Source organism: Synechococcus sp. UW86 (assembly GCF_900474085.1).
Classification (GTDB): Bacteria; Cyanobacteriota; Cyanobacteriia; order PCC-6307; family Cyanobiaceae; genus Parasynechococcus.
Genome location: NZ_UCNU01000006.1, coordinates 1 through 99754 on the forward strand (window position 1 = coordinate 1; position 99754 = coordinate 99754).

Below are 99754 nucleotides of genomic sequence, written 5' to 3' on the forward strand. Positions count from 1 at the left end.
CAATCACCATCACCACCCACGAAGAAGCCACCTCTCCTTGAGGTGGCTTTTTTGTTGTAAGGTTTTGGTAGTTTTTTGCGCTCATCTGTGCCAAGACGTTCACTAGTGCGACGTTTAAGTGGCCAGATTTGGAAGGCTTGTCAGCGTTGGAATAATGCTGAGTGTGTTGATTTAAGTGCTGCTTTTGCATATTTCGTTCTTCAGTCGTTCTTTCCGCTGCTTCTGATTGCGCTGTCTGTTGCCGCAAGGGTGTTTGGCAAAACGGACAGTGTGGATAATGTGTTGGCCTCGGTGACGCAGGTCTTACCGCCGTCAGCAACCAGCCTTGTCGATTCGACCTTGCGTGGGTTGGTGGATCAAGGCTTTGGCGCTGGAATCCTCGGTGTTGTCGTTTTGCTTCTTACGGCCAGTAATGCTTATTTAACGCTCCAGCGTGGAGCTGATCGCTTGTGGTCTGAGATTCTGCCCGAGCCATCAATCGGTTTGTCTTGGTGGCAACAGGTTGGACAGTTCTGTAGAACGCGAGTCGAAGCTTTTCTGACGGTTTTTGCCATATCTATTTTGATCGTTTATCAACAGTTGGTGCTCAGTATCGGGCAGCTTCCTGAGGACATTCTTGGCATTTTGGATGGATTTATTCCCGGTTTGATGGGTTTCGTGAGCTCCAGTCCCATTCTTCCCCTCGGGCGGATCCTTGTACCCGCGTTGATCTTGTCCTTGATGGCCTGGTTGCTTCAGGTGGTGTTGCCAAGCCGTCGTGTCCCTGCGATTCCCCTCATTCCTGGCTCATTGTTGATCGGATTCGGCCTCGCTTTTCTCAATAAAATTCTGAGTTTGAGCATTGTTTCTCTGGGTAATCGCTATCAGGCCTATGGCGTGATTGGTGGTGTTTTGGTGTTAACGCTTTGGGTGTGGTTGGTGGGTGTGATTCTTTATTTCGGCCAGTGTTTGAGTGTGGAATTGGCGGCAGTTCGTCTTGCAAAGCCTCGGCTCGGGGAACCGAACAGCATGATGCCTTGAAGTTTGATTCAACTCTGCGAAGCTGATTCAACGGACCTTTTCCGTTGAAGCCCATGAATCGACCACCCGCAGTGTTGTGGATTGGAGTTGTGTTGCTCCTGCTGCTGCCAACTGCTGCCGGTCGTCTCTTGCTTGATCTCGCCGGTGGTGTGTTGCTGGCTCTTGTGGCACTTCCTTTGATCCTTTCGGGTCTTGGTTGGATTGGTTGGAAGCTTTTGCAGTCCAGGATGATCAGCTGTACTGCCTGCGGTGCCACGGGTCTGAAGGGGGCAGCAGTCTGTGCCGTCTGCGGCACGCCCTACGCCATTGAGGGAGATAGCCCAGCGAGTGCAGCAGCACCGTCTGTGCCTGCCAGTGATCTCACCATTGACGTGGTGGCTCAGGATGTGGATTCCGATTCCTGAGCCTGCAACTGTCGTTCCCGCAGGAACAAGAAAAATGGAGCAGCGCAGGCAAAGGCCACGCCGAAGCTCAAAGGGATGGCCAGCCACCAGCCTTTGATCTTCTGACGTGGTCCTTCCACACAGATCCACAGCGTCACGGCACTGGCCCCCACCAGCAGATCAGCGCTTAAGGAGCGTGATGCTGCTGTGCTGCTGGCATCTGCGATGAATCGTGCCAGATCGAAGGCTTGTCCACCGCTTTCGGCGATGAATTCCAGGTTGGCCTTCCAGGGCAGGATCGCTCCTAACACAGCAAGAAGCAGATAGATCCAAGGCAGGGCTTTACGCATCGGTTGTGGCTTTGAGAGTTGTGGGATCAAGCTCGACAATCGACTGCTCCACGCTGTCGAGCAGGCTCTGACACCGGTTCAGATACACCTCGCCATGGAGCACTTTTTGCTGCAAGTCCGCCAACGGAACACTCTCGTTCTGTAGTTCAGCAAGCAGCAGATCCAAAGCCTGCATTGCTTCCTCGTAGCTCAGTGTCTTGGCATCCTTTCGCCACCTTTCGAGGCGATCGCGTTGCTCTTTACTGACTTGGCGCTTGCTCATCAGGAGGAGGTGGTGGGTGCACTGGGCTGGATCTGATCGACCCGAGCTTCAAGGCTTCCGTCGCTCATTCGAATGTTGAGCTGATCACCGATTTTGACGGATTCCAGATCTGAAATGGGGTCGCCGGCGCTGTTGCTGATCAGAGCCAAGCCGCGTTTCAGCCAGCGTTCCGGTGATAGTGCCTTGAGCAATTGGTGCCTTTGAGCCAGTGCCTGGCGTTGGCGTTTGATCTTTTCCAGTGGAGACTGTTGTTGAAGGGCTACGTCTCGATCCTGAAGACGCTGACGTTCGCGAAGGATTCTCCCCAGCAGCGCGTCTTTCAATCGGCTTTGCCGCTGCGCCAGTCCCTGGCGTTCCGCCTCGCGGTCGGGCAGCAAGGCCACGATCGCTGCCGTGGGCGTGGCTGCACGATGGTCTGCCACCAGATCGGCGACGGTGAGATCATCCTCATGTCCTAGGCCTGTCACCACCGGTATGGGGTAGTTCGCCAGGAGGCGGCAAAGCGCCTCGTTGTCGAACACCGCCAGGCCTTCCCGGCTGCCACCGCCGCGGGCGAGCACCAAAGCGTCCAGTCCCAACTCATCTGTGTGCTCGGCCAAGGCTTCCAGGGTGCTGATGATCGTCGGTGCCACGGAACCCTGCACTGGAATTGGCACCACGATCAGCTGCGTCATGGGCCAGCGTTCCGCCGCGGTGCGGAGCATGTCGGCCAGGGCGGAACTGGGCACGCTGGTGAGCACCGCGATCGAGGCGGGTTGTCTCGGAAGCGGCCTCTGATGGCTTGGGTCGATCACCCCCTCCTGTTCCAGCAGTTGCCGCACCCGTTCAAAGTCGCGCAGCACCGTGCTGAGGCTTGGCCGGATGTCCAGCGCCTGAACGGTGAGGCTGGCTCGTGCTGCCCAGAAATTGAGCTTGCCCACCACGGTGACGCCGTCACCGTCTTTGGGTTGATAGCTCAATTGGGCCAGCTTCGAAGCCCACACCACACCGGAAATGCTGGCGGAGCCGTCGGTGAGGGTGAGCCAGAGGTGGCCCTTTTTGAGTTGAGGCCGGGAGACCGTGGCCTCCAGCAAAAAACGCGGCGCAAAGCCGCGTTCCAGCAGGCTGCCGATGGCTGTGTTCAGCTCAGCAACGGAATAGGTCGGAAGACGATCAACGCTCAAGGCGGCTGTAGGCGTAACCCCAGTAGATGCAGACAACGGCCGAGATGCTGGTCAGCAGAACGCCCCAGTGCTGTTGGATCTGGGTGGCACCAATCGTGCAGATCACCAAGGCGCTGCTGAGCAGCCTTGATCCATCACGTCTGTTCTGAACGTAAAGCGGTGCCAACGACTGCCTCAGCGGAATCCTCCCCACTGTGCTGCATCAGCGGTGGCTGGTGGAGAGGCAACAAAAAACCCCCCGGGCGAGCCGAGGGGTTCTGCGAATCCGCGGAGCGAAAATCAGCCGAGGCCGATCTGGGACAGAATGCCCTGGCCAGTCAGGAGCTCGGTGCCGAGGCCGATCACGATGCCCAGCATGGCCAGACGACCGTTCCAGGTCTCAGCGAAGTTGACGAAACCGAAGCGTGCGTTGTCAGACATGGGTTGAACCGGTTGGTTGTAAGCCAATGTAACAAAGGTTGGAGTTTTGTTGAGTGTGTTAACGGCTACCCGCCGGGCTTTTTCTGGTCAGGATTGCTGACCATTTGTTTTGCGCTTGATCCGGGCCGTCGGCAGCGCCTGGCGGGGGTCTTCGGGCCAGGGGTGCTTGGGGTAGCGGCCTCGCATTTCCCGGCGCACCTCCTGGTAGCTGCCTTCCCAGAAGCCTTTGAGGGCGCGGGTGCGTTGCAGGGGGCGTCCGGCTGGTGAGAGCAGCTCCAGCGTGATGGGGATTCGGCCATTCAGCACGTGAGGACCGTCGTCAGATCCGAACATCTCCTGCAATTTCACGGCGAGGATCACTTCGTCGGCGGTGTAAAGCAGCGTGGCTTGCCGGCCGGAGGGGATCGGGATGCGGCGCGGCAGCAGGTCATCAAGCTGTTGCCTGAAGCTCCAATCCAGATCGCCCCAGAGTGCTTCTTCCAAGGCTGTCGCGGTGATGTCGCTCCAGCCCAGGCAGCCCTCCAGGCTTGGACCTAGCCAGATGTCGGCTTGCTCCAGCAGGGTTGTTAGGTCGCGATCAGGCCAGGGGACGCCCACTTGTTGGTGCATCCATGCCAGCCGTTGGCGCAGCTGATCGCTGTTGTCCGTCCAGGGCAGGGCATCAAGGCTGGCATCCTTCTTCAGCTGCTCGAGCAGCAGGGTTCGGCACAGCGCTGCAGCTGGCGAAGGTTGTGGCGTTCGGCGCACCACCAATGCCCCCAGTTTGAGCTGGCGTTCGGCACGGACCCGCTGGCGTTCGGGATCCCAGCTGGCCTCGTCCTGCCAGTGGCCGTCCCGCTCAGCGATGCTCTCCAGGGTGCTCTGGCTCAGGGCCACGGCCATCTGGATCTGAGTGTCCCGGCCGCCCATGTCGACCCTGGCGACGGCCAGGGCTGGACTGCCCTGGAGCGGATCCCAGGGCAGCAGCGTGGCGCCGCGGCCCTGACGCAGCTGATAGCGACCGACCTGGCCTGGACGCTGTTGAGCCAGCCATTCCGGAAAGGCCGCCAGGATCAGATCGCCAGCATTGACGGAGGCGTCTCGTTTCTGGTGTGAGGCACCCAGTCGCTTCAGTTGGCGGCGAAGCTGCTGGCTGAGCGTTCGTAGGGATGGATGGCGCTGGATGCTGTTGAGCCGAGCTTCGAGATCGCTGCCGATCTGGCGGCGATCGAACGGATCCCGTTCGCTGAGGATGGCCGCCAGATCACAGCCCAGCTGGGGGACGCCCTGTTCGTGGGCTTCCACCAGCAGCATGCCGAGACGGGGGTGAACGCCGAGGCCGCCGATCAGCCGCCCCCGCTCGCTGATCCGGCCGTCGTGCTCCAGCAGGCCGAGCTGCTGCAGGCCGTGCTGTCCCTCTTGCATGGCTGCTGAGGGGGGAGGGTCCAGCCACGGCAGCTCTTCCCCCAGTCCAGCCCCCCATTGGGCCAGTTCCATCAGCACGGGCTGGGGATCGGCCAGCAGCAGTTCAGGGGGGTGAAAGGGGGGGCGCCGCTGTTGCTCTGCCGGTGACCAGAGGCGGATGCAGTGGCCCGGGCATTGCCGGCCTGCCCGGCCCCGGCGCTGTTCCGCACTGGCCAGGCTGGAGACGGTGGTCTCCAGGCCCTCCATGCGGGTGTTGGGGTCGTAACGCAGTTGACGGCTGAGGCCGCTGTCAATCACCAGGCGCACCCCATCAATCGTGAGAGAGCTCTCGGCAATGGCGCTGGCCAGGATGATGCTGCCGTCTTGGTTGGGCTCGCAGCGCTGCAGGGCTGAACTCTGCTGCTGCAAGGGCAGCTGACCGTGCAGCGCCTGAATCTTCCAGTTCTGCAGGGACGGGGCGGCCGTCAGGATCTGTCTGCAGCGTTCAATCTCCGCCAGCCCCGGCAGGAAGACCAGAACCCCGCTGCCCTGCGGTTGGTCGAGGGCGTGTTGCTCGATGGCGCGCAACACCTGTTTCGGCAGGGGTTCGTCCGGCCGTGGTGGTTGGTGGTGCGTGTCCACCGGGTAACAGCGGCCCGGGCTTTCCAGCACCGTTGCTTCGGGCAGCCGTTCCCTCAGATCGGATAGATCCAGCGTGGCTGACATCAAGATCACGGCGAGATCTGGATTCAGTAGAGGCCTCGCCTCGCGCAGCAAGGCGAGGGATAGGTCCGCATCCCGCCCCCGCTCATGAAATTCATCGAAGATCACGCACCCCACCCCATCGAGCGAGGGATCGCTCTGCAAGCGCCGCAGGAAGAGGCCGTCGGTGATCACTTCCACCTGGGTGCGATTGGATCGCTTCTTTTCCCCGCGCACGGCATAACCGATGCGCGCGCCGATGTCTTCCCCAAGGCTCTCGGCAAGACGGGCGGCGGCCGCTTTGGTGGCCAGTCGCCGCGGCTCGATCATCCAGATTTTCTGATGCTCTTCAAGAACGCTCTGGCCTTCCGTCAGGGCTCCAATCAGCGCCAGGGGGACCCGTGTGGTCTTGCCCGCCCCCGGCGGTGCCTGGAGCAGAACCGTTTCCCCTGGGCGGACCGCAGAACAGATCTGCTCCAACAGGGCGTCGATCGGGAACTGGCTCAACGCGGTGTTGCCGCTCGATTCACGGGATGAGATTCATCAGGCCGAACAGCACCAGGCTGCTGATGGCGCCGACGGCCGCCAACAGCCGCACCAGCGGGCCGATGGAAACGACAAGGGAGGCCATGAAGACTTTCTTAAAGGCCGGATTAATTCCGGTCTAGCCCCCTTGTCAGTGGCATTGCTGCATTCATTCGCACGCCTTTACAGAAAACCCGTGCCGGATCAGCGCACGTGGCGGGTCCCATCCACGGGGTGGTACTCCTCGCCGGTGAGTTCTTCAAACACGATGGCCGGGAGTCCGGTTTCGAACATGGTCTGCAGGGCTTCCTTGAGATAGGGATTCCAGCCTCCGGTGCTTACCTGGCCGTGGCGGACCGTCCAGTCCCAGGTGCCCTGAAGGTCGCGGGGGATCCGGCCTTCCCGGTCACGACGGGCCACGAGATCAAGAGATTCCACAAGTCCCACGGTGATGGGGTCCTTGCCGTAGGCCGGAGTCAGGCTCAATTCCAGGCGGACGGGGTCTTCCTTCATCAGCCGAAGCCGAAACCGTGGTGGCAGCTTGAGGCCTTTGATGACCGCGGCAACGATGCGTGTTCTCTGATCCACTCAGGCGACCCCTGTCGACTTCAAGCGCCCAATTTATTCAGTGCCGGGTCCCGCGGCCGTCGAGGCTTCGTCATCGTCACCGCCGAAGCGCACCGTCAGCAGGGCCTCTTCCGTGATCCGTCCCTCGCTGTCCAGAAGTTCTGGGTGGACGGTGACCTGGCCTGTGCGGTCGTTCGGAGCGTTGCTGGGCGCGCTGTTGATCGGACCGCTGGCAGCGCGGAAACCCTTGCTCATCACGCGGAAGGCCTGCCACAACAGGGCCACGAACAGCGCTCCGTAGATGAGGGGAAACAGCGAACCGAGCATGACCCTCCGACCCAGCTGAGTATCTGCATTCTCACGCTATCGGGACCCCGGTCGCATGTGGTCACAGCTTTGACACGGAACGTGGCTGTTTTCGGATCTGCTTTGCGTAGCGTCGAGGCAGCCGATCGCCCTGAAGCTGTGGTGAACTCCCCGTCCCGCTCGCTTGTCGCCTCTGCTCTGGCGGGGGGATTGCTGGTGGCCGGCGTGTCGTTGCTTCCCTTGATCGTTGGCTCTCAGCAAGCCGTGGCGCGCCCGGAGATCCGTCGCGGCTCGTTTGTGGCTGCCGCTGTAAAGCGCAGTGGTCCGGCAGTGGTCAGCTTGGAGACGGCGCGGACCGTCAATCAGTCCAGTGTTGCGGGTGTGCCGCCGGCCCTGATGCAGGACCCTTTGTTTCGCCACTTCTTCGGCATCCCACGCGCCACAGCTCCGCGCTCCAGGGTGCAGCGTGGCCAAGGCAGTGGAGTGATCTTCGATGCCAAGGGCCTGTTGCTCACCAATGCCCATGTGGTGGAGGGGGCGGATCAACTCACCGTGGACCTCTCCGATGGCAGGAGGGTGCCTGCCCGAGTGGTGGGCAAAGACAGCCTCACCGATCTCGCGGTGGTGCGCCTGGAGGGCTCCGGGCCCTGGCCAGTCGCGGACCTGGGGGATTCCGACCGGCTCAGCGTGGGCGACTGGGCGATTGCCGTGGGCAATCCCTTTGGCCTGGAGAGCACGGTGACTCTGGGAATCATCAGCAACCTCAACCGCAACGTTGCTCAGCTGGGAATTTCCGGCAAACGTCTTGACCTGATTCAGACCGACGCGGCGATCAATCCTGGTAATTCGGGCGGGCCACTGCTCAATGCCGACGGTGAGGTGATCGGCATCAATACCTTGGTGCGATCAGGGCCTGGGGCAGGCCTGGGTTTTGCCATTCCGATCAATCGGGCTCGAACCATTGCCCAGCAGCTGGTGGCCAGCGGCAAGGCCCGTCATCCGGTGATCGGCATCCGTCTGTCTCCGGTGCCCCGGCCCACCCCCACCTCCCCGGTGCCGCCCGGTGCGGTGATTCGCGCTGTTCAACCTGGAGGGCCGGCGGACCGCGCCGGGCTCAAGGTGGATGATGTGATCCTTCGCTTCGATGGCCAGGTGGTTGATGGCCCAGCTGCGGTGGTCAGTGCCATTGAACGCCGCGGTGTCGGTGCCACGGTTGCGCTCGAGGTGCAGCGAGCTCAGGAGCGGGTCTCGATCAACGTCAAGCCCGTCGATTTGTCGGCCTTGGCTCCTGGCTGAAGCTTTTGGCTCAGGCGTCGTCGGCGTCCCTCAGTTGTTCGACGCATTGGGTGATGCAGTCGCCATCGTCGAGCGAACAGGTGGTGATGCACTGGAAATAGGTTTCCACGGCGTCCCAGGTCTGCTCATGGGGGGGCGGACCGGGGGCTGTTGAACCGCCAATGGGTTCGCTGTTGCCGGGGCCGGGAACCATGCTCATCGGGGCTGGAAGGTCAGTTTTGTCAGCCTATGCAGATGAAAACAGCAGGTAAAGAGAAATAAGTCTTCCTGCCTAAACCTGTGTGAAGTTTTCGTTGCCGTCGCCTGATGCCAGTCAGGCCGCCTTTTTACGGCGGGCGTCGCGTGCCTTCTGCTTCTCCTTGTTGGCCTTCCGCTTGGCTTCCCGTTCTGCAGCCAGTTCTTTCTCCTTGGCGGCTGCCCTTTCCTCCTCTTTCTTCTCGAGGTAGTAGTTGTAATCCCCGCGATACATCACCAGTTCGCCGTCCCGCAGTTCCACGATGCGATTGGCGACGCGGGAGATGAAATAGCGGTCGTGGGAGACCAGCAGCGCGGCTCCCTCGTAGGCCATCAAGGCGTCCTCAAGCATCTGCTTGGCGGGGATGTCGAGGTGATTGGTGGGCTCATCCAGAACCAGCAGATTGCAGGGGGTGAGCAGCATCAGGGCCAGGGCCAGACGGGCTTTCTCTCCGCCGCTGAGCTTCCCGACTTCCTTGAACACCGTGTCGTTGCTGAAGCAGAAACTGCCCAGCAGCGAACGAACCTGGGTCTGGGTCCAGTCGGGAACCGCTTCGTACATCGTGTCGATCACGGTCTTGGACAGATCCAGGGCTTCGGCCTGGTTCTGTTCGAAGTACCCCGCAATCACGTTGTGCTCCCCAAGCCGTGCACTGCCTTCATCGGGGGGTTCAACCCCCATCACCAGGCGCAGCAAGGTGGACTTTCCCGCACCATTGGGGCCCACGAAGGCGATTCGGTCGCCCCGTTCCACCTCCAGTTCAGCCCCCAGGAACAGGATTTTGTCTCCATAGCTGTGGGTGACGTTGTCGATCAGGGCAACCTGTGCGCCGGAGCGCGGGGCAGGCGGGAACTGAAAACTCGGCCCGGCCACGGATTCGATCGGTGCCTCCACCCGTTCCACTTTGTCCAGCTGCTTCTCACGGCTTTTGGCCTGGGTGCTGCGGGTGGCACTGGCACGGAAGCGATCGATGTAGGCCTGTTGTGTGGCGATCTCTTTCTGTTGCCGTTCGAAGGCCGCCTGTGTGGCCTCCCGCTCCAGTTGTTTCTGCTCCAGGTGGGCGGTGTAGTTGCCGAGGTAGCTGCGGGACACCCCCCGTTCGGTGGAAACGATCTGATTGCAGACCCGATCGAGGAAGGTGCGGTCATGGCTGATCACCACAAGGGCTGCGCTCTGCTCCAGCAGGTAGTTCTCCAGCCACTGGATGGTTTCGACATCCAGATGGTTGGTGGGTTCGTCGAGCAGCAGAAGATCCGGTTCCTGCAGCAGGATTTTTCCCAGGGCAATCCGCATCTGCCAGCCCCCGGAATAGTCCTTCACCTGCAGCTCAGCACCCTCCGGGGTGAAGCCGATCGTGGGCAGGAGCTTGTCGATGCGGGCATCGAGTTCGTAGCCATGCAGTGCTTCGAAACGGCTCTGCAGCTTTCCCAGTTCTTGGATCAGCTGGTCAAGATGGTCGGGATCCTCCGCTGCCCGTTCGGAGCCCATCGCCTCTTCCACCTGCTGCTGCTGGTTCATGACCTCGGCCGCTTCGCCGAAGGCTTGAAACAGCTCCTGGCGCACGGTGCGCTCCAGGTCCACGTCGAATTCCTGCTGGAGATAGGCGATGCGGGGCTCCCCCTGCCGAACCACCTGGCCGCTGGTGGGCTCTTCGTGCCCGGCGATCAGACGCATCTGGGTGGACTTGCCGGCGCCGTTCACCCCCACCAGACCGATCCTGTCTCCGGGTTTCACCTCCCAGGTCACGGCCCGGAGCACTTCCCCGGTGGGGTAGATCTTGCTGACGTTTTCGAGTCGCAGCACCGGCGGAAGGCGTGATGCCCCCCATCATCCCTGTCGGCAAACTGGTGAAGGTTCCCGGAGGCTGGCCGCCATGCTGAAACTGGAACAGCTGGCCGCTCTTGTGGTGGCCGCAGGACTGGCGATTGTGAGTTATCTGCTCTTCTTCAGTTGGGCCGGAGGTGGCGGCTACGAACGCCGTGAGGGCGCTGAGCCCCAGGCCCTTCTGACGCCCGAAGCCCCCGAGCTCACAGACCGCCTCTCGCCTTGATGAGCCAGCGCTTGCTGTCGTCGTCGTCAAGGCTGGCCAGATGGTCGCGCACGTCCTGGGTCGTGACGGGAAGCCCCAGCTGGTCGCCCAGGCTGCAGATGCTGGCCATGGCGCCGTTGGGATCCTGGAGCGCCTGACGGAACAGGGCCTGGGTCTGTTCCGGATTGCTGCTGATTCGGGCGTACAGCGATGCGGCGTTGGAAGCCATCGCGATCTGAGCAACTGCTCAAACGCTATTCAGCACGCAGAGTCTTGTCAGGCAGCTTGTTCGATGCCGTCATCGTGCTGCCCCAGGGCCGAGGCGTCCTTCATGCTGCGAGCGTCCATGCAGAGCACCTTGCGCAGTTGGGCGTAGTTGGCGGCCTGGGTGCTGCGCCCTTCCTGGGAAGCGCCGTATTCGGCCCGTTGCAACACGTGGTGCAGGTGGGTCAGCAGATAGGTGCTGATCACGGCTGACACCAGCACGTCACTGTTTTCAGCGCTGCGACGGGGGCGTCGGGACCGAGCGCGGGTGCCGGCTGGGCTGCGACGAGAGCGAGGTGTGGCTTGGGTCATGGGGTACTCCGAGGAGGACCAATGCCCCCACCATAGTCATGGATACTACCCTTGACCATCTCTGTACACTTTTTAGTAGCAGAGCCCCTCCCTGGGGATCCGGTCGTGCCCACCCGTCAGACCTCATCCAGCGGGAAGCCCAAGTCCCCGAGAATTCAGGTGGTTCTGCCTGAGGATCTCTGTGCGCGTCTCACGGCGATGGCGGAGCTGGAATCCCGCACGGTGAGCAACATGGCGAGGGTGCTGATCCAGCAGGGGGTTCAGCGCCATGAGCAGGAGTTGGAGGCGTCCGCACCGGCGCCGTCCCGCGAGGAGCGCCTGCGGTCCGCCCTGGAATCACAGCAGCCCCGCCGTCTGAGGGGCGCCCCCCGGCGCCTCCGCCTGCACCGGCCCGGTTAGGCCGGTTCCACCCGCGTGCCGAGCACGGTCTCCCGACAGGCTCCAGTGACAGCTGGCACATTGCCGGGATGCCCCCTGTGGTGCCACCAGGCCAGCAACGCGAAGACCAGCGCTTCTCGGGCTTCCGTCGGCACCCCCAGGCAGCTGCTTGCATCGATCTGCACGCCCCGGCAGCGCCGCCTCAGCTCATGGATCAACACCGGGTTTTGGCTGCCACCTCCGGCTGTGATCAGTTCGATCGGTGCGATGCCCAGGATCTGGCGCGTCTGCGCCAGATCCTGGGCAACCACAGCGGCGGAAAAGGCCGTCAGGGTGGCGATGGCATCTGCCGCTGAGGCACCACCGAGCTGTTGCAGGCGCCGGTTGAGGTCGTCCTGTCCGAAACACTCCCGTCCCGTGGATTTCGGTGGTGCCAGCTGGAAGTACTTCTCCTGGAGCCAGCGCTGGATCCAGCCCTCATCCGCTTGGCCCTGCGCTGCCATCGCTCCACCCTTGTCGAAGCTTTGGGCACCGTTGGTGAAGTGACGCATGCCCAGGTCGAGCAGGCTGTTGGCGGGGCCGCAGTCCCATCCCAAGATCGCGGCATGCCGATCCACTCCACCGCAGGGGGGGATGAGGGTGATGTTGGCAATGCCGCCCAGATTCAGCACTGCCCGCCAGCCCTGCGTGCTCCCCAGAAGTGCCGCATCGGCCCGAGGCACGAGCGGTGCTCCCTGTCCTCCCAATGCCAGATCAGCAGCGCGGAAGTCATGCACCACCGGTCTTTGCAGCCGATGGGCCAGCAGTGGGGCCTGCAGCATTTGCCAGCTGGCCCCTCGTGCTCCCCGGGCCGGCGGACGGTGCCAGACGGTCTGGCCATGGCAGCCGATCAGCTCAGCTTTGGCATCGGGGTCGCAGGCTAGGGCCGCCTCGGCTTGCACCTCAGTGATGGCTTCCGCCAGCTCCAGCCAGAGGGCTGCCGGCATCGGTGCGCCCTGGCCGGCGGCCACCACCTGCCGCTGCAGTTCGAGCGGATAGGGCTGATGGTGGTGGCGAAGCAGGGACCACTGAGGACGCTGGGGTGGGCCGTCGAAGTGCGCCAGCACGGCATCAACACCGTCAGCGCTGGTTCCGCTCATCAGCCCGAGGCAGTGCATCGGCTCAGTTTTTTGGGAGCCGTTGCAGGTCGTCCACCAGTCCCATCACCACCAGCAGGTGCCCCTCCTCCAGCACGTGGGAGGCGGGTGGGTTCACCATCAAGCTGCTTTGCGGTCCTGCCGCCAGCACGTTCACCCTGAAGTTCTTGCGCAGATTCAGATCCCGCAGCGAGCGCCCCACAAACGGTTCCGGAACCTTGATTTCCTCGATGCAGTGCTGTTCATCCAGGGCCAGCCTTTCCATCAGGTTGGGGCGCACCAGCTCAAGCCCCAGGCGCTCCCCCTGCATGCGCGAGGGAAAGATCACCCGGTCGGCCCCAACCCGCTTCAGCATTTTTTCGTGGAGATCGCTCGTTGCCCTTGCGATCACCTGTCGCACGCGGCTGCCTTCGCTGTCTTTGGCGATCAAGGTTGCGGTGATGCTGGCCTCGATCGGTTCACTGATCGCCACCACCACGGTGCCCATGTCGAGCACGCCGGCTTCCCGCAGGGCCTCTTCGTCGGTGCAGTCCACGACGCGGGCCTCCACGCTGGGCTCCACCTGACGCAGTTCATCCACCGCACGCTCTGATCGGTCCACGGCCAGCACATCAGCTCCGTTTTGAAGCAGTTCCCGGCAAACGGCGATGCCGAAACGGCCCACGCCGATGATCGCGAAGCCGAGTCGTTCGCTGCCCTGGGCCGGGCTCCACTGCCACCACTCCTTCATTGCTGCCTCCCCCGCTGATCACGCTCAGACATACAGATCCTCGCTGGGGTAACCGACTCGATTCTGGCGATTCATCTGGATTTGTTCCTGCGTCATCGCTTCCCAGATCGCACTCAGCAGCAACAGGATCCCCAGCCGTCCCACAAACATTCCCACCATCAGCACCGCCTGGCCGAAACGGGGGAGTTCGACGGTGACTCCCAGATCAAGCCCCACCGTGGCAAAAGCGGAGATGCAGGTGAACAGCATTTCCATAAAGGTGAATGAATCCTTCCCGTTCAAATTGCTGGCGATGCTGATCAGCATCGCCATGGCCATCACGAACAGCAGGGAGCCCACCGTGATGCCGACGGCCCTCAGCACCACCTTGTCGCTGATGCTTCTGTTGCGTATCACCACCACCTCCCGGCCCCGCAGGGTGGAGCGGGTGGCCGCCATCAAGGCGGCCACGGTGGTGGTTTTGATCCCGCCACCGGTGCCGCCCGGGCTGGCCCCGATGAACATCAGCACCATCAGCAACAGCAGGCTTGATTCGGTGACGGTGTCGAGCGAGAGCGGAAGGGTGCTGAAGCCGGCTGTGCGTGCCGTGACGGATTTGAACAGGGCTGTGAGCCAGCGCTCAGACCAGGGCATGCCAGCGAAGATCTCCCCCTGGTTCAACCATTCCGTCAGGGTCAGCCCCCCTGCCCCGAAGACGATCAAAAGAAGGGTGGTGCGCAGCACCAGGCGGGAGTGCAGGCTCAGCCGCCGCCGGCTTCGCCGTCTGCGCAGCAGCTGTGTGGTCAGATCGCTGGTGACCCGCCATCCCAGGCCGCCGGCCACGATCAGCAGCATCACCACGGCATTCACAACCCCGTTGCTGCGGTAGCGCTCGAGGCTGTCGCTCCAGAGTCCGAATCCCGCGTTGTTGTAGGCCGAGATGCTGTGGAAAACCGCAGCCCAGAGGCGTTCGCCCTGGTTGGGGATGTCATCGAAGCCGAAGTGATAAAGGATCACAGCTCCCACCAGGATCACCAGCGTCGCGGTTAGGGCAATGCCACGAAACGTGCGCCCAACGCCTCCCACGCCGAATTCATCCAGGGCCTGACCCCGGTCCAACCGGCGGCGCAGGGCTGTTCCCTGCACCACAAAGCCCTGGAGAAATGTGGTGATGGCCATCAAGCCAAGGCCCCCCGCCAGGATCATCAGGGCCAGCACCACCTGGCCGAAGGTCGTGAGATCGCTGCCGATGTCGATGATCGACAGGCCCGTCACGGTGATGGCTGATGTGGCCGTGAACAGAGCTTCCCAAAGCCCCACGCGGCTAGAGGAGCACAGCGGAGTGGACAACAGCAACGTGCCGATCAGCACCACCAGCAATCCAGTCACCACAGTGAACTGGGGAACCGTGAGCCGACGATGCCAGCCCTGGGTGCGTTCGATGGCTCTTCCGATCGGCACAGGAGCGGGCGAGATCTGACCAGTGTTGTTCAGGATCCGCCGTAATGCCAGAGAATCAAGGCCGGCACGATGATGGTCATGATCAGCGTCAGGCCAATTCCGTAGCGGGTGACGTCGAGAAACCGATAACGGCCTGGACCGAACACCATCAAATTGGTCTGGTACCCGACGGGGGTGAGAAACGACTGACTCGCACCGAACAGCACTGTGATCAGCAAGGCGGTGGGAGACAGTTGCAGGGATGGGGCCAGTTGCACCGCGACAGGCGCCAGCAGGGCCACCGAGGCGGCATTGCTCATCACTTGGGTGAGCAGCGTGGTGCCGATGAAGACCACCATCAAAGCGGTGTAGCTCGGCCAGCCCGCCAGCCCCTGCTGGAGCACCAGAGCAAGGGCATCGGCGAGGCCCGTGCTCTGCATGGCAACGCTGAAACTGGTGAGGGATCCCAGCAACAGGATCACGTCCAGCCGGATCGAGCGCTGCAGTTCACCAAGGCGAAGGCAACCGGTGGCGACCACGCTCACCATGGCCAACAGCACAGCCGCCACCAGTGGAATGGGGGTGAGCGTCGGCAGCAGCAGCATCGCCAGAGCAATGCTGACGGCCACGGGTTTGCGCCGCACGGTGGGAAGGTCATCCTCCAGTCGATCCAGCACCAAGAGGTCGTTGCTGGCCTGCAGGCCGCGGATGGAGTCGATCGGTGCCTGCAACAGCAACACATCGCCCTCCCGCAGGATCACCTGGCCGAGGCGTTCCTGAACAGTCTCCTGGCCGCGGCGAAGCGCGAGCACCGTGGCGTTGTGGCGTTGCCGGAATCGCAATTCCCGCAGGCTGGCGCCGGCCAGGGTGGAACCAGCCGGCAGCAACACTTCCACGGTCTTCTGACCGCTTGATTCTTCGGTGTAAACGCTGAACCCCGCGTTCTGCCCCTGGGTTGTGAGCTGAACGGTGTGATCCTGCTGGAGACGCAGCAGATCCGGGCGGGTGATCCGCAGCAGCAGGCGATCGCCGGCCTCCAGCCGTCGGTCTGCCAGGGGGGGCAGCAACCTCTCCCCACCGCGTTGCAGCTCCAGCACATCCACATCGAAACGTCGCTGCAGCCGACTGTTCAGCAGTGAGCGGCCCACCAGCTCCGAGTCGGGGGGGATGCGCACTTCTGTGCAGTAGCTGCTTGTTTTGCCGGTGTTGCCCAGGTCATCGGTCGTGGCACCACGGTCCGGTAAAAGCACTCTCGGAGCCATCACCAGGTAGATGGCCCCAGCCAGCCAGACCGGCAGGCTGATCAAGGTGAAGCTGAACAGATCGAGGGAGCCGTAGCCCAGTTGTTCGCTGATGTCGCTCACCAAGAGGTTCACCGAGCTGCCCAGAAGGGTCAGGGTGCCCCCCAGAACCGTTGAAAACGACAAAGGCAACAGCACCCGGGATGGCGAAATGCCGCGCCTTTGGCACCAGCCCTCCACAACGGGCAGCAGCGATGCCACCACGGGGGTGTTGGGAACAATCCCTGACACCGGGGCGATCACGAAGGCCATCAGCGCAATGAGACGGCGCGAGGAGCGGATCCGCTCCGAGGCGATCAGATCTCTGAGTCGATCCAGGGCACCGCTCTTGAACAGTGCCGCGGAGACCGGGAACAGGCCCAACAGGGTGATCAGTGCAGGACTGCCGAACCCCGCCAGAGCCTCCTGGGGATTGAGCACCCCGGTAGCGATCAGCAGGCTCAAACTCAGCAAGCCGGTGAGCTCCGGTGCAATCAACCCGGTGATGAAAAGCACCACTGCCAGAGCCAACACGGCCAGGGTGATCAAGGCCTGAGGGTTTTGAAGAGCGCTGCTCAGCTCGGCCATGGCGGCGAGTCGCCAGTCATCAATTGTGGCGATTCTGCCCTGGGATCAAAAAATTGCTGCCGCAGCCACTGTTTCAGGCCCTGCAGCCCATCACCCCGCACCGCTGAGAGAAACAGGGCGTCGGGTTCCCGCTGATGAATCATCTCGATCTCAGTTGCTTCACAGCGGTCGATCTGATTGGCGATCACCCGTCGCAGGGCGGTGCTGCCAAGGTCATCGAGCAGCCGATGCACCGTGTCCAGGTGGCCCTGCCAGTCGGGGTCAGCAAGGTTGACCACCAGCAGGAGCACATCGGCATCCAGCGCCTCCTCCAGCGTGGCGCGGAAGGCCTCTACTAGTGGGGCGGGGAGATCGCGGATGAAGCCCACCGTGTCGGTGAGCAGTAACCGTTCGGGGCGTGCCCCAGGGCAGGGAAGGTCGAGTTTGCGGGTGGTGGGGTCAAGGGTCGCGAACAATTTGTTTTCCGCCAGAACGCGATCACTGGCCCGTTTGCCGCACAAGGCATTGAGCAGGCTGGATTTGCCCGCATTGGTGTAGCCCACAAGCGCCACCCGCGGCAGATCACGCCGCTGATCCCGTAAGCGGCTGCGGTGGGATTGAAGTTGGCGTTGATCCCGAAGCAGCCGTTCGATGCGTCGGCTGATGGCCCGACGGTCCTTTTCCAGCTGTGTTTCCCCTGGGCCGCGCGTGCCGATGCCGCCGCCCTGACGCGACAGGCTGTTGCCCCGTCCCAACAGGCGCGGCAACCGGTAGCGCAGCTGAGCCAGTTCCACCTGAAGCCGCCCTGCAGCGCTGCCGGCCCGCTGGGCAAAGATGTCGAGGATCAATTCGCTGCGGTCGGAGACCGGGCAGCTGAGCAGCCGTTCCAGATTGCGGGCCTGCACGGGGGTGAGCTCTCGGTCAGTGATCACCAGGGAGGCCTGGCAGCGGCGGATCTCGAGGGCGGCTTCCTGAAGTTTTCCCGAGCCCCATAGCGTTTGGGGATTGGTTTGGCCCCGGCGCTGGCTGGTCCGGGCCACCGGCTCGGCACCGGCACTGCGCACCAGGCCTTCCAGCTCAGCTAGATCCCGCTGGTCGCGCTGTTCATCGCCACTGGTGAGCGTGAGCAGAAGCACCCGCTCGTCTCCGGTTGCGGCACTGATGCTTTCGGGATGGGGTTCGTCCGGTGTGAGGACGCAAAGATCCCTCAAGTCGCCCTGTTCAAATTGTCTCCAGCCATCGGCTTGAGACGGGTCTGGAATCAAGAGTTCGGCCGGGCGAGCTCCATCGGCCTCTGGGCAGGGTGCAAAGCGCAGCCAGTGCCGAGGAGCGATATCAAGGGCGACCACGGCGTCGCGGGGATCTGAGTGCAGCCCTTTGCGGGCGAAAGGGCAGCTGATCAGTCGCCAACCCCCGCTGCTCCGCCGCGGCGTCGCCGGCAGATACTGCAGCAGCGAATCGCTGCCGGTGAGAGGCCCCAGCCAGAGCAGGCGGCAGAGGCCACGGCCGTCCAGCACCAGATGCAATGCCATCTCCAGATCAAGCACCAGCTCGGCCAAGCGTTCGAGGCTCAGCAGATCGGCGCCGCAGTCTTCGGGATGACGGCGATGGCTTAGCCGCTCCAGCTGCCGTTGTTGGCTCGGGCGCAGACCACGGCAACGCCCGCCGAGGTGAGATTGCTTCAACGGTTCAACAACCAGGCGCCTGCCGAGCGCAGACCCAGAGAGAGCCCTGGCAGCCGCGTGAGATACGTGGCCCGTCGCAACTGGAAGGCCAGGGGGCCGGCCAGGGTGAGCCCCATGCCGGTGAGGGTGGCCTCACCGACACCGAGGCTGAGCATTTCGCCTCGGTCCTCGAACTGGAAGGGTTGTGGCTCCTCCTCCATCCGCAGCTGCGCGATGGCTGCGGCCGTGGCATCGCCCTGTTGCATCGCCACCTGGGCGCTGGCGGGCCATGGGCTGCCAGGCCGTGCTGAGAGATCCCCGAGGGCGAATGTGTTGGCGCTGCCGATAAGGCGCAGGTCATCGTCGACGGCCAGGCGCCCTCGTTCCAGCACAGGTGCAGGTGAGATGGAGGGGATGGAGGGGCTGCTTCCTGCGGTCCAGATCAGGCCTGAGTGACGCAGAACAGCACCATCGGCAAGAACAGCAGTGCTGGATTTCACTTCGCGCACGCTGGTGTTGAGCTGGACCACCACCCCTTTGCGTTCCAGCGCGGCCTGGGCCCGCTCGCGATTGAACGCTGTGCTGCCGGGAAGGATTTCATCGCCCATCTCCACCAGCCGAACGCTGACAGCACCGTCGATCAGGTCCGCCAGCTTGCAGGCCAGTTCCACGCCGGTGGGTCCCGCGCCAACAATGATCAGCCCGGCCTCTTCATCCCGTCGCTGTTGCAGGTTGTTGAGCCATTGCTTGAGGCGGCTTACATCGCTGAGGTTACGGAAGCCGGAGCTGTGTTCCTTGACGCCTGCAATGCCGAAATCATTGGCTCTCGATCCCGTCGCCAGCACCAGTTGTGACCAGCTCAAACGGTCTCCGGAGGCCAGTTCGATGCTTTGGCTGGTTTGATCGATGCCAACAACGCTGTCTTGAATCCAGCAAATGCCGTTGTTCAGCAGCTGTTCATAGCGGGGGGCCACTTCCCAGGCTTGAAGTTCATCACTGAGCAGTTCGTACAGCAGCGGTTGAAACAGGAAGCGATCCCGCGGCTCGATCAGAACGATGGGGCAGGTGGGCTGCCGTCGCTGAAGAGCAAGTGCTGTGAACAGACCGCCGAATCCACCGCCAACGATCACCACGGCATCCGATGGGGACGAGGGTGAACGCATGAAGGGATCTGCCGGTTCTCAGACGATAGGAACCACACCCGGTCCCACGACAGGTGAAGATGGCGTGATGACGGAGGCTCCTGAGGCCATGGTGCCCATGGCGGTGCAAAACGAGTTGCTCGAAGGGCGCAAGCTGCTGGAGGCAATGGAGCCGCAGCAGCGTCTGGCCTGGGGGTTGGAGCAGTTCGGTGAGACTTTTGCTCTCACCACGAGTTTCGGGATCCAATCGGCTGTGCTTTTGCACATGCTGAGCACCCTCCCCGGCGGTGATGCTGTGCCGGTGATCTGGATCGATACCGGTTATCTGCCTCCAGAGACCTACACCTATGCCGCTCAACTCACCCAGCAGCTCAGGATTCGTCTGGTGGTGAGTCAGAGCGAGATGTCCCCGGCTCGGATGGAGGCCCTGCACGGGCGGCTTTGGGAGTCCGGTCGCGTGGAAGACCTGGAGACCTATCACCGGATCCGCAAGGTTGAACCCCTGGAGCGAGCGCTCAACGACCTGAACACACGCTGCTGGGCCAGCGGCGTGCGGCGTGGCCAGACCGATCACCGCCGCTCGATGACCGCTTTGGATCCGATTCGGGAGCGTTGGTCGTTGCGCCCCCTGCTCGAGTGGACCAAGCGCGATGTGTACTACTACTTGGAGGACAACGGTCTTCCCCAGCATCCATTGTTTGAACAGGGTTATTCCACGGTCGGCGACTGGCATTCCAGTGGTCCTGATGTTGGCGATCTGAGTGGCCGTGACACCCGCTTCGGTGGATTGAAGCAGGAGTGTGGAATTCATCTGCCTCAGGAGGTGAATGAAGGGCTGATGGGTGAAGGCATCTGAATGACGGGGTCTGTACGGGACGTCGGCCGCGCCCTGCTGATTGGTAACAGCCGTTGGCATTGGGCCCAACGGCAAGACAACACGGTCCGTATTGAGCACGGTCCTCCCGATCCTGCTCGCATCGGGACCAACCCTCCGGTCTGGGCGGCGGTGGGGCCGGTGCCCGAGCCGCTCCTGGCCCACCAGGATCTGCGCATTTGTTTGGAGGATGTGCCCTTGCCCAAGGCTCCCCCTTGGTTGGGGGTCGACCGCGCTCTCGGGGCTTGGATGGCCTGGCGTTGCAGTCAAGAGCAACAGCTCGACTGTTCCAGGGGGTTGCTTCTGGTGGATGCCGGCACCGTGTTGAGCCTCACCCGGGTGACGGCGGACGGTTGTTTTGGAGGCGGACAGCTGATCCCTGGCTATCGGCTCCAGCTACAGGCTATGGCCGATGGAACCCTCGGCTTGCCATCAACTCCTGAGGGTCTCGACAACGACGCTCTGAAAGAGGTCTTCCCACGGCAAACCGTGGCTGCCATGCAGCGCGGTGTTCTGGAGGCGATGTTGGCCTCCATTGCGGCGGCTCAGCAGCATTCCCAAGGCTTGCTGTGGATCTGCGGTGGGGACGCTGCCCTGTTGAAGCGTCATTGGTCCGGTGCAACGGAGTTGTTGCAGCTGGAGGGTGATCTTCAGTTGCAAGCACTGCTGAGCCTGGGGGCTGGGCTCAGCTCAGCCCGAGATCGTTGATCAGGGTGTCGGCCATGGTGGCCGCTTTCACCTTGAGATAAATCCGCTCGAGTTTTCCTTCTTCATCGATCAGGAAGGTGTGGCGCATCATGCCCATGTATTCGCGCCCCATGAACTTTTTCAGCCCGTAGCTCTCATAGAGGCTGGCCACGGCACAGGGTTCCTCATCGGTGAGCAGGGTGAAGGGAAGTTCGTGCTTGTTGATGAATTTGTTGTGGGAGGTGGCTCCGTCCTTGCTGACACCCAGAACGGTGATGTTGTTGGCTTTCAGTTGCTCCCAGCGATCGCGGAAGTTGCAGGCTTCTTTGGTGCAGCCCGGGGTGTCGTCCTTGGGATAGAAATACAGAACAACCTTCTTCCCGCGCAGCGAAGCGAGGCTTATGGAATCACCGTTTTGATCGGGAAGGGTGAAGTCGGGGGCGGCGTCGCCGATTTGCAGGCTCACGAAAAGGGTTTGGTCAGTGGCGGCAGCGTACGGCCCTCAGGACAGGACTGTCCGTGCGGCCTACGTTGCTATCAACCTGCAGCTTTGGGCCATGGCGTCGCGGATCAGGCTCGAGCACATCGCAGGTTCCCTGGCATCTCTTGTTTTTTGTACGTACCTCGCGGTCATTCCTGGACCGTTTTCAAAAGCAGGTACTCAGCAACCGGTGCGCTGGAACACGGGTGGCTCAGTTAGCACCACCACTTACAGCGAGCTCGAATCCTTTCTTGTTGACGGCAAGGTCACAGACCGTGCTTTTCAGGACGCCATTCGGATGTCTGGCTGGACCGCTGAGGAGCTCCGTTTTGGTTTGAACAAGAGCTATGCAGTTGACCTCGCCGGTGTATCCCGGTTTCTTTATTCCCAAGCTGGTAAAGCCTTCCTGGATGATCAAACAAGGTCTTATGTCCCTTATTGGCGCCAAAAGGCGACGGCGGTAACGGCTCTACGGGCCGCCATCATCGCGGATGCCAAGGATGGGCTCATTAGCTCAATCGGCATCATTAAACAGCTGCCCGTCGCCTTCCGTTTATCAGATAACGGACCGAATGATGGTAGGCAGAGGGTTTGTGCTCCTGACAAGGTGAGCGGAGCCCAGTCCACTTCGCTGCTTTCCTGGTACGTCTTTCTGCCTGCTTGCATCAAAGCCAATTCAGAGCTCTGATCTCTTTATTGGAGCCCAGGTTTCGGCGTTTTTTTTGATGGCATGCTGCACTTGCCTTGGATCAATTGATGGCGCATCGGCAGTCGCAGGCCGACCTCGCCCAGGTCGTTCAACGATTGGCGCAACTGCGTCATCACCTCCTTGCTGATCTCCCCCATGGCCTGCCGGTAGGGCGACCCATCGATTAGCCATCGCTCAGCCAGTTCGGTGCCCCCTGGAAGCATGAGATGTTCCAGCCACTCCTCACAACGGAGCTGCCAGCCAGCCTTCGCTAACAACTTTTCCGGACGCTGCTGCAGCTCAAGCCACTGCTGTTCTTGAGCCACTAGATCGCTTAACAGCTCTGTTGGCTCGCCGTCTTGCAGCAATGCACCGGCGGGCCCCAGTTCGGCGCGGCTGATCAGCAGCCGTAAGCCTGTTGTCGGCTCGGCATGTTGGTTGATTGTCTTCAGCAGCGCCGTCCAGTTCTGCCCTTGCAGGTCGGCAGCGGCGAGCCGACCCCCGATCCAATCGAAGGCTTGGCTTTCGGGCAGAGCGTCGAGGTTGCCTGTTAACAGCTCTGGTCGATGCTCCGGCTCGAGCAAATCCATCTGCGCTTCCAGCCTGCTGCGGTCGGCATCGTTCTCGCAAAGCACGGTCACTCCTCCTTCCGGGGTGGCCCTCAATGGATCGAGGGCCCAGATCAGCGAGCGCACCCCCAGCAGCAGCACTCGATCTCGACGGGTCCAGGGGATCTCCCGCCAGAGCCGCTCTCGCAGGCGCTGCAGTCGCTCCCCCTCCTGTCCTAGTTGGCGCTGGACCCAGCGGTCCACGCCAGGACGGTCGGGCCCGCTGCTCAAAAGCAAAGGCTGGTCGGCTGCCAGTTCCGCGGCCGCGGCGAGTTGGGCTGCCCGGCGTTCCGCCATCCGCTCGCGTCGTTCCCCCTCCCAACCGAGTTGTCCGGGCTGCCAGAACACCTCGCCTTGCAGGGGGGTGGGGAGGTATTGCTGCTCCACCCAGTGTTCTGCGTAGGCATGGGGGTAGCGGTAGCCCACGCCATCGCCGAAGGCGGCTCCATCCCGGTTGGCATCGCGCAAATGCCCGGGCACGTCCTGCTTTTGCGCATCGCGCACGGTTTTCAGGGCATCAAAGAAGCCCAGAACGCTGTTGCTCTTTTCGGTGCCGGCCAGGTACAACGCGGCCTGGGCCAAGGGATACAAGCCCTCTGGTAGCCCTACCCGTTCGAAGGCTGCGGCACAGGCTTCCACCACAACCATGGCCTGAGGGTCGGCCAGGCCGATGTCTTCCCCCGCCGCAATCAGCATCCTCCGGAAGATGAAACGTGGGTTCTCACCGGCCTCCACCATGCGGGCCAGCCAGAACATCGCCGCATCGGCATCCGAGCCCCGTAGCGATTTGATGAAGGCGCTGATGGTGTCGTAGTGGGCATCACCGTGCTTGTCGTAAAGCACCGCCCGCTGCTGGATGGATTCCTCGGCGATGGCCAGAGTGATTTGGATCACGCCGTGGCCATCGGGTTCGGAGCTCTCCACCGCTAGTTCAAGGGCATTGAGCAGGCTGCGGGCGTCTCCGCCCGCTACATCAACGAGGTGGTTGGCGGCATCGCTGCTGATGGCGATGGCGCGGTCGCCGTACCCCCGCTCATTGTCTGCAAGGGCGCGTCGCAGCAGCCGCTGTAAATCCTCTGGTTCTAGAGGCAGTAAACGAAACAGCCGCGAGCGGCTGACCAGTGCCTTGTTGACTTCGAAATAGGGGTTTTCTGTGGTGGCCCCGATCAAGGTGACGGTGCCGTTTTCCACCCATGGCAACAGCGCATCCTGCTGGGCACTGTTGAAGCGGTGCACTTCGTCGATGAACAGGATCGTGCGAAGGCCATGCCGTTCAAGGCGTTGGCGTGCAGCATCAACCTCGATTCGTAAGTCTTTGACGCCGGCCAGCACGGCGTTGAGGCTGCTGAAGTGGGCACGGGTGTGGTTGGCAATGATCCGCGCCAGGGTTGTTTTGCCGACCCCGGGCGGGCCATGCAGGATCAGGTTGCCGACCCGATCGGCCTTGATGGCACGGCGCAGGAGCCGTCCGTCAGCCAGGATTCCGCTCTGACCTTCAAATTCCTCCAGCGTGCGCGGACGCATGCGATCGGCCAGGGGGGCCAGCATCCTTCGTTGCTGCTCACCGTGAAAAGCGAAGAGGTCCTGAGCCAACAAACCATCGGCGATGCCCCAGTGTCCCTGAAGTTTTCAATCAGTGCTTGAGCTGGTCCAAATCGGACGCTTTTTGAGTCTGTCTGTTTCCAGGCTTGCAAATCTTCGCGGCCCGGTTCTTACCTTATGACCACCTCATAATCCATTTCAAAGCCTTTTTGCCGTGCCTCATCTGCAGCGCCTCCTGCTTACCGTCGCGGCTCTGATCACGGTTAGTTCCTGCAGGAGCGAAGCACCGAAGCTGCCGCCGCCGCCGAAGGTTCAGGCTGCTGCTGCTCGGCTGGTGGAATTCACCGAGGGGATCGACACCGTCAGCACGCTCGAGGCCAGCAACCTTGTGGAGTTGGCCGCTCAATCGGGTGGACGAATTGAGCAGCTGAAGATTCGCCAAGGTGATGAGGTGGAGGCCGGTCAGCTTCTGCTGGTCCTTGATCAAGACGAGGAAAAGGCCAACGCCGACACGGCTAAAGCCAATTACGAGCGTTACGCCTACCTGGCTGAAGTGGGAGCAACGTCGCAGAAGGAGTTGGATCGCTACCGGACTCAGTACATCGAAGCGAAGGCCAAGCTCAGTTACAGCAATCTCACTTCACCCTCCGCCGGCACGGTCGCTGACGTGAAGGTGAAAGTGGGTGATGTGATCCAGCAGGACCAGGTCTTCACCAGCCTGGTCCAGAACAATGAGCTGGAAGCAAGGGTGGAAGTGCCTGCGATCTTCTCGGCCCGGCTGCAGGAGGGCCAGCCCGTTGTTCTGATGGCCCCTGGCAGCGAAGAAATACTGGCCACAGGTGCAGTGGAATCAATTGATCCACGCATCAACCCCAACACCCAAGGACTGTTGGTGACGGCGGTGTTCCCCAATAGCGACGGAACACTGCGGGATGGTTTGCGACTGCATACGCGTGTGCAGATCAAAGCTGAGGAACAGTTGGCTGTTCCCTTTGCCGCTGTTACCCAGACCTCGGGTCAGAGCTTTGTCTTCCGGCTCGGAAGTTTCGATGAGCTAAAGGAGAATCCTGGCAAGGCGGATTTAAAAAGGCTGGAGCTGGGAATTAAGGCCGGCAAGCTTCCCGCGAACTCGCAGTTCGCCTTGCAGACACCAGTCACGGTGGGCGAACTGGAGAACAACCTGTATCCCATTACCAAGGGCCTGAAACTGAATCAGAGGGTGGCCACCACCAACCTGCTGAACCTCAGACACGGGATGCCTGTTCAGGTGCAACCCGCCAAGGCGAACTGAGGTTGAACGATGTCTGCTTCCAATAACTTCATCACCAAACCGGTTCTCAGCACGGTTTGCAGTCTTTCGATCACGGTCGTGGTCGCTGGGTGTTTATCCGCAGCAATCAAAAAGCCACCCAGAGGGGTGGCTTTGGCATGTCAGACGTGATGGTCCGGGTTCAGGTGATCACGGTGGGTTGATCCATGCCCGTGCGTTGCTTGATCTCCGCCAGGTCATTGATAGCGCTGATCATCTCGGCCAGGGCGACCTGGGGATCCTGGTCGAGGTCGCCGCTGCTGGGCGCATAGCTCTCCAGGTAGACGCGAATCGTTGCTCCCTTTGTGCCGGTGCCGGAGAGGCGAAGCACAACACGGCTGCCGTCGTCCAACAGGATCCGCAGACCTTGGCCTGACGTCACGGAACCATCGACGGGGTCGGTGTAGCTGAAGTTGTCTGCGGTGCTGATGGTGCGTCCGGCAAAGGCCTGGCCCACCAGGCTGGGCAGCATGGATTCGAGGCGGTCGTAGAGGCCATGGGCGGCGTCGCTGGCGACGGCCTCATAGTCGTGACGCGAGTAGTAATGGCGTCCGAAGCGCTTCCAGTGTTCGGCCATGATCTCGGCGACGCTGCAGCGACGCACGGCCAGGATCTGCAGCCAGAACAGCACGGCCCAGAGGCCATCTTTTTCGCGCACGTGGTTGCTACCGGTGCCGAAGCTCTCTTCACCGCAGAGGGTGATCTTGCCGGCGTCCAGCAGGTTGCCGAAGAACTTCCAGCCTGTGGGCGTTTCGAAGCAGTCAATCCCCAGCTCCTTGGCCACCACATCCACTGCAGCGCTGGTGGGCATTGAACGCGCCACCCCGGCCAGGCCTTCGGCGTAGGCCGGAGCCACCGTGGCGTTCGCAGTGAGCACGGCGAGGCTGTCGCTGGGATTCACAAAGCAGCGCTGGCCCAGAATCATGTTGCGATCGCCATCGCCGTCGCAGGCGGCGCCGAAGAGGTACTCATCTCCCTCGAGCAGCAGTTCAGCCAGGTCGTGGGCGTAGGTGAGGTTGGGGTCGGGGTGACCGTTGCCGAAGTCTTCCAGGGGTGTGCCGTTGCGCACGCTTCCCGCCGGTGCACCCAGTAGACCTTCGAACAACCGGGTGGCGTAGGGCCCGGTGACGGCATGCATGGCGTCAAAGGCCAAGGGGAAGTCACTGCGAATCAGATCGCGGATCTGATCGAAGTTGAACAGCTCCTGCATCAAGGCAACGAAATCGTCGACGCCGTCGATCACCTCCACTTGCATCGCGCCGATGTTGTGGAGTCCAGGGGCATCCAGTGGGATTTCTGGAGCTTCAACAATCGTGTATTGCTCCAGGGTCTTGGTGCACTCGAACACTGCATCGGTGAAGGAGGCGGGGGTGGGGCCACCGTTGGCGCCGTTGACCTTGACGCCGAAGTCACCGTTCTCACCGCCTGGGTTGTGGCTGGCGGAAAGGATGATCCCTCCGATGGCCTGACGTTGCCGGATCAGATTGGAGGCGGCGGGCGTGGAGAGGATGCCGCCGGTGGTGACGATCACCTTGCTGAGGCCGTGGGCGGCGCCCATCCGCAGGATCACGTCGATGGCACGGCGGTTGCCGTAACGGCCGTCGCCCCCCAGCACCAAGGTGCCGCCCTGCACGCCTGGCAGCGTGCGAAGCGACGCCTCAATGAAACTCTCCAGGTAATGGGGCTCCTCGAACTGGCGACTGCTCTTGCGGAGGCCGGAGGTCCCTGGCTTTTGGTCGGTGAAAGGGGTGGCCAGGGGCACCTGGCGTTGGGTCGATTCCGCAGGGGCCGAGGTGGTCATCACGACGGAGGGGTCTGTATGCGGAACCTAAACATGGAAATCCATTTGCATGGCGTCGGTCGCGACCAGTTGATGTCGCTACCCCCTTGGCCGCAACAACACAGAGGACTATGCAACGCAGAACGGCAAGCGAGACCCTCGCTTGCCGGTGGCTTTTTGGGAAGCATTGACTGCCGTCAGTTTGTGATTACTGAGCTTGGCTCAAGCCTGCCGCGATTTGAGTTTCTCCTTTTTGGTCACCGGCTCTGCGCAGAACCTTGGGATACGCCGGGCCGTGTTTGTAATGGTGTCTTTGCGTCTGAAGTCGTTGTTGTTGGCGACCTTGGCTTCGTCCATCAACATCCACAACACGTCTTTGCAGCGCTCGGGCAACCTGGAGTGATCCATCAAAGGATCAGCGAGTTGCCTTACTCGCTTGCAGGCCTCTGTTGAGTTGGCTCGGGAACATGCGTAGGCGGCCTGTTCGATGCCTCGCAGTTGCTCTTTGCTGGGCCAAGCCACATAGGGCTCAGCAGCCATAGACGGGGCAGTCATGGATAACACCATGAAAATGCGAATCAGGGCAGGGAAGTTCATGAGACTCATTATCTATCGTTTGACCTGGTTTTTCAGTCACTCGTTACTCCGACTTCTACGGATTTTTTGTCAATCGAGTTTTCATTGGATATTTGGTGGGATCCCCAGGCCAGTGCTGTTCCAGAGCCGCTCCATGTCCAGATCAAGAACTTGGCTGATAAGAGTTCCCCGATCTTCAGTGGGGCATCTCCGATGTCTTCAGCATCGCCACAAACCAAAGTCCACTCAGAACAAGGGCGACGCCCACACCGGCTCCGATGCCCACCCGGGCCATCACCAAAGGCACCACCAATGGAAAGACCATCGCCCCCGCGAGGGGGGTGATGGCCACGAACCAGCGCAGGGTTGATGGTGCTTTGTAATCGGAAGGGTTCAGAACCACTCGGCGCGGGCTTCGCTGGCAGGGTTGCTGTTGTCTTCAGGTGTCTCACGCTTGAAGTTGAGCGTGATGTTGCGCTTCTGTTCTCCATCGGAAGCCGTGGCTTCGATGGCGTACATCTGCTCGCCATCCCGGAAGGGCACCTGGATCCGGAAGGTGCCATCGGTGGAGAGAGGCACTTCTTCGCCACCGATGGTGAGACGGGCCGAAGGATCGGTGGCGCCGTAGACGATCAGTTCGGCGTCAGCCACCAGCCAGAAGGAGCGTTGGCGAGGAGCTACGCCACCAAGGCCAGACTCGTTGCGGCCGCTGGCCCAGAGGCCGGCACCCGAATCGTTCAGGCCACTGCTGTCCCCGGAGACGTCAAAGCCCTCCTGGAATTCTTCCGAGCCAACCCGACGGCGGCGGAATTGAACCGTGGCGCTTTGGTACAGCCGCTCGTGCAGGCCACTGTTGCTCGACTCGATCGGCGCGACGGGAGCTGGAGCGGATTCAGCCGGTGCTGCCTCAAGGCTGAACGGGACGAACTGATCAAGGATCTGCTCGCTTGGGTGAAGAGCGGGCACACGGGCCACGGAGGAGAAGGCCAGAGACATCCAGCTGGCGCCGATGCGGTAGCCCAACTCCACCCGGTAATCCCTGTCGCAGAGAGGCACAGGCAGATACCACTCGGTGGTGTGGCTGTCGACGGGAACTTCCTGAAGGGTGTGGGGATGGGCGTTGCCGTCCTGCATGCCCGTTACGTCAGCCAGGCGCAGGCAAAGACGGCTGGCGCCGTCCTTCTGGGCCACCTTGCGATCGGCGTCGGAAATTTCCCAGAACACGTAGGCCCACTGGGGGTCTCGGGGCAGGAACACCACGCGGGTGTCGCTGCTGCCCATGGCAGGCGCATTGAGTTCGGCCTCGATGGCCTTCAGATCTCCACCACGCTTTTGCTGACGCTGGGCAACCTCGTCGACCAGGGTCTCCTTGCTTTTGCGGCTGTAGAGCGGCACCCCAAGGTCGCTGGCGATCTGACGCAGTTGACGAAGGGTGAGACGTGCCAGGGATGACAGGGTTTGGGACACGTCCAAAAACTCCAGGTTTCGTTTGGGATCATTGTGATCCGAAAAATTCCTTTTCGAAGCGTGAAGCGGCCAAGGGTCAGTGGATGCTGACCACTGGGCGTACGTCGATCCCGGGGATCACAGTCATAGACACAAAAAAAGCGGAGCCGAAGCCCCGCTTTTTTGAACATCGTTTGAGGCCGGGATCAGCGGCTGATGCTGCGGTAGGGAACCTTCGACATGTAGTCCATGTCGGCGCCACCGCTGGGGGCAACTCCACGGGGGCCGCCCATTTCTGCCACCCAGGCCATGTAGTCCTGAGGTGAGCCACCCTTGCGGATTTTGGCGCGGGCAGGAACTTTCTTGGCGGGGCCGCCGGTGAAGACGATCTGGGGGAAGCCCAGGATTCCCCGGTAGTACTCGTCGTAGCGGGGGGTTGTGATGTTGAACGGCGTATCGCCCAGCTCCCGGCCGGGAAGCACGCGGTTGCGTTGGTAAGGAACCGTGTCGTAGCCGAAGGCGTCGAGGTACTCGGCGCTGTCGAGCAACACATCGACAAGGCCTTCCAGGCCTTTGGTCGCAATCACGATCGACCAGGAGAGCTCTTCTCCCTTGCCGTTCACCTTGCGGCCAAGGATCCGTTCGCAGAGGTGGCGAACAACCTTGTAGTTGCTGTTGAAGCCGTAGAAGGTGCGCTTGAAGGTGTCAGAGAGCACCAGGCCACGAATGAAGTCGCGAACCGTGATCTGGCCATCCTTCAGCTGGGACTCAAGGTTGACGTCCCGGTCTGTTTTGAAGGCGTGGAAGAAGATCTGCCGGTAGGCGGCTTCCACAACTGTGTCGAGGTTGTCCCGGTCGTCTGCAATTTCCAGGGAGTAAGCCCGTGATCCCTCGTCGGAGCCGACACGGAGGTTCGGAACACCCGCTCTCAAGGAGTTCTGGGTGATCGGTGCGTACTCCAGAAGAGGAATGGCCACGCGAGCTACAGCATCCACTGATGGCGATCGTAGAAGTGCTGGGTCTTGCCCCCTTCAGCTGCTGTTGCAGCGATTACATGCCGTAATACTTTCTCTAAGTACTTCTGCTTACCAGCCGAAGGGGGCGAGGGCGGCCCCACTCGTGGCTATGGCTGGGCTGGGCTGATCAACATCGTCCAGCTGCCGGGTCTCGATGCAGAAGGAGGCGTTGTTGGAGAGCCCCTGCACTGTGCTGGTGCGCAGCCGCACGTTCTCGCTGGCGAACCAGAAGCGCTCCAGGGAACTCATCATTTCGTAGTCGGTCGTGAGGATCAGGCCGTTTTCGTCATCCATGCGGAACTGACCCGCCACCGGTGCTTTCTCGGCGTAACCGCGATCCCGCAGCAGCAGTCCCCGTCGCCCCGTTTCGTCTTCGGGGATCAGTCCGAACATGGTCTGGTCTTCATGGGATTCACCGGCCCGATCCCAGGCCATCGATCCGCTCCAGCGCACCCAGCAGCCCCCCACGATCTGCTCAATGCTGGCGTTGTTGCGTTCGGCGATCTCCGCAAGGCGTTCGTCGCCCTTGAAAAGTTCCTCCACAACGATGAAGGAGGCGCCGGCTTCGGCGCGGCGATGCAGCAGGTGGTGCTGGCTGCGCTGTGAGGTCCAGCGGCCACAGCTCAGACGAAAGAAGCTGAGGGCGTCCGAGATCTCAAGCATCGCCGGCGTTGAGGAAGTGAATTGATGATGGCAGCTCGACCAGGTCAGTCACGACAGCCAGGCCACCCCCGACGGCCATGTCAGCCACGGCAGCGGGCTTCGGCGGCGCTGATCAGATCGTCGAGGGTCAGCGCCAATGGAGGCTTGCCCAGTTCGAGCGCCAGTTGATCCAGCTGGTCGGCGGCAGCGTTGAGCTGCAGCAGCAAGGTGTCGAGGAATGCTGGATCGTCAGCGACCACGGGTTGCTGCTGGCACCAGCGGCGCCGTTGGTTTTCGTCGGGGATTGCACCAGTGCTCCCTGGAGCGGCCATGGATTGGAAGCTGTCCAGGCAGTGGCTCAGCACCCGCAGGTGATGGCGATCGAGCTGGGGCAGCATGGTGGAGTCGATGCGTTCAATCGCGGCTCGGTCGATGGCCATCAGCCCTGCGCCAAGGGAGTGATGCGGAAGCCGCAGGCGTGGCCGCCCTCGAGCCGCCAATGCACCCGTTCCACCCGGCAGTCCGGCACGGTGCGCCGAATCAACAGCAATTCCTGGTCGCAGACCGCAGGAAATTCTTCAGCAATGCGCTGCACCGAACAGTGGGCCTCCTCGAGCCGCCAGCTCACGCCGTCATCGTCCCGGCTGCAGACGGTCACATAGCCCTCGTCGCGTCGCAGCCGTGCCAGGTGTTCGAGGCGAGCCTCCAGGGAGGCTTCGCCAAGGCTTTGCCGGTACTGGCTGGCCTTCGACTCCGCCTGCTGATTGAGCAGCTGGCGCACCGTCGCTTCGGGGAGATGGCTGCGCATCGAATCCAGCAGGCCAAGGGCGAAGCGGCCGCTGCCATCGGGGAACTGAGCCCGTCCTTCGTCGGTGAGGCACCAGCGGTTGCTGGGTCGACCTGGGCCGCTGGCATTGCTGCTGGCGCAGACCAAGCCGCTGTCGGCGAGGGAGCGCAGGTGCCGCCGCATGGCCTGAACGGAAATGCCTATGGCATCGGCAAGGGTGCCAGCGTCCTCCTCCCCGCGCTCCAGCAGCAGGGAGAGCACGACGTCGCGGGTGCTGGCGGGGGCCGAGGCGCTCATGAGGAGGCGAAACCTCCCCACACGATGCCATCGAATTGCCACGCCATGTTGACCGTGTTGAGGGTCACAATGGGGAGCCCGCTAACCGGAGGCCTGTTGGCCTAGGCTTCCATTAAGGAAACCGCGGGGTTTCGTAATTCGCCGCTCTCTCCACCTCCATGTCCGACGCCCCTCAAGAGCCGACAGCAGAAAGCCTGGAGGTCATCCGCAAGTTCGCTGAAACCTACGCCCAGCGCACCGGCACATATTTCTGTGCCGACCCCAGTGTCACCGCTGTTGTCTTGAAGGGTCTGGCGCGTCACAAAGACGATCTGGGGGGAGCGCTGTGCCCTTGCCGCCATTACGAAGACAAAGAGGCCGAGGTCTCCCAGGCCTTCTGGAACTGCCCCTGCGTTCCGATGCGCGAGCGCAAGGAATGCCACTGCATGCTCTTCCTCACCGAGGACAACCCCTTCGCTTGCCCTGAGAAGACGCAGACCATCACCACCGAAACGATCAACGCCACCGCCGGCTGAGCTGAATGACCAGTACCTCCACACGGGATCTCGTCAGCCAGCCGTACAAGTACGGCTTCGTCACCGAGATCGAGACCGACAAGATCGCCAAGGGTCTCAGTGAAGAGGTCGTTCGCCTGATCTCGGCCAAGAAGGAAGAGCCGGATTTCCTGCTGCAGTTCCGTCTCAAGGCGTTTCGCCATTGGCTCACCCTCGAAGAGCCCGACTGGGCTGCTCTGGGTTATCCCGAGATCGATTACCAAGACATCGTTTATTACGCGGCTCCCAAGCAGCAGGAGAAGAAGGCCAGCCTCGATGAGGTGGATCCGAAGCTGCTGGAAACCTTCGACAAGCTCGGCATCCCGCTGAGCGAGCAGAAGCGCCTCAGCAACGTGGCGGTGGACGCTGTTTTCGACAGCGTTTCGATTGCCACCACCTACAAGGAGAAGCTGGCCGAACACGGGGTGGTGTTCTGCTCCTTCAGTGAGGCGGTCAAGGAGCATCCCGAGCTGATCGAGCGCTACCTCGGCACGGTTGTCTCCAGCAACGACAACTATTTTGCCGCCCTGAACTCAGCTGTGTTCAGCGACGGATCCTTCGTCTTCATTCCTAAGGGTGTTGAGTGCCCGATGGAGCTCTCCACCTACTTCCGGATCAATTCCGGCGACACCGGACAGTTCGAGCGCACCTTGATCGTGGCTGAAGAGGGTGCCTCGGTGAGTTATCTCGAAGGCTGCACGGCACCGATGTTTGACACCAACCAGCTGCATGCGGCGGTGGTGGAGCTGGTAGCCCTCGACGACGCTTCAATCAAATATTCCACGGTTCAGAACTGGTACGCCGGTGATGAAAACGGCGTCGGCGGGATCTACAACTTCGTGACCAAGCGGGGTCAGTGCCGGGGTGATCGCAGCCGCATCAGCTGGACCCAGGTGGAGACTGGTTCAGCCATCACCTGGAAGTACCCCAGTTGCGTGCTCCAGGGTGCTGATTCGGTGGGTGAGTTCTATTCCGTGGCCCTCACCAACAACTGCCAGCAGGCCGACACCGGCACGAAGATGGTCCATGTCGGACCGCGCACCCGCTCCACAATTGTGAGCAAAGGCATCAGTGCAGGGCGCTCCAGCAACAGCTACCGCGGTCTTGTGCAGATGGGGCCCAATGCCAAGGGCGCCCGCAACTACAGCCAGTGCGATTCGATGCTGATCGGCGATCAGGCCGCTGCGAACACCTATCCCTACATCCGTTCGCAGCAGCCGCAGGCGGCCATCGAGCACGAGGCCAGCACCTGTCGCATCTCCGAAGACCAGCTCTTCTACTTGCAGAGCCGTGGCATCGGGTTTGAAGAGGCCGTCTCGATGATGGTCAGCGGCTTCTGTCGCGACGTCTTCAATCAGCTCCCGATGGAGTTTGCCGCTGAGGCCGACAAATTGCTGGCCCTCAAACTTGAGGGGTCCGTGGGCTGATCCCCTCCCCCACCTTGTCTCTGTTTTTTAACGACGCCTTCCGTGATTCGCCCTGACGCTGAGCTGCTGCTCGACATCCAAGACCTGCATGCCTCCGTCGAGGACAAGCCCATCCTCAAGGGGGTGAACCTGCAGGTGCGGGCTGGTGAAGTCCATGCCGTGATGGGTCGCAATGGCAGTGGCAAGAGCACGCTCTCCAAGGTGTTGGCCGGGCATCCGGCCTACCGGGTCACGGGCGGCAGCGTTCGTTATCGCGGCCAGGATCTGTTTGAGCTGGAGCCTGAAGAGCGGGCCCGTCTGGGGGTGTTCCTCGGATTTCAGTACCCCGTTGAAATTCCTGGTGTTAGCAACCTGGAATTCCTGCGGGTGTCCACCAATGCTCGGCGCGAAAAACAGGGGGAGGAGGAGCTCGACACGTTTGCCTTCGAGGATCACGTGCACGACAAGCTCAAGGTGGTGCAGATGGACCCTGCCTTCCTTGAGCGCAGCGTGAATGAAGGCTTCTCCGGGGGCGAGAAAAAGCGCAACGAGATTCTGCAGATGGCGCTGCTGGAGCCCGTGGTGGCGATCCTGGATGAAACCGATTCCGGCCTGGATATCGATGCCCTGCGCATCGTGGCCGGTGGTGTGAACCAGCTGGCGACGGAAGACAACGCCACGCTGCTGATCACCCACTACCAACGTCTTCTCGACGAGATCACCCCGGACTATGTGCATGTGATGGCGGCAGGCCGGATCCTGCGCACCGGCGGAAGGGAGCTGGCCCTTGAGCTGGAGCAGACCGGATACGACTGGGTGGATCAGGAGCTGGCCGCTCAAGGAGCTGCTTGACCATGGCGAGCAGTGTGCTGGCGCCAGTGCAGGAGCGCGGTCGAGCCGCGCTTGAACAGCTTGGTCTGCCCAACCGCCGCCAGGAGCCCTGGCGCCTCACCGACCTCAAACGGCTTGCGGCTGTCTCGGAATTGCAGACCAGTGCCTCGCCACTGTCCACGTCTTTGCCGGCCAGCCTCGACGGGGTGACCCGTCTGTTGCTCAACGGTTTTGATGATCCCCTGGCCGGCCAGGTGCTTCCGGAGGGAATCACGGCGCTGAATGCCGAAGAGCTGCAGCAAGCCCTCGGCCACACCCTCGATCGCTGCGGTTGTGCCCAGGTCTGGCCCGTGGAGTTCAACCATGCCAAAGCCCAACAGATTCTGGCCCTCAGGGTGCGGGGACGGGTTGGTCCGTTGGAGCTGGTGCTAGCGGCGGGTGCCGGGTTGAACGCCACGCGGGTGCTGCTGCTGTTGGAGGAAAAAGCTGAGCTCGAGTTGATGCAGGTGCTGCTGGCTGAGGGGGCGTCGGCCCACAGCCATGTGCTGGAAGTGCATCTGGGGCAGGAGGCCCAACTACGCCATGGCGTGCTGGCGACTGCGGATGGTGCGTCATCGCTGATGGCTCATTTGGCTGTCGAGCAGGAGCCCCGCAGCTCCTATGCCCTCACTTCGGTGGTTCAGGGATGGAATCTGGGACGGGTGGAGCCCCGGGTGGTGCAGGTGGATGGTCAGGCAGAGACCGTGCTTAAGGGTCTCGCCGTCACCGGCGCCGAGCAGCAGCTGGCCACCCACACCGCGGTGCGCTTCGACGGGCCGGAGGGGGAGCTCGATCAGTTGCAGAAATGCCTGGCCGGCGGCCAGTCCCACGCGATTTTTAACGGCGCCATCAGTGTTCCCCGCGATGCTCAGCGCACCAACGCTGCGCAGTTGAGCCGCAACCTGCTGCTGTCTGATCGGGCCCGGGTGGACACCAAGCCCGAGCTGGAGATCGTGGCGGACGATGTGCGCTGCGCCCACGGCGCCACCGTGTCGCAGCTTCAGGACGATGAGCTGTTCTATCTCCAGAGCCGGGGCATCGCTGCGGCGGATGCAACGGCGCTGCTGCTGCGCGGTGCCTGCCAGGAGGTGATCGCCCAGCTACCTGCTGCCGCGCAGGCGTGGCGCCCGCTGGAGCGCGTGATGGAGAGCCTCGCCCCATGACGATCGCCAAAGTACGATCCAGTGCTGATTTCGTGGATTTATCGTCTCGATATCGTGCTGATTTCCCGATTCTCGAGCAGCTGGCTCCGGATGGCCGCCCGCTGATCTATCTCGATCACGCTGCCACCAGCCAGAAGCCCCGTCAGGTGCTCGAAGCGCTGCAGCAGTACTACAGCTGCGACAACGCCAACGTGCATCGCGGTGCGCACCAGCTCAGTGCCCGTGCCACCGATGCCTTTGAGGCGGCCCGCAGCACGACGGCGGCCTTCGTGGGTGCGGCCAGTTCCCGCGAGATTGTCTTCACCCGCAATGCCAGCGAAGCCATCAATCTGGTGGCGCGCACCTGGGGTGACGCCAACCTCAAGCAGGGGGACGAAATTCTCCTCACGGTGATGGAGCACCACAGCAACCTGGTGCCCTGGCAGCTGTTGGCGCAGCGCACCGGCTGCGTGCTGCGCCATGTGGGCATCACCGAATCCGGTGAGCTGGATCTGGAGGATTTCCGGGCCCAGCTCAATGAGCGCACCCGACTGGTGAGCCTGGTGCACATCAGCAATTCCCTCGGTTGCTGCAATCCCCTGGATCAGGTGATCCCCGCAGCCCATGCCGTTGGCGCCTGTGTGCTCGTGGATGCCTGCCAGAGCCTGGCCCACAAGCCGATTGACGTGGCGGCCATGGATGCCGACTTCCTCGTCGGCTCCTCCCACAAGCTCTGCGGCCCCACCGGCATGGGTTTCCTCTGGGCGCGGGAGTCGCTGCTCGAGGCGATGCCTCCCTTTTTGGGCGGTGGTGAGATGATTCAGGACGTTTTCCTGGACCACAGCACCTGGGCGGTGTTGCCCCATAAGTTCGAAGCGGGCACCCCTGCCATTGGCGAGGCGGTGGGCATGGGTGCCGCGATTCGCTACCTCCAGGCAGTGGGTCTGGAGGCGATTCAGGCCTGGGAAGCTCAGCTCACCCGGCATCTGTTCGCCCGGTTGCAGGCCATTGATGGTGTGAGGGTCCTGGGGCCGACGCCGGATCAGCAGCCCGAGCGAGGTGCCCTCGCCACATTTCTTGTGGATGGCGTGCATGCCAACGACATTGCCGCTCTGATCGATGCGTCCGGGATCTGCATCCGCAGTGGTCACCACTGCTGTCAGCCCCTGCACCGCATGTATGACGTGACGGCTTCAGCGCGGGCCAGCCTGAGCTTCACCAGCACCTTTGAAGAGATCGACCGCTTCAGCGAAGAGCTCGCTTCCACGGTCGCTTTCCTGCGCGAGCACAGCTGAGCTGGCTCAGGCCGCCAGTTGATCGTTGCTTGATGCGGCCTCGCGTTGCCGCAGGGGAACAACCTTGTTGGTCTCGATGGCGTACTTCACCCAGCGGTAGGAGCGTGCGCCGGGACGGGGAGCCGCGTTGATCGGTTCAGGGCTGGCATAGCTGTTGCCGCGATAACGCAGGATCCGCATCGGTGCTGTCGAAACAGCCGTCAGCTTTTCAGGCTTACCGCTTTCTGATTGGTTCCGTGGAGCACAGGTTGATGGTTCCTGCTGGTTGCTCGCTCAACCCATCACATCTGCTGAACGGGGTTGTGTGCTTTGTAACCGTCTGTTAGCCCCAATTCCCTTCTGAAAAAGGCCTCGGTTTGCTCGAGCACCTCGATCTGGGTGGCTTGGCTGCGGAAGCCGTGGCCTTCCTCCTCGAACAGCCGCACCTCCACTGGAATGCCGTTGCTGCGCAGCGCCTCCGCCATGCGTTCGGTTTGTTCGGGAGGCACCACCTTGTCTTGTAAACCCTGGAAGAACAGCACCGAACAGCGGATTTGATCGGCATGCAGCAGCGGCGACCGCTGCTCGTATAAAGCACGCGCTGCGGGCCATTCCCCCACCAGGCCATCCACGTAGCGCGCTTCAAATCTGTGCGTGTCTTCAGCCATGGCTGTGAGATCACACACCGCATAGCGGCAGGCGCCGGCCCTGAACACTTCGGTGAAGCACAGCGCCGCCAGGGTGGTGAAGCCGCCGGCACTGCCACCTTCGATGGCGATCTGGCCGGGATCGGCGCGACCGGTCTCGATCAGGGCCTGTGCGGCGGCGGCGCAGTCGGCCACATCCACCAGGCCCCAGCCCCCGTTGAGGCGCTCCCGGTAGTCCCGGCCAAACCCCGTTGAGCCGCCGTAATTCACATCCACCACGCCCCAACCCCGGGAGGTCCAGTACTGAATCGCCAGGCTGAGGCCGCGGCGAGCCATGGCCGTTGGTCCGCTGTGGCTTTTCACCAGCAGCGGCGCCGGCCCTGGTGGTTTGCCGCTCGGGGGGTAGTACCAGGCATGGGTGCGTTCACCCTGATGACCGTTGAACCACAGCGGTTCGGCCACGCTGATCGCCTCAACCGACAACGGTGACGTGATGGCGGGGCTGTGGCTCCAGATCGGGGTGGCCGGTCGCAAATCGATTTCCAGCAGCCCGGCCACGCTGGTGCTGTTGCTGGCCACGGCCACGGCGCGGCCATTGCAGGCGCTTAATCCCGCAAGGTCGTCAAACGGTTGCGGCAACGGCTGCACCGCTCCATCCAAGCTGAGCCGTTGCAACGACCAGGCCCCGCGGCTGCAGACGGCGGCGACCAGTTGCTCGCCATCCCAGGCCGTGGTGCTCATCCCATAGATCCACTGGGGCATGGCAGTTTCGGCAGCCATCGGCCAGGGCCTCTCCCAGGCGGCGTCGGCACTGGGCTGGAGCATCAGGTTCCACCAACCGGAGCTGTCTTCCGCCACAAGCAACTGCCCGTCGGGCAGCCATTGGGGTTGAAACACTGAGATGCCATCGCCTCCAGCCAGCTGACGGGGCTCGACCAGCCCGCCCGTGTCGCTGAACTCCGCGCACCAGAGACGGCTGCTGTCCCAGGGCATGGCGGGTTGCTGCCACTCCACCCAGGCGAAGCGCTGGCCATCGGGGCTCAAGCAGCCATAGCCGGCAAAGTCCGTCGGCTGGTGCAGCAGCAGCGGCGTTTGATCCGTTGCGTTCAGCGCCAGGCTCACCAGCTCGTCACGGCCTTCGATTTCACGGATGCCGATCCAGCGCTGCCTGGGCAGATCGAGCACGCCATCCGCCAGCTCCCAGTCCCCTTCCCTGCTGAGCCGTTGGGGTGTAGCCAGGGGGGTGGGTTGCTGGGGGCTGGTCTGCGGCAGGCGCCAGTCCTGACGCCAGAGGCAGCCGCGCTCGATCCAGGCCAGGATCAGCCTGTCCTGCTCCACCGCGGTGGCGAGCACCCCGCCGCCGTAGTCATGCACGCGGCTGCGCAGGTTACTGGGGGCCGGCGTCAGTTCCTGTGGTTCTGCCTCGGAATCACCGAAACGCCGGATCAAGGCAGTGGTGCGGCCGCGCTCCTGGGGGCGCTGTTCCAGCCAGATCAGCCACAGCGTTGCATCGGGGCCACTGACCAGGGCCGGTTCCTTGAGACCAGGCAAACGGCCGACGGCATGTTGCGCGGATAACGGAGCGGCTCCCATAGCGGCTGATTCAGGCCGCTTACCATGCTGGATCAACGCGGCGTTGGTCTTGGCAGGAAGCTTTGCAGAGTTGGCCCGTCAGGCCGATAAGTCGCGGGACACGATGCTGGTGCCCAAGACGGCCCTGGAAACCCCGCCGCTGGAGATTCACACCCTGGGCGATGAGGTGTTGCGGCAGTCCGCGCGCCGCATCGGCAAGGTGAACGAGCAGGTGCGGGAGCTGGCCCGCGACATGCTGCGCAGCATGTACACCGCCAAGGGCATTGGCCTGGCGGCTCCTCAGGTGGGGATTCACCAGCAGCTCCTGGTGATTGATCTGGATCTGGAGAATGCAGCCACGCCGCCCCTGGTGCTGATCAATCCGGAGATCACGGCGGCCAGCGCCGGGCTCGACACCTACGAAGAGGGCTGTCTCAGCATCCCCGGGGTGTATCTCGATGTGGTGCGCCCCACCGCGATTGAACTGAGCTTCCGCGATGAGATGGGTCGGCCCAGGAAGATGAAGGCCGATGGCCTGATGGCCCGTTGCATTCAGCACGAGATGGATCATCTCAATGGCGTGTTGTTTGTCGATCGCGTCACTGATGAAGACGGTCTGCAGAAGGAGCTCAAGGAGAAGGGCTTCCAGCGCCAAGATGTGCGGAGCGTCGCCTGAGTTATGCCGATGAACCCCCTGGCCGGCGTTTTTCTGGCCCTCGCCTGTGTTCTAGGTATCGCCAGCACCGGATGTGTGTTTGAACTGGCCTACGGCGATCCCGACCTCGGGGTCAAAACCACCAGCTGGATCCTGGCCCTGGCGGCCCCTGGAACCGTGGGGACCTTGCTGTTCGCCATTCGCCTGAACAAACCGGCCTGATTGGGGGCCACCGATCCAGGCATCACTTTTACGATCCGCTCAGTTCCTCCATGGACGTGATGGCACGCTTTCGAACCGTGGCCGCTGCCGGCCTCGCTCTCGCAGCGACCTCTGCACCGGTGGCCCTGGCCCAGGGTTCGCTGTTCACGGCGGTGCCCGTGGAGTTGAGCAAGTTCGTCTTGGTGTCGGCCCCGATTGGGCAGGGCGAGCGTTCTCAGTTGAACATCTACGAGCAGCGCACCACAAAACGCCCCTGTTTCGCTGTGGCTGCGGGATCACCGGCCATGGTCGATCCCTTGTTGTCCACGTTTGATTTCAGCGGGGTCTGCAACCGCTACATCGATGGCAATGGCTACTCCCTGCGGATCGGTGGTGACGACCTCGGCACCCGCTACCGGCTCAGCGTGGTGAACACCGGTCGGGATATTGAATTGCTGGCCACGCCCACCAAGAATCCCTCCCAACCGACCATGATCGTGGCTCGGGCCGGTGGCGCCGCCAGCGGATTCGTTCAGCTCAAGCTTGAGCCGGGCTGGACCTTGAAGCGACGGGCCTACGGCAAGAAGAGCCTCGGCCATCTCTATGTCTATCGGGACAGTGCGCCAGTGGCCGGATCCAGCCCAGCCAGCGAGCCGGTTGAGACTGAACAGAGTGAGAGTTCCGTAGCTCCGTCCTACTGAGCTGGCCCAGAACCGGTGAAAACACCTGTTGTCGTCCTCTGTCAGTGATTTCACACTGAAGACAGACCCCGGAGGACGTGATGAAAACAATGGTTGTTCAGTGGTTCCAGTGGTTCGGTGAAGCGATGACCCATGCCCTGGGTTCGTTCAACGACCGCCATCTCCAGCCCCCGCCGATCGGCACCCAGCCCTACCGGGACACGCCCGACAAGCGAGCCCGCGACTACTGAGCACCAGGCTGCTTGAGCAGATCAGTGCAGCGGAAGCAACTCGCTTCCGCCACGGCGTTTCGATCGACGCTGGCCCGGTCGTTGAGATCGGCAATGGTGCGCGCCACGCGCAACAGTTGAAGGCCGCTGCGTGTGCTCAGCCCACGCTGGTTGATCAGCTGTTCCCAGAGCTCGAGTGCCGCAGCCTCGATGGCTCCGGTCCGCCGCAGCGCTGCTGCCGACAGCCGCCCGTTGCTGTCTCCACCCGGATTGCGCCTCTGCATCCGCTGCCGGGCTCGTTCAATTTGTGCGGGGGTGCACCAGGACGCTGCAGCTTGCGTTGGGCTGGGCTGCTTCAGCACCGCTGCCACCTCCTTGGCGGAGCGCCGTTCCAGCCGCAGTTGCAGATCGAGCCGATCCAAGAGCGGGCCGGAGAGCCGCTGCCAGTAGCGCTGGCGCTGGCTGATGCTGCAGCGACAGCCATGGTCGCGGTCGCCATGCCAGCCGCAGGGGCAGGGATTGGTGGCGGCCACCAGGGTGACCAGGGCCGGGAACACCGTGCTCTGCTGGGAGCGGCTGATCTGCACGGCGCCGTCCTCCAGGGGCTGCCGCAATTGATCCAGGACCGCCCGCGGAAATTCCGCCAGCTCATCAAGGAAGAGCACGCCACCGTGGGCCAGGCTCACCTCCCCAGGACGGGGTGAGCGTCCGCCGCCGAGCAAGGCGGCTGCTGAGCAGCTGTGGTGCGGCGATCGAAAGGGGCGCTGCTGCTGCAGTTGATCGATGCCATGCAGTTGGCCGGCGACGGAATGGATGCGCGTGATGGAGAGCGCTTCCTTGCGGTTCAGGGCCGGCAGCAGTCGCGGCAGTTGATGGGCCAGGCGGGTCTTGCCGCAGCCGGGGGGACCCACGAGCAGCAGATGGTGGCCGCCGGCTGCCGAGAGGGCCAGGGCGCGGGAGGCCAGGCTGCTGTCCAGGCAGGGCCAAGACGCCGGCTTGGTTGGCTGGGTTGAGGATCGGGTGCTGCTGCCACCGGTCGCCGGCCAGGGGCGCTCGCCTTTCAGCTGCTCCACCAGCGTGCGCAGGTTGGCGGCGGTGCGGATGGTGAGCCCCTCAATCAGGCTGGCCTCCTGGGCGTTCTCAGGAGGAACTACCAGGGCTTGGGCCTTGTGCTGCTGGGCCTTTGCAGCAAGGGCAATCACCCCGCGACAGGGCCTGAGGCTGCCGTCGAGCCCCAATTCGCCCGCACACCAGAGGCCCTCCAGCTGAGGGCGGGCGAGTTGCCCGCTGGCCACCAACAGGGCCAGGGCGATGGGGAGGTCAAAGGAAGGACCTTCTTGCGCAGATCGGCCGGAGCCAGGTTGATCACCACGCGCACCAGGGGGCCGCGGAAGCCGCTGTTGCGCAGGGCGGATCGGACCCGCTCCCGTGATTCCTGAATGGCCTTGTCCGGCAGACCCACCAGCTGAACGCCCGGCAGGCCCGGGGCGAGATCCACCTCCACCACCACCGGTCTGGCCTCCAGACCTTGCAGGGATGCACTGAGACAACGTGCCAGCATTCTGTGGAGGGTGACGCAGGAGATTCATGCCCCTGCTGTCACACCGGTCCGGCTGTTCCCTCGTTTTCAAGGTCCATGGCAGACGACACGATCTTCGGGAAGATCCTTCGTGGCGAGATCCCGTGCGATGAGGTCTACAGCGATGAGCAGTGTCTGGCCTTTCGCGATGTCGCGCCCCAGGCACCCGTTCATGTGCTGGTGATTCCGCGCAAGGCGATCGAGAGCCTGCGCTCCGGTGCTGCTGAGGATGCGGCCCTGCTGGGCCATCTCTTGCTGGTGGCTGCCCGCGTGGCCAAACAGGAGGGCCTGGACGATTTCCGCACGGTGATCAACAGTGGCGCCGGTGCTGGCCAAACGGTCTTTCACCTCCATGTGCACGTGATCGGTGGACGTCCTCTGGCGTGGCCCCCCGGTTGAGGTCAGCGGCGAAGCGGCGCGGCGACAGCCAGACTGAGCACAGTTCAGCAGCGGCATGACCCACCAGCTTCAGAACTTGCGTAATCAGGCCGCCAAGCTGCGTCGGCTTTCGCAGCCCTACTTCTTTCCCTACACCGAAGACAACGGCTGGCAGTTCGTTGGACTGCTGGTGAGCCTGCTCTTCTGTGTGGCCGGGATCGTGCTGTTCCTGGTCACCGGCTTGATGAACGGCCTGTCGTGGCTGTTTCCGGAGTTGTCCGGCCAGTACCTCGGTGGCGTCCAGTCGTCCCTGGCCATGCTCTGGTCCCGTGGATGGGGGGCGGGCATCAGTGCCCTGTTCGTGCTGGGGGCTGTGGTGTTTGCCTCCGTGCGGGGCCAACTCAGGCATCGCCGCTGGTTGCCTTGGCTGTTTCTCGGCCTGATCATCCTGATGCTGTTGAGCGTGAACGGCATCAACGCCGGCATCACATTCCTCGCCAGGGATCTGACCAATGCGTTGATCGCCAGGGATGGCGATGCGTCGTATCGCAACCTCTGGATCTACGGCGCCTGTTTTGCTGTGGCACTGCCGATTCGCAGCCTGCAGTTTTATTTCACCCAGAAACTTGGGCTGTTCTGGCGCGAATGGTTGTCGCTGAGCCTGGTGGACGATTACCTGCGGGATCGGGCCTATTACGTGCTCAATCCCAATGATGAAGCGGCCACCAATGTTGATAATCCTGATCAGCGAATTTCCGAGGATGTGCGTGATTTCACGGCACAGGCCCTTGGTTTTGCGCTGAATATTTTTGATTCGATCCTCACCTTTTCCCTCAACATCCTCATCCTTTATTCGGTGAGTGAGGGGCTTACCTTTGCCCTTCTGGCCTATGCATCCGGGGTGTCTGTCCTGATGATTGTGGCTGGCCGCAAGTTGGTGCGGTTGAACAACTTCCAGCTGCGTTTTGAGGCGGATTACCGCTATGGCCTCGTGCGGGTGCGCGACAACGCCGAATCGATTGCCTTCTACGCCGGAGAGCAGCAGGAAGCCAAGGAGGTGACGCGTCGCCTGGCCACCGTCGTTGAAAACTTCAATTTGCTGATTGTCTGGGAAGTGCTGCTGCGGGTGCTGCAGCGCTCCAGCATTTACGCCAGCAATTTCATCCCCTATCTGATCCTTGCGGCACCGATTCTCGCCGGGGAGATGGATTACGGCGGCTTCGCCCAGGCGAACGTCGCCTACAACCTGGTTGAGGGATCGTTGTTTTTCATCATCTACAACATTGAAGCCCTGGCCCGGTTCTCTGCATCGATCAACCGGCTGGAAGGCTTTCAATCCAACATCTCCAACCTCGATCCGGAGGAGTGGAGTGATTACGTGCCGCGGATTGTGGCCTCTGAGCGCCTGGCGCTGCAGGGGGTGACGGTCAAAACACCGCGCACCGACAACGTGCTGGTGCGCGACCTCAGTTTTTCCTTGGGCAACGCTGAAGGGTTGTTGGTGGTGGGACCCTCCGGCTGTGGCAAGACCTCGCTGCTGCGGGTGGTGAGTGGCCTGTGGGGCTCGCCGACGGGCACCGTTTATTCCCCGGGGCAGGGCGATCTCCTTTTCATCCCCCAGAAGCCCTACATGGCACTGGGATCTCTGCGCGAACAGCTTTGTTATCCCCTCGATCAGGCCCGTTTCAGCGATGAACAGCTACGGGCGGTTTTGGATCAGGTGATGTTGGGCAAACTTCTGCAGCGCTATCCCGACCTCGACATCAAGCAGGACTGGCCGCGCCTGCTCTCTCTGGGTGAACAGCAGCGACTGGCCTTTGCGCGGCTGCTGCTCAATTCGCCCAAGGTCGTGGTGCTGGATGAAGCCACCAGTGCCCTCGATGTTGAGACCGAATCCCGCCTTTATTCCCTATTGCGGGATCGGGAGGTGGCGTTCATCAGCGTGGGTCACCGGCCAACCCTGAAGGACTTCCATGACACCGTTCTGGAGCTCAGCGGTGATCACGACTGGCGGCTGATCCCGGCGACCAGCTATGACTTCGGGCGTTCTTGAACCGGCCGGATGACCTCCACCAGCGAGACCCCTGACACCACGTCCGTTCCGGAGACGTCCGCCACCACCAAAGATGTGCCTGCCTTCGGCTGGAGTGGCTATGCCGAGCGGGTGAATGGCCGCTTCGCCATGGTGGGTTTTGTGGCGGTGCTGCTGATCGAGGTGCTCAGCGGCGACACCTTTCTGCACTGGGCGGGGCTGCTGCCCTGATCAGGGCAGGCGGATCAGATCCACATCCCAGCGTCCGTTCCGGCTCACCTGCACCGCCAGCCGCCGGCCCGAGCCATCCAGGCTGACGCTGCGGGGCACCCCCGGTGGGTCCAGGGGCAGCCGTTGCGTCGCCCCGACGTTGCGCCGGTAGAGCACCAGTTCCGTGCGGTCCTCCCGTTGCTGGACCACGGCCAGGCGTTGTCCATCGGCACTGACGCTGACGCTGATCGGTTGGGCATCAGCACGGTTGAGGCCCGGCAACGGGACGGGGCTACGGCTGCGCAGGTCGATCAGTTCGACCCGCTCCCGCCCATTGCGTTGGCCCAGGCTGGCCAGCCAGCGTCCCCCCAGGGAGGGATCCCGACGGCTGTTCACGGATTGACGCAGCAGGCCGTTGAGGTCGGGCCGGGGAGTGGGCCTGGGGCTGCTGCACCCGCTCACCAACACCAGGCTGAAAAGCAGAGCGACGCGGATCATGGCTCTGACGACAGCGCCGGTGTGGAGAGGCTCTGTCCCGGAGGACGGTCCGGCTCGAGCAGATCACTCAGATCCAGCAGTTCCACGCGCCACCTCCCCTGATCCGTCACCTGCAGGGCGATCTGCTGGGCATCCGGCGCCAGGCTGAGCTGCACCGGGTCCCTCCCCCCCGGCAGCGGCAGGGGGTGCATGCGTCCGTTCAGGCGGTCGGTCACCACCGCGAGTCGGCGGCGCCCCCGCTGGGTGATCGCTGCCAGGTAACGGCCGTTCCAGCTCAGGGATGGCGAGCTGTGGGGCTGATGTCGGCTCAGCTGGGGAACGGAGACAACCGATCCGTCGCTCAGGCGGCGCAGCTGCACCGTGGGTCGGCCGCCGCGATCGCTGACGACCGCCAGCCACTCACCACTGCCACTTAGGGCCGGGGCCTGCTGACTGGTGGCGAGCAAGCCACCACCGGCCCGTTCACTACGACCGTTGCAGCCTACCAGCGCCAGGCTGGCGAGCAGGATCAGCAGCAGACGAGGCAACTGGCTCAGTCGTCGAAGCGGGAGCTGTTGTCACGTGGTCTGCCGGACGAAGGCCGTGAGCTGCGGGGGGGTTGTCGGTTGCTGCTGGGTCGGTTCGAGGCCAGGGGCGGTTCAGCGGATCGCCTGGAATCGCTTGCTGCACTCCCGTCGGCGCTGGGGCGTCCCCGGTTCGGGGCCGCACTGCTCGGCGTTGAACCGCGGCTGGGGGAAAAGGCGGCATCCTCGGCTCCTGAGGGAGCGGGTGCGCCGGAAGGACGCTCAGGCCGCCCCACGGGACGGCTGCCGCGGCGTTGTTCGTCTCGATCCGTTCGCCTGGAGCCAAAGTCGGGGCGTCGTTCATCCCGGGCTTCTCCGGCACGGAAGCGAGCCATGCGGCGGGAGCGCTCGTCGTTTTGGCCCCAGCCGGAATCGCCCTGATCACGGTCTGTTGAGCGACGGCTGGCGGCTTCCTCAGGAATGGCGGCACGGCTGGCGCGGCGTGGCCGGTAGAACTCCTCTTCCGGCCGTTCTTCGGCGTCATCGTCACGGCCCGAGAAACGTCGCCGCACTGGCTGGGGCTCATCAAAACGGTCGTAACCGCCGTCATCCCAGCCGCCCCGTAGGCCCCCCGGGCCTCCGCCCCGGGCCGGTGCTGGTTCGTCATCGAAATAGGCGGAACGCCGGGCCTGCTCCGTCGCTACGCCGCGCAGTCGCACGCTCTCGTAGGCGAAGAACACGGTGGTTCCCGCCAAAAGGAACTGGCCGAACTGAAGAATCGGGTCGAGGCGCCATCCCTGGAAGAACAGGATGCCGCCGCATAGCAGCCCGATGGCTGCAAAGAACACGTCGTAGTCCCGCGCCAAGGCGGGCTTGAACGACCGCATGAAATAGAGCAGAGCGCCGCCGACGGCCAAAACGATGCCGACGATGCTGGCCCAATTGAGACTGGCGTTAACCAAAGCTCTGCTCCCGCTTGGGAGTCAGTCTACGAGGGGCGCCAGGGGCGGATCAGAGCTTGCGGTCGACCTGGTCGGTCTGGCTCAGCAGGAACAGGGCGATGGAGGCAGGAATCACGACGATCACACCTCCCCAAAGGAGGCTGCTCAGGAAGTTGGAGAGGGAGGGGGTCATGGGGTTGCTGCCGTCTGCTTCAAAGCCGCGCCGATCTTAAGAAGCGATGCCGTCTTTCTACGATGAGGGGACGATTTGCTTTGAGCTTTGTGACGCCGCTGCTGCTGCAGGCCCTGCCAGTCCTCCATTTGCTTCTGGGCTTGCTGCTAGCGGCCTGGACCCTGGCGTTTCTGCTGCGCATCGTGCTCACCTGGTACCCCCAGGTCGATCTGAGCAAGGGCGCCTGGCCCCTGGTGGCATGGCCAACGGAACCTGTGCTCTCGGTGAGCCGCCGCGTGATCGCACCGATCGGTGGAGTCGACGTCACTCCAGTGATCTGGGTGGGCTTGATCAGCCTCGTGCGTGAGTTGCTGGTTGGCCAGCAGGGGCTGCTTTCTCAAATCCTGATGAACGCCCAGGCAGTGGCCTGAGCTCAGGGGAGCATCTCCTGCTCCACAAATTTGGTGTGCACGTCGCCGTTGATGAACTCCGGCCGATCCAGCATCTCCAGATGGAATTCCACCGTGGTTGGAATCCCGGTGACGGCACATTCATTTAGGGCCCGCTTCATCCGGGTCATGGCGTGGTCGCGGTCCTTGCCCCACACGATCAGCTTGCCGATCAGGGAGTCGTAAAAGGGCGGGATGTCGTAGCCCGTGTAGACGTGGCTGTCGACGCGCACACCCGGTCCGCCGGGGGGCAGCCATCCGGTGATGCGTCCGGGTGCGGGACGGAAGTTGTGCCGGGCATCCTCAGCGTTGATCCGGCATTCGATCGCATGGCCGGTGAGCTGGATGTCTTCCTGGCGCACGCTGATGGGTTCGCCACCGGCGATGCGCAACTGCTCAGCGATCAGATCCACACCCGTCACCATCTCAGTCACCGGATGCTCCACCTGGATCCGGGTGTTCATCTCCATGAAGTAGAAGCCGCCGCTGCGATCCAGCAGGAATTCCACCGTTCCGGCGCCCTCGTAATTGATGCTTCGGGCGGCAGCAACGGCGGCTTCGCCCATGCGGCGGCGCAGGTCGGGATCCAGGGCCGGGCTGGGGGCCTCCTCCAGCAGTTTCTGGTGACGGCGCTGAATCGAGCAGTCCCGTTCACCCAGGTGAACCACGTTGCCGTGGCGGTCGGCCAGAACCTGCACTTCCACGTGGCGGGGCCGATCGATGAATTTCTCCATGTAGAGGCCGGGGTTGCCGAAGGCGGCTTCCGCCTCCCCCTGGGCCGCTTTGTACAGGCTCTCCAGCTGGCTGGCGTCCGGTACGAGGCGCATTCCGCGACCACCACCGCCAGCGGTGGCTTTGATCATCACGGGATAGCCCATTTCCTCGGCCAGGGCGGCCGCCTGGCTGGTGCTGCTGAGCAGACCCTCGCTGCCGGGCACCGTGGGAACACCCACCGATTGCATGGTCGATTTGGCGGTCGACTTGTCCCCCATCGAGCGAATCGCGTGGGGGGACGGCCCAACGAAGGTGAGGCCGTGATCACGGCACATCTCGGCGAACTTGTCGTTCTCCGCCAGGAAGCCGTAGCCGGGGTGGATGGCGTCAGCACCGCGGGAGGTGGCGGCCGCCAGGATGTTGGGAATGTTGAGGTAGCTCTTGCTGCTCAGGGCTTCGCCCACGCAGACCGCTTCATCGGCGAGCTGCACATGCAGAGCGTCCTTATCAACGGAGCTGTACACCGCCACGGTGGCGATGCCGAGCTCGCGGCAGCTTCGAATGATCCGGAGGGCAATCTCGCCGCGGTTGGCGATCAGCACTTTGCCGATGGGCATCCCGCAGCATGTTCAGGCCTGACGCCGGATCGTATCAGCGCCGACCGAAGTTGCCGAGGAGCGAAGACCCCGCCCGGTATGATCTGACCTCGACAGCACCCGAGCGGTGAAGTCGACCACGCGGATGTGGTGGAATTGGTAGACACGCACGTTTGAGGGGCGTGTGGCTTCGGCCTTGCGAGTTCAAGTCTCGCCATCCGCATTTTTTTTTCTTTGGCCCGTCCCCGCGCAGCAGAACCAGGACCGGCCGTTGTTCTCGTTTCGAACGGTCCCGGTGAACTGACCACCTGGGTTCGACCCCTGGCCGAACGGCTGCACGCCAGCCTTCGCCTGCGCCCCCGGTCTCAGAGCGCACCAGCGTCCCTGCAGCTGGTGTTGGTGCCCTGCCCCAATGCCACGGGCCAGGAGCGTGCGGCCGCAGAGCCCTGGGGCTTGTTCGATCGCATCGTGCCGGCAGGCCGCTTCTGGTCGCTGCTGCTGCGTCCCCAGCGCTACGGCCCATGGCCGCAGAAGGGTGTGGTGGTGTTCCTGGGCGGTGATCAGTTCTGGACTGTTCTGCTTTCGGCTCGTCTCGGCTACCGCCATATCACCTATGCCGAGTGGGTGGCGCGTTGGCCGGGCTGGAACGATCGGATTGCGGCGATGTCGGACGCGGTGCGGCGTCAGCTGCCGGTCCGTTACCAGTCCCGGTGCCGCGTGGTCGGTGATCTGATGGCGGATCTGTCGTCCTTCGCTCGCCGCGAGGAGCCTCTCCCCGAGGGCCAGTGGGTGGCCCTGTTGCCGGGATCGAAGCCGGCCAAGTTGAGCGTCGGCATGCCATTTCTGCTCGACACCGCCGACCGTTTGGCCCGATTGCAACCCGGATGCCGTTTTTTGCTGCCGCTGGCTCCCACCACCAGCGTTGATGAGCTGCTGCGTTTCGCCGGGGCATCCAACCCGATTGCTGCCCGCTATGGCGCCTCCGTTGCTTCGGTGGAGCAAGGGGAGTCGGTGACGGAGTTGGTGACGGGTGCGGGCACACGGATTCGTCTGCTGGAGCAGCATCCGGCCCATGGCCCCCTGAGCCAGTGCGCCCTGGCCCTGACCACGGTCGGCGCCAACACGGCCGAACTCGGTGCCCTTGCGGTGCCGATGATCGTGATTGTTCCCACCCAGCACCTGGAGGTGATGCAGGCCTGGGACGGCGGGCTGGGGCTGCTGGCGCGTCTGCCGGGTCTGCGACGTCTGATCGGGGTTCTGTTGACCCTCTGGCGTTTGCGCAACAACGGGTTGATGGCTTGGCCCAACATCAGTGCAGGCCGTGCTGTGGTGCCGGAGCGGGTGGGGGCGATCACCCCGGAGGAGATTGCGACGGAGGCCTGCGATTGGCTGAACGCTCCCGAGCGGCTTGAGGGCCAGCGCCAGGACCTCCAGGCGTTGCGGGGAGAACCCGGGGCGGTGGCCGCATTGGCCGCCGAGGTGAGGGGTTTGCTTCCCCGAGAGCTCAACGCTTCCTAGGCTGCGCCCCACTCTGGTTCCGACGACCATGTCCCCGTCCAATCCGGTCGAACGCAGCGCCGAGGAGTGGAAGCAATCCCTGACGCCGGAGCAGTTCCAGGTGGCTCGCTGCGGCGGTACCGAGCGGGCGTTCACCGGGGCTTACTGGAACAACAAGGCCACGGGGATGTACCACTGCGTTTGCTGTGGTGCGCCGCTGTTCAGCTCTGAGACCAAGTTCGATTCGGGCACGGGTTGGCCCAGCTTCTGGGACGGTGTGAGTTCCGAGGCGATCACCACCAAAGAGGATCTGACCCACGGGATGGTGCGCACCGAAATCAACTGCGCTCAATGTGATGCCCACCTCGGGCATGTTTTCTCCGATGGTCCCGCGCCCACGGGTCAGCGCTACTGCGTCAACAGTGCATCGTTGAACTTCAAGGCGTCCTGAACACCTGTCGGCGCCTCAGGCTGATTCACCAGGGATCGTCGAGATCCTGGCTCCGGCGCTGGGGCGCTGCATCTTCCATCGGTTCCACATCCAGGGGTTCGCCCGACTGCTGAACCGCGCGGCGGGAGGCTGGCACGGCACGCCGCGGAGGCTGTTCCTCGTAGGCGGGCTGTTCCTCATAAGCAGGCTGTTCCTCGTAGGCAGGCTGTTCCTCGTAGGCAGGCTGCTGATCGAAGGGTGCGGGCTCGTTGTAGGTCTGTGCTTGCTCAGCCGGCCGCTCGTCGTAGCGGGCAGGTTCGGCGTAGCGCTGCTCGTCGTACCTCTGGGGCTCATCGAGGTAACGGCGTTGCTGCATCGACTCCTGCCGCCGGTCCTCCAGCTCCACATATTCCAGTTCTGCATCAGCCTCAAACCGCTCGGCTTCTGAAGCCTGGAGACGCCGTTGCTCCTGCTCCTGGGGTTGTCCGGAGGTGAGCTGATTTTCCACGGGCACCAGGTTGACCCGGTAGCGCTCCCGCTCCTGTTCTTCCCAGCTGGGGCCACCGACGCCAAGTTTTTCCAGAACGCCGCTGTTCAGCTGTTTGAGCTTGTCTTCGGCACCCTCGTAAACAATGATCCGGTCCGGCCCGCTGCTGACGATCTCCTCCACCGGCATTTCCCAGGTGCTCAGCACCCCTTCCCCCAGCAGGGGCACGCCAAGGGCGCCCATCACCAGGGTGGTGAGCTCGCCGGTCTCGATGTCAAAGGCAAAGCCGAGCACCCGCCCCAGCTGTTCACCGGACTCGGTGATCACCTGGCAGTTGATCACCCGGCTGTAGCGCTCAGGGTTGAAGTTTTCGCTGAGGGAGTCGGCCGAATCCACCAGGATCACGTCGCCCACCTGACGGATCCGGTCCAGCGGCATCCAGCGCGGCAGGCCGGGCAGGAAACGGGTTAAGGGGTTGTCCCGCAGCCCCACAGCCACCACTTCACGGCGGTCGATATCGACGATCACTTCACCCACCACCCCAAGACGGCGGCCGGTGTCACGGGTGATCACCTGAGTGCCCATCAGTTCGGAGCGCAACCAGAGGCGATCGCTGGGTATGCCAGTGGTGATGGCGTCGTTTGGGGTAGGGGTCGGGGTCAAGCGCGGGCCCTCGGCCATGGACATTCAGACCATTGTGGCGCAGGGGTTCCGCCTGTCACGTTCAGATTGCACAGCGAAAACTCCGATCGTTCAGGCGGCATCCGGTAAACCCACCACCTGGGTGTGGGCGCCGCGGGCCTGGGTCACCCCGATCGTGCGCTTGGCTGCGCCGATCATCGGGCGGCGGTGGCTGACCACCATGAATTGGGCTGCCTCGGCCTGACGGGCGATCAGAGCCGCCAGGCGCTCCACATTGACGCCGTCGAGGAAGCTGTCCACCTCGTCGAGGGCATAGAACGGCGACGGCCGGAAGCGCTGCAGGGCGAACAGGAAGCTCAAGGCGGTGAGTGATTTCTCTCCCCCCGACATCGATGCCAGGCGCCGCACGGTTTTGCCCTTGGGATGGGCCACCAGGGTGAGGCCACCTTCCAGGGGCTCCTCCGGGTTCTCCAGTTGCAGGTGGCCATCACCATCGGAGAGCGAGGCAAAGATCTCGCGGAAATGGCCATCCACGGCGGTGAAGGCTTCCATGAAGGCGTCCTGGCGCAGGGTGGCCACGGTTTCGATCCGCAGCAGCAGTTCCTCCCGCTCGCTGTTGAGCACCTCGAGCCGTTCGTTGAGTTCGTTGAGCCGCTCTTCGAGGGCCTCGAGTTCCTCCAGCGCCAGCATGTTCACGGGCTCCAGCGCTTCCATGCGTTGCTGGATGGCCTGCAGATCGGTCTGCAAGGCTTCCAAGCCCGCCAGCCGCAGGGCTTCCGGGATCTCCGGCCTCGGGTCCGGCAGGGCCTGTTCCATCTCCTGCAGGCGCACCGCACCGCTGCGCTGTTCTTCAATCAATCCTTCACGGTCTTCCTTGAGCCGCTCCAGATTCCATTCGGCCTGCTGCAGGGCCTGACGCTGGCGGCCCACCTCGGCTTCCGCGGCGTCCCGGGCCCGGCGCTGGCTGCCGAAGCGCTCCTGCAGGTCGGTCTGCTGCTGCTCGAGCTCTTTGCGCTTCTCCTGGAGGTCGCTCTGCTGCTGGCGCCAGGCCCCATGGGCACTGGCGAGGGCCTTCACCGCCTCCTGCAAGCGGGTTTCTTCGGCGGCCAGAGCCTTTTCTTGATCCCCTAGGCGTTCCATCGCCAGCTGCCGCTCGCGGCGGGCATTCAGCAGCTGGTCGCGCTCGCGGCGGGCCGCCTCCAGCCCTTGGTCGGCGGCTTCCTGTTCCGTCTGAAGTTGGGCCCAGGCGGCTGCATCGTCGTTGTTGCCGCTGTTGCGCTCCGCCTCATCCAAGGCCTGCAGTTCCGCGGTAAGTGGGGTGAGTGCAGTGCTGATGGCTTCGAGCCGCTGCTGTTGCTCGGTCTGGTCCTGCTGCAATTTGCTGAGCCGTTCGGCCCGCTGGCGGCTGCGCTCGAGCAGGGGGCCGTGGTTGCGCCGGGCGGCATTGCGCTCGGCGATCAAGGCCGCCTGTTGCTTTTCCAGTTCGCGCAGCTGGGGTTTCTGCTGTTCGATCAGTTGGGCCAGCTTCGACTCCTCCCGCCGGCAGGCCACCAGGGATTCCCCCAGTTCCAGCAGGCGCCGCCGCAGGGGTTCAGCTTCGTCCTGATCGCTGCTGCGGCCGAAGCTGAGGCTGCTGCTGCGCTGGGAGAAACTGCCGCCGGTCATGGCGCCGCTCTTCTCCAGCAGCTCCCCATCCAGGGTCACCGCCCTGGAGCGGCCCAGTTGTTGACGGGCGCTCGCCAGGTCGGAGAACACCAAGGTGTCGCCGAAGACGTAAGCAAACACCTGGTCATAGACCGGTTCGAAGCGCACCAGTTCCACGGCCCGGCCGATCAGGCCGGCACCGCTGTCCCCACCGGGGCGTGCACCCCGGGCAAAGGCGGCTGAAGAGCCCCCGCCCCCTGGCGCGCGGATCTTGTTCAGGGGCAGGAAGGTGAGCCGGCCAGCACGGCGGCTCTTGAGCAGTTCGATGGCGCGGGCGGCGATGCGGTCGTCGTCGACCACCACCTGGCCGAGACGGGCCCCCGCGGCCACTTCCAGAGCGAGGCGATGGCGATCCTCCACCTCTCCCAGCTGGGCCACAGGACCGTGGATGCCATCGAGGCCGGCCTCCAGCAGCAGGCGCAGGGCTCCGGTGCCGCGACTTTCCTGAAGGGCATCCCGCCGGCTCTCCAGCCGAGCGATCTCCCGTTCCAAGCGGGTCTGCTCCTGCTCCAGCCGGCTGCGGGTGCGCTGTTGGATGGCCAGTGATTCGGCTGTCTGCTGGAGCTCTTGCTTGCCGTCGGCAATGGCTTGCAGCAGGGTTTGCCAGGTCTCCTCCAGGGTTGCGAGCTGTTGCTGCACGGCGTCGCCGTCGGCGCCGTCCTGGTGCTGCTCCTGGGTGAGCTCTTCCAGCCGTTCCCGTTCCTGGCGCAGCCGTTCCTGCAACTGCTGCTGCTCCTCCAGTAAGGGAGCGACGCTGCTTTGCAACTCCTGCCGGCGACCGCTGCGGCGCTTCTGTTCCTCCACCCAGGCGCCGGAGCGGCCCGCCACATCCGCCAGCCGGCGGCGGGACATTTCCACCGCGGCTTCAGCGGCCTTGCAGTTGTCTTCGGCGGCGCTGAGGGCGTCTTGATGGGGATCGCGTTCCAGTTCCCGTGATTGCAGCTGCCACTGCTGGCGACGGGTGGCGAGGTCCTGGCGCTGCGCCTGCAGTTTCTGGCCTTCGTCCTGGTGGAGGCTGGCATGGCGCTCCAGTTCACGGCTGCTGGTGTCGAGGCCAGCCAGTTCCGCCTGAACCGCCAGCAGCTGGTCTTCCCCAAGGGCCTTCACCTGCTCCTGGAGCAAGTCCAGTTCGGCCACGGCCTTGTTCAGCTGCTCTCGGCCGCTGGCAATGGCCGCGGCGTCCCTCTGTTCCTGGGCTTCCAGCGCCTGTTGGCGCGTGGCCAGATCCTTGAGGGCCTGCTGGGCGGCTTCGTAGGCCAGCACCATCTCCTGGCGGCGTCCCAGTTGCAGCCGTTCCCGCAAGTCCTGGTATTGCCGGGCCTTGGCGCAGTCCTTCTCCAACCGTTGGCGGCTGGCCAGCAGTTCCTGCTCAATGATCCCGCAGCGCTCCTGGCGCTCCTGCACGTCATCGAGCTTGCGGCGGGTCTGTTCGATCCGGGTGTCGAACAGGGCAACACCGGCCAGTTCATCGATCAGGCCGCGGCGGTCGCGGTTGCTCATCGAGACGATGCGGGTGACGTCCCCCTGCATCACCACGTTGCTGCCCTCGGGATCAATCCGAAGGCGGCGCAGCTGGGTCTGCAGCTGCTGCAGGTTGCAGGGCACCCCGTCGGCGCTGTAGCTGGAGCTGTAGGAGCCCCCTGGCATCACCCGCAGTTTGCGGGTCACCGTCCATTCCGTTTGTCCCGGTTGAATCCAGGGCCCCTCCGCTGGTGCCTCCAGGCCTTCCTCGGCGGCATCGGGTGTCCAGTCGCTCAGGTCAAAGCGGACGCTGACGGTTGTTTCAGCGGCCTTGCCGGCCTTGAGCATGCCGCTGTTGACCAGGTCCGGCAGGCGGTCAGCCCGCATGCCACGACTGGTGGCCAAGCCCAGGCAGAACAGAACGCCATCAAGGATGTTGCTTTTGCCGGAGCCATTGGGTCCGGTCACGACGGTGAATCCCTCTTCAAGAGGGATCGTCATCGCTCCGCCGAACGACTTGAAGTGCGTCAGCCCAACCTGATTGATATGAACCAACAGGATCTGGGGCTGTCAGAGAGTCGAAATTAGCGGAACCCACGAAAAGCTCAAGGGTTCGATAATGAGCAGTGCCCGGAATTGATGCGCAGGCAGCCCTGGAGGTCGCCCTCGAGCTGCAGGGTGACGTCTGCATCCGTGGCGTTGGGGAGCACTCCGCTGTAGCTGCCGGCATGAATGCGTTCGGCCCAGCCCCGATTGTCCGAAACGGCAGCACTGCGGGGTTCCAGCCAGACCTTTCGATGGGCAGGCAGGGGAACTGCTGGTTGGGCTGCTGCGTTGAGCTGCGGCACTGTGGCCAGTCGCCAAGTTCGGCAGCTGTCCCCGTCCTCCAGCAGCAGATCGATGTGGCATCCGCTGGGGTCGTCCGGTGCTCCGGTGTGACGCAGCAGGGCGTATCGCGGCAAAGACTTTCCCTCAGCCTTCAGTCTCCCTACCCTTCTAAAGCGTCCTGCCAACGGTCTTCATGGCCTCGCCATCGCCGCAGTCCAACGGCAGATTCGAGCACCACTTCCGTGAGCGCTTTGAAAGCCTGCTGCCGACGATCCAGGAGCGCTGGCCGGATCTTGCTGAGCACACCCTTGAAGCCACACGGGGGAGTGTGGATGAGTTGGTTCGTTTGATTGAACAGAACACAGGCCTGACGCCCCAAGGGGTTCGGGAGCAACTGGAGGAGCTTCTCCACAGCGCCGGTGATCGCAGCCGCGGCTGGGCCGACAGCTTGGATCCCCTCGAAGAGCAACTGGAACAGTTGCTGGATGAGTTGAACAGCACCCTGCGGCCGAAGATCGAGGCGCCTGTGCGTCAGCGACCACTGCTGGCTGTGGGTGTTGCCCTTGGTGTTGGGTTGCTGCTGGGCAGCATGCTTCGCGGGGGGCGGCGTTCCTGATGGCCGATCAGAACTCTCCCCGCGGATTTGGAGCGGCAGCTCGGGTGACCGCACTGGCGGCGTCAGTGATGGATCTGCACGTGCGGATTGCCCTGCAGGAGGTGGATCGGGAAAAACGCCGACTGATCAGCGGTGGCCTGTTCCTCGCCATCGGAGGCACGGCCATGTTCCTGGCCTTGCTGGCGGGCGAAGCGTCGTTGCTGCTTTGGATTCAGGCCCAGTGGGATCTGGATTGGATCCGCGCACTGTTGAGCCTTGCGGTGGCCAACCTGGTGCTGGCGGGCATCAGCTTGCGCATTGGCGGCCAGGTGCTGAAGGGCCCGTTCCTGCCTCAGACGTTGGAGGGACTGATGAAAACGGTGCGGGCAGTGATGGGACGGGTTTGATCAGCGGATGTCGTAGTGCAGCCAGCGGCAGTCAATGCCGCCGTTGCTCACGGGAATCCGTTGCTCGGCCTTCAGACGCAGGGCTCCCGTCAGGTTGCGATTTCCACTGAGCAACCAGAGCTTCCAACCCTTGGCCTGGCCTTTGGCGTAGTTGCCAAGCTCTCGATACAACGCCTCCAGCTCCGCTTCATCGCCGATCCGTTGGCCGTAAGGGGGATTGCACACCAACACCCCCGGCCCCTCCGGGAGGGGTTGATCGCTGAACGTGCCCGTGCAGATGCGGATGACTCCACTCAGCCCAGCGGCTTCCACATTGGCCCGGGCCTGATCGGCAATGGCGGGATCCGCTTCAATCCCCAGGAGCGGCGGAAGGGTGAGGTCCCCCCTGCGCCGTTGCCGGGCGCGATCAGCTTCTCTGTCCCAGAGCTCCGGCTGGAAATCGGCCCATCCTTCGAGGGCAAAGTGGCGCTCCAACCCCGGGGCCTGCTGCAAGGCGGCCAGGGCCGCTTCGATCAGGAGCACTCCTGAACCGCAGCAGGGGTCCACGAGGGGTTGGTTTCCATCCCAGCCCGTCAGGCGGATCAGCCCGGCCGCCAGATTTTCCTTCAACGGTGCCGCACCCATGGCGGCCCTGTAGCCACGACGGTGCAGGCTGCCGCCACTGCCATCGAGGCTCAGCTGGGCTTCCCCGCGGGCGAGGTGCAGGTGCAGGGAGAGATCGGGGTCGTCGAGATCGATGGAGGAACGCTCCCCCCAAAGATCCCGTTGTGCGTCCACAAGGGCGTTTTTAATCTGCAGCGCCGTGAAGTGGCTGTGGTTCAGCCCCGGTGCCGTTCCGGTCACATCCACCCGGAAGGTCATCGAGGGATGCAGCCAGCGCTCCCAGTCGAGTGCCTGGCGGATGCCGTCATAGAGGTCGTCCCGGCCCTGGCAGGGGAAGCGCGCCACCTGGCGCAACAGCCGGAAGGGCAGTCGAGCCTGCAGGTGCAGCCGGTAGAGGCAGGCCATGTCTGCCTGGAAGCCCACGGCACGCCTGCCGGGCCTTACGGCATGGGCTCCAAGGGTGCTGAGTTCGTCGCCAGCGGCTGCTTCCAGGCCTTGTGGCACAACGGCCACGGCGGATAGCCGGTTGATTCGACCCAAGGGCGTTGTGCTCCAGGTCACCACTCCTGTCAGAATGACAGGGTCCGGCTTCGTCGGACTAGGTGATCCACACCAGTGTTTCGGACAGCGGTTCGATTCCGCTCAGCTCCATTCCCCCTCACGGGGCTGCAATGGTTTCGACGGGGCATGAGGAGGGTGACTGAAGCCTGCTCGGTGAGAGCAAACCCGTAACTGCGAACAACATCGTTCGTTTCTCCCGTCAAGCAGCCCCTGTTGCTGCCTGACCCATTAAGGGAGATGGGGTGAAGTCAGCCTTATCACCCAAATGACTCATGGGGGCTGGAAGGCCCCCTCAAACCTTTTATTCCAGTCGCTTCCTCTATCTACGCCATACGGGATAAATCAGTTTCGGGATAATTCCCGGGATAATCTCTCCTCATTTATGCACCTGCACTCATGGAGAACGTGCAAGCCGTTTTAAGGCGAGTTTGGGTTCAAAAGTGGCTAGACAACTTCCGGTGCAAGTAAATATGGTTCTTTATGAGTCCCTACCTGAATTAGTTTTGTTAGAGGGTGAAAAAGAATTTGCGTGGGGCTATAGGCGCTTTACTTCTATGCCTCAGAAAAGCAAAAGTGTTATGTCCACATTTTTAAAATATTTTAATTCACGGTTGATAATTCATGGCTAAAGAAAAACGTAGAAGCTGGCTGGACAAAATTGGTAAGTGGATTCTCGATGTCTTGCCGGCAGAAGAGTCATCGCCTGATGTCTCGAGTAAAAAGATTACCGAAATAAATCATACGGAAAAGTCTATACCGGAAGCTACGCCGCTTGGTTCATTAAACTCCGTCAAAAATACTTCTGCCAAAAAGACCAGATTCCTTACTCAAGATTCCGTTGGGTCTATTAATGATACGGTCAAGGAAAACGATATAAAGAAATCAACCGAAAAGCTAGATGTAGATCTGAAAACAATCAATAAAGCATGGCAGGCTTTTCAACTTGCTTGGTCTAAAGAAGGTCTTAGTAGTGATTTCTTTCTTCAAGCTGAGCATCTCGAGAAAACACTTTCAATACTTGATCGAAGCTTTCAAGAAGAGTTGATTGAATGGTTATTTCAACTATGTAATAAGCCACAGGCGCTCAAAGATTTAGCCGGAATTATCGAAAGAGGTCAGGTACGCCCAACCGACAATATTGATGCGATCAGAGCTTTCGCTTATGTGAGTGTTGCAGTTGCACGAAACGAAGAACAATTCAATGCTAACCAAGAAAGCTCTGCGGAAAATGAATTCATCTCAGAGGATAAAAGTGATCAAATTTTTGTTTCTGACAATCCTAAGCCTCTTGAGGACCAACTTGAAGAGTTATCTCAGGATGATTCGCTCGAAAGCGACCTGAATAAGAATTCAATTGAGGTCTCAGATAAAAATGTTGATTCAATTGATTCTATATCTAGGACGTCTGCGGAATCAATTTCAGAAATAAGGAATCTATCGCTAGTAGAACTTGGTCTTTCAGTCCGTTGTGTAAACTCGTTAAGAAGGGCTGATATAAATTCTCTGTTTGATTTAGGAGGAAAAACTTACGAGAGCCTGCTTTCTATAAAAAATTTAGGTGCGAAGTCTGTTGAAGAAATCATAATTGCTATTGAGAATCATGGCTTGCCTTTTCCGTTTGAATGTGAAAATTTATCGCCGTCTGATTCAGGTCTTGATGGTGACCTGCAATCGCAATCAAATCCTGACGACATAAGAAACCTTGGCTTATCTGTTGGCTCACTAAATGCCTTACAAAGAGCAAACTTCCTGACGATTTCTGCTCTTACAAGCGCGACCGAGGAGGAGCTACTTTCGATTTCTAACTTTGGTCCAATTAAGCTGCTAGAGATTAAAAATGCTTTAGACAGTTTAGGCTTGTCTCTTCTTCCTGGTCGAGTCGATTGGAGTACTGAGAGTAGTGATGCTCTTGGTGCGGCAAGTAACATTGCTGGACTACAGGAGGATTGGCTGTCTTTCAAGGAGGAAATACAAGCTAGTTGTCAGGGGTTGGAAGAATTAAATCCTGATTTCTTACTAGATATATGTGAAAAGTGTTCAGAATCGCTGGCAAAAAAAGAGTTCCATCAGATTCTGATTAATGTTCAGGCTTTGTCTGATTATCTTGCTTCAATAGCGCTTGATAATCCTCTATTTGCTGAGCCTATCGATGTGGGCAGGCGAGTACTAATTGAGTGTATTTTGCAGGAAATCATTGATGCTCAAAGTATTGATTCTTTGACATGGCAGAAGAGGCTGACCTCTGGTCTTAAAACAAATAATGCTCGTAATTGGCTTGTCTATCTTCTTCATTGCTCTGGAAGTACTCTTGCTGACATAGCTAAGAAAATACAACCAGCCTGTAGTAGAGAGCGTGCTCGTCAGCTCGAAAATAAGATCGTCAAAATTGTCGGTATCAAGCCTATTGAACTTGTTGAAAAAGCACGAGAATGGCACGAAAAACAGACCCAGTTGTTAGAGAAAAAAATCCTTCAAGAATGGATTATTCAATATGACCGGCTTCCTATATTGATCGACCAAAAACCTGAGGGCCAAGAAAGCTCAAGACTGTGGGATGAGATTTGTGAACTTAATCCGAAGAGTAGATGCGATTTATTGAAAAAGCACGGTTTTGCTATTTCATCACCTGAGTATGACTACCACTATCAATATGTATTAGATCAAACATCGCCAGGAAGTGGTTATTGGAGAGAGTTTGAAAATCTGAAACAGTTTGTTCTTCGGCATGCAGTTGCTTTAGGACAGCCTAATCTTATGCCTAAGCAAACGAGCTTTCCACGATCTGTTGGAGCAATTGTTCAAACATATGGAGGTCAAAGTAAAGTTGCTCAGAAAATTGGACTGAAGTATCAAGGGCAGCTTGTTGGTAGTGATGGTGGTCGTAGGTATTGGACGGATGACCGATTAAACAAACTTCTAATCGACACTAATCTGTTGCTTAACCAAGAGCCTGATTTGATGCCAAGTCATGCTGATATTTTAGATTTTTTCTCCAAAACCCTTGATACAGAGTATCAAGATAAAAAGCCTAATTCTGCTGTGGCTGCATTGACCAAGATGGGTGTGCTCCACTGGAGTGAGGTGGCCAGTAGATTTGGTAAACGGTATATAAGTGGCGAGTCACAAAATAGAGTTACTGTTGCTTATATCAAGGCGTTTGTTCGCGACTTGGGAGATCATTTGACTAGTCTTTCTCCCTCTGAGTTGTTTGTCCTATTTCAGGCACAGGGCATCAATCGTGGAGAGAAAGAAAAGTTCAGTCGGACTTTTGATGCGCTTGTAGATGCTGTGCAGTCTGGTGTTGTGGATAAGGATCAATTACGTAGTTGGGCTGATAACAATCAAGTTGAGTCTATTGATGAGCTTTTGGAATTGGGATCTGATCTTAAAGCAGAATCTTCAATTGAACAAAAAGAGGAGAAGCTTCTTGAACGTCGTTCCAAGCAACTTATGGATGAATTTCCTGGTCATCAAGTTGACTCAGAGATTCATAGAGGAGATTTGCCTAAACTTGAGCCGGTGAGGGTTCTTAAGGCGCTTGATAAAGCAGCTGGCATTGTGGATGGTTCTGGAACTGATAGCGATAAGGTTGAATTTTTGAAGGCAAAGGCCACCGCAAAGCTCTGGGATGCTTGCTTTTCCGAAGAGGACTCCCTTATCAAGAAAGTTACGGAATTTCAGACAGATCATGACTCTTATAGTTCTGAAGTTCGAGAAGCCTTTCTGGCGGAATATAGAGGCGCTAGATCACTCCCGATACCTGAGACTTATGCATTCCGGGATTTAAAGGGTAATCCTCGCAACCCCAAGCTCATGCAACGTCTAGTTGCGTACAGGTTGAAGCGCGACTTTAGGCTTCTTAATTTGAGTGGTACTGGAACAGGCAAAACACTGTCCGCGATTTATGCGGCACAGATTTGTGGATGTAAAAGATTGCTTATTTCATGCCCCAACGGAGTCATTGAAAGTTGGCGCCGGTGTCTAATGTCGGCCTTTCCTTCAGCCAACTTAATTATCAAGCCAAACGGGTGGGAGATACCTGATGTTGGAAAAGGTGTGACCGTAGTTATCGTGAATCATGAGCGATTTCAAGATCGGTTGGCACAGCAACTTCTTGGCTTTTGCATAAACTATCAAGCTGACATGATTGTAGTAGATGAAATCCATCAATCTAAAAGGCGTACTTCTGATACATCTAGCCAGCGCCGAAAATTAATGAACGAGTTTATCAGAATTTCATCCAATATAAATCCTGGCCTGCGGGTTCTCGGATTGTCGGCTACACCCGTTATTAACAATCTCTACGAGGGGCGATCGCTTTTGGAGTTGATTTGTCAAGAGCCCATGGAAGAAATTGGCGAAACTGTAGATCTTAATTCATGCATGAATTTATACCAGCAGTTTGTGGTTCACGGTATCAGAATGAATCCTGGACAGCTTGCGCGTACGAAGCTTATTTATCAAGATATTGATGCTACTTCTCTCCTTCCTAAAATCGCTTGGGCCACAAAAAAGGGGAGCTATCACGATATCGAGCAATTGTTGGTCGAGCCCAAGCTCTCTTCTCTTGGTCGAAGCTTGGAGCATGGCATAAAAACGGTTATTTTTATTTCCTATATTAAAAATACAATTAAGCCAATTACTAGATGGCTTGATGCGAACAACTTTAGCTATAGTGTTTATACGGGGGGTGAAAAAGAAGCGCAGGAAGAAGGGTTTGTGGATTCATTGGATGAATTTATCCATGGCAACTCCGATATTCTGGTTGCTTCCATCAAGTGTGTAGGAACAGGTGTAGATGGTCTTCAGTCTGTTTGTAACCGAGCAATTTTCTTTCAGCTTCCGTGGACATCCACCGAGTTCGAGCAAACTGTTGGTCGTCTTGATCGTGATGGAACTGATTTTGAGTCGGTCGATGTATTCCTTCCTATGACTGATGTTTCGCTTCCGAATGGTGACAGATGGAGTTGGTGCCGTTCGAAGTTGGATCGTATTGAGTCCAAGAGAGATATTGCTAAAGCTGCTGTAGATGGAGAGATTCCCGATGCTGCAAGCTTGATTAGTCCAAGTGAAGCTAGTAAATATTGGCTGAAATGGCTGCAAAAACTTGAAACGCAGAAGTAGTGTTTACTTCAATGTGTGGGGTCTGGGCGAATGCATTTGACTTTGGCCTGCCGGATGTAGTTTGCCCTAGGAAGGCTGCTGTTCTTTGATTCATTCAAAAGCTATTCAGCGCTATAGCAAATATGTACATGCTTGAGCATGCTTCAGCCCTCGTGATAATTGGTGGCCAAATCAGATCGAATCTCAGGAGTTGGGTATTGACGGGTATAAGCTGTAGCTCTAAGTTCATTCTTAACGGCGGGATCAATTCCAGAACGCCGGTCCTCGACGACCGTTGAGGTGGTTATCGGTACTTATTTGCCCTTATCAAGACGCTGAAGCGCATAAGCAGAGCAAAAAGTCCACCGCTAACCACCACTCCCGATCACTAAATGGACCATCCAGCACCTGCCTGGGTGACATCGCCTGTAATGGCGAAGATCCTCGGAATCCACCGTCAAACATTGCTGCGACTACGTCGGAGCGAGTATTCACCCTTTACTGAAGGCCGTGATTTTCGTTGGTCTGGAATGACCACGAACAGCAACCTTCAGTGGCATGCCGCCACGACTGAGGCCACTTTCACCAATGCCAAGCGTATGCCAGCTGAGGCTCTCGATACCTTCGGGCAGGGTGCGTGATGGCAAGAAAAATGCCCCCCAGCCGTGACCAGAAGGCGCTCGTGTTCCTTGGCGCCAATTTATCGACGGTTGAAGAACAAGAGAACGAGCTGATCAAGGAAATCAGCTTCTCAGCTCACCTTTGTCAGGAGATGCTGCGTTTCATTCGGCGTGGTGATCCCGGCCGTGATGTCTTCATCTCGTCCTTGGAGGAATACCTCTCAGACGCCAGCCGGAGCATGCGGAAACTCCGCAAGTTGCAGAGGGAGGTGAGCTGATGGCTACCCCCACTTCCGGGGGTGCAAAAACAAAATTCACCCCCTCCGGTAAGCACAACCCTTGCCCGGTTTGCACTCGGGTCAAAGACCCCGACTGCCGGATCAGTCCTGAGCTGGTCCTTTGCCACAACAACACCGATCACAAGGTCGGCGATGTCTTCAACGGTTATGCCTTCACCGGTGTTTCCAGCGACGGTCGGACCGGCAAGTTCACCCCCCACAAACCGCTCAAAAAGCAGCCGGAGATCATCTACGGCTACTCCGACACCCAACGTTCCAAGCGGTATTACAAGGGCGGCAAAAAATGCTTTGCCGTTCAGCACTTGGTCGCAGGAAGGTGGAAGGCAGGAGCTGGTCCTGACCCTTTCCCGCTGTATTTCGAGAACGAGGCCTTGGCAGGCCTGGACTTCCTCGACTCCGATGGTGTCGTTTGGGAGTTCGAAGGCGAGAAGTGCTGCGAGTTGGCTGTGCAGGGCGGTCTGCTGGCGGTCAGTCAGCCCGGCCATGCCAACAGTCCAGAACAGCGTGCTCCCCGGTATCAACGGCTCAAGGAGGCCGGTTGCACTCGCCTGATCTATGTCGCTGACAACGACGAAACAGGCGAAAAGAAGGCCTCCGAAGCCGTCAAAGGTGCGGAGTTGGCCGGATTAACGATCACGGTGTTTCGAGCCCAGGAGGTTTGGCCTGGCCTCCCCACCGGCGGTTCGATCGACGATGCGCCCGGCCCCGTTGATACCCGGACAGCACTGCTGCGGGTTTGGGCCGACAAGGCCCCCAACCCCGACGCGGCACCGGTCACCCCGGCAGCCGACCCGGAACCGCCCCGGGCAGATGCCTCGATGGCATCGGCGGCGGAGACCTTGGGCGTCACTGAACAGGTGGCGGCGGGGAGGGCTCAGTTCACCTTCAACCGCTTGCTTCCACCGGTCATGGCCGCGGCGGTTGAGATGGTTCAAGAAGACCTACCGAGCGACCCCCTCTCTGCCTGTCTGACCTTTTTGGTTGGGCTCAGCGGCTTGCTCAAGATCGGGACCAGGGCCAGCAGTTCGTTGCGGCACCACGTGCCCATCAATCTGTTTTTTGCGCTGGTTGCTTGGTCTGGCGTGGCCAAGAGCCCCCAGAAGCGAAAGCTGGTTGAACGTCCGGCCGCCGGACTGATCAAGGACGCTCGGGAACACCACGACCGCGCAATGCGGCAGTGGCGGCAGCAGAACAAGGACATCAAGCGGAAGGAGGACCGCCCGCCGGAACCGAAGTGTGTTCTGCCTCATCTGACCGATTACAACGCCGCGTCGTTGGCCGATCAGTTGATGGAGCACGACAAGAAGGGTCAGCCAATCTTGTTGATCCGCGATGAGTTGTCGGGCCTGCTGAAGGCCGTCGAACAGGACACCAAATCAGGGACGGGCCAGGCCGAGGCCCAACTGTTGGAGCTGTTCGAAGGGGATGGCTACGTCAGCCGCCGGATCGAGGCGGGCCTGCGGGCATTTAGCCGGTGCCACGTGAGCCTGTTCGGGTGCATCCAGCCGGAAGTCCTCCGGGAGCTGATCAATGGCGATGGCAATGGTGACGACTCCACCGGCAAGTGGGCTCGATTCCTTTTTTGTCGCCTGCCCGCCAGGCCGCTGGCGCTGGTGGATGAGGACCCAACCCGGGTGGAGATCGATGCGTTGATGGAGGCAGAAAGCACTCTCCAGCACTACGCCGAGACGGCCTATCGGTTGCCGCCGAGGACCTATCACCTGTCAACGGATGCCCGGCGCCATTTCCACGCCTGGTTTCGCAAGCACCAGGCGACGGCACTGCTCCCGGCCACACCGCCAGTCATCAGATCCATGCTGATGAAGACCTCCGCTCAAGCCCTACGGCTGGCTGGGGTTCTGCACATCGCCCAGGTGCTCGAGCTGGGTGACGCAGCCCCCGAGAAGATCGGCTGGCGGGAGGTGGAGACCGCCACCGCCATCGTCGATCAACTCCATCAGGAGACCTGTCTGTTCCACGACCGGGCGGAGTCCGATGAGTTGCTGCTGATGCGCCATGTTCATGCGCTCGGCGCCCGTCCTGACGGGTGCACGTGGCAATGGGCCAAGCAGAAGGGGGGTCGGAAGATCCGTCCCATGGGGGCGGAGAAGTTCGCGGAGGCCGTCGACCAGCTCGTGGCCAATGGCTACGGGCGGCGGGCGTGCGACCAGCCACTGACCTATCGCGCCCTAAAGCCCATGACCCAGTAGCGGACACGTTGGACACGGGCAGGCACATCACCGTGTCTGCCCTTAATCCAGTCATGGCAACTGATCCCGCCAAACAGACACGACGTACACATGGGTGGCACCCCCGTAAAAACGCCGAAATTGACTGGGTGTCGGGGGGTGTGTCTACGTATCTGATTCCTTGAGATCAGTTGCGCTCATTGAGTTCTTGCCAGACACAGTGTCGTGCCTGAATCGTGTCTGCGCATCTGAAACCCATTGATTCGAATAGGGCTCTTAAGGGCTTTATCTTCAAGAGTTTTTCGTTGAATGTATTTAATTTTCTGCTTCAGTTGGCTGATAGATCGAACTCATCGATAGAGGTTTTTTTGATCAAACCGCCCTCCAATTCTTTCGATAGCTGCAGCTGAAACACCGCTGGCTCAAGCTCCGATGCAGCAAGCAAGGCTCGCTCGCTTAAGGCTCCGCACTCTTCAAGCACCTTGGCGAGGTGGTTGTCGGCAATGCCTTCCGGAATAACGAGCTGTGCCGCATCCGCCTTTTTCTTCCTGCCCCGCTTAGCTGGTTTTTTGGCTGCTGCTTCGGCCTCGCGTTGGGCTTTGATCCGTTCCAACAGCACTGAGGCTGGCTCGTCGTTGGGATCTTGCGGGACAAGCTCGCCGCGGAAGGCTTTGGCAAGTAAGGAAGGAATAGCAGAGTTCGTTTTTTGTGTTGCTTGCTCGATTGAGAGTTCGATTTTTGTTGCTGATGAATAGAGGTCGTAAATCCTGGAAACAATCTCCTTTTGTTCGCCAATAGAGGGCAGTTTTATTTGAATGTTTCTCAGTACCTTGAGGGGTATTGTTAGTTGAGCAGTCCCTGTAGCGTTTTTAAAGCACTTTTCTTTGACCTCGTTGGATAAGAGGTTGTAGTAAAGGTATTCCGGTAGAATCTTTTCGGTATCTGATCTAAGGAGTGCTATGTGTCGCTGGAACACAAACTTCTTGTCGGTTTTGACTAAGGCTGGTATCGCTATGGAGCCGGTTACTGAAAAGAGAACATCTCTTCTACGTGCTCTTCGTTTTGGTGAGAGTGCTTCGAAATAAGACTCCGGCACAAACCTGGTCGCTTTCTCGAGATCTAGTTCTGCCTCATTGATGGCAGAAATTGTTATGAATGGAATCCCTTGCTCTGCTTTTGGTGGGGCTTGATGGTCGCCATCTGAAATGGTCTCGCATAGCTCTGAAAGAGTAAAAGTCTCCCACTCTCCTTCAGTACCCCTTTCTTCTCTCCACTCTCGGGTCAGCTTGCCAGAAACAGCAGCTGCCAGTACGGATTGTCGGAATCGCTGGATGATTTCGGCGGCGTTGTTGAGCTTTTGCTTGCAGGCTTCAACAGCAGCGAGGGTGGTGTCGAGCTTGTCGGCGATGCGGCGTTGCTCGTTGAGTGGTGGAAGTGGTAAGTGGCGATCTAGGACAAATTGCTTGGGAACTCTTTGTTGGCCAACAGCACCAGTCATTGCTAGTGCACCCTCTTCCAAAAAAGCTGTTGTTTTGAAGTAGGCAAGAAGAAGCCTCGCCACTATTGCTTCTTGAAATGGGCGCAGAACAAAGAATTCGGTCGATCCTGCACCTTTGGAATTGGGTAGATTTTGGGCGATTCCTGCTTTTCCATTTTCAAAGCATGGGGTTATGCGTGCCAGTAAGACATCGCCATCAGAAAACTGTGTATAACCTTTTTTTACTTGCTTCCATGGTTTGACTTCATATCCGTGTTGTGAGTGGAATTTCGTTCCAAGCTCCTTCATCGGTACGAAGCCCACATCCATGTCGTCGTCCCTGGCTTCTTTGGGTGTTGTCTCAACTAACTCATCGATCTGGCACCAAGCCCAGTTTTTTGGTAGGTGATCTTTCCTCATGAGTTAGATGCTCGCCTGGTTGCTATTTTGAAGGTCATTAAGAATATTTCTTAGATCGTTTATTGCGTCCTCAAGTTCATCCATCGCTTCCTGGGCAAGTACTTCAGGCTCTGGCAGATCTTCGGCATCTTCCGCTGATTCATCGCGCAGCCAAGCCAGATCCAGGCTGAAGTCCCGCGCAGCGATCTCATCGCGGCTGAAGCATTGCCATCGGCCATCTGGTCCAGTTGGTGTACGTTCGGCTTTGCCGTAGGGATCCGAGCCGTAGGCAGATTCAAACTCGCTGAAGTGGTTGCGAGTGAGTGGAGTCCGTTTGCCGAATTTCGGCATGTTGGCCCTTAGGTCGTAGACCCACACCTGATCGGTGTTGCCTTGATCGTGTTGGCCGCGGGTGAAGAACAGCACATTGGTCTTCACGCCTTGGGCGTAGAAGATGCCCGTGGGCAGGCGCAGGATCGTGTGCAAATCGCACTTGGCCATCAGGTCTTCCCTGATCTGTCGCCCCACGTTGCCTTCAAATAAGACGTTGTCGGGCAGCACCACAGCAGCTCGCCCGCCCGGTTGCAGCCCCCGGTAGATGTGCTGCAAAAAGCAGAACTGCTTGTTGGGGGTCGGGAAGGTGAAGTCAGTGCGGCTGGGGAGTCCACCCCCTTTTTTGGTGCCAAACGGTGGGTTGGTCAGCATCAAGCTGGCCCTGGGCAGCCCTTCTCCATCACTGCTCATCGTGTCGCCGTAGCGGATGCCCCCTTCACCGCTGGCGGAATCCAGGCCATGCAACATCAGGTTCATCAACGCCAGCCGGTGCGTGTCTTGCACGTGCTCCATTCCGTAGAAGGTGTGCCGGTAGAAGCGTTGTTGTTCGGCCTCAGTGAGGGAATAGATGTCTTGGTGCTCAGCGATCCAGCTGCGCGCGGCAATCAAAAACCCCCCGGTGCCTGCAGCGGGATCTTGGATCACATCCCCCAGTTGGGGCTGCATCACAGCCACCATCGAATCGATCAGAGGCCTTGGGGTGAAGTACTGCCCTGCCCCTGATTTCTTCTCTTCCGCGTTCTTTTGCAGCAGCCCCTCGTAGAGGTCGCCTAACCCCTCTTCTTTGGCGCTGTACCAATCGAGCTTGTCGATTTCCTCCACCAGCTTGTTGAGCGTGACGGGCTTTTTCACGAACGAGTTGGCGTTGGCGTAGATCTCCTGCACCAACGTTGAGGCTCCGCTCTCTGAGCTGCCCAGTTCAAGCAGCAGCAGCTTGTAGTGCTCCAGCTGCTTGAGGCCCTTGAGCTGCTCCAGCTCGTCCCAACGCCACTCCTCAGGAATCCCGGCCTCCGTGCCGGTTTCCTTGGCCATCTTCAGAAACAGCAGGTACGTCAGCTCGGAGACGTACTGGTGATAGGTCACCCCGTCGTCCATCAAGACCTTGCTGAGGTTCCACAGCTTGGAAACGATGTCAGTGGTGGATTGGCCGCTCATGGTTGCTTCTCATCTCTCCTTCAGATCGGTTTAGGCCGCCCAGACCTCGCGCTGGAACAGCTCCAGCACTTCACCAAGCTCCTCATTGAACACCTTGTTCAGCCTGGGCCAACCGCCCCCTTCTTTTCGAAACACCAAGCCCTGATCGTCGATGGCCGCTCGATCCACGATGGTGATCGACTTGGTCTGGCTGGCGATCCGTTGCAGCCATTGTCGTTGCGGACTGGTCCAGCTGCGTGAGGCCAAGATGCGCTGCAACGCCTTGTCCACCCGCTCTGAGTAAGGAACAAGGGCATCACCGAAGGCTGCTCGGCGGATGTGCCCCATGATCGAAGCCACCAGCTCTTGGTTGGTGGTGTCACGCCAGGCCGTGCGCAGGCTGGCTTCGTTGTAGCCCTCGGCATCGAGGGCAATCCGCAGGTCCTTCAAGTCGGAGCGGGTGAGTTCCCAGGGTTTTTGCAGCACCAGATTGAGCGCTGGAAGTTCATTGCCGCCCTGCTTGATGAACGCCGTGAAGGCTTCGAGGTAGTCCTCCGGCTTTTGACCCTTGCCGTAGCCGTGTTCCGTGGAGCGCAACTGATCGGGTTGATCAGCAATCACCTGGGGTATGCCGCTACTGCCTGTTGATACCTCGAGAACTTGTGCCAAACGCGGCATGTCTTTTACCCATTGACTTGCTTGTTCAACAGGCATGTCGAGCAACCGCGTGACGAAATCAGCTGGCTGTTCACCAGTCACGGTTTGGACCTGATCGCCTTGCTCTTCGCTGAGGCCGCGAGCCTTTCGTCGAACTTTGGCCACAAGCTGATCGCGGATCAGTTCCAAGGTGTTGGACTCATGCTCTTGGCTGAACTCCTCCAGCAGCTGGCTGATGCTGATCTTTGGGTTCGCGACCACAGGCTTCATGTCGCTGATTTCCTTGAGTGCTTCGTAGATCCCGACAGCATCAAAGATGCGGAAGTGGGTCTTGTTAATCGCCTCGCACAGCCGGGTGCCGCGGCCGATCATTTGGTCGTAAAGGATGCGGCTGTTCATCCGCCGCAGGAACACGATGTTGCAGATTGCTGGCACATCAACGCCTGTACTCAGCAGATCCACTGTGACGGCGATGTTGGGGAATGCTTCGTTCTTGTAGTGGCGAATCAGATCAGCAGGTTTGTCGCTCGCTCCGGTGATCTTGGCCACCGCGTCGTTGGAGACGCTGCCGTACTGCTCCTCAAGCGCTTCTTTCAAGAGCGTTACCACCATGTCTGCATGGGCATCGGTCGCACAGAAAATCAGGGTTTTCTGTGGTGACTGCGGGTCCAATTCCGTTGCCAAAAATTGGCAGACGGCACGGTTGAACGGCTCCGTGATCACCTTGCGGTTGAAGCTCTCCACTTCGAAGTCGAGGGCATCAGGGGTGTTGAAGCGATCCAGCCCACTCGACCTCGGATCAAACACCTTCACCTCATCGCCAGCAGCGAAATGGATCCCGTCGCTGGAGAGGTCGGTTTTGATCAGGGTGGGTGGTTCGTGGTCAACCAAGAACCCATCGACTACAGCCTCTCGGTAGCTGTAAACGAATGCTGGCTTACCAAAAATGTCGACCGTGTGGAGTGCTGGCGTTGCCGTCAGTCCCACTCTCACAGCATCGAAGTACTCAATGACACGGCGGTATTTGGAGACGTAGTCATTGAAATCGCGGAAGCCCAATTCCCGCTCACTGAGCTCCCTATCCAGCAGGTAACCGCGGTGGCACTCGTCGATCACGATTAGGTCATAGGTGTCGACGCTGGGCTTTTCTTCGTCGTTGCCCAGCATCAACCGCTGCACCATCGCCTGCACCGTTGCGATGTGCACGCGGGTGTCGCTTTCAACCTCTTTCTCTTTCAGCTCTTTGATGCCGTAGATGTCAGCGAAGTGCTGCAGGCTTTCCATGCGCGTTTCTTTGAACGCGTCGGCAGCCTGCTTGCCCAGCTCAGAGCGATCTACTAAGAACAACACCCGCCTGAAGCGATTTGTTTTGAGCAGGCGGTAGATCAGAGCAATGCAGGTTTTGGTTTTGCCAGTGCCTGTCGCCATCGCCAACAGCACTTGCTGCTTGCCGGCTTCAATCGCGGCTTCGGTGCTCTTAATTGCTTGGCGTTGGTAGGGGCGCAGTGGGAAGCCGTAATCGAAGCTCTCCCGTTTCAGCTGATCATGAGCTTGTTGGCTGTCTTGCCGGGCCAGTTGTTTGAGGCCTTCTGGGGTGTACCAGCCATCAAGAGGCTTAGGGAGGTTGCTGTCTTTGCGGGTATCGCGAAACCAGATGCCGCTTTTGGTCTTTAACTGCGGCAGATAGGGGCGCCCATTGCAGGAGAAGGCAAAGGGGATTGGAAATGGTCCGCCCATGTCGGCGGTGGCTGCCGCGTTGCCTTGGTCATCGGGCACATAGGTCTCGCAGTAGCGCTCGGCTTGCGGGAGTACCCCCGCTACGTCTTTGTTGGCTCGTTTGGCCTCAACTGCGGCGATTGGGGTGAGCCCCAAAAACAGCACGTAGTCCGCATAGCCCCCTTTGCAGGGCCATTCGGCAATCGCCCTGTTGCAGTTGGCTTCTGGCCTGGTGCCCTTGGCGTAGCTGAGTTGCTTGGTGTCGCACTCCCAGCCGGCCTCCCGCAGTTGCGCATCGATGAGCTCACGAGTTGCAGCCTCGTCGAGCTGGATTAAGCCCGTGGCTTGTTTAGCGGCCTGCTTGAGCTGCTTACGAGCAATCGGTGGTTGTTGGCTCGCCGCAATTTGCAGGGCAGACAGGCTCTCAGCGAGTTTGGCTTTTTCGGCTTCGCTTTCTTCTGCGAGGTTTTCCCACTCCTGCTGCAGGCTCAAGGATGCAGTCAGCTCCTGGGCTTGCTTTTGGAGTGCCTGAATCAGGGCCGCTTCATTGGCTTGCGCTTGTTCGTAGCCCTGCTTCAGGGCTTTCAGTTCTTGCCTGAGTGCTTCATCCCCTGACGATGGCTGTGCCTCAGGAGGCTGTGGGGGCTGAAAAGGGCCACTGCGGTAATTAGGGTCTCGGCCGAAGGTGCGGTGAAACCAAAGGCTGAGTTGCCAAGCAACCTTGAGGCTTTGCAGCGCAGTGCTGTGGTCGCCCTCGAGGCTATGGGTGGCGGCATTTCCTGCCTTACGCAGGTTGTGGAACAGCTCGGCCACATCGCGTTCTAAATCGCCATGGCTCTCCAAACGGCGCAACAACTCGAGTTGGGTTTCCTCGCTGCCCGTGTAGAGCCCAAAGCGTGAAGCCACTTGCTGGGCCAGCAGCTCACCAAATTGCCGAAGCTTGATCAGAGCTGTGTTGGGGTCCCCAGGGAAATAGCGCTCCGCATTGCTGCTAAGCCTGAAGAGAGCCCTGTCGTAGGAAGCTATGTGGGTGAAATTGCTCCGCATCTGGGCTGCTTAAGAACTCCTTGGTGTCAGGGGAGGCTTGATTTGGGATGAGAGCCCAGTGGGTCCATTTTGGCCTTGGTTCTCCAGCCTTGAATAGAGATGGCAGTTCTCTTTGACTGGATTTGACAGCCTCAGGCGCACTCGGAGAGGGGTCCCTTCAACCGCGCATCAATGCGAGGTATTGCGCGGCGCAGCCTTCGGCTAGGCATGGCGTCAAAAAATTTATTTATTAATTGAGTTTAGGAATGGTCGCCGACTCTTAATTCGCCAGCCTCTCTTCGATGAGGTGCCAGGCGTTTTTGTACGGGCTGGCATCCCATGAATATTGGTTTGTTGCTGGTGGAATGAATGTGACCCGCACGGTTGTGTCCTTGTGCGGCTGGCCGTCCTTTCCAGGTGTTTCCAGCCATTTTTTATGCATCACCCTGGTCTCCCTTGACATCACGGCAGCGGGGATCACATAGAACTCGAACTCTGCATCCTGAGTTGGATCTGGGATGCCACTCAGAACCCAGAAAAAATTGTCCTGATACTCCTTCTCTGCCTTTACCCCGACGGAACAGGTCTTATTGCCAGGCAGGTACGTCTTCACCTGGATATGGACGAACTTGGTGCCAGCGACGTTGCTGCACAGGATGTCGGTGTTGGCTGCATTGCCAAGGGTGACCACGGCGTAATACCCCCGGCGGCACAGTTCTCCCGCAACAAAGAATTGACTCGCATTGCCTCGGAAGGTTTTATCTGTCGCCATTGCTATTTCTGTTTTCTGCTTGGTTCCACCATCCAACCGAGAAGGTGCTCTAAAACCTCTCCTCGACTTCTCAGGCCCCACTCTTTGCGCTTACGGTCAATCATTGCCGACATCTCATCGCTTAGGTGGATGGTGACTGCTTTCTTTTTGCTGAGTCGTGCCATTAGTCGTCCCCGTAAGTCTCCTCGTATAAGTCGTTCAGAAGGCGTCCGTTGAAGGACCAATGAGCAGGGCCACGGATTGGCCGGTCTGGATCAAGACGCAGCTCCGCTGTCAGCTTGCTGATGGAAAGAGTTCTCCCTTGAAAGCAGACCTTGCGGCCATCAGCAACTGTGCAAGTGGTCTCCCCATCGCCCTGATAAAGAAGGGTGCTTCCTATGGGGATGCCCATTTCTATGTAATTGAGTGATGGCCGTCGAGAACGCTTGAGCTTCTCTGCGGAGGCTTTCGCCTGGACGTCTACCTGTTCGGCTTCAGCCTGCATTGCTGGAGTCAAGTCTTCCAGCTTCATCAAATCCAGCAGCCCAATCGCTTGCTCTGGGTCAATCTCAAAAAACTCTCGTCTTGGGTTAACCCTGTATGGCCCGAAAGCGTTATGAAAGGCTTTCTCTACCTTGTCCATGTCTGCCACCCTTGCGGCGTAGGCGCACTCAAACGGCAGAGGGACGCCCGTCGTGTAGAGGTCGTTTAGACGTGCCTCAACCCCACGGCCCGTCTTTCCGATCTTCACCATCTTCGGCATGGCGGGATTTGTTAGGACGTAGACGATGCCCTCGTTCATCAGGTTGGTTGAGCCATCGCCAGTCTGTCTTCGTCCTGTTCGGAATCCCAGTCCAACCCAGTTGTTTTCAGCGGTGGAACAAGGCTGCCAAGGCGTATCCCACGATTAGACCCACGCCCAGGGTGAGCCAGAAAAACTGAGACTTAGATAAGCCAAGGTTTTTGCGAACCTCTTTCGCCCACTGTTTAAGCAGTGTGAGCACTGGGTAGAGCCTCGCTTCTCTCAGCTTCGACTGGCTCTCATCCCAAGTCTTTTTGTCGGGGTAGTAGAAGATTTCGGAGTTAAAGGTTGCTCTCCCAGGGATTTGGTGTGCTTCCCATTTATGGCTTGCCAGAGCCACCCCCGACCAGGCGTGGCTGCCAGGATCGAAGCTGCAGTAAGGGCACTTGAAGTAGCTCATCCTTCTAAGGCTCTTGAGGCTGTGTGATTAGCTCGCTTCAGCGAAGGCAGTCCGAACGCTTCTCCACTCTGTCGTTCTGTAGCTGCGGTGATGCACCTCCACCGTGTGCCCCATGGCCGCGGCGATCAAGGTGTCGTCCTTCACGATCCCGTGAGCCCGGACGCTGAATGTGTCCCGCAGTGAGTACGGCCGGAGCCACTCGCCTCGGGCCTCATATTCGGCCATCAGCTGCTGCCAGTAAGGCAGACGCCGCAGGACGGCCCCGAGGGTCTTCCCGGAAACGGTGGGCGGGAGCTTGAGCTGGTCCCAGTTCTGCACCAGATCGAAGGTGGTGCCGTCGACAGCCACGGCCTCAAGCCACCTGGGATCGGTCTGTTCCTTGACCCCGCCGCGGGTGTTGTAGGTCTTGCCCTTGGTGACGCGGAGCTGGAGTTCGCCGTCATCGTTGGTGGCCCGGGTGATGAACGCCACCTCCCACGAGCGCACACCAAACACCCGGCAGATCTTGATGACGTTGGCCCACGTCTCTGGGATTAACCGGATCAGCTCCAGCACTTCGGCGTCGGTGAGGACGGCCTTCTTCCTGCTTTTGGCATCTGCGCCGCGGATCTTCAGATAGTCCTTCTCCGGGACCAGGAATGATTGAGGTTGCCTGTGTTCAGCGACGGCGTATTCCAGGAACTTCTTCAGTGCTAGGCAGCACTCGAGCCGGCTTTTCGGCATCTCGATCCAAGGCTTGAGCTCTTCCCCGTGTTTTTTGCCTTGCTTCTGGTTGATCCTCTGATGGGTCAGCACCTTCTCCATCAGCGCCTTGCCTGTCTGGGCTGCTTTGCGCCCTTGTAGGTGCAGCAGGGCCACTTTCAGGTATCGCCCGTAGCTGGCCTCGAATGTCTTGGGAGCGATGCGGTTGTCGAGTGTGAGTTTGTGCTTCTTGAAGGCGGCAACAATGCCCGGCCATGGAGTCACAACTTCCTGGCTCTTGTGGTCGCTGATGGCGAGTGCGTCAGCGATAGCTGCCTTCAGGGTTATGCCGCCTTCCATCACCGGCCCGTAGATCTTCAGCAGCAGGGCATTGACGGGTTGGTTGCTGCTTTCAGCCCATGGATAAGGGAGCGTTGCCGAAGCGCTTGCCACATCGCTGCCTGGTGGCATTTGCAGCTTCAGCCGCACCTTCCCGTAGTGCTCGGACAAGCCCCATCCACGCAAACCACCTGTCTGCTGTTGCAGCCGCTTCTCCCATGGCTGCTTCTTCAACTTCCGGGGCACAATTCGGGATAAATCTCGGGATAAAATTAGTTCTACATGTCTTTGAATGCAACTGACTGCTCTCAATAATACCTTTATAGAACTGGGTTTTTTCGTGGCAACTCTCGTTGCGGCTGAGCCGGCATCAGTGCTATCACCCAAATGACTCATGGGGGCTGGAAGGCCCCTTCAACCATTGCAAACACTGGAGTCTCGGATGCGATCTTCCCGAGGCTTCGGCGCTGTGACCCTGGGTGTGACCCGAGGCTGGCCTTTTTCGGCCTAAGTGACCCATCCGGGGGCACAAACGACTGCTGGTGAGGTGCGGGGAGTCTTGGAGAAGTTGGCAGAAGCCAGGTAGCTACTGGTATAGATCCCTTTCTTTCGTTATTCCGTGGCAATAAAATAGGGGCGGTGCATCAAGCCGCCCCATGAGGATCACCGACACCAACAGCTGAAAGATCTGTGTTCTTAGTTTAGTTAATCGATGCCTAAACGGAGTCTTCCGATCTTTGCTGAATTGGTGCTTTCGGAGTTGCAGCAAGAAGCTGCATTTGAGAAACAATCAATTGATGATGATTGCCCCTCGATCCCTCAGGGCTGCCCACTGTCCAATCCCCAAAGCCGTCGTACTGCAGTTCAGGTCAGCGAATGATGGATCTAGATCAGGCTATTGATCAGTCCTATCGAGAGGCGTCGGATGCTGAGGTTTCTGCTCGGCGTCTAGAGGCCAGGATTGAGCAGATCCCAGGTGCGAAAGGGTTGCTGCCCAGCAGAAAGTACGGAAATCCCGTGAATTTCAAGGCGATCCAAGAAAATCTGACTTTCGCCCTGTTGATTTCTTGGCCTAGCACTGTCTTGGCAAGTTCAGCGGCTCGCACGAGTTGATCGGTTATGGCTAGAGCCACCGCAGCAGACATCGTCGATCGTGTTGATCGGCTCCAAGAAATGCTCTTAGAGGGCACCTCGAACACTGAATGTCTCGGATACGCGAGACAAACGTGGGGGGTTTCTAGGGCGCAGGGCTACCGGCTACTGAAGAAAGCCTGGCAGCAAATCAAGCTTGACATCGATAAGACCGGTATTGATCGGCAGGAGCTACTGTCGTGGTCAATTCAGACACTGATGGCCGCTGCTGGCCAAGCGATGAGGCAGAGCAATCCAGGAGCAGTCGTGGCTTGTATCCGTCAGCTCGATCACATGACCGGTACTGGTTACAACTCCCATCGCGGCCACGTCGTACGTCAGTAGACGATTGTATTGCTGTATGTAGATAAACTGAATTTTAAAAATGAGCCAAGAAGAAATCAATCGCCTCGAGCCATATGGCGAGCTCATGTTTTTCTTTGACTGTACAGATGGATCTAAAAATCCCAGATGTTTGCTGATACAGCAAGCATTTACAGCAATTGATTCAGAAGGAGAGCATTGGGACGAAAAAGTAATATATTCTGTTTGCTATGGATATAGCGGTGGTGGAGTCCAATCTGATTTCTTGTTCAAACAAGACTTTGTAAATTGGGGTACAATTTATTATGGTGATTGTTCTGGGGATGAATGGAGAGGTGCGAGAGATTATTCTAAAGAATCCCCTTATGAAATTGATGTCGAAAAGGACCTGACTTGGACAGAGTATGATTCTCATGCCTACGAAGTCCTTATGAGCAATTGGGATGCATATTTTGAAATTAGTGAGGTAGGTGACGATATACTCTTGAAAGAAGAGCATTTGAGATTGCTGCAGGAAGGATCAATGAGTTCTGATGGATTTGACAATGATTGCTTGCAAGACTTCTCAGGAATTTGGAATTTTTTGACGAGCTATCGATAGACTTTGTCGAACATTTGGTTTGTTGTGAACAAGCTTGTAGCCAACTAATTTCTCGCACAAGCTTTTCAACCTAGGGGGGGGGTGAGCCTAATTAAAAGTTGTAGATGTATTAGCCGCCAATCATGTCCCTGGGGGGGGCTTTTGGGCGAGATACAGCATTCCAACTGATTTATTCAATGCTTACCTTGACGTCTGGCGATGAAAATCTATTATTGCGGAGCCCATAATTTTTCAGTATAGCTTCCTTCATCTGCAATCCATAGGTTCCAATATCGCTCTTCCAGTTGTTTAAGTCTGATAAGCACTCTTCAATATCTTTAGCTTTAAAATCTTCAAAAGTCCAGGTGGCGTTGAAAATAATAGTATTGTCCTCCGAGTTTTCGCGTATGTTGCTAACGCTTACTGAGATAGCCTTTGGAGGATTTTGGGTGTAACAGTCATCGAAATTGTAAGTTGCATCACCGTCAAGCTGGTTGACATCTAGCGAGGGGTTTAGGCAATCAGAAAGTTTGATGTTTGATATCTGCCCATTTTCATCTAAAAGTTGCCTGAATGAGATGCCGTCGTGAACTGAGTGCTCTGAAAGAGCTCTTTCGATTGAGAAATCTTCTAACGTGATAACAAGCCTGGCCATTGATTTAGTGAGGCATTTCCGCATAATATCATCTCACTGACTTTTTGTAAGGCGTTTGGGATCACTTTTTTCTATCAAGTAGTTGCAAGTAAGATGGAGTCGTTGGTAGGAAATTAATGGCGGTCTAAATACTTTTATGTCTTGACCCAATAAGTAAAATGATGTCATACTCATCTAACAACAAGTTACTTCATCACATGTCTTCAGTAACCCACGAGGTAGACCAAGTGCTTGAGGTTGATTTTTCATCCCTTAGTGAAGACGACAGAAATGAGATCATCGAGTGTCACAAGAACCCCGACGCATATGTCTGCGATGACTCTTTCCCAGGCGAGATGGTCTGCAGAATTGAAGAATGTCTTGTAAAAGAAAATTCCGAAAAACCAGGCTCATTCATACTTAAGAGGACGCTTTATTTTGATTTTTCATGGGAGGATGAAGATGAGATGTCTGAATGGGAAGAAGACAACACCACCACTGATGATGCAAATTTGCCAAGCTATGTAGTTGGAGATTACGAAGGAGTCTGCATTGGTGACGCCATGCATGATTATGAAACGGACTATCGTGGAATGACTGTCTAATACCAGTGATCAGCGAACTATAGGCCTCTAGTAGGCTTTTTCATCTGCAAGATTCCTTGAAATCGTAAGTTATTAGTGATATGCTCATGGTTCAATCAGAGCGAATTGAGTGAAAAATTCTCAAATTAAAGTTTACGGAACTGGTATTATGCTCTGCATATATGAGCTGGATGACGAAGATCAATTCAACCAATTTTTCAAAGCATCAGAAAATGGCGAACTAGATTACGATGACCTGGAGAATGGAATGGATGAGGGTGATCAAGTGGCAGCACTTTTCGAGCCTTCAATCATATTAGACGATAACGAAATTAATGAAAATAAGACCTTAGAAGAACTTGGCTTTGAAATTAACGTGGGTTCAGAGGATCCTGTGTCTCGAGGCACATGTTGGGCTATTTGTGTCGAGACTTACAAAGGTATTTGGGGTTCAGTCGAGGCTCCCTCTGACAAGGCCAACGATCCAGGAAACTATCAAATATTTAAAACAGAATTGAAGATAGGTAGTGGTCCAACTGCCCTTGATTTTACTTTGACTGAAGTTACTTTTATGGACGGCGAGTTCGGCGATTTCGACGAGCACGAACTCGAAGGTAAAGCTAATGATTGGTATTTAATTGACGTCGAGGGTCGAGTCTATTCGGTATAAAACATGAACTCTCTTCAGACAGATTTGTTCTCAGTCATTTGTTCTATTGTTCAAACAAAAGATTTCGATAGGATGTATGTAGACCATGCAATTAGATATGGACTTTTGAATTACATAGCTAAATACAGCCTCGCCAAAGAAACTTATCTTGCTACAGAAGTTTCCCTTGAACACCTTCTGAAGAACAAATTTTTAAAAGACGGAAAGCTTAGAAGAGGGATAAAATCTCAAAAAAATAAATTCACCTATGAGCACCCCATACCCTCAAATGAGATAGGTAGCGAGATTGTAAAAAATAGGCATGATTCAGCTCAAATCGCAAAGATCCTGGACTGGTCTGACAAGGTCACTATTCTGACTGCAGATGAAAATGATATGTTCAGGCTTTTCAGGCTTACGAAAAAAATGCCAGATGGGTGGCAATTCTTTTCAGATAATCAATTCTCTAGATACTATGTTTGTGGTATATGCAGTATAGAACCTACTCTCGAGATTACAATGACAGGTCAGATCGTTAGGTAGTTTATTTTCGGCAAGTTTGATTCAATTTGATATGCTTAACGCTATTAGTGAAACACTGGGAGTTATATTATAAATTTTTAGCCTTTGCAGGCGTTATTTACGTTTTATTTTATAGCTTGCACTGGCGATTAATTTTTTCGATTGGCTCTTACTGCTACGTGATCCGGATAAAATCTTTCGGCAGTTTCTTTCGCCTCGTACGAAGTTCTAGCCATCACTTCGTAGTCAAACCCGATTCCATTCCTCACCAGTCTCACAATGTACTTGAACATTGGGAAAATAATGTATGCACTTCCAGAATATTAGCAATGATCACCTTTGGTGGGAATCCAGCATTGATTTATCGAGTTTCGCCTCAGTAACTCGAGATAAAATGAGCGCGCTAGATTGTATCCAATTATCCGAGATCTTATTTTGCCAAGGGTGCTCAATAATGTAAGGCTCAAGGACGAGCAAATAAGAATGTATGCCACAATAACCATCATTTTCCTAGGAATTTGTGTCACCGATCAGCCTAGCCTACTATCCACATAGTGGTTGAGAATTGTTAAAAAGCAGATTTCCTCATTGCGTGGGTCTATAATTAATAAAGTTGTATTAATTGTTTTGCTCAAAGTTTATTGGGCTAAAAAGCGTCCCTTGGCTATATGCAGTTTGGCTGTATTTGCGATTGCACTTCTGTCGCATTCGTGGATACTGTTAGTGGTTCTTTTTCTTGCTATTGCTGGACCATATATTTCTGAAAAGGACAAATTTCCTCAGGCATTTTTCTCATCATGGGGCCGCCAGGACTGGCTTGTCAATTCGCTTTACTTTGCGGTAATTCTAATAATTTTATTTGGAAGTACAATTTCGAGGACTGCGCTTTTCTTGGCTGTTCTCCCTTTGGCTTACGCCTATATTACTGATAAAACTCTAATTAATGCTACTAAAAGTCCTGATAAAAAGTTAAAAGCTGAATCCGTATCCGGCTTGGATTTTGACAAGCTTTGGATTTATTTTCAGCAGGGTGGTGCTGAGATATGGAATGCAGATGAAACTGTTTATCTTGGCACTTTTGAAGGTGATCCTGGTGAATACATAATTGAGATTAATGGCCCTGATGAATATCCAGTCCCTTACTGCAAGAGTCGTACTGATTTGCCTCGCATTGTTGATGATTTTGTTGAATACGGTGGAAGTTTGTCGGATTTGGCCCGAGTTATTGACGATTCGCCTTCTCAGCATGTTGATAATTTAAATAACCAAAACCAACCTTTAACTGGGCCGGAGCTTTTGGCTAAAATAAAGGAATTAGGAGATGTAGCTAAGTCTGATCTTGTTAGGGCTTGCGGTTACTCTTCCCCAAAAGATGGGGGTGGCGAGCGTTTGAACTTTACTGGCTTTTATGAGGCCCTTTTGACTGCAAAGGGTGATGCAATGTCATCTAAGAATGCTGATTTCGATGAATCATCTGTAGAGGAGAATGTAGATCAACAAGATATTGATTTGCCAGCCGACTGGCAAGACCTCGACGGTGAACAGCTTGTCAGTAAGCTTCGGAATTTAGAGCAAGTAGATATTGATGTCCTTAGAGTACTGGCTAGCTTTGACGATTGGTCCGTCCGACAAGCCGTGGCTTGGCATGACAGCACGCCTGAAGATGTTCTGAAAACTCTTTCAAATGACTATGACTCAGACGTTAGTAATGCCACTCGTGATCGAGATCTACCGAAGTCATGGCGGTATATGAGTCGAGTTGACAGAATTGAAGCGCTGAAATCTGACGATGTATCCTCAGAAATTATTGATCTATTGGCAAGTTCTGAGGACTGGAGAATACGTCAAGCAGTTGCCTGGAGCCCCAGTGCACCAGAATCTATTTTAGAAAAGCTCAAGGATGATGATGATGAAGATATTCAAGTTGCTGTTACCACTGAAAGGAGACTGCCTGTTGATTGGCGCTTCATGAGCGGTTGGGATAAAGCAGAACGTCTGCGTGAGGAATCAACAGAACTTGCAATTCTGGAAATACTAGCTCAATCACGTGATTCAGATGTTAGACGTGCTGTCGCACTGCATCCGACCACACCAGAACGTTTGCTGAAAACACTACAAGAAGATAGTGATGACAGCGTTCAATCAGGTATCAGAGAGCGTGATTTGCCGGAGTCTTGGAAAATGCTAGACGAAGGTGAGATGATTTCAGCACTGAAAGGTGACGAAGTTTCTGACAGCGTCATTTCTATCCTCTCCAAATCTCACTCTTGGAGAATAAGACAAGCAGTCGCACTATCCGTAAGAACGTCGCAGGAGATTCTCGACGAACTATTGAATGATAGTGATGAAGATGTTCAATCAGCCGTACGAGAACGAGCCCTGCCAGACGAATGGAAACAACTTGACGAAGATGAAAAAGTTGAAAAGCTCAATCAGCAGCAAGCACCAGCGCAAGTATTAGAAATACTGTCAAGATCAGGCCAGTGGCTTGTGCGTCAAGCAGTCGCGCAAAACTCTGGCTCCAGCGAGGAAATTCTGAAAATTTTAATTGAGAATGATAGCGATGATGATGTTGTCAAGGCTGCCAAGAAGAGCCTTAAAAAATTTAGAGGTTCTGGCGAGCAAGATGAGGATGAAGAGAAAACGATCTATATCAAAACAGAGCCAGGTGGCCATGTGTTGTTTGGCCAGCTCTCTGAAGAGCAAATTGATGAATTAAGAATATGCATTGACAATCAGGAGCTCAGCGAGGAGTTGAGTGAAATCGGAGATAACTCCTATGGGCAGCTTGCTGAATGTGATGGTGTTGTTAATAGCGGTGATGAGGGGGATTGCGGAAACGAAGGAACCATTACCTATAACACTGATCAGTCAGTTCTCGGGCCTGAAGTTGATGAAGATGGCACTTACGAAGATGGCATTTATGTTGTAGTGATGAAGCTAAGTAAGTGCTCGATTGAATTTGAGTTCAACGCTGAGGGTGGATTTGATGAAGATGAATTTGAAGAGATTTCTGTTCCTGTTCGCATTCCGGAAGAAATTGAACATGGTTTATACGGCCATCCCGACTTCAATATCATCACTGGGTTTAGATTTCGTGGAGAAGATGTTGAGGAGTATGAGGGTGAAGTTGAAGACCGAGGTTATGATACCCAGTTAACATTCTTCGCTATCAAGGATGGTGAGACACACATCCTCTACAGCAACTACAATGGTGAAGAGGATTGGCCTAATCGAGAGGTTTCAGTCGATCTTCTTGAAAATTTGCCAAATAGTTTCAATAAGTCCTCGGGAATAACGCCTGACTTCTTGCGGTCTACAAATATTTCTTATGTCACGGTAGAAATTGATGACCCAAATGAACTCAACGCCGAATTAATAGATAATCTGCATAAAAAGTTTGAGGAAGAAGCTGTCGATGCCCCTTTTTGCAACAGTGGAGACTATGATATTGATGACTTGAAAAATGATTTGCCCGAGGGTTGGTCGCTTAGCAAAATGCCCTCTAAAACATCGGGTGCTTTAATTATTCTTGCAGAGATTAATTACAACGCTTCAAGAGATATTGATTTCGACGCCTTTGAGTCTTGTGATCTCGAATACTGTCGGCTGTGCGGATGCTATCCAATATTTTCCTGCGATTCTGAGTCAGACAAAGATCCATTTGGCGGTGATTTTGTGACACATGATTCGGAAAAGACCCTGATGATCCAGACTTACGATGCTGATGGAGAATATGACGAAGATGAAGTTCAGGTCGAAGACTTTGCCGATCGACTTGAGGACTGGAGGCAGATGATTACAGATGCCAAAAAACCATAGGTCGGCCTCCGGGGTCGTGGATATCTGCCATAAGCCCGAAAAGAGCAGTTTGAAATACTTCCAGGACAAGCCATAGGCAACGTAATCCTCCATTGCATTTTCTTGGCAAGAGGCATTGGTCTTGAAGCCGTCAAGATGCCATATTCGTATTAATGTAGATATAATTTTGCTTTTGGGCTTGCGTTCATGGCTCTTAATTCATACTGAAAGATATCGAAATTTATTGACTGGAAGCGACAAAAACGTGGAAATACCCAGAAGATGGTTTATGCGTTGATTGCGTATCTACAACTCATGTATTCAAATCAATGGCCTGATCGGCAAAGTCTCCATAGGCCCCAGGATCACAGGTCAACAAGATGACTTGCAAGCCATGATCCACAGCCGTGCCCAGCATCTGCTTCACGATCTGAACCCGTTCGGGATCTGAGTTGGTGAAAGCGTCATCGAACACCAAAGGTAGGCAGTCGTCGTGGCTGCCTTTGAGCACTTCGGCTATGGACAACCGCAGCGCTGCAGCCAGCTGTTCCTTCATGCCGCCACTGAGTTGGTGGAAGTCATAGAACTCACCACCACGCATCAACTGCAGGCCACCAAACCCCTTGGCCTGGTCGTAACTCAACTGAGCCACGGGTCCACCGGAGATCAGAGGCCTTAAGAATGAACCGATGGATTGAGCCAATGGCTCGCTGTAGCGGCTGGAAAGATCGGCCTGGGCCTCAGTGAACAGCTCCTGAAGCAGGCGATGTGCGTCGGTGACGCGCTTAAGGCTTTGGTAGTCGAGTTCAGCTGCTTCATGCTGAACCCTGGCCTGTTCCACAGCCCCATAGGGATCCTCGCTACTGATGCTGTCGCAGCGTTGTTTTGCAGCGCCACGACGATCCAATACGCCTTCGATCTTGAGCTGCAGAGCATCGATTTGGCTCTGCAAATCCGCTAGCTCTTGCTCCTGATCGCCACTCCCCAAGGCAGCTCGTTCAGCATGCAGCTTGCCAAGATCAGTCTCAGCCTGTTGGCGCTGCTCCGCGAGTTGCTCCACCTGTGCATGCTGAGCGCCCCGGCTGCCATGTGCCTCATTCAGAGCATCCAGCCGGCTCTGGCGATCTAGGCATTCGGCTTCTGCCACCTGCAACTGGCTTGCGCCATCACGTGTGTTGGCCTTGAAAGTCTCCAGTGCCGAGCTCGCTTCATCGAGATCGGATTCCGCCTGAGTGACAGCTGCTGTGGTGTGGGTCAAGGTGGTCGCAACACCCTGCTGCAGAGCCAAAAGACCATCCAACGCCGTTGGCAGTTGTTGCTCCCGCTCAAGCTCCTGCTGCGAGGATGCCAAAGCCGACACCTGCCGGGCGAGATCATCAAGGCGTTGCTCGATGCGTTGCAGCTCCTGCTCTTGAGTAGCCGAATCCTGTTGAGAGGCAAAGCCAAGAGCCAGCAATTTTTGCTCGAGCCCACTGCGCTGCTCAGCGATCTGCTCCGCGTTCTCCAGTGAAGTCGCTCCCAATTCAGCAAGGCAGGTTTGGACCGCCGCCTCGGCAGCATTGGTTTGCCCATCCAAATCACCCAGGGCTTCACCACCGCCTGGGGTGATCTCCAAGGCCACACCCTCACCAACCTGCAACTCGAACACTGAGCTGAGTTGTCGCTGATCGCCACTGGCAATGGCCTCACCGTTGATCCGAACCGGCTGATCCGCGCGTAGAACCCGAACGCCGGCCGCCATGGCCTGCTGCCGCGTTGCAGCATCACGCCAGGCCTGCTGCAACTCTCGAAGCCGGCCGAGTTCAGTCCGTCCAATCACTGGCCCAGCCGCCAGTTGCTGTTCCAATGCGCTGCGTTGCTTGGCACTGGAGCGCAACTGCTCGATTTCCTTCTGCAGGCGACTACGGCTTTCACTCAAACGTGCTCGTTCCACCAAAAGCTGGAGCAGCTGATTGCTCTGATCCAACTGCTGCTTCTGGGCATTGAGTCGCAGCCTTGCCTCCCGTTTCGTTTCAAGGGCGCGCTCCAATTCCTGCTCCTTGGCCTCAGCACCCTCCTGGCTCTGCCGCAGGTCTGCAAGACGCTGTTGCGACCCCTGAAGTTGGCCGGCCAACTGATCAACATCAGCCAACTGCTTGGTTGCAGTGTCGTGCCGCAAGCGAAGGGGTTCCAGCGCTTTAGAGGCCAGCTCAATGGCTGCATCCAACTTGGCCGAGGCTGCAGCCCCCTCTGTGATCAACTGGCGGCGCTGCTCAAGGGCGGGGAGCTCTTGGCTCTGCAATGTCTCCAGTTCGTCACTGATCCCTGCCAATTCAATTCCGGCCTCCTCGTAATCGCTGAGGCGGGCCAGGGCACGCTCCAGAGCGAACTCAGCCCGCTCCAACTCTTCTTGGCGTTGCCACAGCGGCGAGTTTTTCTTGACGCCGCGGCTGGTGAAGTTCTCATCCAGTGCAGCCTCAACCCGCTGAGCAACACGCTGGTCATGGCTCGATTGCTGAACCACCGCACCACCGCTCTGCTCCAGTTGGGCCAGGAGCGCATCAAAGTCGTAATGGGCTTTGCCCGCCTCCAGGAAGTTGTCGCCTGCTGCACCCTGCATCACCCAGAGGTGAGCCCAACGGGTGGGTAACACCGTTGAGGCCTGACGGCTGCCCAGCGTTTCTTTCACGCCTACCAATTCAGCCAAGACTTCTTCCGCGACTTCACCATTCAGTGACTGAGCACTGGAGGCCGCAGACAGGCTCACCTGGCCAGAGCTGCCGCTGAAGCGTTTACGCAACGACCAGGTATCGCCTTTGGCTTCAAACCCAACACTGACGGTGGGGTGGCCCATATGCAGCCTGGACTGCAAGGCTTCAACCGGTGCACCCGTGGCTTTTGCCTTCAGAAACAGGGCCCGGTGCAACGCCTCCACCAAGGTGCTTTTTCCAGTTTCATTCGCCCCACCGATCAGGGTGATTCGCGGCGAAAACTCCAGGCTCAGATCTCCATGGAGCCTCACGTTCTGCAGTTGGCAGTTGAGAAGACGCATGCTGATCAGACGGTGGTGAAGCGGAACAGTTCGCAAAGGGCCGTGCGAGCCAGAGCTGCCTGATCCGAGTCAGGGTCCTCTTCCCGTTGCAGCCGGCCCTGCAGTTGCTCGGCAACCCGGGCGATCAATGGATCTTCCATACGGCCGGTGAGTTGCTCCAATTCCGTGGCCTCAGGGGCTTGCTGACACTCCCCTTTGAGGCGAAGCCGCAGCAAGCGATTCTCCAGATCGCAGACGATCTGGTCGTAGCGACGATGGCCGGCAAGGCTGAGGCTTCCGCTCACTTCAACGCGCAACAAGTCACGCGCCACTCGACCAGCAGTGAGCTCATCCACCTGCCGCTCAAAGCGATCGAGATCTTCATCACTGTTGAAGCGACAACGAATGTTGTGCCAGCGAATCCGGCCAGTCGGGATCGTCTGGATTTCCGGAGTAGAGCCGCGGCTGACTTCCACTGCAAGCACCTGGCCGCGCTGGTTGTCTTCCCCTTGATCAAAGCGATCCGGCTCGGGAGTGCCCGGATACCAAGCGCGATCGGAGACCTGCTTGAGGTTGTGCCAATCGCCGAGGGCGATGTAGTCGATTTCCTGTTCGGGAAGCGAAGGGAGATCAATCAGGTTGTTGGCCCCCGCCTGCGCCTCTTCATCTAGCCCGTATTCACGGCCGCCAAAGCCGTGTACGCCACCATGGGCCAGAACGATTCGCGGCTTCGAGGTGTCCAATCCGTTCCAATCCAAGGAACGAAGCCAGAGCGTTGGATCGGCACTGTCCTGATTGCGCAGCAACGGGCAAGGCAAAAGCAGCGCTTGATCCAGCTCTACGGGCTCGCGCTCCAGCAGCAACCTCAGGTTGGGCGCCATTTGGCGCTGATGCCTCTGGAAATCTTCGCGGTGCCAAACGGTTCCTAAGGCCCCATGGTCGTGATTGCCCGGAATCACCAGAACAGGGATCTCCATCTCACCGATGGCTTCCAAGACCTCGAGCACCGCAGTCGTCGGGGGCGTAGGCGAATCAAAGAGATCACCTGCAACCACGACAAAAGCAGCACCTTGCATGCGTGCGGCATCGCGGATACGGCCGATGGCGGTCAATCGCTCTTGCTGGAGCTTGAAGCGCTTCTGCTCATCAGCAATCTGGCGGTAAGGCTTGCCGATCTGCCAATCGGCGGTGTGGATGAAGCGGGTCATTCGCCAACCTCCAGGCTCATGGGAGCTGAGTTTGCTTCCATCAGGCTGCACAAGAGACTGAGCCGTTGGACATTCCCAATGCTGTTGCTAATGCCTATCGCTAACTGAGGGGAGCCCACCACGATCGAGAGGCACTGGGCTCGGCTGATCGCCACGTTTAACCGGTTGGGGTCGAGCAGGAAATCGAGGCCACGCGGAGCGCTCTCCCCATCACTGGCGGTTAGCGAGTGGATCGCCACCGGGGCTTCTTGCCCCTGGAACTTGTCAACGGTGCCGATGCGGGCCTTGTGGCCTATGCGCTTCTGGAGCCGGTTCACCTGCATGTTGTACGGAGCGGTGATCAAGATGTCTTGTTGGCCGAGCTTTCCACTCACGGTCGTCATCTCGCCATTCACAAGCTGGGCGCGCTCATAGGTTTGGCCAATCAGCTGATCCACCAATGCAGCGATGCGCTCTACCTCCTCTTCGCTGGCGGTGCTGTTGCCGTTGTGGTGAACCGGCTCAAACACCAGACCCTGGCTTAGGCCTGACCACTTCACCTGGTTGGCGGTATTGGCAGTGGCCGGTTGTAGTTCCCCTGCATAGAACAGTTTCGAAACCACTTGGGTCAAAGATGGTGGCATCCTCCAACTCGTCGCCAGAAATACACCGCGGTCGTTGGAAACAACCGGCTCGTTGGCCATAACGTAGTCAAGGCAACTCAGGCCGCTGTCATCGGGATGGGCCGCCCTATTTGGTTGTGACAGCTGCTGCTGATCTCCCACCAACAGAATGTTTCGGGCGATGCGGCTTAGGTAAAGAAGATTGCTTAGCGATACCTGGCCGGCCTCATCGATCACCAATAAATCGAAGGGGGTCTCGTCATAGGCCTCCTTCACGAAGGTGAAGATCGTGCCGCCGAGAACGGCAGGTGACGATGAGATGTTTTTCTCCTGCAGAGCCTGGGCTCTTGATCCAGCCAGTGCTCTCACATCAGCCTTCTCACTAGAGGAACTCGCCACCTTCACCACAAGCGCTGAGGAACTCTTGGCATCTAGACGATCCTGAACTTTGCGTAGGAGGTTGTTGATCGCTTCATTGGTGTTGGAACTCACGGCCACGCGCTGGCCACAAGCCACTAGCTGGGCAATCAGTTCACCAGTCACCGTGGTTTTGCCTGTGCCCGGGGGGCCTTGCAAGGACAAGCCGATGCCGTTGGTCTGTTGCAGAAAACCAGCAAGAGCTGAGGCCGTGGCCTTGGGATTTCGACGGATCTCGGCGTTGACCGGGATAAGTTCGGGGATTGTTTGCCGCTCCAGGAGATGAAGCAAAGCTGGCGGCAGAGGCTTGCGCTCGACTACCCACCCCTGGGCTAGGCGCACCAGATGCTTGAGCATCTGCCGATAAATCGACTTCGGGAAAGGCACCAGATCAGCCCGCTTCGGCAAGTTGGCGCTCGACCAACCAACGGCCTTGGCCAAGGCATCTTGGGTGACCTTGAGCGTGACCTGATCAGGTGCGTCGTCATCCAAAAAGCCTGGTGCACCCCAGGCTTTGCCATCGGCCAAGACGAGATGGGGCATCGGCACCAGGCGCTCCCCACTGGGGCTGAGCGGAACCACCGCGAAGCTGGATTGACGGCCCTCTTTGGCTGACAACTTCAGTGGCTGTTCGGCATTGAAGCGGTAGCAAAACCCGAGCGAGCGCTTGATCGGCTCTACTCCCTTGAGCTGAGCGCCAGCAATGACCTCACTGTCATCCAGTCGCTCCTCCGGAGTCATCTGCAACCGGTTGAAAAACTCCCACCACTCCACCTTCCCTTCCCGTTCGTGGAAATCGATCAGCTGAGCAATCAATTTCTGCAACTTGCAGCTAAAGCCGCGGGGCCCGGTCACTTCCGGATCAGACAACGGCACGGTCAACTCTTCACGCAATTGACGCGCGGCGGCTTCAAGTTCCTTCTCCTGCTGATTCGACTGCTTGGACTCCTCGGCCGCCTTAGCTGATGTACCCCACTTGTTGGCCCGGCGGTTCCGTTCCTGTGTTTCCGGAAGCTTCAGCAGAAACTCATGGAGTCCTTCAGTGACTTGACAGTCCTTTTCGTTGTAATCACGCAGATCCTTGAGGATTTTTGGATCTGGCTCCTTTTTCCATTCGGCGTACTGCACGACCGAATCGGCGGCGTTCTCCACCTCTTCTGAGCGAGGGGGGCCATAGAGCCGCTCCACTTTTTTGATCGAGTAGCTGGGAGCTCCGATCAACAGCCCGTTGCGCACGATCGGATAGAGGTCCACCAGCAGCTCATCGCGCAGCCACTGATCAATCTCAGCCTGATGAATCTGATGGCGTGAAGCCAACTTGCCTAATGCGGTCTTCTCGTAGCTGGCGTAGTGGTAGACGTGCAAATCGGGATGGCACTCACGCCGTTGCTGCACCCACTGCACAAAGCCATCAAACGCTGTCTTCTCCTCTTCGGAGCTGTGGGCCCACCAGTCGGCAAATTGCAGCTTGCCTGCCTCATCGCGGTAGCAGGCCCCAAAGAGGTACTCCAGCTTCTTCCCGCTCACAGGATCGGGAAACCCCTCCATGTCAAACCAGATGTCCCCTGCATCTGGAGCTGGGAGCATGTCCAGCCCCTTGGCCTGCTGCGCTTGCGGCCGCACCTTGAAGGCAGGGCGGTCATCATTCCGCGATGCCGTAGCTATCTGCATGCGTGCCTGTTCACGCAACCGGGCAAACATCGCCGAATCCAGGCCAGCCACGCGCTGATCCTCAGTGCATGACGCCAGATCATCGATCGAGCTGATTCCAGCGGCCCGCAACTTGTTGCGCTGGCTCTGGCGCATCCCTGCCACAAGGATCAGATCCCGCGCGCGCTCCAACCGTTTCTGAATGTGTGGCTCCCATGGCCCGTGATCACCGGGGGCATCATCCGGTTCTTGGTTGGGGTCAAACCCGGCTCTGAACTCGCGATAGCGCTGCCGCAGGCGCTGATACCAACTCCAGAATTCGGAGCTGCGATAAGGCTTGAGCTGAGCGCCACCGAGGTAGAGCTTGAACTGCTCCGGCCGTTGCCCAAGGATTGGCGTCAGCAGTTCGCAATAGGCGCAGGCCTGAACCAAGTAGATCGGCTTGGAGTGGCTGGAGAGCTTGCATTCGATCGGGATGTAACTCCAATCGCCAAGGGCAGATGGTTTGTCGATTCGCTCCAGCAGGTCGGCGGAGCCCCGCATCTCATCGTTGTGCATCGAGGCCTGCCATATGTAATCCGCACCAGAGCGCATGGCTGCGCGGGTCGCCTCGTAGTCGGCTTCGCTCTGCCCACCCTCGAGCCGGGCCACCTGTTTGTCTTCAGCCTCAAGCCTGGCAATCAGCACCTGCTCATGCTCATGGCCTGCCTTAAACAACAAGTCATCAAGCGCTTGGATCTCCGGACGCGGAGCGCGCTTGGGGTCTGTGGCATGTACCTCTTCCCACCAGGCACCAATCACCGGGCTTCGGCTGAACAGAGATAGCTGGGAGGGGGTTACGAGCCGATCAGCCATCAATCGATGTCTCCAGAGAGAACAAGCGCTGCCAGTTCAGTTTCGCCGGACTGAATAGCCCTAAGCAACGGCCGCGACAGCTGCTTAAGTTGAATGCCGGCTTGTTCATATGCCTGTTCCGGCGAGATAAATGATTTGGTTTTCTGATATTTGACAAGGCGCTTGTTCTCTTCAGGGAGAACAAAGTTGTATTGGCCGTAGCAACTCAAATAGCGGTTTAAAACCTCTTTGGCTGGATCCTCAATGACAGACCAGTTCAATAAAAATAGTTCCGCAGCAGCCACCTTGCGTGGATAACGGTGGTCTTTGGTGAGCTTCACTTTTTTCGGCTGTGAGCTTTCGGCTAATGCTTTTAACGCCTCAACCGAGATCCCTCCGGTCCAAAGCTCATCGGATTGGGGAAAGTACCAAATTGCCGCACCAACCATCGTTTCTAGGAGCTGCTTCTGATTCTGGGTGCATTGGTCTGATTGATAAAACGATTGCTGGCTCAATACCGTTCGAGCTACCACGTCTGCACGTTCCTTGAGCCGGAGGTTTGAATCGTTTGGCATTTAAGTGATCTCCCATTGCAATTCAAACGTCATTGCTGCTCCTTTGATCAGAGGTAATGCCAATAGAAGTGGTTTCATTGCTCTTTGTCAAAAAAAATCTCTGAAGGACTGCTGTTGCTTCTGGATAATGCGCTCTCCTTTTTTTGCTTCCAGTGGACATAACTTCGCCCACCGCATGAAGGGATTTCCATGAACCGTCTGATATTTCGGGTATCCAGCAAACTCCCCTTCTCTGTAGAAGACATCCTGGTCCCAAGCATCGCTTCGGTCTGGGCTCTTGCTGGTGGCAAACTTCTCCCCAGAGCAGTTGGCAAATAACCAAAGTTCCTGAACTGGTGGACCTGCTCTGCCCGAAGCAGGTTCAGCAATGCACTCGAGTGGGGTAGTGCTCCAGTCGCATCTGGTGATCCAGGTCCTTTGCCTGACTTTGACCTTGATCCAACCGTCAGGCATCTGCTCGGGCAGGGATAACTGTTCTGTTTCTACCCGACACCCTGTTCCACACCCAAAGACAGGGAGTACATGCTCTTGAGGCACCGTCAGGCCGGCAGGGGTGATGAGAAGCAGGAACAGCAAAGGATTCATTCGCTTAAGCCCCTGAGTTCTTCTAATAGAACTCGGTTCAGTCGGTCATCGCATCCAACAACTATATGGGGATAGATCGTTCCTTGTCTGTATGGTGCATAAGCGGCAGCGCAGACTTTTTGTGTTGCTGCATTCCATTTTTGAAGGGTCTCTGGGGTCAGCTGTTCCTTCAGTGCTTGGTTGGAGTGCTCCCAACTCTGCGATGCGCAGAACCTCATCTCATAAGTAGTCAATCCAGGGCACTTGATCTCTGGCTCACCTGCCTTGATGGGCAGCATTGGGATAAAAAAGAGCATAAGGAGTTTTTTTATTTCTTCTGCATTTTTTGCGGTGTTTCAGGATTGATTGATTCATCAGTCTTTGGTTTTTTCAAAAAAATCCTTTAGTGATGACTGTAATTGTCCGTTGTTTTCCTTGGGATGCTTTTCCCTAATCCCCTTCATCTTTTTGTAGTCGTTGTGCATGGCTTGGAGCAGCCATGCCTGCGCTAGTTGGGTTGGACCTTCCTTTAGTAATCGGATTTGTGATTCCTTCAGGCCAGTCTTCATCTCCAAATACTCTGCTCTCCAGGATGATGCGGCTTGTTTGTCGTTCATTTTTCCTTAGGGTTGGCTATGAAAATAGGGGTAAGAAGATGTATTTATTGACTTGCATTTTATGGGAGTCTGGCCGCGGCGATTGATATCTCTTCATTAAGCGCTGCTAGGTAATCAATGCCCCAGCCTGGAGATGGTTGAAGGGTTTGGCTGCGTTATGCCACATGAGCCTTTGTTAGGTGATCGATGCCTGCGTTGACAATGGATCTGATGGCATCAAGCTCCTGCAACTGGAGCAGTGGTCAGTGCTCAGTGCTGGCAGTCTCGATTGAGCGGCGGGATTTGTCTCAGGCTCAGGCTTCCAATCGCCCGAGTCAACGTCGAACCCAGATCCCACAGGGGGTTTGGGCTGTTGTCTCGGCGCCTCGCCCTTTTCCGCACAAACGGGCAGGGACTGTTGATGCCCCCCTGTTTTTTGTACTTCACTCCTTTCTCTAAAAGGAGGAGAGGCATGAGACAAATCGCCCGGATCCTCTGCTGTCCCTGCTGATTGAGGCGCCTCATGCCCCCCTGTAGAGGGTGAGGCTGCCGAGGTGGCTCGGTAGTGAGTCCACAGCCTGACCTTCACGCCGTTGCGGCGAACCTGCCCTCTGGGCGGCTTGCAGCCGTGCTCCTTCAGCGCCTCTTTGACGAGGTGGCGATCGGGCGCCTGAAGGTTGCACCGTTCGATGCCTGCCAGGCACTCATCGAGGGTGAACTGATCGCCGCCTTTGCCAAAGCGGAGCCAGTGGCCAACGGTTGCCTCGAACGGATTCTCCAGCTCGAAGCTCTTGTTTCTCCGGTTGCTGGCTTCCTGGTCTGCTGCTGACAGGAAAGCAGGCTCCCCCTCCCGATAGGCCAGAACAGCGGCACGCCAGATGCGGTCGCGATCAGCCTCAATCCGGTCACAATCGATCTGGCCCGTCTCGATAACGAGGAAGCGCCGGTGGCCGGTGGCATCCCTGAGGAAGTCGTCTCGGTTGCAGGTGCCGACCATGATTGATCGGCGCGGATGGGCCTCGATAAACCGCCCATATGGTGCGATGAAGGTGTCCACCGCTGAACTCAGCAGGCCCTTGATTAGCCCCGATTCCTTGCGGCTGGTCAGGTAGTCCAGCTCCGCCGCCTCGTAGCACCAGCATCTGTGCAGAACGAGCAGCTGATCCTTGTGCTTCGGCTGCTGGGTATCGACCAGCCACTGCGGCCCAAACAACTTGCGGAGCGAGGTTGATTTGCCTCTCCCCTGCTCACCTTTGAACACCACCATGGTGTCGAATTTGGTGCCTGGGTCGTAGATGCGGGCAACGGCTCCCAGCAGCATCACCCGAAGCATCCGGCACGACAGCTGATCGTCCTGGACCCCCCAGTAGCTGCCGATTTCATCCAGGTCGATGGGGTCTAGATCGGGAGCCTTGACCAGGGTCTCCAGGTACACCGCGACAGGGTGAAATCGATTCTCCTGGGCGGCGCGGCAGATAGACGCCGGAATGGGTCTCAGCGAATTAACCGCCTTTACTGCCAAAACATGGGGGTGCTCCCGGAGACAGGCTCGTGATGTCGTCGCCGCGGCTCACAAGGACTGGTTGGACGCTTGCTATGGATCTGAGGAGATCGATCAGCGGGACTTGCTTTTCCAGCAGGTGGGACGACTCGAGCGCATCGCCCGCAAGGCAGAAAATGCAGGACAGTATTCAGCAGCTGTCGGTGCCATTACGGCGCTGAATCGAATGATGGCGTTGGGCGCTGATCAGAAGGGCTTCCGTGGTCACTCAAACCACCACCACCGGCGCTGACCCTCAACTGTGTTTACGTATTGCCCGGCTGCAGCACTGCATTCACGGAAAGAGGAAGGCCGCCCCTCCCAGGTGGAAGAGACGGCCTAGCTCGCTCGCTTGTGCATCTTTAACCCGCGATGTGATCAGGGGATGAGAGGCCAGCCCACCTACGACAGGAATGGGGTGACCTCTCCTATTGCTCGCTTCCGACACCCCTGTGATGACGGAACAGGGGCCATGCCGTATGCCATTTCTGGCGTCGGGCGAAGTGTCGGGCCTTTCAAGCTCCTGGGGCCAAGGTTCCATGTAATGGACCTTCTGACTCAGTGTTGAGTGCCCCCCGGCAGTGATGGTGCCGGGATTTAGGGCAAGCCCATGGATGGTGAGAAAACTCGTGGAGCAGATGCTCGAAAGGTCAGGCGACTTCTAAAACCTGCTCGGTTGGACCGTCGTCTTTCATTGACGCCTCCGATCTCGATGGACTCACTCTCGTCAGCGGGCACGCACAAGGCAATCAGCCTTAACGCTCATTGCCTTGTGGGCACCGACCATCTGATGTTGGGTTTGACGTGCTTGTCCTTAGAAAAATTTCTGCAAGACAGCAGGAATCTCCAAGTCCTCTGGTGAGTCGCACTGGCTGGCTTGTTCAGCAAGCTGCGCGAGAGCAACTGATTCCTCTGGAAGGGGAATGCTGCATTCGCAGACATTCTCTTTTTTGCGAGGGAAGCGATTGCCGAGGTAAAAGGGCGGCAACTCCCAATCGCGAGAAATCAGCTCCTCACCATCCCCATCTGGCCGAGCAATCTGGTGCTCCAGCTTGAGGTCAATAACTTCCCCCCAACTGTTCCAAGGTCGTTGATCATCCATAAAACGCTGGTCAGGACAGGGAATCTTGAGGATGTCGGCGGCTCTGCACATATGGCGAAACCACCAACCAGACCAGTTCATCTCCATCACATGGTCAGCAACCTCATCCACAGCACAAACACCAGTGGTGATGTGCCATGGCGCTGGCTTGGGATGAGCATGACGAGCGGATCTTTCTAGGAATGTCAAAAGACGTGGCAAGGCTGATTTGAAAAAAGCCCGCTTTCGCTTTGAGCAAGTCCCGTCAAGAGCGACGTCCTCTGTGACGGACCATGGGGTCCAATCCAGTTGGCTCTCGTCTGTGCCGATGCCATTAGAGAGGGAGTCACTACCCATCAGAACGACAGCGGCAAGCCAGTCGGCAAAGGCGAGAGACCTAAACGCTGACGCTCGGCATTCATGACTTGGCGACCTTCTTCAAGAAGCTGTCGCCCTGCCTGCCGTCGTTTTGACCTGCACTCCTTGCCGTCCTGAAAAGTCTGAGCATCCTTCAGGCAAGCCTGAGTTGACTGGAACAAGGCGAGTCTCTTCTCATAGCTGCTGAGAAACCAATCGCGCCTCACTTGGAAAAGCTGCTGCTTTTGGCTTTCAGTCAGCTTCGCTTCCTCTTGCAACTGTCGTTCTTGCATTCTCCGTTGAATGCGACGTTGCAGAAAGGATTGAGCTTGACCCTCACTCTGGTACAGCGCGATTGCAGACAGAGCGAGACAAGGGATAAGGAGGATCCCGCTCAAGCGAGCAGGCGAAAACGTCCGAGCCGAGTGGCTTTGGGTGGTGCCGAGGCCGTCGGAACCAAATTGTTTGCGCATTAGAAATCAACCCGCCTATGGGGCGGCACGAGGTGTTCGGATTAGTGCGAATGTCCTCAGACCCGCCATAGCGGGGATGTTTCGTCAGACGTTTTGAAGTTAGCAGTACTCGCGGGAGTCATCGGCCGTCTCAACTGCCGTTATGGCAACCGGCGCTGATCTGGCAGCCTGCGGGGCTTGTGCAATGCCCGCATGGATTACAAGGATTTTTGCCTCACCTGTCTGGTCACTTTGGCCGCCATCAACACGGTGATTAATTTGCGTTCCCAAAGACGGCGTTGAGAACTCAGATCAGCCTGGAACGGCCCAGTAGGTATCCCGCAACGAGGCCAGTAGCGGCCCCTTGAAATTGCCAAAGCTGCTTCCGGTACTTCCAACCAGCTCGGTCCAGAGCAATTCCAGCCCAGATGGATGCCGCAATAACCAAAAGCAGGAGAAGGGTTTTCATCTGCTTCTTAGCCGAACTCCCAGGTCACAAGGATTGCCATAGAGGTGAGGACAAGGAAAACCAACCAGTTCCCACCGGCCCCAAAAGCGAAGATCGCCGCGATGACCGTCGCACTAAGAGCGACCTTTAGGCGGTCATCCATCTTCTGAACTGCGATCTCGCCGATACCGATCAGGGCTGAAAAACCAAATGATCAGCCGGGTGGTGAACCAGGCGAGCAAGACGCCCAGAACTATCGAGACAAGCGCCTCCACAACAAGTATTCAGAGAACATCAGCCGGAGCTGGATGTCCTCAATATGCCGTGCTGATCAAGGGCTGAAGAGCGACCGTAACTCTCAGTCGCGAACTGATTCGTCCTTGTCTTTTGGGGCCTCGACTTGAGGCTCAGGCTTGGCTGCTGACTTTGAAGCCAGAGAAGCCTCAAGACGCTGCAACTGTGCTTCACGCAGTGCGGCGGAGATGCTGAGGGTGTGGTCAGTCATCGATTGGCGTTTCCAAAAGCGGAGGCGCATTGCCTAATGCTGTTGAAAGGGGGCCTACGGAACAGAAGACTGGAGAACCATAAGGAACTACAGGCAGCTGACTAGCGAGTAGAAATACTCAGGGTCAGCAACCCCTGACTGCTCAAGCCCTTGGACAGATGTGGTGGTGATGACGCCCCCTGAGTCAATGCGCCAGTCAGCTCATGTATTCAGCTGAACAGTTGAGCCAGAACAGAGTCAATACGGGACGGGCTAAGTCCAGCTACATAAACGACTGATTGCGTCGAAGCCGGGTTGCGGGGGGAACTGCACCCGGCTTTTTCATGCGCAATTGAAATTACGAAAGAAGGCCCCCAGATCCACTGGGGCGCAAGGGGCCGGGGAAGCGTCGTAATCAGGTTGCGACTGTCAAATCAGTTGCGTCGCGTTCCTGCTCCTCTCGTCTGGCTGAGGTCAGCACATTCTTCAGCTCCGGCGTAAACGCCGTCGAGCCACGTCGTGGCCTGGCTGAACGTCTGGAACTGACGTTCGTGCAAGTCGCTCATCGCCAAGAACTCGTACTCGCCGATGGGCATCACCCACACCCCCTCGATAAAGGAGTCGCGGTATTCCCAGCGGCCACTGCCAAGGTATTTGGCGCTCTTTTCGGCCTCCTCGTCTTCGAGTTCAAATTCTTGAACTGTGGACTCAAGGCCCTCGACGAACCCTTCCAGTTCCAAGGCTTTCGCTTGCAGCTCAACGATGTGCGCTGCGAGGAAAGCTCGCTTGGCGAACAGGGTCTCGGTCCTGGGGTCGATGTTGATCGTGGTCATTGGATGGAAAGTAAATGGATGGTGTTGTCCCACCTGTCCCACCCCTTTCCCCAAACAGTTGGAGAAAAGAGAGGAGGTTGGTGATGTGTATGGAGAGGGTTTCGACGTAATGCCCGGACACATCACGGGTAAGAGATCGACAGGTGCTCTCAAGAACCACATCACCACCAGGACAGACCTCTGCCGTGT

Annotated in this window: 90 protein-coding genes, 1 tRNA gene and 2 pseudogenes; 36 read left to right on the plus strand and 57 right to left on the minus strand. The window is 58.5% G+C overall.

Going from position 1 to position 99754, the window contains the following annotated elements; genetic code table 11:
* Positions 1–105: 105 nt before the first annotated feature.
* Complete coding sequence (locus DXY04_RS01705) at positions 106–1020, plus strand: YihY/virulence factor BrkB family protein (RefSeq protein ID WP_244278546.1); 915 nt, start codon at positions 106–108, stop codon at positions 1018–1020.
* 53 nt (positions 1021–1073) lie between these two features.
* Positions 1074–1424 carry a hypothetical protein gene (locus DXY04_RS01710; RefSeq protein WP_115160732.1) on the plus strand — a complete coding sequence of 117 codons (351 nt, stop codon included), beginning with the start codon at positions 1074–1076 and terminating at the stop codon, positions 1422–1424.
* Here the strand turns inward: DXY04_RS01710 and DXY04_RS01715 are convergent.
* From DXY04_RS01715 to DXY04_RS01745, 8 genes are all read right to left on the minus strand, one after another.
* Positions 1400–1753: a DUF2834 domain-containing protein gene (locus DXY04_RS01715; RefSeq protein WP_115009326.1), complete on the minus strand. Its 354-nt coding sequence runs from the start codon at positions 1751–1753 to the stop codon at positions 1400–1402. The two genes, DXY04_RS01710 and DXY04_RS01715, sit on opposite strands and share 25 nt — an antisense overlap.
* Positions 1746–2015, minus strand: a complete 270-nt coding sequence (xseB, locus tag DXY04_RS01720; protein ID WP_115160733.1) for an exodeoxyribonuclease VII small subunit — start codon at positions 2013–2015, stop codon at positions 1746–1748. The genes DXY04_RS01715 and xseB overlap by 8 nt, the downstream gene beginning before the upstream one ends.
* Positions 2015–3178, minus strand: a complete 1164-nt coding sequence (gene xseA / locus DXY04_RS01725; RefSeq protein WP_115160734.1) for an exodeoxyribonuclease VII large subunit — start codon at positions 3176–3178, stop codon at positions 2015–2017. The genes xseB and xseA overlap by 1 nt, the downstream gene beginning before the upstream one ends.
* The gene (locus DXY04_RS12000; RefSeq protein WP_170951309.1) at positions 3168–3344 is read right to left on the minus strand and encodes a hypothetical protein; all 177 of its coding nucleotides are present in this window, start codon (positions 3342–3344) and stop codon (positions 3168–3170) included. Before DXY04_RS12000 ends, xseA begins: the two co-directional genes overlap by 11 nt.
* Before the next feature lie 113 nt (positions 3345–3457).
* A complete protein-coding gene (locus DXY04_RS01730) occupies positions 3458–3598 on the minus strand; it encodes a chlorophyll a/b-binding protein (protein WP_011365253.1) in 141 nt (46 codons plus the stop codon).
* Positions 3599–3685: 87 nt separating this feature from the next.
* Positions 3686–6190, minus strand: a complete 2505-nt coding sequence (gene hrpB, locus DXY04_RS01735; protein ID WP_115160735.1) for an ATP-dependent helicase HrpB — start codon at positions 6188–6190, stop codon at positions 3686–3688.
* Positions 6191–6412: 222 nt separating this feature from the next.
* A complete protein-coding gene (locus DXY04_RS01740) occupies positions 6413–6796 on the minus strand; it encodes a hypothetical protein (RefSeq protein WP_006851931.1) in 384 nt (127 codons plus the stop codon).
* A gap of 33 nt (positions 6797–6829) precedes the next feature.
* Positions 6830–7102: a DUF2973 domain-containing protein gene (locus tag DXY04_RS01745; RefSeq protein ID WP_114988711.1), complete on the minus strand. Its 273-nt coding sequence runs from the start codon at positions 7100–7102 to the stop codon at positions 6830–6832.
* A gap of 102 nt (positions 7103–7204) precedes the next feature.
* Between DXY04_RS01745 and DXY04_RS01750 the strand changes: the two genes are divergently transcribed.
* On the plus strand, positions 7205–8377 hold the full coding sequence (locus DXY04_RS01750) for a trypsin-like peptidase domain-containing protein (RefSeq protein WP_371634503.1): 1173 nt from the start codon (positions 7205–7207) through the stop codon (positions 8375–8377).
* Between the two features lie 10 nt (positions 8378–8387).
* Here DXY04_RS01750 and DXY04_RS01755 read toward each other — a convergent pair whose 3' ends face one another.
* Both DXY04_RS01755 and DXY04_RS01760 read right to left on the minus strand, forming a co-directional pair.
* On the minus strand, positions 8388–8576 hold the full coding sequence (locus tag DXY04_RS01755; protein WP_115160737.1) for a hypothetical protein: 189 nt from the start codon (positions 8574–8576) through the stop codon (positions 8388–8390).
* Between the two features lie 114 nt (positions 8577–8690).
* A complete protein-coding gene (locus DXY04_RS01760) occupies positions 8691–10415 on the minus strand; it encodes an ATP-binding cassette domain-containing protein (RefSeq protein WP_115160738.1) in 1725 nt (574 codons plus the stop codon).
* Positions 10416–10485: 70 nt separating this feature from the next.
* On the opposite strand from DXY04_RS01760, the gene DXY04_RS12005 reads away from it, so the two are divergent.
* Complete coding sequence (locus DXY04_RS12005; RefSeq protein WP_170951310.1) at positions 10486–10662, plus strand: hypothetical protein; 177 nt, start codon at positions 10486–10488, stop codon at positions 10660–10662.
* Here DXY04_RS12005 and DXY04_RS01765 read toward each other — a convergent pair.
* Both DXY04_RS01765 and DXY04_RS01770 read right to left on the minus strand, forming a co-directional pair.
* Entirely contained in the window at positions 10640–10870 is a 231-nt protein-coding gene (locus tag DXY04_RS01765; RefSeq protein WP_115160739.1) for a hypothetical protein, read from the minus strand. The two genes, DXY04_RS12005 and DXY04_RS01765, sit on opposite strands and share 23 nt — an antisense overlap.
* 47 nt (positions 10871–10917) lie before the next feature.
* Positions 10918–11217 (minus strand): hypothetical protein, encoded by a 300-nt coding sequence (locus DXY04_RS01770; protein ID WP_114988706.1) that lies wholly within the window; start codon positions 11215–11217, stop codon positions 10918–10920.
* Between the two features lie 105 nt (positions 11218–11322).
* On the opposite strand from DXY04_RS01770, the gene DXY04_RS01775 reads away from it, so the two are divergent.
* Positions 11323–11616, plus strand: a complete 294-nt coding sequence (locus DXY04_RS01775) for a hypothetical protein (protein ID WP_115160740.1) — start codon at positions 11323–11325, stop codon at positions 11614–11616.
* Here the strand turns inward: DXY04_RS01775 and DXY04_RS01780 are convergent.
* The 6 genes from DXY04_RS01780 to DXY04_RS01805 are packed head-to-tail and all read right to left on the minus strand — an operon-like array spanning position 11613 to position 19554.
* Positions 11613–12752, minus strand: coding sequence for an anhydro-N-acetylmuramic acid kinase (locus tag DXY04_RS01780; RefSeq protein WP_115160741.1), 1140 nt, complete (start codon positions 12750–12752; stop codon positions 11613–11615). The two genes, DXY04_RS01775 and DXY04_RS01780, sit on opposite strands and share 4 nt — an antisense overlap.
* A gap of 4 nt (positions 12753–12756) precedes the next feature.
* On the minus strand, positions 12757–13461 hold the full coding sequence (locus DXY04_RS01785) for a TrkA family potassium uptake protein (protein WP_115160742.1): 705 nt from the start codon (positions 13459–13461) through the stop codon (positions 12757–12759).
* A gap of 24 nt (positions 13462–13485) precedes the next feature.
* The gene (locus DXY04_RS01790) at positions 13486–14901 is read right to left on the minus strand and encodes a TrkH family potassium uptake protein (protein ID WP_115160743.1); all 1416 of its coding nucleotides are present in this window, start codon (positions 14899–14901) and stop codon (positions 13486–13488) included.
* Positions 14902–14930: 29 nt separating this feature from the next.
* Complete coding sequence (locus tag DXY04_RS01795; protein WP_115160744.1) at positions 14931–16748, minus strand: SLC13 family permease; 1818 nt, start codon at positions 16746–16748, stop codon at positions 14931–14933.
* Positions 16736–18412, minus strand: a complete 1677-nt coding sequence (hflX, locus tag DXY04_RS01800) for a GTPase HflX (protein WP_115160745.1) — start codon at positions 18410–18412, stop codon at positions 16736–16738. The genes DXY04_RS01795 and hflX overlap by 13 nt, the downstream gene beginning before the upstream one ends.
* Positions 18409–19554, minus strand: coding sequence for an NAD(P)/FAD-dependent oxidoreductase (locus tag DXY04_RS01805; protein ID WP_115160746.1), 1146 nt, complete (start codon positions 19552–19554; stop codon positions 18409–18411). The genes hflX and DXY04_RS01805 overlap by 4 nt, the downstream gene beginning before the upstream one ends.
* A gap of 67 nt (positions 19555–19621) precedes the next feature.
* On the opposite strand from DXY04_RS01805, the gene DXY04_RS01810 reads away from it, so the two are divergent.
* Together DXY04_RS01810 and DXY04_RS01815 are read left to right on the plus strand one after the other, a co-directional pair.
* The gene (locus DXY04_RS01810) at positions 19622–20389 is read left to right on the plus strand and encodes a phosphoadenylyl-sulfate reductase (RefSeq protein WP_115160802.1); all 768 of its coding nucleotides are present in this window, start codon (positions 19622–19624) and stop codon (positions 20387–20389) included.
* On the plus strand, positions 20390–21115 hold the full coding sequence (locus DXY04_RS01815; RefSeq protein WP_115160747.1) for a type III pantothenate kinase: 726 nt from the start codon (positions 20390–20392) through the stop codon (positions 21113–21115).
* Here DXY04_RS01815 and bcp read toward each other — a convergent pair.
* Positions 21093–21560, minus strand: a complete 468-nt coding sequence (bcp, locus tag DXY04_RS01820) for a thioredoxin-dependent thiol peroxidase (RefSeq protein ID WP_115160748.1) — start codon at positions 21558–21560, stop codon at positions 21093–21095. The two genes, DXY04_RS01815 and bcp, sit on opposite strands and share 23 nt — an antisense overlap.
* A gap of 91 nt (positions 21561–21651) precedes the next feature.
* Here bcp and DXY04_RS01825 point away from each other — a divergent pair, with 91 nt between their 5' ends.
* Entirely contained in the window at positions 21652–22263 is a 612-nt protein-coding gene (locus DXY04_RS01825) for an alpha/beta hydrolase (protein ID WP_115160803.1), read from the plus strand.
* A gap of 5 nt (positions 22264–22268) precedes the next feature.
* On the opposite strand, the gene DXY04_RS01830 is transcribed toward DXY04_RS01825, so the two are convergent.
* Positions 22269–24467: an AAA family ATPase gene (locus tag DXY04_RS01830; RefSeq protein WP_371634505.1), complete on the minus strand. Its 2199-nt coding sequence runs from the start codon at positions 24465–24467 to the stop codon at positions 22269–22271.
* A 160-nt stretch (positions 24468–24627) separates the two neighbouring features.
* Here DXY04_RS01830 and DXY04_RS01835 point away from each other — a divergent pair, with 160 nt between their 5' ends.
* Positions 24628–25704: an efflux RND transporter periplasmic adaptor subunit gene (locus DXY04_RS01835; RefSeq protein WP_115160749.1), complete on the plus strand. Its 1077-nt coding sequence runs from the start codon at positions 24628–24630 to the stop codon at positions 25702–25704.
* A gap of 160 nt (positions 25705–25864) precedes the next feature.
* On the opposite strand, the gene DXY04_RS01840 is transcribed toward DXY04_RS01835, so the two are convergent.
* The 8 genes from DXY04_RS01840 to DXY04_RS01875 form a co-directional block, all read right to left on the minus strand.
* Complete coding sequence (locus DXY04_RS01840; protein ID WP_115160750.1) at positions 25865–27523, minus strand: alpha-D-glucose phosphate-specific phosphoglucomutase; 1659 nt, start codon at positions 27521–27523, stop codon at positions 25865–25867.
* Positions 27524–27724: 201 nt separating this feature from the next.
* Entirely contained in the window at positions 27725–28057 is a 333-nt protein-coding gene (locus DXY04_RS01845; protein ID WP_244278547.1) for a hypothetical protein, read from the minus strand.
* A 217-nt stretch (positions 28058–28274) separates the two neighbouring features.
* Positions 28275–28481, minus strand: a complete 207-nt coding sequence (locus tag DXY04_RS01850; RefSeq protein ID WP_115160752.1) for a hypothetical protein — start codon at positions 28479–28481, stop codon at positions 28275–28277.
* On the minus strand, positions 28472–29545 hold the full coding sequence (locus tag DXY04_RS01855) for a DUF4912 domain-containing protein (protein WP_115160805.1): 1074 nt from the start codon (positions 29543–29545) through the stop codon (positions 28472–28474). The genes DXY04_RS01850 and DXY04_RS01855 overlap by 10 nt, the downstream gene beginning before the upstream one ends.
* A gap of 185 nt (positions 29546–29730) precedes the next feature.
* The gene (locus DXY04_RS01860) at positions 29731–30501 is read right to left on the minus strand and encodes a phycobilisome rod-core linker polypeptide (RefSeq protein ID WP_371634507.1); all 771 of its coding nucleotides are present in this window, start codon (positions 30499–30501) and stop codon (positions 29731–29733) included.
* Between the two features lie 108 nt (positions 30502–30609).
* Complete coding sequence (locus tag DXY04_RS01865; protein WP_115160754.1) at positions 30610–31203, minus strand: phycobiliprotein lyase; 594 nt, start codon at positions 31201–31203, stop codon at positions 30610–30612.
* An 80-nt stretch (positions 31204–31283) separates the two neighbouring features.
* On the minus strand, positions 31284–31622 hold the full coding sequence (locus tag DXY04_RS01870; RefSeq protein WP_115160755.1) for a hypothetical protein: 339 nt from the start codon (positions 31620–31622) through the stop codon (positions 31284–31286).
* Complete coding sequence (locus tag DXY04_RS01875; protein ID WP_115160756.1) at positions 31622–32266, minus strand: metalloregulator ArsR/SmtB family transcription factor; 645 nt, start codon at positions 32264–32266, stop codon at positions 31622–31624. The genes DXY04_RS01870 and DXY04_RS01875 overlap by 1 nt, the downstream gene beginning before the upstream one ends.
* 158 nt (positions 32267–32424) lie before the next feature.
* On the opposite strand from DXY04_RS01875, the gene DXY04_RS01880 reads away from it, so the two are divergent.
* The 5 genes from DXY04_RS01880 to DXY04_RS01900 are packed head-to-tail and all read left to right on the plus strand — an operon-like array spanning position 32425 to position 37512.
* Positions 32425–32781 carry a ferredoxin-thioredoxin reductase catalytic domain-containing protein gene (locus DXY04_RS01880; RefSeq protein ID WP_038553034.1) on the plus strand — a complete coding sequence of 119 codons (357 nt, stop codon included), beginning with the start codon at positions 32425–32427 and terminating at the stop codon, positions 32779–32781.
* A gap of 5 nt (positions 32782–32786) precedes the next feature.
* A complete protein-coding gene (sufB, locus tag DXY04_RS01885) occupies positions 32787–34226 on the plus strand; it encodes a Fe-S cluster assembly protein SufB (protein WP_114988686.1) in 1440 nt (479 codons plus the stop codon).
* Positions 34227–34268: 42 nt separating this feature from the next.
* Entirely contained in the window at positions 34269–35057 is a 789-nt protein-coding gene (sufC, locus tag DXY04_RS01890) for a Fe-S cluster assembly ATPase SufC (protein ID WP_115080608.1), read from the plus strand.
* A 2-nt stretch (positions 35058–35059) separates the two neighbouring features.
* Positions 35060–36238: a Fe-S cluster assembly protein SufD gene (gene sufD, locus DXY04_RS01895; RefSeq protein ID WP_115160757.1), complete on the plus strand. Its 1179-nt coding sequence runs from the start codon at positions 35060–35062 to the stop codon at positions 36236–36238.
* Positions 36235–37512 carry a SufS family cysteine desulfurase gene (locus DXY04_RS01900; RefSeq protein ID WP_115160758.1) on the plus strand — a complete coding sequence of 426 codons (1278 nt, stop codon included), beginning with the start codon at positions 36235–36237 and terminating at the stop codon, positions 37510–37512. Before sufD ends, DXY04_RS01900 begins: the two co-directional genes overlap by 4 nt.
* A gap of 6 nt (positions 37513–37518) precedes the next feature.
* Here the strand turns inward: DXY04_RS01900 and DXY04_RS12010 are convergent, their stop codons facing one another.
* Both DXY04_RS12010 and DXY04_RS01905 read right to left on the minus strand, forming a co-directional pair.
* Positions 37519–37692: a hypothetical protein gene (locus DXY04_RS12010; RefSeq protein ID WP_170951311.1), complete on the minus strand. Its 174-nt coding sequence runs from the start codon at positions 37690–37692 to the stop codon at positions 37519–37521.
* 101 nt (positions 37693–37793) lie between these two features.
* Positions 37794–39731, minus strand: a complete 1938-nt coding sequence (locus DXY04_RS01905) for a prolyl oligopeptidase family serine peptidase (RefSeq protein WP_115160759.1) — start codon at positions 39729–39731, stop codon at positions 37794–37796.
* 49 nt (positions 39732–39780) lie between these two features.
* On the opposite strand from DXY04_RS01905, the gene def reads away from it, so the two are divergent.
* From def to DXY04_RS12015, 4 genes are all read left to right on the plus strand, one after another.
* Entirely contained in the window at positions 39781–40386 is a 606-nt protein-coding gene (gene def, locus DXY04_RS01910) for a peptide deformylase (RefSeq protein WP_115160806.1), read from the plus strand.
* 3 nt (positions 40387–40389) lie between these two features.
* Positions 40390–40587 carry a hypothetical protein gene (locus tag DXY04_RS01915; RefSeq protein WP_115160760.1) on the plus strand — a complete coding sequence of 66 codons (198 nt, stop codon included), beginning with the start codon at positions 40390–40392 and terminating at the stop codon, positions 40585–40587.
* Positions 40588–40637: 50 nt separating this feature from the next.
* Positions 40638–41267, plus strand: a complete 630-nt coding sequence (locus DXY04_RS01920; RefSeq protein WP_115160761.1) for a DUF3747 domain-containing protein — start codon at positions 40638–40640, stop codon at positions 41265–41267.
* Between the two features lie 80 nt (positions 41268–41347).
* Positions 41348–41497: a hypothetical protein gene (locus tag DXY04_RS12015; RefSeq protein WP_170951312.1), complete on the plus strand. Its 150-nt coding sequence runs from the start codon at positions 41348–41350 to the stop codon at positions 41495–41497.
* Here DXY04_RS12015 and DXY04_RS01925 read toward each other — a convergent pair.
* Positions 41491–43037: pseudogene (locus DXY04_RS01925) on the minus strand (YifB family Mg chelatase-like AAA ATPase). The gene DXY04_RS12015 and the pseudogene DXY04_RS01925 overlap by 7 nt on opposite strands.
* Before the next feature lie 75 nt (positions 43038–43112).
* On the opposite strand from DXY04_RS01925, the gene DXY04_RS01930 reads away from it, so the two are divergent.
* Genes DXY04_RS01930 through DXY04_RS01940 form a run of 3 tightly spaced genes read left to right on the plus strand, consistent with a single transcriptional unit; the run spans position 43113 to position 45696 of the window.
* Positions 43113–43454: a histidine triad nucleotide-binding protein gene (locus DXY04_RS01930; RefSeq protein ID WP_115160762.1), complete on the plus strand. Its 342-nt coding sequence runs from the start codon at positions 43113–43115 to the stop codon at positions 43452–43454.
* Between the two features lie 55 nt (positions 43455–43509).
* Positions 43510–45486, plus strand: coding sequence for an ABC transporter ATP-binding protein/permease (locus DXY04_RS01935; RefSeq protein ID WP_115160763.1), 1977 nt, complete (start codon positions 43510–43512; stop codon positions 45484–45486).
* Positions 45487–45495: 9 nt separating this feature from the next.
* Positions 45496–45696 carry a chlorophyll a/b-binding protein gene (locus DXY04_RS01940; RefSeq protein ID WP_115160764.1) on the plus strand — a complete coding sequence of 67 codons (201 nt, stop codon included), beginning with the start codon at positions 45496–45498 and terminating at the stop codon, positions 45694–45696.
* On the opposite strand, the gene DXY04_RS01945 is transcribed toward DXY04_RS01940, so the two are convergent.
* Genes DXY04_RS01945 through psbX form a run of 4 tightly spaced genes read right to left on the minus strand, consistent with a single transcriptional unit; the run spans position 45697 to position 47810 of the window.
* Positions 45697–46173: a hypothetical protein gene (locus tag DXY04_RS01945; protein ID WP_115080593.1), complete on the minus strand. Its 477-nt coding sequence runs from the start codon at positions 46171–46173 to the stop codon at positions 45697–45699.
* Complete coding sequence (locus DXY04_RS01950) at positions 46170–46700, minus strand: hypothetical protein (protein WP_115160765.1); 531 nt, start codon at positions 46698–46700, stop codon at positions 46170–46172. Before DXY04_RS01950 ends, DXY04_RS01945 begins: the two co-directional genes overlap by 4 nt.
* Before the next feature lie 5 nt (positions 46701–46705).
* A complete protein-coding gene (locus DXY04_RS01955) occupies positions 46706–47638 on the minus strand; it encodes a Ycf66 family protein (protein WP_115160766.1) in 933 nt (310 codons plus the stop codon).
* A gap of 49 nt (positions 47639–47687) precedes the next feature.
* Positions 47688–47810, minus strand: a complete 123-nt coding sequence (psbX, locus tag DXY04_RS01960; RefSeq protein ID WP_006851281.1) for a photosystem II reaction center X protein — start codon at positions 47808–47810, stop codon at positions 47688–47690.
* Between the two features lie 89 nt (positions 47811–47899).
* On the opposite strand from psbX, the gene DXY04_RS01965 reads away from it, so the two are divergent.
* Positions 47900–48220: a YggT family protein gene (locus DXY04_RS01965; protein WP_244278548.1), complete on the plus strand. Its 321-nt coding sequence runs from the start codon at positions 47900–47902 to the stop codon at positions 48218–48220.
* Positions 48221–48222: 2 nt separating this feature from the next.
* On the opposite strand, the gene accC is transcribed toward DXY04_RS01965, so the two are convergent.
* Positions 48223–49569 (minus strand): acetyl-CoA carboxylase biotin carboxylase subunit, encoded by a 1347-nt coding sequence (gene accC / locus DXY04_RS01970; RefSeq protein ID WP_115131776.1) that lies wholly within the window; start codon positions 49567–49569, stop codon positions 48223–48225.
* A gap of 120 nt (positions 49570–49689) precedes the next feature.
* On the opposite strand from accC, the gene DXY04_RS01975 reads away from it, so the two are divergent.
* From DXY04_RS01975 to msrB, 3 genes are all read left to right on the plus strand, one after another.
* Positions 49690–49771: transfer RNA gene (locus tag DXY04_RS01975), tRNA-Leu, on the plus strand.
* Positions 49772–49782: 11 nt separating this feature from the next.
* Positions 49783–51066 carry a glycosyl transferase gene (locus tag DXY04_RS01980; RefSeq protein ID WP_115160768.1) on the plus strand — a complete coding sequence of 428 codons (1284 nt, stop codon included), beginning with the start codon at positions 49783–49785 and terminating at the stop codon, positions 51064–51066.
* 28 nt (positions 51067–51094) lie between these two features.
* Positions 51095–51496 (plus strand): peptide-methionine (R)-S-oxide reductase MsrB, encoded by a 402-nt coding sequence (gene msrB / locus DXY04_RS01985; RefSeq protein WP_115160769.1) that lies wholly within the window; start codon positions 51095–51097, stop codon positions 51494–51496.
* A gap of 25 nt (positions 51497–51521) precedes the next feature.
* Here the strand turns inward: msrB and DXY04_RS01990 are convergent, their stop codons facing one another.
* The 3 genes from DXY04_RS01990 to DXY04_RS02000 form a co-directional block, all read right to left on the minus strand.
* Positions 51522–52625, minus strand: a complete 1104-nt coding sequence (locus DXY04_RS01990) for a PRC-barrel domain-containing protein (RefSeq protein WP_371634509.1) — start codon at positions 52623–52625, stop codon at positions 51522–51524.
* A gap of 90 nt (positions 52626–52715) precedes the next feature.
* Complete coding sequence (gene smc, locus DXY04_RS01995) at positions 52716–56324, minus strand: chromosome segregation protein SMC (RefSeq protein WP_115160771.1); 3609 nt, start codon at positions 56322–56324, stop codon at positions 52716–52718.
* A gap of 50 nt (positions 56325–56374) precedes the next feature.
* Positions 56375–56731: a hypothetical protein gene (locus tag DXY04_RS02000; protein WP_115160772.1), complete on the minus strand. Its 357-nt coding sequence runs from the start codon at positions 56729–56731 to the stop codon at positions 56375–56377.
* Positions 56732–56790: 59 nt separating this feature from the next.
* Between DXY04_RS02000 and DXY04_RS02005 the strand changes: the two genes are divergently transcribed.
* Positions 56791–57213 (plus strand): YqjD family protein, encoded by a 423-nt coding sequence (locus tag DXY04_RS02005; RefSeq protein ID WP_115160773.1) that lies wholly within the window; start codon positions 56791–56793, stop codon positions 57211–57213.
* The gene (locus tag DXY04_RS02010) at positions 57213–57599 is read left to right on the plus strand and encodes a phage holin family protein (RefSeq protein WP_115080570.1); all 387 of its coding nucleotides are present in this window, start codon (positions 57213–57215) and stop codon (positions 57597–57599) included. The genes DXY04_RS02005 and DXY04_RS02010 overlap by 1 nt, the downstream gene beginning before the upstream one ends.
* Here DXY04_RS02010 and DXY04_RS02015 read toward each other — a convergent pair whose 3' ends face one another.
* Entirely contained in the window at positions 57600–58742 is a 1143-nt protein-coding gene (locus DXY04_RS02015; protein WP_115160807.1) for a class I SAM-dependent RNA methyltransferase, read from the minus strand. It abuts the gene before it with no gap.
* A gap of 642 nt (positions 58743–59384) precedes the next feature.
* Between DXY04_RS02015 and DXY04_RS02025 the strand changes: the two genes are divergently transcribed.
* From DXY04_RS02025 to DXY04_RS02035, 3 genes are all read left to right on the plus strand, one after another.
* A complete protein-coding gene (locus DXY04_RS02025; RefSeq protein ID WP_115160774.1) occupies positions 59385–63887 on the plus strand; it encodes a DNA-directed RNA polymerase subunit alpha C-terminal domain-containing protein in 4503 nt (1500 codons plus the stop codon).
* A 631-nt stretch (positions 63888–64518) separates the two neighbouring features.
* On the plus strand, positions 64519–64764 hold the full coding sequence (locus DXY04_RS02030; protein WP_115160775.1) for a hypothetical protein: 246 nt from the start codon (positions 64519–64521) through the stop codon (positions 64762–64764).
* Positions 64764–66995, plus strand: a complete 2232-nt coding sequence (locus tag DXY04_RS02035) for a DUF3987 domain-containing protein (protein ID WP_115160776.1) — start codon at positions 64764–64766, stop codon at positions 66993–66995. Before DXY04_RS02030 ends, DXY04_RS02035 begins: the two co-directional genes overlap by 1 nt.
* A gap of 307 nt (positions 66996–67302) precedes the next feature.
* Here the strand turns inward: DXY04_RS02035 and DXY04_RS02040 are convergent, their stop codons facing one another.
* The 6 genes from DXY04_RS02040 to DXY04_RS02075 all read right to left on the minus strand — a co-directional run bounded on the left by DXY04_RS02040 (position 67303) and on the right by DXY04_RS02075 (position 76923).
* Positions 67303–68871 carry a restriction endonuclease subunit S gene (locus DXY04_RS02040; protein ID WP_115160777.1) on the minus strand — a complete coding sequence of 523 codons (1569 nt, stop codon included), beginning with the start codon at positions 68869–68871 and terminating at the stop codon, positions 67303–67305.
* Positions 68872–68874: 3 nt separating this feature from the next.
* On the minus strand, positions 68875–70338 hold the full coding sequence (locus DXY04_RS02045) for an N-6 DNA methylase (protein WP_115160778.1): 1464 nt from the start codon (positions 70336–70338) through the stop codon (positions 68875–68877).
* 30 nt (positions 70339–70368) lie between these two features.
* Positions 70369–73737 (minus strand): type I restriction-modification system endonuclease, encoded by a 3369-nt coding sequence (gene hsdR / locus DXY04_RS02050; protein ID WP_115160779.1) that lies wholly within the window; start codon positions 73735–73737, stop codon positions 70369–70371.
* 259 nt (positions 73738–73996) lie between these two features.
* Complete coding sequence (locus tag DXY04_RS02055) at positions 73997–74524, minus strand: hypothetical protein (RefSeq protein WP_170951314.1); 528 nt, start codon at positions 74522–74524, stop codon at positions 73997–73999.
* Positions 74525–74651: 127 nt separating this feature from the next.
* Positions 74652–75269: a GIY-YIG nuclease family protein gene (locus DXY04_RS02065; protein WP_115160782.1), complete on the minus strand. Its 618-nt coding sequence runs from the start codon at positions 75267–75269 to the stop codon at positions 74652–74654.
* 427 nt (positions 75270–75696) lie between these two features.
* A complete protein-coding gene (locus tag DXY04_RS02075) occupies positions 75697–76923 on the minus strand; it encodes a hypothetical protein (protein WP_115160784.1) in 1227 nt (408 codons plus the stop codon).
* Between the two features lie 1282 nt (positions 76924–78205).
* Here DXY04_RS02075 and DXY04_RS11750 point away from each other — a divergent pair.
* Positions 78206–78745 (plus strand): hypothetical protein, encoded by a 540-nt coding sequence (locus DXY04_RS11750; RefSeq protein WP_136975353.1) that lies wholly within the window; start codon positions 78206–78208, stop codon positions 78743–78745.
* Between the two features lie 169 nt (positions 78746–78914).
* Here the strand turns inward: DXY04_RS11750 and DXY04_RS02095 are convergent, their stop codons facing one another.
* The gene (locus DXY04_RS02095; protein WP_115160787.1) at positions 78915–79379 is read right to left on the minus strand and encodes a hypothetical protein; all 465 of its coding nucleotides are present in this window, start codon (positions 79377–79379) and stop codon (positions 78915–78917) included.
* A gap of 197 nt (positions 79380–79576) precedes the next feature.
* Here DXY04_RS02095 and DXY04_RS02100 point away from each other — a divergent pair, with 197 nt between their 5' ends.
* The 4 genes and pseudogenes from DXY04_RS02100 to DXY04_RS02115 form a co-directional block, all read left to right on the plus strand.
* Positions 79577–79963, plus strand: a complete 387-nt coding sequence (locus DXY04_RS02100; RefSeq protein WP_115160788.1) for a hypothetical protein — start codon at positions 79577–79579, stop codon at positions 79961–79963.
* A 109-nt stretch (positions 79964–80072) separates the two neighbouring features.
* Positions 80073–80612 carry a hypothetical protein gene (locus tag DXY04_RS02105; RefSeq protein WP_136975354.1) on the plus strand — a complete coding sequence of 180 codons (540 nt, stop codon included), beginning with the start codon at positions 80073–80075 and terminating at the stop codon, positions 80610–80612.
* A gap of 3 nt (positions 80613–80615) precedes the next feature.
* Complete coding sequence (locus DXY04_RS02110) at positions 80616–81134, plus strand: hypothetical protein (RefSeq protein ID WP_136975355.1); 519 nt, start codon at positions 80616–80618, stop codon at positions 81132–81134.
* 1203 nt (positions 81135–82337) lie between these two features.
* A pseudogene (locus DXY04_RS02115) lies at positions 82338–82547 on the plus strand (hypothetical protein); the annotation flags it as partial.
* Positions 82548–85227: 2680 nt separating this feature from the next.
* On the opposite strand, the gene DXY04_RS02120 reads toward DXY04_RS02115, so the two are convergent.
* From DXY04_RS02120 to DXY04_RS02155, 7 genes are all read right to left on the minus strand, one after another.
* A complete protein-coding gene (locus DXY04_RS02120; RefSeq protein ID WP_115160791.1) occupies positions 85228–87945 on the minus strand; it encodes an AAA family ATPase in 2718 nt (905 codons plus the stop codon).
* Between the two features lie 5 nt (positions 87946–87950).
* Positions 87951–89132 (minus strand): DNA repair exonuclease, encoded by a 1182-nt coding sequence (locus tag DXY04_RS02125; protein ID WP_115160792.1) that lies wholly within the window; start codon positions 89130–89132, stop codon positions 87951–87953.
* Positions 89129–92656 (minus strand): TM0106 family RecB-like putative nuclease, encoded by a 3528-nt coding sequence (locus tag DXY04_RS02130; protein WP_115160793.1) that lies wholly within the window; start codon positions 92654–92656, stop codon positions 89129–89131. Before DXY04_RS02130 ends, DXY04_RS02125 begins: the two co-directional genes overlap by 4 nt.
* Positions 92656–93210 carry a hypothetical protein gene (locus DXY04_RS02135; protein ID WP_115160794.1) on the minus strand — a complete coding sequence of 185 codons (555 nt, stop codon included), beginning with the start codon at positions 93208–93210 and terminating at the stop codon, positions 92656–92658. Before DXY04_RS02135 ends, DXY04_RS02130 begins: the two co-directional genes overlap by 1 nt.
* Positions 93211–93297: 87 nt before the next feature.
* On the minus strand, positions 93298–93795 hold the full coding sequence (locus DXY04_RS02140; RefSeq protein ID WP_115160795.1) for a mannose-6-phosphate: 498 nt from the start codon (positions 93793–93795) through the stop codon (positions 93298–93300).
* A gap of 353 nt (positions 93796–94148) precedes the next feature.
* Positions 94149–94391 carry a hypothetical protein gene (locus DXY04_RS02150; protein ID WP_115160797.1) on the minus strand — a complete coding sequence of 81 codons (243 nt, stop codon included), beginning with the start codon at positions 94389–94391 and terminating at the stop codon, positions 94149–94151.
* Positions 94392–94566: 175 nt separating this feature from the next.
* Positions 94567–95805, minus strand: coding sequence for a virulence-associated E family protein (locus tag DXY04_RS02155; protein ID WP_115160798.1), 1239 nt, complete (start codon positions 95803–95805; stop codon positions 94567–94569).
* A 52-nt stretch (positions 95806–95857) separates the two neighbouring features.
* Here DXY04_RS02155 and DXY04_RS02160 point away from each other — a divergent pair, with 52 nt between their 5' ends.
* Positions 95858–96163, plus strand: a complete 306-nt coding sequence (locus tag DXY04_RS02160) for a hypothetical protein (RefSeq protein WP_244278549.1) — start codon at positions 95858–95860, stop codon at positions 96161–96163.
* Between the two features lie 561 nt (positions 96164–96724).
* On the opposite strand, the gene DXY04_RS02165 is transcribed toward DXY04_RS02160, so the two are convergent.
* The 3 genes from DXY04_RS02165 to DXY04_RS02175 all read right to left on the minus strand — a co-directional run.
* The gene (locus DXY04_RS02165; RefSeq protein WP_136975356.1) at positions 96725–97123 is read right to left on the minus strand and encodes a hypothetical protein; all 399 of its coding nucleotides are present in this window, start codon (positions 97121–97123) and stop codon (positions 96725–96727) included.
* A 224-nt stretch (positions 97124–97347) separates the two neighbouring features.
* Entirely contained in the window at positions 97348–97746 is a 399-nt protein-coding gene (locus DXY04_RS02170) for a hypothetical protein (protein ID WP_206749648.1), read from the minus strand.
* Between the two features lie 1420 nt (positions 97747–99166).
* A partial coding sequence (locus DXY04_RS02175; protein WP_206749649.1) for a hypothetical protein occupies positions 99167–99754 on the minus strand: 588 nt, incomplete at its 5' end.

Excerpts from the sequence above, each read along its gene's own strand:
- DXY04_RS02010 (WP_115080570.1), top strand. The coding sequence starts at position 57,213 with ATGGCCGATCAGAACTCTCCCCGCGGATTTGGAGCGGCAGCTCGGGTG.
- DXY04_RS02035 (WP_115160776.1), top strand. The coding sequence starts at position 64,764 with ATGGCTACCCCCACTTCCGGGGGTGCAAAAACAAAATTCACCCCCTCC.
- DXY04_RS01755 (WP_115160737.1), bottom strand. The coding sequence starts at position 8,576 with ATGAGCATGGTTCCCGGCCCCGGCAACAGCGAACCCATTGGCGGTTCA.
- DXY04_RS02110 (WP_136975355.1), top strand. The coding sequence starts at position 80,616 with ATGAACTCTCTTCAGACAGATTTGTTCTCAGTCATTTGTTCTATTGTT.
- DXY04_RS02130 (WP_115160793.1), bottom strand. The coding sequence starts at position 92,656 with ATGGCTGATCGGCTCGTAACCCCCTCCCAGCTATCTCTGTTCAGCCGA.
- DXY04_RS01745 (WP_114988711.1), bottom strand. The coding sequence starts at position 7,102 with ATGCTCGGTTCGCTGTTTCCCCTCATCTACGGAGCGCTGTTCGTGGCC.
- sufD (WP_115160757.1), top strand. The coding sequence starts at position 35,060 with ATGGCGAGCAGTGTGCTGGCGCCAGTGCAGGAGCGCGGTCGAGCCGCG.
- DXY04_RS02040 (WP_115160777.1), bottom strand. The coding sequence starts at position 68,871 with ATGAGGAAAGATCACCTACCAAAAAACTGGGCTTGGTGCCAGATCGAT.
- DXY04_RS01905 (WP_115160759.1), bottom strand. The coding sequence starts at position 39,731 with ATGGGAGCCGCTCCGTTATCCGCGCAACATGCCGTCGGCCGTTTGCCT.
- DXY04_RS12010 (WP_170951311.1), bottom strand. The coding sequence starts at position 37,692 with ATGCGGATCCTGCGTTATCGCGGCAACAGCTATGCCAGCCCTGAACCG.
- DXY04_RS02045 (WP_115160778.1), bottom strand. The coding sequence starts at position 70,338 with ATGAGCGGCCAATCCACCACTGACATCGTTTCCAAGCTGTGGAACCTC.
- DXY04_RS01785 (WP_115160742.1), bottom strand. The coding sequence starts at position 13,461 with ATGAAGGAGTGGTGGCAGTGGAGCCCGGCCCAGGGCAGCGAACGACTC.
- DXY04_RS02140 (WP_115160795.1), bottom strand. The coding sequence starts at position 93,795 with ATGAATCCTTTGCTGTTCCTGCTTCTCATCACCCCTGCCGGCCTGACG.
- DXY04_RS01920 (WP_115160761.1), top strand. The coding sequence starts at position 40,638 with ATGGACGTGATGGCACGCTTTCGAACCGTGGCCGCTGCCGGCCTCGCT.
- DXY04_RS01765 (WP_115160739.1), bottom strand. The coding sequence starts at position 10,870 with ATGGCTTCCAACGCCGCATCGCTGTACGCCCGAATCAGCAGCAATCCG.
- DXY04_RS12005 (WP_170951310.1), top strand. The coding sequence starts at position 10,486 with ATGCTGAAACTGGAACAGCTGGCCGCTCTTGTGGTGGCCGCAGGACTG.
- DXY04_RS02065 (WP_115160782.1), bottom strand. The coding sequence starts at position 75,269 with ATGAACGAGGGCATCGTCTACGTCCTAACAAATCCCGCCATGCCGAAG.
- DXY04_RS02025 (WP_115160774.1), top strand. The coding sequence starts at position 59,385 with ATGGCTAAAGAAAAACGTAGAAGCTGGCTGGACAAAATTGGTAAGTGG.
- sufB (WP_114988686.1), top strand. The coding sequence starts at position 32,787 with ATGACCAGTACCTCCACACGGGATCTCGTCAGCCAGCCGTACAAGTAC.
- DXY04_RS01730 (WP_011365253.1), bottom strand. The coding sequence starts at position 3,598 with ATGTCTGACAACGCACGCTTCGGTTTCGTCAACTTCGCTGAGACCTGG.
- DXY04_RS01715 (WP_115009326.1), bottom strand. The coding sequence starts at position 1,753 with ATGCGTAAAGCCCTGCCTTGGATCTATCTGCTTCTTGCTGTGTTAGGA.
- DXY04_RS02100 (WP_115160788.1), top strand. The coding sequence starts at position 79,577 with ATGTCTTCAGTAACCCACGAGGTAGACCAAGTGCTTGAGGTTGATTTT.
- DXY04_RS01945 (WP_115080593.1), bottom strand. The coding sequence starts at position 46,173 with ATGATCCGCGTCGCTCTGCTTTTCAGCCTGGTGTTGGTGAGCGGGTGC.
- DXY04_RS01940 (WP_115160764.1), top strand. The coding sequence starts at position 45,496 with ATGACCTCCACCAGCGAGACCCCTGACACCACGTCCGTTCCGGAGACG.
- DXY04_RS01825 (WP_115160803.1), top strand. The coding sequence starts at position 21,652 with ATGGCGTCGCGGATCAGGCTCGAGCACATCGCAGGTTCCCTGGCATCT.
- DXY04_RS01815 (WP_115160747.1), top strand. The coding sequence starts at position 20,390 with ATGACGGGGTCTGTACGGGACGTCGGCCGCGCCCTGCTGATTGGTAAC.
- DXY04_RS01795 (WP_115160744.1), bottom strand. The coding sequence starts at position 16,748 with ATGGCCGAGCTGAGCAGCGCTCTTCAAAACCCTCAGGCCTTGATCACC.
- DXY04_RS02030 (WP_115160775.1), top strand. The coding sequence starts at position 64,519 with ATGCCCCCCAGCCGTGACCAGAAGGCGCTCGTGTTCCTTGGCGCCAAT.
- msrB (WP_115160769.1), top strand. The coding sequence starts at position 51,095 with ATGTCCCCGTCCAATCCGGTCGAACGCAGCGCCGAGGAGTGGAAGCAA.
- DXY04_RS01780 (WP_115160741.1), bottom strand. The coding sequence starts at position 12,752 with ATGCACTGCCTCGGGCTGATGAGCGGAACCAGCGCTGACGGTGTTGAT.
- DXY04_RS02150 (WP_115160797.1), bottom strand. The coding sequence starts at position 94,391 with ATGAACGACAAACAAGCCGCATCATCCTGGAGAGCAGAGTATTTGGAG.
- DXY04_RS02125 (WP_115160792.1), bottom strand. The coding sequence starts at position 89,132 with ATGACCCGCTTCATCCACACCGCCGATTGGCAGATCGGCAAGCCTTAC.
- DXY04_RS01935 (WP_115160763.1), top strand. The coding sequence starts at position 43,510 with ATGACCCACCAGCTTCAGAACTTGCGTAATCAGGCCGCCAAGCTGCGT.
- DXY04_RS01710 (WP_115160732.1), top strand. The coding sequence starts at position 1,074 with ATGAATCGACCACCCGCAGTGTTGTGGATTGGAGTTGTGTTGCTCCTG.
- DXY04_RS02160 (WP_244278549.1), top strand. The coding sequence starts at position 95,858 with ATGGGTCTCAGCGAATTAACCGCCTTTACTGCCAAAACATGGGGGTGC.
- DXY04_RS02120 (WP_115160791.1), bottom strand. The coding sequence starts at position 87,945 with ATGCGTCTTCTCAACTGCCAACTGCAGAACGTGAGGCTCCATGGAGAT.
- accC (WP_115131776.1), bottom strand. The coding sequence starts at position 49,569 with ATGCCCATCGGCAAAGTGCTGATCGCCAACCGCGGCGAGATTGCCCTC.
- xseB (WP_115160733.1), bottom strand. The coding sequence starts at position 2,015 with ATGAGCAAGCGCCAAGTCAGTAAAGAGCAACGCGATCGCCTCGAAAGG.
- DXY04_RS02135 (WP_115160794.1), bottom strand. The coding sequence starts at position 93,210 with ATGCCAAACGATTCAAACCTCCGGCTCAAGGAACGTGCAGACGTGGTA.
- DXY04_RS01880 (WP_038553034.1), top strand. The coding sequence starts at position 32,425 with ATGTCCGACGCCCCTCAAGAGCCGACAGCAGAAAGCCTGGAGGTCATC.
- DXY04_RS01875 (WP_115160756.1), bottom strand. The coding sequence starts at position 32,266 with ATGAGCGCCTCGGCCCCCGCCAGCACCCGCGACGTCGTGCTCTCCCTG.
- hsdR (WP_115160779.1), bottom strand. The coding sequence starts at position 73,737 with ATGCGGAGCAATTTCACCCACATAGCTTCCTACGACAGGGCTCTCTTC.
- psbX (WP_006851281.1), bottom strand. The coding sequence starts at position 47,810 with ATGACCCCCTCCCTCTCCAACTTCCTGAGCAGCCTCCTTTGGGGAGGT.
- DXY04_RS11750 (WP_136975353.1), top strand. The coding sequence starts at position 78,206 with ATGAGCCAAGAAGAAATCAATCGCCTCGAGCCATATGGCGAGCTCATG.
- DXY04_RS12015 (WP_170951312.1), top strand. The coding sequence starts at position 41,348 with ATGAAAACAATGGTTGTTCAGTGGTTCCAGTGGTTCGGTGAAGCGATG.
- DXY04_RS01810 (WP_115160802.1), top strand. The coding sequence starts at position 19,622 with ATGACGGAGGCTCCTGAGGCCATGGTGCCCATGGCGGTGCAAAACGAG.
- DXY04_RS02095 (WP_115160787.1), bottom strand. The coding sequence starts at position 79,379 with ATGGCCAGGCTTGTTATCACGTTAGAAGATTTCTCAATCGAAAGAGCT.
- DXY04_RS01870 (WP_115160755.1), bottom strand. The coding sequence starts at position 31,622 with ATGGCCATCGACCGAGCCGCGATTGAACGCATCGACTCCACCATGCTG.
- DXY04_RS01805 (WP_115160746.1), bottom strand. The coding sequence starts at position 19,554 with ATGCGTTCACCCTCGTCCCCATCGGATGCCGTGGTGATCGTTGGCGGT.
- DXY04_RS01845 (WP_244278547.1), bottom strand. The coding sequence starts at position 28,057 with ATGACTGCCCCGTCTATGGCTGCTGAGCCCTATGTGGCTTGGCCCAGC.
- DXY04_RS01770 (WP_114988706.1), bottom strand. The coding sequence starts at position 11,217 with ATGACCCAAGCCACACCTCGCTCTCGTCGCAGCCCAGCCGGCACCCGC.
- DXY04_RS02005 (WP_115160773.1), top strand. The coding sequence starts at position 56,791 with ATGGCCTCGCCATCGCCGCAGTCCAACGGCAGATTCGAGCACCACTTC.
- DXY04_RS01900 (WP_115160758.1), top strand. The coding sequence starts at position 36,235 with ATGACGATCGCCAAAGTACGATCCAGTGCTGATTTCGTGGATTTATCG.
- DXY04_RS01915 (WP_115160760.1), top strand. The coding sequence starts at position 40,390 with ATGCCGATGAACCCCCTGGCCGGCGTTTTTCTGGCCCTCGCCTGTGTT.
- DXY04_RS01865 (WP_115160754.1), bottom strand. The coding sequence starts at position 31,203 with ATGCTTGAGATCTCGGACGCCCTCAGCTTCTTTCGTCTGAGCTGTGGC.
- DXY04_RS01930 (WP_115160762.1), top strand. The coding sequence starts at position 43,113 with ATGGCAGACGACACGATCTTCGGGAAGATCCTTCGTGGCGAGATCCCG.
- DXY04_RS01840 (WP_115160750.1), bottom strand. The coding sequence starts at position 27,523 with ATGACCACCTCGGCCCCTGCGGAATCGACCCAACGCCAGGTGCCCCTG.